The organism is Acetobacter ascendens, assembly GCF_001766235.1.
GTDB lineage: Bacteria > Pseudomonadota > Alphaproteobacteria > Acetobacterales > Acetobacteraceae > Acetobacter > Acetobacter ascendens.
Map to the genome: position 1 here is coordinate 1,140,172 of NZ_CP015164.1, position 115,343 is coordinate 1,255,514.

Genomic DNA, 115,343 nt, shown 5'->3' on the forward strand with positions numbered 1-115,343 from the left:
GCATGGCGGCGGCAGGTATCCATGCTGCTGCGGCTGCTGCAGGCTAACTTTTTACCTTACCCGGCAGCAGATGTAAGATGTGTGTATAGGATAGAGCAGCCAATAAGCATTAGCGCTATACCGCCACAGATTTCTGCATAACGGCCAATCCATACGCTGGCATGCCGCCCCAGCATGACCCCTGCCGTTGCCATAACTGTGGTAACGGCACCAATAACCAAGCAAGCAGATAAAATATTAACCTGCATAACGCCCAGGCTTACCCCAACTGCAGTTGCATCTATGCTGGTTGCCAAAGCTGTTCCAATTAGCCCCAGCACACCACGGCTGGCAGCTTTAGGCTGTTCAATCTCTGCCTCTTCTTCTGGTTCATCCTTCATGGCCAGGCGGATCATGTTGCCACCTATGCCGCAAAGCAGTGCAAAGGCTATCCAATGGTCTACTGCTGCAATCCATGTGCTTAGAGCCAAACCCAGCATCCAGCCCACAACCGGGGTAATGGCCTCAAAAAACCCAAACACAGCACCAATACGCAGGGCATCATTCCAACGGGCATGCTTAACATTGGCACCCTTGCCAACCGCAGCAGCAAAAGCATCCACAGAAAGGGAAAGCCCCAGAATACCGAGTGTGAAAATACCAATCATGAGCAAGTCCAAGGGCCGCAAAACACAAAACAGCACACATCGCCCCCCGGCCGTAGCGGAGGCAATGATGTCGTTGGTCTTGCTGGGCGTTTTTTCTAAAACGCTGTCTCCGCCATGGTCTACTGACCAAGTATGTTGACGAAGACCCCTCTGTAACAGAGGGTGGCTACTCCCCAATGAACGGAGCCTCTGTATCAATATCGCAGATGTTCCGCAAGAGCCTGAAAAACCGAAAGTTTTCATGCAACAGATGAGGCATTCATAATAATTCGAAATAAGAAGGTGAACGCTAGACAGAAACAGCCGTTAATATGCTGAAGCCGAATTACGCGTGACATAAACTCGATAAAAAGGACAAAAACACTATGATAAAATTATATTACACTCCGGGTGCCTGCTCTTTAGCATTTCATATTATTTTAAACGAAACACGCCTGCCCTTCGGCCTGGAAAAGGTGGACCTAAAAACCAAGACATTGGAAGACGGTCGAGATTATCTTAAGATCAATCCACGCGGTGCTGTTCCTGCCATCGAAATTTCACCCGGCGTAGTGCTGACTCAAAACGTGGCTATTCTGCCATATATTGGCAATCTTTCTGATATTGCTGCTTTTCGGCCAGCAGAAGGTTCCTTAGATCGCTCACGTATGCTGGAAGCATTGGGCTTTTGTGAAGATGTGCACAGTGCTTTTGGTATGCTCTTCACTCCAGATCTGGCCGATACCACACACGCACTTTGCCTGAAAACAGTCACCCGGCGGTTGGAACAACTTGAGCGACTGCTGGAAAGCAATGGTACAGACTATTTGCTTCCTGCTGGGTTTAGCCAGCCAGATGCCCTTATGGCCGTAATTTTAAGCTGGGCAACCCCTTTAGAGATAGATCTTGCAGCTTACCCCAAAGGTAACGGGCCGTTCTGGGCCGCCTTGATTATGCGGCCTGTCTGTGCGGTGTATTCAGGGGTTGCCAATTCCATGGCAATAGTTCGTGGAGCCGATTGATCTTGTGCTCGTTGATACGGGCCAGGACGTCGGCGAGGTAATCGTGCGGGTTGATGCCTGAGAGTTTTGCGCTTTCGATAAGCGTCATGGCATCAGCGATGTTGTCGCCCCCGGCGTCTGAACCGGCAAACAGATAGTTTTTCCGCCCGACGCATACCGGTCGTATGGCCCGTTCGGCAGGATTGTTGTCGATGGCAACACGACCATCTTCGAGGAAGAGGGTAAAGGCTGCCCACCGGTTGAGCGCATAACGGATTGCTTTTGCCAGTTCCCCCTTGCCTGGGATACGGGCGAACTGTGTTTCGCACCATGCGTGGAATGCTGTGACACGAGGGCGGCTTTTTTCCTGTCGGACAGCCAGACGATACGGAGCAGGAGACCCGGTGAGCTGCCGCTCGATATCGTAGAGTTCCCCGATCTGCTCGAGTGCTTCCCTTGCGATTGTCGAATCACTGCCCTTCCAGACATCATGGAAGGCCCTGCGGAGATGAGCCCAGCAGGCCGCTTCGCGCACATGCACGGTTCCCGTTGCATCGGGTTTATACAGATCCCTGAACCCCGCGTAGGCGTCAGCCTGCAGAATGCCCCGGAACTGTGCCAGATGGGTCTGGGGATTGATCCCCTTGCGATCGGGAGAGAACCAGTAGGCCACGGCGGGCGGATCACTCCCGCCCCAGGGGCGGGGATCGCGCAGATAGGTCCAGATCCGCCCTTCCTTCACACCACGTGGTTTCCCAGCCTGACGCAGGCGAGGATCAAGAACCTGGATGGGTGTATCATCGGCATGCAGCAGGTCTGCCTTTACGACATCCTGACGGATCAGATCTGTGAGAGGACGCAGAACGGCAACGGCCTGACCACACCAGTCGATCAGGGTTGAACGGGGAATGTCCACACCCTGACGGGAAAAGATCTCATTCTGACGATAAAGCGGAATGTGATCATCGAATTTTGAGACCAGGATATGGGCCAGCAGCCCGGGGCCAGCCATGCCCCGTGGGACAGGGCGCGACGGTGCTTCAGGCTGTACCATTGTTTCGCAATGACGGCAGGATTTCTTCAGCCGTGCCGTTTCGACAACTTTCAGTTTTGCCGCAATAAAGTCCAGTATTTCGGTGACATCTTCGCCAACGAGGCGTAGGGGACCGCCACAGGCGGGACAGGCCTCGCCCGGGTCGAGAACAATACGCTCCCGTGGTGTCGTGTCGGAAACCTTTGGTTTGCCGCGCCGTCTGGGGGAAGAGACCACACCATCGCTGTCATCGTGCTCCCTGATGTCAGGAGAAGGATCGGCTGCCGCGATGGCGATTTTCACATCTTCAAGAAGCAGTTCGAGCTGTTCAATCTCACGGTCTATCTTTTCTGAACTGGCCCCGAATTTCTGTTTCTGAAGACGCGCGATCCGGATTTTGAGAGACTGGACAAGAGCTTCATACGCACGGGCTGAAGCGGAAAGCCGAGCCACTTCAGTCTGCAGGGAAACAATCATTTCCCTCAGGATATCTGGATCATCAGGCAGGACCGCGGGCGCATGCGTCATTATGAAAAAATAGCAGAAAACCCAATAAAAGACAAAAGGTTCTGCACGATCACGCCATAAAAATCAGGCCACGCGAGACGGTGGCGCAGACCAGGAAGGTCGTCTCCACTCCATGCCTTCCCACAGCATGGCCATCTGTGCGGCTGTCAGGCGTGCAACGCCATCTGCCGGCGAGGGCCATGGAAAACGTCCCTTCTCAAGCACCTTGTAATAAAGACAGAACCCCTGACCGTCCCACATCAGAAGCTTGATCCTGTCCCCACGGCGACCACGAAAGGCAAAGAGCGCTCCCGATGTCGGGTTCTGACGCAGCACGTCCTGTGCCAGTGCAGCCAGACCCGATATCCCCTTGCGCATATCCGTAACCCCGCAGGCCAGATAGACGCGCACACCGTTGCCCACGCCAATCATGCTGTCTCGGCAATCCGGATGATCTTCGCCAGAAACTCTTCTGCAGGATGTCCCGTCACCTTGATACTGCGGCCATTACGCAGCATAATGGCCAGCCCTTCATTATCATCGCCAGAGACCAGAGCAGGTGTCTTCACTGCAGCGACAGGAACAAACGCCACAGACTGATCCGGGGAAGACAGTCTGTGGCGGAAAGACGTCCGCCATTGGTAAAGATGTTGACGGGTCAGGTCATGCCGACGGGCCACATCCGATACACTTGCCCCGTCCACACCAACTTCAGCCAGTATCGCAAGCTTGCGTTCATCCGACCAGCGGCGACGGCGTTCAACGCCAATCAGGATTTCTTGAGCCATAGCTACCTCCCAAACAACGTCAATAACGACGTCGTTAACGACGGTAACTTACCACTCACAATCCTCACTCATAAGGCGGTCTCAAGCGGCCGCTTACCCCCAAAGCACGTGCTCTACGAGATAAAGTGTTCAACCGCCCAGCCACACAGGCTGCGCTTAAGGCCGAAGGTTTAGTGTAAGCTAGTAACCTTTCCTGCCCTGTTAGATACTCTGTTGATCCTGTGGGGCAGGAGAAACCACATACATGCCGGTTGTACGCGCAGGAGAAATCAACACCAATCCTGCAGCACGTGCCGTGCGTACTGCAAGTGCTGTAGGTGCAGAAAGCGACACTACAGCAGACATACCAGCAGCAACGGCTTTTGCTGCCATCTCATAAGAACAGCGACTTGTTAAAAAACAAAATCCCTGTGTGAAATCTAATTGATGCCTTAGCCCATAACCTATCAGCTTATCCAAAGCATTATGGCGGCCAACATCTTCTCGCATATGTAAAATATGGCCATTAGGCAGGCACCATGCTGCTGCATGCAACATACCTACGCCTTTATTTAAAACCTGATGATTCCTTAAATTTTCTAATGCTTTATGGATTGCATCTGCATCAGGCTCCTGCCCTATTACACCAGATATTTTCCGGCTTGTTATACTCTCCATGTCCGCACCACAAATTCCGCACCCCGTCCGTCCGGCTATTGGGCGGCGCGTACGCGCGAGAACCTTGCGCAAGGCTTCTGCATTTACCCGCATATCAGCACGTAAGCCATCAGACTGTGTTGTTATGTCTATTTTCCGCAAATCTGTAACGGAAGAAATAATATCTTCTGTAAAAGAAAAACCCACAACAAAATCATGTACATCATGCGGTGTTATCATCATGACCGCATAATCAATACCATTATATACCAAAGCAAGAGGCACCTCCTCTGCCACCATAAGTGTAATGTGCTCTCGCGTAATATCCGTGCTTTCATGCCCTTGCGGCCAGCTTATCCGTTCCGCTTCACACGGCAGCGCTATAGAAAAGGATATATCTTCCGCCATCACCCCTTTCCTCCTTCGGCCTCAACATTACGCACAGAAGCGCAATATTTTTGGGCAAGCATAAGATCTTGAGGCGTGTTGATATTCATAAAAGGATCCATTCCCTCTACCAGAGGAAAATCTACAGCACGTGCCCCCAAGGTATTTGCCAGTGTGCGCACACGTGTTTGATGCTTTTTATTCTCCTGTGTCAGAAAAGATAGCTGCGCTGCTAGCGCTGCCCTAGCAGAAACAGGCCATGCCGCTACCAATGGATGAGACCGTTCCCCACAACACGCATATGAAGGTGCAGGCACAAGTGCAGCCACAAGCCCGGCAGGAATAAACGGCGTATCCACCGGTATTGTTATGAGCGTAGTGTACCCGCTACTTTCTGCCCATTCCAAACCGCTTAACACCCCGGCCAATGGCCCCACATCATGCATGAAATCTGGCAAAACCGGACAGTGCCACGCATCAAATCGTGCAGAATCACCATTAGCGCTAATAGCGACGGTACTACATTCTTGCTGCAAACGTGCAAAAACACGATCTAAAGAAAGACCCTTCCCTGTATCTAAAAAGGCCTTATCCTGCCCATGCATTCGGCTTGCCTGCCCACCAGCTAATATCAGCCCCGCTATTTTCATACCCATTCCACCATTCTTGAAAAATATCTTTTTCTTTGATTCTGATTTTTTACGTTTTACACATTCTAAAATCTAAAGATTTTTTCTATCCCTTACTGGTTTTGCAAGCATGATATCTCAGCGCACGCAGCTTATTTTTGGCATTATCGGCCGTAGTGGGTCTGGCAAAACGCATTTAATATCACGATTACTTCCTGCTTTTTGTAATCTTGGTTTACGTGTCTCAACCATTAAGCACACGCACCACGGTGTAGACATGGACAAACCCGGTAAAGATACCTTTGCACACAGGCAAAATGGCGCTGCTGAAGTGATGCTCGCCACCCCTGAACGATGGGTGCTTCAACATGAATGCAATAATACCCTCCCCACCATATCTGATTTGCTCCAGCGCATGGAGCCTGTCGATCTGGTGCTGGTAGAAGGCTTTCATGCAACTATACCGACCTGCCTAGAAGTGTGGAGACCCACTATAGGGAAAACCCCATTATTCCCGCAAACACCGGGGATTGTTGCTGTGGCTTCAGACAATTCTATTATATCAAATGTTCCAGATAACCTCACTATTCTGGATATGAATGATACAATGGCCATTGCAGCATATATTCGCACGCATGCTTATGCGTTCAAATTATCAAACTAAGCTGTAAAAGGTATCATCTGGCACATATCTCCAACCTGTAAGGATGTACCAGCAGAAACCCTTACAAGACCGGTGGCCTGCGTGAGGCAAAGAATATCAGAAGCCCCAACTGACCGCACAAGAGTAATAAGGTTCTTCCCCTTATTTTCTGTAGAATATACTGGCAAAAAACTGGTTGTATCTGCTGCCGCAACATAGGCAAAACTGCTTTGCCCTTCTATTGGCATACTTGTTTTTTTCTCCTGCTTTTCACCAGCAAAACCACGCAAAAATGGTATAATAAACAGTTGTGCACATATAGCTGCTGCTCCTGGATTTCCTGGCAAACAGAATACCATTTTCTGGCCCAGTTGCATGACTGTCATGGGCTTGCCGGGACGCATTTTTACGCGTCGAAATAGGCATTTAGCACCCATCTGGCAGAGAACATGCAGAACATGATCGGTCTGCCCAACAGAAATACCGCCTGTGGTGATGAGAATATCAGCTTCCTGCGCACATTGATGAAGGAGCTTGTGTAAAGCCTCCATACTGTCAGACCCACACACATAACGTGTGACGCGTACGCCCTCGCTTTGCAGCATTGCCGCTAATAGCTGCGTATTCAGTTCCGTTCGACAATCTGTTGCTGTTGCACCAAACTCTGCTCCGTTGGCCACAACACACACCTTCGGGTGTTTATAAACAGATACCTGCTCTTTACCTTGGTGCGCCAATATAGATAGGTGCCGCCAATCCAGCTTCAGGCCATGCTCAAGCAACATGTCGCCTTTACAGAACTCCTCCCCACTTCGCCGAATATTCAAGCCATTTCTGACGTTCTGTTCCAGCAAATGTACATGTCCATCCGTTATAGATGTGCGCTCCTGAGCCACAACACAATCTGCCCCTGCAGGAATACGCGCACCAGTAAGAATGCTGCACGCAACGCCCTTCTCCAAGGAGGGCGAGGCATCACCTGCGGCTATCTGTCCGGCAAGAGGCAAGCCAACGCTACCTGCTTTTTCCATATCTGCACAACGGAATGCATATCCATCCATTGCTGAAATATCAGCTTCTGGACGCGGCATCACAGCCCTTATATCCTCAGCAAGAACACGCCCAGATGCCTGCGAGATAGATACAAATTCCGTTGTCAGTAACGGTATATTTTGCATATAGGCAGCAAGAATCGCCTGTGCTTCATCATACGCCACCATATCTGGTACCGCGCATTTTGGGTCTGAAACAGCTGAGGCTAATAAAGAACCAACCATACAGCCATTACCCGGGAAATGAGAACGGATTCAAACCTGCGCGTGCAAACCCCTGCTGTTCCACGGCTGTATCCAAAACAAAGCTACCCAGATCATCTGCAACCGCATCTCGTTCTGGATCATAGTCCAACCGAAAAACCTTCAGATATGTTTTACAATCTCCGCAGCTTTCTATTTGAACAGGAGCTTTCAAATCTTCAAACGTCCAGTGTTCAAGATGAGCAGAGGCACCGCATTCTACACAGATACCGCGCACTCTGTGCCAACGTGTCTCACACAAACTGCACTGAAGGTAACGCAGCCCTTCACGGTCACCTCCCAATACAAGGCTTGCTACCGGCTGGGCACCACAACATGGGCATAATTTAGCCTCTCCAACAGGTTGTGTCTGCTGAATATGTTGCTGATCCTGTTCTACTGCCTGCGCCCAACAAACAGACAAAGCAGCCCAGAGTATAACGGCTAACCCGGCATCAACCTGTGTATAATTTCCACACAACAAGTTGGCAGCCTGCTTTGTTAAAGCCGGAACATCTTGCCCGCACTCTTCCAACATTGTGCGCGTTGTTTCTGGTACAACACAACCTACCTGCTGCACCAAAAATAAAAATGCCTGTTGCCAGGATGGTATTTCCAGCAACAGTTTTTCAAGGTGATCTTGATCACACCCCTGCTTTGGCACTGCACGAATAGCAGAAACATCTGCTGCACCAAGTGGCATATGTTTCAAAATCTGCTGCGCTTCAACAAGATAAGCAAGGAACTTAAAATATTCTCCCTTCGCTTCACCCTGTTGTTCTGCCAGCAAGCGAAGCCGTTTTTCCCTGCGTGTATAGACAGCTTCCAGCACCGGGAAAATCAATGGCTCAATAGCCTGCACGCCCGGTGTGCGTTTATCCAGCGGAACAATATCGGTTTCAGAACGCATTAGTGTGGCCGTTTTGCAGAAGATGTTTCAGCAGGTAACACTTCCTCTTCATACCACCGATCATGATGCTGCCGCGCCCATGCACGGGAGACGTAACCTGTAACCATGCCGCCAATAGAACCCCGCACCCATATGCCCATATAGATATGGCCCACCACCAACAGGATAAGCCCAAGTCCGGCAACAGAATGAGCCAACAAAGCCAGCCTTAGCACAGGGATGGGAAAATACATGGCAAAATAGGCGCGCCAGATCATGAACCCGCTCACCAGCAACAGGCTGATAAGTGACATAATACCCCAGAACAGTATCTTCTGCCCTGCATTGTATTTACCAATCTGCAATTTCGCGCCATGCTTGTTCATCAGCACATCAACAATATGGCGAAACCATGTGATATCCGTGCGTACAAACAAGTTATGGTGCACAAAACGCACACACATACACATCAGCAATACAAAAACTGTTATACCAAGAAACGGGTGCAGCAACCGCGCCATCTGCGGTGGCCCGAGCACATAGCCAAGCCAGTTCAGGCTAGGAAAAAACCACGAGATTCCAGAAAGCGCGACCAGAAAAAAACAGGCAACCATTGTCCAATGGCAAAGCCGATCCATAAACTTTGTGCGCAGAACAAGATTTTTGGTATCCATTACGCATCCCTCCCGTTTTGGTCCGGCTTTTCATCTGCTTCTACCAGTTCCTTTTCAGGAACTTCTGGCAATGTTTCATCCGTGCTATTGGGGCCAACTGCCATGTAATGCGCAAAAGCCCCTGCCAATGTGGCAATAAAGCCAAGTGCACCAACTGGTTTCAGCCATTCCTTCCAACCACGCACAACCGGGCTGATATGAGGTTCGGCTGGTAGCCTATGGTAAAGAGTTGGATTATCGGCATGCGTCAGCACATACATAACATGTGTACCGCCTACACCCGGTGGATCATACAATCCTGCGCCTTCATGGCCTCGGCTTTTTAGATCTTCCACGCGGTTTTCTGCCAAATCCTTCATTTCCGCTTTGGAACCAAAGGATATAGCACCGGTCGGGCAAGTTTTTACACATGCGGGTTCCTGCCCTACGGCAACCCTATCTGCACACAAGGTGCATTTATAAGCTTTGTTATCTTTTGTATTGATGCGCGGAATATCAAACGGGCACCCCGCAATGCAGTACCCACAGCCAATGCACTGTTCAGACTGAAAATCCACAATACCGTTGGCAAACTGCAAAATAGCCCCAGGACTTGGACAAGCCTTTAAGCAGCCCGGATCCTCGCAGTGCATACAACCTTCCTTGCGCAGTAACCATTCCAGCTTGCCACCTTCGTCCTCCACCTCATCAAAGCGAATGACGGTCCATGTTTCTGCCGCCAGGTCTGCGGGGTTGTCATACACCCCTACGTTGTGACCAACCTCATCTCGCAGATCATTCCATTCCGAACAGGCAACCTGACATCCCTTGCACCCCGTACAGAGGGAAACGTCTATCAGTTTGGCGACTTCCTGCTCATGTCGCCGCGCCTGAGGTGATGGTGTCAGCCCATTGGTGGCGGAACGGCGAATGATGTCCTGTGACTGCATGCTCATCAACGCACCTCAGACTTTTTCAACGTTAACAAGGAAGGCCTTGAATTCTGGTGTTTGAGAATTTGCATCGCCCATGGCTGGTGTCAGTGTATTGGCCAAAAAGCCCTTACGTGTGGCACCTTTAAAACCCCAATGGCAGGGCACCCCAACCTGATCCACTTCCTGCCCCATCACATTCAGGCGTTTAAGCCGCTTGGTGACTACGGCCTTGGCCTCGATATATCCTCGGCGGGAAGATACCCGCACCGTATCACCGGCTGAAACACCAAGCTTGCCAGCCAGACGTTCACCAATTTCTACAAACTGCTCTGGCTGCATAATGGCGTTGAGGTGTGAATGTTTTGTCCAGTGCCGGAACAGCTCTGTAATAGAGTAAGTTGTGGCCACATATGGAAACTCTGAAGGGTTGCCCATACGTGGTATTTCATCTGCGAACTGCCGGGCCACTGGGTTGTGCCGCACTTTGCTCCCCAACGCTGGCGCCAATACCGGGCTTTCTGTTGGTTCATAATGTTCGGGGAATGGCCCATCCACCAACGATGCCCCAGCAAACAGGCGGCTAACACCTTCACTTTGCATAATGAATGGCCCAACACCGCTGCCTGGCGGAGATGTAAGCGGGTAATCAGGCACGTCCGCTCCACCCCAACGCTGACCATTCCATTCAATAATCTTGCGGCGCGGATCCCACGGACGGCCTTGCGGATCCAACGAGGCACGATTGTAAAGCAAGCGCCTATTTGCAGGCCAAGCCCATGCCCAACCTGGTGTATTGCCAAGGCCGGTATCCGTATTATCCCGCCGTGCCATCTGGTTACCGGCTTCTGTCCAGGAACCCGCAAACACCCAGCAATAGCTGGCCGTTGTGCCATCATCTTTCAGTACGGAGAAATCAGGCAGCAACTCCCCTTTTCTGGCAACCACTTTGCCTGTGGCATCCTGAATATCTGCCAAGGCATAACCATTGGCTTCCTTTGCCACTTCCTCTGGCATCGGGTCTTCCGGATCTTGATAGTTCCACTGCATGTTCAGAACAGGTTCTGGGCATACACCGCCTTCCTTCGCATACAGGTCACGCAACTTGGTAAAGATGGTACCCAGAATGCGCCCGTCATTCCAAGCCTCTCCCGGTGGCTGCGTGCCAGCATAATGCCACTGAAGCCAACGTGCCGAATTGACGACCGAGCCATTTTCTTCTGCAAAACAGGAAGAAGGCAGACGGAAAACTTCTGTCTGGATATCTTCAGGCCTTACATCATTGTAAACGCCTTCGTTCTGCCAGAAATTGGATGTTTCTGTATCCAGCGGATCTATGGTGACGAGAAAACGCAACTTGGCCAAGCCATCACGCATACGGTTTTTATCCGGCATGGCTGCAAGCGGGTTAAAGCCCTGCGCAATGTAACCGTTTACCTTGCCTTGCTGCATACGCTCAAAATAGGCGAGCATATCGTAACTGCGGTCCCACTTTGGCAGCCAATCATACCCCCAGTTATTGGAATCTGTGGCGTGATTTCCCCATAAGGTTTTCATCAAGCTCACAAAAAACTTGGGCGCATTATGCCAGTAATTCACTTCCTTGGGCTCATCCGCCTTTGGAGTGACTGCCTGCAGGTAAGCATCCAATGTTTGCTGGCTGTCTTTAGGCAGATTCATATACCCAGGCAGACGCGTTGAGAGCAGCCCGAGGTCCGTATAACCTTGAATATTGGAATGTCCGCGCAGAGCATTCAGGCCGCCACCGGGCATCCCCACATTACCCAGCAACATTTGCACCATAGATGCTGCACGAATGATCTGAGATCCATTGGTATGGTGTGTCCAGCCCAACGCAAATAAGAATGTGGATGTACGATCTGGCACACTAGTGGATGCCAGAGTTTCACACACATGCAGAAAATCTTTTTCCGGCGTGCCTGTAATCTGAGAAACAAGTTCTGGTGTGTAGCGGCTGGTATAGTTGCGTAAAAGATTTAGCACGCAACGTGGATGCTGGAATGTAGGGTCCTGCTTGGCAAAGCCCTGTTCATCACGCTCGTAATCCCATGAGGTCGTATTATAGCTACGCGTAGCAGTATCATACCCCGAGAACAGACCTTCATGAAACTGAAAGTCTTCGCGCACTATCAACGCAGCGTTTGTGTAGGCTTTTACATATTCATGCTGAATTTTATCGTGCGTCAGCAGATAGTTGATAACACCCAGCATAAAAGCGGCATCAGAACCCGCACGGATTGGCGCATAAAAATCTGCAACGGCTGCGCTTCGGTTAAACCGAGGATCAACCACCATAACCTGGGCGGCATTACGGGTTTTGGCTTCCATAACCCATTTAAAACCAACAGGATGTGCTTCTGCCGGGTTACCACCCATAATCAGAACAACGTTGGCGTTTTTGATATCCACCCAATTGTTGGTCATTGCGCCACGGCCAAAGCTGGCACCTAGCGCAGAAACCGTAGGGGCATGACAAAGCCGCGCCTGACAATCCAGCCCCAGAATACCCAACGCCCGCGCAAACTTAAAATCCAGCAGCCCGGTTTCATTACTGGCCGCAGAAGATGCCAGCATACCTGTGCTCAGCCAGCGATTAACCAGTTCACCTTTCTCATTCCGCTGAATAAAGTTTTTATCCCGATCATCCTTCAAAAGGCGGGCAATACGGTCAGTCGCTTCCTTCCAGCTTATGCGCTTCCATTCCCGGCTACCGGGCGCACGATAAGAAGGATATTGCAGGCGCGTTTCGCTGTGAATGAAATCCACCAACCCCGCGCCTTTCGGGCACAAAGAACCGCGGCTAACAGGGTGGTCTGGGTCACCTTCAATATGAAAAATGCTGGGCTTGGCATTTTTAGCGCCATCCCCCAGAGAATACATAAGCAAACCGCACCCAACAGAACAATAAGTACAGTTGTTGCGGGTTTCCTTGGCACGCAGCAGCTTATATTGGCGTGTTTCCTGTGCCAAAGCTTTAATCGGCGGTACAAAACCAAGCGCAACAGCACTAGCACCCGCCACACATGCGCCAGTATTCCGTAAAAATTCTCTGCGCCCCAAGGCCATGTAAACCACCCTGATGTTTTATTAAAAACAGAATGAAGGTTATCTACATTTTCATTTATGGAGCGTCTTTGATCCGGATCACATTATTTTAGATTTTAACTATATTTGTAAATATATAGAAAATTCACACCTTACATTACCCACTAAATTACTAATGAATACTTATATAAAATCTATAAGAATAGCATAATGAAAAATACTTTGAATATAAATATTATTATATTTATAAAATGAAGAATCGTTTTCTTTTCCTGAGAAACACTGTTTATTCTCACACATTACCGTGAAAAACAAACAACGCCGCAACACCAATAGAAATTAGCATCGAAAGGCGATCTTTTACATTATCTATAATTTTTCAGGAAAGATTGGCTGGGGGACCTGGATTCGAACCAGGGCTGACCGGGTCAGAGCCGGTAGTTCTACCGCTAAACTATCCCCCAGCAAACTGGGCCTTACAGAAGCTTTTAAGGAGCGTTTCCGTTCGGTGAGGCTCATCTAGCATTCCGCTTTAGGGTGCGCAACCCCTTTTTCCAAAAGAATTTTCATTTTGTCACATATTTGTCTTGCTCCCTGCGCGTGAGGGCCCAAAATAAGAGATAATATGGTTTAACCTCTTGTTTAAGGACCGGACAGATGGATCGTCCCCCCTCCTGGACCGGTCGGTCTGGCAGATTTGTGTCGGCCTCTCCGCCTATAAGTGGAGAGGAAGATCTTTTTGCCGCGCTCGATCTGGGAACAAATAACTGCCGTTTAGTGGTTGCAACCCAAACAGCAGGTGGGTTTAGGGTTGTAGATAGTTATAGCCGTATGGTGCGGCTTGGAGAAGGTCTGCATCACACCGGAAAGCTGCATAACGCTGCCATGGAACGCACCATGGAAGCGCTGCAAACATGCGCAGAACGTTTAAGCAGATGGCCTGTCCGAGAAATCCGTGCTGTGGCGACGGAAGCTTGCCGACGTGCAGAAAACGGTAAAACCTTTCTTCAACAGGTCAATCAGCGTACGGGATTTGATATTCAGATCATTTCCGGGCGGGAAGAAGCCAGTCTTGCTGTAGAAAGCTGCGCCAACCTGCTGCACAACCCGCGCTTTGGGCCGCCACGTAATCGGGCTTTACTGTTTGATATTGGCGGCGGCTCAACTGAGATTGCATGGGTACGCACAGATTCCGCGCGCCAAACAGAAGAGCTCATTGGGTATCTCAGCCTGCCGGTTGGTGTCATCACACTTTCCGAACAGTTTGGTCATGCATACAGCACAGATGATCGCACCTATCGTAAAATGGTGGAGCATACACGGCACCATCTGCGTGAGTTCGAGAACGTCTACCGGATCAGGCCGGAAATTAGGCGCAAGCAAACACGCCTGATAGGCACTAGTGGCACAGTTACAACGCTTGCCAGCCTTATCTTAAATCTGCCGCGCTATGCTCGGGCAGCTGTAGATGGTTCCTTGCTCCCGGCCTCTAGCGCCAGATTGGCTGTGCGCACTTTGCAAAAAATGGGTGCTGATGGCATTGCCCGGCATCCCTGTATTGGCCCGGATCGCGCACCTTTTGTTTTGCCCGGCTGTGCCATTTTTGAAGCCATTCATGATGTCTGGCCGGTAGAAGATATTATTGTTGCAGACAGAGGGCTGCGCGATGGCATGGTTTTGCGTATGATCCGCGGCAAATCGGGTATGGCTTCTCGCCGCAATCGTGCGTCTTTATCCATTCCCCCTCATCTTCGCCACTCCATGCAGGCAACAGGCTTATGACTGAAAAGAAAAACCGCCCCACTGGCAGTTCAACGTTGCGCGTACCTGGCCGTGCCCGCAAGAGCAGCGCAACACCCGGCAGCCGATTGATGCAAAATGATTCTGATGCCCCGCAAAAAATGCGTGCGCAGTCGGTGTCATTACGCACAGCGCGCGGACGCACAACAGCTCAACAACGTTGGCTCTCTCGGCAATTGAATGACCCTTACGTGCAAGCTGCACACAAACAGGGCTGGCGTTCACGCGCGGCATTCAAGCTGATTGAACTTGATGATCGCTTCCACCTTATTCGTCCTGGCATGCGCATTGTAGACCTTGGAGCTGCCCCTGGTGGGTGGACGCAGGTTCTGGTCAAACGCGGCGCAGAACAGGTTGTAGGGGTGGATCTTCTGCCCGTAGAACCCGTAGCTGGCGCAGAAATTATTGAGGGCGATTTTACAGACCCAGAAATGGATGCGCGCCTTATTTCCATGCTGGGCGGCAAAGCTGATCTGGTTGTATCTGACATGGCCCCCAATACAACGGGCCACGCGCCAACAGACCATGTGCGGATTATTGGCTTAGCAGAAGAAGCCTTGTACTTTGCCTTTGATATTTTGGCAGAAGGTGGTGGGTTTGTTGCCAAGGTGTTTCAGGGCGGTTCAGAAAAAGCCATGCTGAATATCATGAAGCAGGCCTTTACGCAGGTTCGGCACGCCAAACCGCCTGCAAGTCGTAAAGATTCCAGCGAGCTTTACGTGGTTGCCACCGGATTTCGCCCAGACCGTATCAATACACAGACCGCATAATTTCTACACGGTCTGCGGCCTCGCTTAGCCCCAAAGCCAAGCTGCGCCTCTTACGCCTGAACTGTCACCATGCTTGTTTTTCAACAGTTCGGTATTGCATTCAGGCGTAATCACGTATTGCTTCATAACATCCGGCACCCGTTCATACAGGCAGTTCAGGTTTGAAACCTCGCCCCCAGAACAATTGCATCCGGATCAATAATATTCACAATCAGTGCGCAGGCGCGGCCTAGCCTATCTACGTACAAATCCAAGGCACGCTGGGCTGCTGCATCACCAGATGCAGCAGCATCTTCAATACCCTGCACACTACGGTTCCCAGCCCCTTTCCACGATTCAGCCAAAGCCGGACCACATAAGAACCGCTCCAAACAGCCAGAATTACCACAAAAACATTTAGGCATGGGGAATTCATCTTCCCGAACCCACGGCAAAGGGGTGTGGCCCCATTCTCCGGCAATGTCATGCAAGCCTTTCAAGGGTTTGCCATCAACAATAATGCCGCCGCCCATGCCGGAACCAAGAATCACACCAAACACCACATGGCGCCCTGCCGCTGCCCCATCTGTTGCTTCCGACAGTGCAAAGCAGTTGGCATCATTTTCAACACGAACAGGAAAACCCAAAATATCCTGCAAATCATCTGCAAAGGGCTGGCCATTCAGCCATGTCGCATTCGCATTTTTTACAAGGCGGGTATGCGCATCCACCGCACCGGGAATGCCTACCCCAACAGTGGCATACGGATTTGTACGGGTATGCGCATCATCAACCAATTTTTTCACATCACTTAACAGGCCCTGATACGTGCCAGGGTTGCTAACACGATGCCGCAAAACCACCTGCCCCTTCGGCATCAAGAGCGACGATTTCGATCTTGGTGCCCCCAATATCGATTCCCAGACGGTAGTCCGACATACTTTTAACCTGCTGTTTTTATTAAACTTTTAACAGAACGTTTCCTGCTACAAAAGAAAGTGGCACACTTTGTAAACAACACGCCACCAACCTCCTACGGCAGGAACCAGCCAAGATGAATGAAACTGTTCTTGACGCACGCGGGCTTAATTGTCCACTTCCCGTGCTCAAGGCCAACCGTGTTCTCCGAACAATGCAACCGGGAGAACGGCTTCGAATATTAGCAACGGATCGCGCTTCCATAACCGATTTTCAGGTGTTCTGCCGCGAAACCGGCCATGCCCTTATCGCCTTTACGGATGAGAACAGCGTATTCTGTTTTACCGTAAAATGTCGCGCCAGCGCGCCTGCAAACAAGCCAAACTAAAAAAATCCTGCCTGCCACACACCACCCAAGACTTGGCAGACCCCTGCATATCGGGCTATTGCCTGCCCCTCATGACGGATAGGAACCCCCGCGCCATGTCGGACAACATCAAATCACTGTCTTTCGAAGATGCGCTTTCCGAGCTGGAAAAAATTGTGCGCGACTTGGAAGGCGGGCAGCTAAAGCTGGAAGATGCAATAACGGCCTATGAACGCGGGGCTGCCCTACGGCAACATTGTGAGGCCAAGCTTAGCGAGGCTGAGGCCCGCGTGCAGGCGATCGTGCAGCGTTCTGATGGAACGCTGAACATGAAACCTATGGACTGAGATGTCGATGACAAACCCGACACACCCCTCTATCAATCGTGCATCAGATAATGGCGCTCTGCTTAAGCAGGATATGGCTGCACGTGCCCGCGTTATTGAACACACGATTGATACCTTACTCCCCCCTACAACAGGAGGCGATGCGCGGCTGATCGAAGCCATGCGCTACGCAACACTTGGGGGCGGTAAGCGGTTACGTGGCTATCTTGCCATTGTAACGGCCAGCCTTTTTGGTGTTCCAGAAAGTCAGTCCGCACGCGTCGCTGCGTCTGTTGAAATGCTGCACGCTTACTCTCTGGTGCATGATGATCTTCCCGCCATGGACGATGATGATATGCGCCGGGGCCAGCCTTCTACGCATCGCAAATTTGATGAGGCCACAGCCATTCTGGCTGGAGACGCCCTTCAAACCAAAGCATTCGAAATTCTGGCAGCCAGCCAGACCCATACGGATGCAAGCGTGCGTATTGATCTGATTTCCGCCTTTGCCGAGGCTTCTGGTGCTGCTGGCATGGTTGGTGGCCAGATGATTGATATGGAAGGCGAAGGCCGCGCGCTTCCGCTTGAAGAAGTGCGCCATCTCCACGCTCTCAAAACCGGCTGCCTGATCCGTTATTCCGCAGAATCTGGCGCCATTCTGGGTCAGGCATCTCCTGATCTGCGGCGGCGTCTGCGTTCCTATGGCGCAAATATTGGCGCAGCTTTCCAGATTGCAGATGACGTGCTTGATGCAACAGCCACAGCAGAAGAACTGGGCAAAACGGCTGGTAAGGATGAAGCTTCAGGCAAATCCACCTTTGTTGCCCTGCTGGGTATTGAGGGCGCCAAAGCAGAAGCTCTGCGCGTAACAGAAGAAGCCATTGCCGATCTGGAACCCTTTGGTGCACAGGCAGATCGTCTGCGTGATCTGGCCTATTATGTGATCGAACGGAAAAACTGAACTCATGACCAATCAGCCCCACACTTCACCGATTCCGACGTTAGGGCGTTTTCCTGCGCTGGACCGGGTTGAGTATCCGGCGGATCTGCGCAATCTCTCGGTTGAGCAGCTTAAGCAGGTTGCGGATGAACTGCGGGCCGAAACGGTGGACGCGGTTTCCACCACGGGGGGGCACCTTGGGGCCTCCTTGGGTGTTGTGGAGCTGACGGTTGCCCTGCATGCGGTGTTTGACACCCCGGATGACAAGGTGATCTGGGATGTGGGCCATCAGGCCTACCCTCACAAGATTTTGACCGGGCGGCGTGACCGTATCCGCACCCTGCGCCAGCCAGGTGGCCTTTCAGGCTTTACCCGCCGTGCAGAAAGCAAATACGATCCGTTTGGGGCGGCCCATTCCTCCACCTCCATTTCCGCCGGACTCGGCATGGCCGTGGCCCACCACTTGCGGGCGGAGGAAGACCCCAGCTACCGCGAACGCAATGTGATTGCCGTAATTGGCGATGGCTCCATTTCCGCCGGTATGGCGTATGAGGCCATGAACAACGCCGCCGTGGCTGGCCCGGGTGCTGAACGGCTGATTGTCATCCTGAACGACAACGAGATGTCCATTGCCCCACCTGTGGGCGCAATGTCGAACTACCTGTCGCGCCTGATGTCTTCACGCAAGTTCATGGGCCTGCGTGAACTGGCTGGCAAGTTTGTCAAAAAGCTGCCTGCCCCTGTGGAACGCACAGCCCGCAAAGCCGATGAATATGCCCGCGGCATGATTACCGGCGGCACGCTGTTTGAAGAACTGGGCTTTTACTACGTTGGCCCCGTAGATGGGCATGATCTGCCGCAGTTGGTCTCTATCCTGCGCAACCTGCGCGATACGGATAACGGCCCCATCATGCTGCATGTCATCACGGAAAAAGGCCATGGCTATCAGCCAGCCGAAAAAGCCGGGGACAAGTATCACGCTGTTGCCAAGTTCAACGTTGTCACCGGTGAGCAGAAAAAAGGCCCCGCAGGGCCGCCGAGCTACACTTCCGTGTTCTCCCGCGAGCTCACGCGCCGTGCCGCCACCGACAACAAGATTGCCGCCATCACCGCCGCCATGCCGTCTGGCACGGGGCTGGATGCCTTCGCCAAAGCATATCCGGACCGGTTTTTTGATGTGGGCATTGCCGAGCAGCATGCCGTCACCTTTGCCGCAGGTATGGCTACGGAAGGGCTGCGCCCGTTCTGCGCCATTTATTCCACCTTCCTCCAGCGCGCCTATGATCAGGTGATGCACGATGTAGTGCTGCAAAAGCTGCCCGTGCGCTTTGCCATTGACCGCGCCGGTCTGGTGGGGGCCGATGGCGCCACCCATGCTGGCTCGTTTGACATTGCCTATCTGGGCTGCCTGCCGGGCATGACCATTATGGCCCCATCCGATGAGGTGGAACTGCTGCACATGACAGCAACCGCCGCTCTGTTTGATGAAGGCCCGCTTGCCCTGCGCTACCCGCGTGGCAGTGGCCTTGGGCTGGACCTGCCTGCCGAGGGCACACCGCTGGAAATTGGCAAGGGCCGTATCATCCGTGAAATGGGTGGGCAGTCCAGGCCGGAAAAAGGTGGCGTGGCCATTCTCTCGCTTGGCCCGCGTCTGGCTGAGTGCCTGAAAGCCGCAGACATGCTGGCCGCCCGTGGCCTGCCGCCCACCGTGGCGGATGCCCGCTTTGCCAAGCCCTTTGATACGGAACTGGTGGAAAACCTGGCCCGCAACCATGCGGTACTGATTACGATTGAGGAAGGTTCGGAAGGTGGCTTTGGCTCCCTTGTCGGGCACCATCTGGCCCGCACAGGCCTTTTGGACAACGTGCGTTTCCGCCCCCTTACCCTGCCAGACCGCTTCATTGACCATAATACTCAAGCCGCCCAATATGCCGAAGCCGGGCTCTCCGCTCCGCACATCGTCGGAACCGCTCTAAGCGCATTGGGCGTTGATATTACGGAACAGATGGCCTGATCTGATATGGCAAGACGTCGTGTTGACCAGCTTCTTGTAGACAGGGGGCTGGTTGAAAGCCGCACAAAAGCACAAGCCCTTATTATGGCTGGGCTTGTGTTTTCTGGTGAAAAACGCGTAGCCAAAGCTGGGGATCAGGTTCCTGAAGATGCACTACTGCAAGCGCGCGGGCAGGAACATCCTTGGGTGTCTCGCGGCGGATGCAAGCTGGCTCATGCCATTGAACATTTTAGCCTTTCTCCAGAAGGGCGCGTCTGCTTAGATGTTGGCGCTTCAACCGGTGGGTTTACAGATGTGCTTCTTACCCACGGCGCTAAACACGTTTACGCTGTTGATGTTGGGCACGGACAACTGGCATGGAAATTGCGGTCTGACCCACGCGTAACTGTGCTGGAAAAGTGCAACGCCCGATATCTGGATAATACAACCATACCGGAAGCCCCTTCCGTGGTTGTGTGTGATGCCAGCTTTATCGGCCTACGCACAGTGCTCCCTGCTGCGTTGGCACTTACCACAGAAAACGCTTGGGCTGTCGCGTTGATCAAACCTCAGTTTGAAGCCGGGCGCGATCAAATAGGAGCTAAGGGCGTCGTGCGTGATCCTGCAGTGCATGATGCTGTTTGCGAAACCATTTTTTCTTGGTGGAGTAGCCTTCCCGGCTGGAAAGTGCTCGGAATTGAACCCAGCCCTATTACCGGACCAGAAGGAAACCGAGAGTTTCTTATCGCGGCTGAACGCATCTAGCTGATACTATTAATTGTAACACTAAATTAAATTTTCAGGTTTCCCTGCCTTTTTTGCATGGCAGCATATCAATTTTTTTGCCACATTTCTTTGTGATCCTTCTACACGTTATCACTAGGAATAAGGGCAAGCATCTCATGCGCAAAATTGCAGGTCTGTTTGGCGTCGCCTGCCTTGCATTTACAAGCAGCCACGCACTGGCTGCCCCAGTTTTTCATTCTACATCGCACTCTTCTGCCCCTACCCAAAGCATGCAGGCAACGGAAGTTGGTAATACGCTTTTACGTGGGTATGAGCAGGACGGTTTGATCCTGCATGATGATGTCCGCGCAGGCACGCTTTCAATTCAGGCGGACCCAGCAACACTACAGGCGCATAATTCTAATACGAACAATCGCTATCGGCTGGCCATGAAGGATGTTCTTTCTGCCGCAGCAACATATGCGTATCTGTATTTTGGGCAGAACCCCGATGCGCGGGAAGTTACTGTATCTGCCAATATCCAGGCAGATGGCTTTACACCTGCCAGTGCAAGCTCAGCAGATACAGCAGAACCTGCCATGACCTTGGAAATTGCACGGCCAGCCTTCCCGATTTCTGCTGATACCAAGCCAGATTCATATTCCGCGCAAACCATTGGTATGATTTTGGATGGCATGGACGCTTCCAAAATTACCATTGCGCCATGGCTGCGCTCTGCCCTGAAAGAAAGCAATTAACGCGTAAGGGCCACCGCCCAGAAAGCATACTGATGCGCATATATAAAAGAGGCTGGTATCTATCAGCCTCTTTTTTTGTTATACCCGCCTTCCTTTCCCTTTATGTAGCAGCATATCCGCAATGTCTTCCCGCACTTATACTTCCACATCAGCTGATGCTAACAGCTCAGCCCTTACCGATCTGAACGCGGAAGAACGTTCACGCATTTTGGCCAAGGCTGCGCTTTTTAGCCCCCCATCTGCCACTCTATCCGATGGACGGAGAGATCTGGTTGGGCTTTCACGCGATGAACTCACGGATATTCTGACAGAAATTGGTGAAAAACCCTTCCGCACCAAACAGCTCTGGCACTGGATTTATCATCAGGGTGTGACAGATTTTTCTCGGATGAGCACCATAGCCAAACCTCTTCAGCAAAAATTGGCTGAACGGTTTATTATTGGTCGCCCAGAAGCCGCAACGGTTCAGACATCATCAGATGAAACACGTAAATTTCTGTTCCGTTTTCGTGATGGGCAGGAAGCTGAAACCGTTTACATCCCTGATCGGCGCGAAGATCGTGGCGCTGTATGCATCTCATCACAAGTTGGGTGCACACTTTCCTGCACTTTTTGCCATACAGGCACGCAAAAGCTGGTACGTAACCTCGGGGCGGCCGAAATTGTCAGCCAATTCATGGCTGCGCGGGATTCCTACGGAGAATGGCCCAGCCCCAAAGGCGAAACCCCACGCCTTCTCTCCACCATTGTGCTGATGGGTATGGGCGAGCCGCTCTATAATTATGAGAATGTTGCCAAAGCCATGAAAATTATCATGGATGGCGAAGGTATTGGGCTTTCTCGTCGACGCATCACACTTTCTACGTCTGGTGTTGTGCCTCTCATGGACCGTTGCGGCGATGAACTCGGGATCAATCTAGCGGTTTCCCTGCACGCAGTAAGAAATGATCTGCGTGATGAAATTGTGCCGCTAAACAGAAAATATCCGATAGAGGAAGTATTGGCAGCCTGCAGGCGCTACCCTGCGGCCAGCAATGCCCGTCGTATTACGTTTGAATACATTATGCTGCGCGGCATAAACGATAGCGAAGCCGATGCGCGGGAGCTTGTGCGCCTGATTTCTGGCATTCCGGCAAAAGTTAATCTTATTCCGTTCAATCCGTGGCCGGGTAGCGATTACAAGCCTTCTACGCGGGAACAGCAAAACCGGTTTGCAGAAATTGTTATGAATGCAGGATTTGCCTCCCCTATCCGCACACCTCGTGGGCGAGATATTCTGGCAGCCTGTGGGCAATTAAAAACCGCAAGTGAACGCGCGCGCGCAAGTGCTGTACCTGTTTCGGAATAATTTTTCCGCATAAACAGCCCTTGGTGGGCGAATGCACTCTGGTTACACGCCTCCTGCAGTGATAGGAGGAAAGCCATAGTTACAGATTTATATATCAGGAGATCTGCCTCATGGGCCCGACTTCCGCCCGGAAAGACGTCAAAAAGGTTGTTCTGGCTTACTCTGGTGGCTTGGATACATCTGTTATCCTTCGCTGGCTCCAGAACACCTATGGTTGCGAGGTTGTTACCTTTACGGCTGACCTGGGCCAGGGGGAAGAACTGGAACCTGCCCGCAAAAAAGCGGAAATGTTTGGCGTAAAGGAAATCTTTGTTGAAGATCTACGCGAAACATTTGTGAAGGACTTTGTCTTTCCCATGTTCCGGGCCAATACCCTGTATGAAGGCCAGTATCTTCTGGGTACATCCATTGCGCGCCCGTTGATTGCACAGCGCCAGATTGAAATTGCAGAAGCAGTTGGTGCAGATGCGGTGGCACATGGTGCAACCGGCAAAGGCAATGATCAGGTTCGTTTTGAGTTGGCATATTACGCCCTCAAGCCAGACATCACGGTTATTGCTCCTTGGCGGGAATGGGATCTGACATCCCGCACACGTCTGTTGGCATTTGCTGAAGAAAACCAGATTCCGATTGCCAAAGACAAGCGCGGTGAAGCCCCCTTCTCTGTAGATGCTAACCTGCTGCATTCTTCTTCCGAAGGGAAAGTGCTGGAAGATCCCGCGGTTGCTCCAGAAGAAATTGTGTTTCAGCGCACAATCTCTCCAGAAGCAGCACCGGATAAGCCCACAGAAATCACCATGGATTTTGTGAGCGGCGATCCCGTTGCCATCAATGGCGTAGCTATGTCTCCTGCTACATTGCTGACACGCCTGAATGAATTGGGGAAAGCCAACGGCATTGGTCGTTTGGACATGGTGGAAAACCGCTTTGTTGGCATGAAATCCCGCGGGATTTATGAAACACCCGGTGGTACCATCCTGCTGGCTGCACATCGCAGTATGGAATCCATCACGCTGGATCGCGAAGCCATGCATCTTAAAGATAGCCTGATGCCGCGCTACGCTTCCATTCTGTATAACGGCCTCTGGTTCTCTCCAGAACGGCGGATGCTGCAGGCTCTTATCGATGCCTCCCAGCATTCTGTTACAGGGCGCGTTCGTCTCAAACTGTACAAGGGCAACGTTATCTGCGTTGGGCGTGAAAGCCCGAACAGCCTGTATGATGCCCGAGTTGTCACGTTTGAAGATGATGAAGGCGCATATAACCAGCAGGATGCTCAAGGCTTTATTAAGCTAAATGCACTGCGCCTGCGCTTGGGCGCGCAGATCGGGCGTAAGGGTGGTGCCCTGTAAGGCCCCCCTTTTCCACCATCCATCAGAAGGTGTTGAAGAAGATCATGATCCGTCGCTTTTCTCTTATTCCCTGCATGCTTGCGGCCAGCTTGGCCGTATCTCTTACGGCCTGTGGTTCTCACAAGGAAGAACAGGAATTTACGCCTGCTCAGCAGATGGAAAAGCTGCGCTCTGCACCTGGCGTAACCGTTCTAAAAGATGGTTTGGCCTATAAAGTGCTGGAATCCGGCCCCAAAGATGGTGAACAACCACGGCCGGGTGATGGCATGATGCTTATTTATGAAGGGCGTCTGCCTGATGGTTCTATCTTTGATAGCTCAGACCAACATGGCAGCGGTGCCTATATGCAAATGCCTCTGGCTGGCCTGATCCAAGGCTGGATGGAAGCTCTACCCCTGATGCATGTAGGTGATACTTGGATGCTGTATGTTCCGCCAGAACTGGGGTATGGGCATAAATCCATGGGCATTATTCCTTCAGATAGCCCGCTGATTTTCCGCATCCAGCTTTTGGGTGTGGAACATGCACACAATTCGCCCTGATATAAACTCTCATGATAATGCGGGTTCTTGACTTTAAGAACCCGCTTGGGTTTTTGCCCATGCTTTCTTCACGCTTTGCGTATCGTCTTTTATGTGGCGGCATGTTGCTTTTGGTGGCGGCGTGTTCCCCTAAAAGCGGCTCCAGCCTTTACGGCACCAACTGTGGCATTTGCCATCATGGTGGCGATGGTATGCCCGGCTCTGTTCCCCCTCTTGTAAACCGTATTGACCAGATTGCCAGCACCCCAGAAGGGCGCAAATATCTGGCTGATGTGCTTATGAACGGCGTAAGCGGGCCTATAAAAGCCAATGGTGCGGCTTATAGTGCAGAGATGCCCCCCTTCCGCTATCTTAAAGATGAAGAAGTTGCCGCCATCCTGACTTGGCTTTCACAACGTGGAAACCTAAAACCTGCCCCAACAATAAGCGCGGCAGACATTGCAACCGCACGGGCTGATCGGAAATCAGCTGGTAAAGTTGCAGGCGAGCGGGAAGAACTGGATCGCACACATCCAATCCCATAATCTGTCCCCATAACATGTGGTGATACTTTTCTTATGCAGCGTATTTTTTCTGGTATTCAGCCTTCCGGCGTTCCCCAACTTGGAAATTATCTTGGGGCAATTCGAAACTGGGTTAATTTGCAGGCAAACTATGAGTGCATTTTCTGCCTTGTAGACATGCACGCTATTACCGTGTGGCAAGACCCGGAAAAACTACGCGAACATACCTTAACACAGGCCGCCATCCTGCTTGCTGCGGGCATTGATGCCGATAAGCACATTCTCTTCAACCAATCTGCCGTTTCTGCCCATGCGCGGCTGGCATGGATTTTTAATTGTGTTGCGCGGATCGGATGGCTCAACCGTATGACGCAATTTAAGGATAAAGCGGGGAAAGACCGCGAAAATCATTCGGCCGGCCTATACGTGTACCCCAACCTTATGGCTGCCGATATTTTAGCTTATAAAGCTACGCATGTTCCGGTGGGTGAAGACCAGAAGCAACATCTGGAACTTACCAATGATATCGCCCAAAAATTCAACCATGATTACAAGGTAGAGTTTTTTCCACAGGTAGAGCCCCTTATTCCACCTACAGCAGCACGTATCATGAGCTTACGTGATGGCACCAAAAAGATGTCCAAATCCGACCCTTCTGCACAAAGTCGGATTGAATTAACAGACGATGCCGATGCGATTGCTTTAAAAATCCGCCGCGCAAAAACAGACTCTGCCCCCCTACCAGAAGATATCGTAGGCCTTGCTGATCGCCCTGAGGCAAAAAATCTTGTTTCCATTTATGCAGCCTTGGCAGATATTTCGGCTGAGCAGGTATTAAAACAGCATGCAGGCCAAGGTTTTGGGCCATTTAAAGCAGCGCTGACAGAAATTGTGGTTAACGCTATTGCTCCCATCGGGCTAGAAACCACACGCCTTTTGCAAGATAAAAGCTATTTGCTCAAAACTTTGCATTCTGGCGCACAACGTGCACAAAGCATTGCAGAACCTATTGTTTCCGAAGCTGAAAAACTTGTTGGTTTTCTAAAATAGACACAATCTAACACTATTTTTTATGTGCAGATGTGCGGGCATTTTCAATAATGCCCGGCGCTGCCAAAGTAACCAGAACAATTGCCACTATAAATAAAATATATTTTTGGCAATGCATATAACCTACAGCCCCCAAAACACCCCCAACAATAAAACAAAATACAATTTGTGCGTGTAGCCATAAGCGTTTTTTGATAATATCCAAATACTCATCATTAATTTGATGGTAAAAAGATTCAAGCCAATCGGATATTTCTATTCCAAGGTCTGTCAACATTCCGGTAACGTGGGTTGTACGCACAACAGACCCAGAAATGCGTGTTACTGTAGCGTTTTGTAACCCCATGACAAAACTCAAAACCAATGCAGCACCGCCGTCTGGCACGCCCACCTGCGTAAACCAAGTAGATTTCACACCTAAAGCTACAAGGATAACTGCTTCTAAAACCAAGCTAAAAGCATATACAGCGCCCCAACCTTTCCGGCGCCCCATATTAACTAAAACAGTGCAAACTATGGCCCCCAGAACAAAGCTTATAATTAAAACAAAACATAAAAAGGCGGCCCTAACATCTAAAGCATTTATTTTGAGAGCCAGACTGGATGCGTTGCCTGTCATATTGGCGCAGTAATATCCAAATTGCAGAAAACCAAGCACATTTACAGTGCCTGCTACAACAGCAAGAGAACTGCCGAGTTGCCGGTTCATCTGAAAACTGCGCTGACTTTTTTCTCTCAAAAGCATGATTAAGAATTTCTCCGCTTTAATGATGCAAAGCAATGCCATTGCCCTGTTTTTTTTACACTTTTTATGTGAGATACCCCTTGCCAAATACCTTGAAGACAGATATTAAGCTCCCACAAACCGGGTGCGTAGCTCAGCGGTAGAGCATCGCCTTCACACGGCGGGGGTCACAGGTTCAATCCCTGTCGCACCCACCACGGTTTTTCCTAGTTTTTATAGAGTTTTAGAGTATTTGTGCTCATCTCTCATATTCTAGGTTAACGCGATTTACTCCCTTTAAAAATCAATAATCCATTATCAAAAAAGAACATGATGGAATGGCCTATTATGTCCATACCACCAAACTGTTCCAATGATGATATTCTCGATACGTATCCGCGCTTAACCGTTCTTGGTTGTTGCTCATTTGGCGAAGGCCTGAAACTCTTTGATCTACCTTGGCAGAGCACACTATAAGTGCCTTAAAAGACTTTGCTTATTATCACCAATGATTAAACTTATCCCCTCCTCCCCGGAGCACTTTCCAACTCTGCAGACATTCTGGTTTGCCATCCTGTACGTTTTTGAAAATGACCCTAAGTGGCACGGAGGAAGAAAAATGGATCCGAATGCGTAGAAGCAAAGCGTTCGCCAATATGTAGGTTGAGAAATATCCTGTTTTCTATGCTGCTCTTCTACTATCTAAGCCAAAAAAGACCTCTAACCGAATACATCTTACGCTCCACACTTACCCAGCCTGCGCCGTAGTATTGCCATCTTGAACTACAAAAAAGCCCTCCAATATGGAGGGCTTTTTATATGACTTAAGTCACAAAACCATTAGAAGTTAAAACTACTTCAATTTGCCAAAAATCAAACGGCTGTTGTCGCAACTTCTGGTTCAGGGTTAAGTCGATACCCCCCACCTTCCGTAACCAGCAAAGAGGCATGAGCTGGATCTGGCTCAATCTTTTGGCGTAGGCGGTAAATGTGTGTTTCCAGCGTGTGTGTTGTTACCGCTGCATTATATCCCCACACCTCGTTCAGCAAAACCTGCCGGGGTACTGGGCGCGTTCCTGCACGATAAAGAAACTTCAGAATAGCCGTCTCTTTTTCCGTCAAACGAATGCGACGATTTTTGGCTGGTTCCTGCAACAGCTTGGCAGAAGGGCGGAACGTATATGGACCAATGGAAAACACAGCATCTTCACTGTTTTCAAACAGTCTCAACTGCGCCCGCAATCTGGCCAGAAGCTCTGCTATACGGAAAGGCTTTGCAACGTAATCATTGGCGCCAGCATCAAGCCCCTTCACAATATCAGATTCATCATCTGATCCTGTAAGCATGATAACGGGCATACGCAGGCCATCCTTGCGCAGTTCTGCACAAAAATCGCGCCCATCTCCATCTGGCAGGGTTACGTCCAGCAGAATAGCATCACATCGTGCATCTGGCTCCTTCAGCTTCTGGCGAGCTTCGGCCAATGTTGCCGCCTCCAGAACCTGAAATTCCCCGTCCAACTGCAACTGCTCTGCCAGTGTTCTGCGAATGACCTGATCGTCATCTACAACCAAAATTGGGCGCGCACCCGTCATGGAACATCGTCTCCTTATGTCAGCCCTCTGGCTCGGCTGCCTTGGCCTACTTCTTTACCGATCACACAACGAATCGTATCGAAACCAATTTCCGGCATGATACGTCAACCTCACGCGAAAGCCATAAAGCAGGGGTAAGATTGTTTATGATGATACACGTCTGGCCAACAGTAAACAGCAATATGGATGCACAACTGCATTGCAGACACAAAAGCATGAGCGCCGTTATCGGCAAGAATGGCGTAACGCACCATAAACGCGAAGGCGATCTGGCAACGCCGCTTGGCATCTTCCCCCTACGGCAGGTATTTTATCGGGCTGACCGGATTACAAAACCTCAAGCTGCCCTGCCCGTTATCCCTTTAACCCCAAAGGATGGGTGGTGTGATGATCCTTCATCATCCTGTTATAACCAACATATTCAGCTTCCATCTTCCTTCCGGCACGAAGCTCTGTGGCGTGAAGATGCTGTGTATGATCTGATTGTCGTGGTTGGTTACAATGATAGTCCAGCAGACCCCGGCAAAGGTTCTGCCATTTTCATGCACCTGCAGCGCCCCAATAAAACACCAACTGAAGGCTGCGTTGCGCTAACAGAAGCGGATCTACGCTTTGTTCTGGCCACTGGAGCTACAGAAATAACCATTCATCCGGCACGTTAAGCGGTGTTGCCAGAAGCAGGTTTGGCCATTTGCTCCGGCGCAATCAACCCTATTGCCACATATCCGGGTGTTAGGGTCGGTTGTGGCTCATCTTCTGCCGAAACAATCGTAATGGCGGCACCTTTCTGAAGCACCAAAAACAATAGGAAGTGGCTGCTTTCACTCAGAAGATAATCTTGATTATCTTCTGAGACTTCTATCGCAACAAAATGCCAACCTTGGCTTACCAGCGCTTCCAGCACGGTAAAATTCCATGCAGGCTGCCCCAAAACCTTTCCGCGCGCTTCCCGGCTAAAACCGCGATACTGATCCAACCGCGCAATACCGGGGCTGACCTGATAAACCCTCTGCCCTCCAAAGTGCGGTGCCAAATGCGCGCAGACTAACCCATTATAAATGGCATCCGGCGTGGCTGAAATGAGATAGTCAGCCGGGCGTTCTTCCAAATTTTCTGTACCTTCTTCCGATAAAACCTCAGCACACAAAACTGGCACGCCAGCACGCTCGGCTGGGCGTAAATCACTCACAGAACTATCCACCAGCAAAACAGGCGTACCCACAGCATGCACTGCCATAGCCAACTGGGTGGACCAGTCATTTGCCCCCACAATGGCCAGAGCAGGTTGGTTGGAAAGTGTAAGATGCAACCGGCGCCCAAGCGGAATAAGGGAAAAACCATGTAAAATCATGGTGGAGGCAATAACGGCAAAAACGGCTGGCATAACTTGAGAGGCTCCGGGGTACCCCGCATCCTGCAAGCGCACACCGGCGGCACCTGCAACTGCGGCTGCCACAATACCACGCGGTGCAATCCATCCCATAAATAGCCGTTCAGCCCTGCTAAGGCTGGAACCTATGGTAGCCAACCAAATACCCAACGGCCGCACCACAAACAGCACTGCTAGCGTTAAAGCCCCAATAGACCATGACAAACCAGCCAGCTCACCACGTGTAAGATCTGCTGTAAGCATGATAAACAGGATGGAGACAATGAGCACCACCAGCGCTTCTTTCATTCGCTGGATTTCCGCCATACCGGGAATACGCAGGTTTACCAGCGCCATACCAAATACAGTGGAGGCAATTAGCCCAGCACCATCCATGGTTAAGGTACCAATAACGTACAGAATCAACGCAAGGCTGAGCAGTATCGGCATTTTCAGGATTTCGGGCATTAAATCCCGTATGCACAGCCATCGCACACCCCACGCCGTACCAATGCCAAGCGCAATCATCAAAGTAGCGCTCATCAGCATATGCGGGATGATGGATACAAAAAATGTGCCAGACCCCTCCCCTGGCTGCATGAGCAGCACTTCCAGCACCAATGTAGCCAGAATGGCACCGACGGGGTCATTCAGAATGGCTTCCCACCGCAGAAAGGCTGAAATACGAGGTTTGAGCTTAGCGTGGCGCAACAAGGGCAGAACAACCGTTGGCCCTGTTACAACAATAATGGCACCAAACAGAAAGGCCGGGCCCCAGCCCATGCGCCCAACATAATGGGCTGCAATGCTGCCTAAAATCAAGTTGATCGGCAATGCCACCAGCGTAAGGCGCAAAACGCCTTCACCGGCTTCTTTTAACTGACGAAAATCAAGCGCGAGGCCGCCTTCAAACACGATAAGCGCCACAGCCAAAGAGACCATTTGGTGAAAGGCGCTACCAGCTACCTCTGAGGGATGCATGATCTGCAACCCGGGCCCAAAAAGCAGCCCCAGAGAAAAAAGCAGAACGATGGCAGGTAACCTGAAGCGCCAAGCCACCCATTGTGCCAGCATACCGCCGCCCAACACGAGAAAAACAAAAAGAATTACGCTTTCAGTCATGCTGGGCCATTTATCTTATTGGTCTATAGGACCTGATGAATCAGACATCAGTATTATGCGTAAGACCAATAAGATGAACAGTTAAAAATGTTTTCCTATTCTATACCTGCCTCAAGTTCTGGCGCGGCTCGCTCCATTACGGCGGCAAAAAAGCCATCAGTTCCGTCCCGCAAAGGTGTTAGACTAATGGAACTTTCCTTGCGCAATGCCTCTGGCATATTGGGGCTATCTGAAGGAACAAGCCTGAAATCAGGATGGCGCGCTAAAAATGCCGTAACCTGATCCATATTTTCTGCACGTAGCAAAGAACAAGTTGCATACACCATCCGCCCTCCGGCACGCACAAGCGCTGCGGCCCGATCCATAATGGTAGCCTGTTTTTCCAGCAGTTCTGTCAGATCCTGTTCCGTGGTACGAAAACGCGCATCCGGGTTTCGGCGCCACGTACCCGTGCCGCTACATGGTGCATCCACCAACACCCGATCAAATGATCCGGCTCGGCGCTTAGCCCACTTGTCTCCGGGCACTAGCAAGTGCCGTTCCACATTATGCACACCCGCACGCCGCAAGCGTTTAACAGCACCTTCTAACCGAGGCGCAGAAACATCGCATGCAACAATATGGCCTTTGTTTTCCATCATCATGGCCATGGCAAGTGTTTTACCGCCAGCACCTGCGCAATAATCCAGCACACGCATCTGAGGCTCAACGCCACTTATGGCCGCAACAAGCTGGCTGCCTTCATCCTGAATTTCTACCAGCCCATCACGGAACGCCACACTGGTTGTAACTGGCAAACGCGCAGGCAAACGCAACCCCCATGGAGAAAGCGGCGTGGGTTCAGCATGCAGGCCTTCACATGCCAAACTACGCTGCGCCTCCTTACGGGGGCCGCGCAGAATATTTACCCGCAAATCCAACGGCGCTGGAGTGGACATGGCTGCAAGCTCGTCTTCCAGCTTATCGCCAAAAGTTGCTTCCAGATGCGGCAACAACCAATCTGGTAGCTCCAACCAAACCGCCCGAGGCATTTCCGGGTTATCCAGCGTTTTACCTGCTAGCGGCGTAAGTGTTGAAAGTTCACCACGCGTTAAAGCCCCTGCGGCAAAGCGCCCCTGCTCGAACATTTCCTCTACTTCAGCAAGAGAGAAACCATCGAACAACAAACGCGCCCCAGCCCGGAGCCGAGCAGATGCCACCTGCCCTTTTTGCTCCAACCACCAGCCAAGCCGACGCCACGCCCGCATTACATCCCATACAAGGCCGGATATGGCTCTGCGGTCTCCGCCGCCCATGTAGCGCCGCTCTCTGAAAAAGCTGTTGGCTACAGCATCAGCGGGTTTGCGCGGGGCGGCTTCCATTGCTGCAAGCAAATCAATGGCGGCCGCAAGCCTGGCTGAAGGTGTCATATGTGGTTATCAATCCCGACGGTAATTAGGGGCTTCACGCGTGATGGAAACATCATGCACATGGCTTTCACGCAGGCCTGCGCCTGTAATACGGCGGAACTTAGCACCTTCCTGCAGTTCCTTCAGCACGTGGGTGCCTGTGTAGCCCATACCGGCTTTAAGGCCGCCCACCAGCTGATGAATAACCGCAGCCATGCTGCCTTTGTAAGGCACGCGGCCTTCAATACCTTCTGGCACCAGCTTGAGTGCATCCTTGACTTCCTGCTGGAAATACCGATCAGCCGAACCACGCGCCATAGCACCAAGGCTGCCCATGCCACGGTAGGATTTGTAAGAACGTCCCTGATACAGAAACACCTCACCTGGTGCTTCTTCCGTGCCAGCAAGCAAGGACCCCACCATAACCACATCGGCACCGGCACCAATGGCCTTTACGATATCACCCGATGTACGAATACCGCCATCTGCAATGCAGGGAATACCTTTTTCCTTACATGCCAGAGAGGTTTCAAGAACGGCGGAGAACTGAGGCACACCCACACCAGCCACAATACGTGTGGTGCAAATAGAACCTGGGCCAATACCAATTTTTACGCAGTCTGCGCCGACTTCAATCAGAGCATGAGCCGCTTCTGGCGTTGCTACGTTACCAGCCACAATCTGCACATTAGCATCATAGGCTTTCAAGCGTTCAACTGCACCCAGAACACCTGCGGAATGGCCGTGCGCTGTATCTACCACTAGCACGTCTACACCAGCTTCAATCAACATTTTGGCGCGGTTAAAGCCATCTTCACCCACGCCTGTTGCTGCTGCACAGCGCAAGCGGCCCAAACTATCCTTGATAGCCAGCGGATGGGCAACGGCCTTATCCATATCCTTAACGGTAATGATACCTACGCAGCGGTCTGCATCATCAACCACCAGCAGTTTTTCAATGCGATGCTTGTGCAGCAATTGGCGGGCCGTATCTGCATCCACACCATTTTTAACCGTGATCAGCCGATCTTTGGTCATCAATTCAGAAACAGGCTGATTGGGATCTACGGCAAAACGGGCATCACGGTTGGTAAGAATACCAACCAGCTTTTGCGTGCCGGGTTCAACCACAGGCAAGCCGCTAATACCGTGGCGGTGCATGATATCACGCACTTCAGCCAGTGTCTGATCTGGGCCAACGGTTACCGGGTTTACCACCATGCCAGATTCAAAACGCTTAACGCGACGAACCTGCTCGGCCTGTTCTTCCGGCTGCAGATTTTTATGGATCACCCCAAGGCCGCCTTGCTGGGCCATGGCAATTGCCATCTGGTCTTCCGTAACCGTATCCATCGCGGCGGAAACCAGCGGGATATTCAGTTCGATAGAGCGCGTGAGATGCGTGCGAACGGTTGTCTGGCTAGGCACAACGTCAGATGCAGCCGGCACAACCAGCACATCGTCAAACGCCAGAGCTTCCGTAACACGGCTATAGGGGGAAGAGGTCATGCTGCGGGCACCCTTGCTGAAATACAAAAAGGCAGGTTACCCTGAAGCATATGCTACGCCGCAGGTCACCCGACCATTGGCGCTCCCTCTTATGATGATGCACGCATAAACGCAAGCGCTACACGCATCTTCTCTCCGTTTTTTTAATGTGAATGTAAAAAAGCAGAGCTTGAAAGTTTGAAAGACACCCGCATACAGGCCATAACACGGTAGATGAAACGTGTTCTTCCTCTTCTGTGGGGTTTTATGCTGGCCCCTGCTGCTGCACATGCAGTGGAAGCTCCGCAAACAGGAGGCACGCTGCGCATTCTGGTTTCTAGCGCAGCGGGCACGCTTGATCCGCAGATATCCTATATCGGCCTAACAAAATTTTTTGAAACACCTGTTTATGATACGCTTTTAACCTACCCAAAATTTGCGGGAGCTGATGCTCAACCTGTTATTCCCAATCTGGCAGAAAATGTTCCTGATCCAGAAGATAACGGGCTGACCTATAGGCTGACCTTGCGCAAAGGTATTCATTTCTCTAACGGGCAGCTTTTAACCGTGGCGGATGTTGCTGCTTCTTTCCGACGCATTTTTGCTGCAGGCAGCCCTACTGCGGGACCGTATTATAGTGCAATTAAAGGGGCAGATACCTGCCTGAAAGACCCTGCCCACTGCACTTTGGCCGAAGGTATTGAAACAGACGCAGCAACAAATGCCATCACATTTCACCTCAGCCGCCCGGATCCTGAATTTCTGGAACATCTGGCATGGGTTCACGCAAGCATTCTGCCCGCAAGCACGCCTAACCATGATATGGGCAACACAGCCCCTCCGGGCACGGGGCCTTACCAAATTACAGATTACAACCCCACAACGCATATGCGTTTTGAACGCAACCCATACTTTCATGAATGGTCACACAATGCGCAGCCAGCGGGCTTTCCTGATCACATAGAAGTAACATTCGGACTGGAGCCAGAAGCCGCCGTAACGGCAGTAGAAAACGGTCAGGCTGATCTGATGTATGAAAACGTTCCGCTAGACCGCTTGGGTGAGGTTGGCAGCAAATATGCAGACCAAGTGCATATTTTCACCCCTTTGCTGTATTATTACGCAACGCTGAATGTAAATGAACCGCCGTTTACATCCCTCAAAGTGCGGCAGGCACTGAATTACGCGGTAAATCGGCATGCGATGGTGATTTATGATGGGGGCAGCGCTGTTGCAGCTCCGCAGTGTCAGCTTCTGCCAGAAGGCACTCCGGGGTACGAACGTTTTTGTGCCTATACCGCTGGCGCGTCTCCGCAAAACCCTGCGTCAGAATGGGCCAAACCAGATATGGAAAAAGCTCGTCAGCTTGTGCGGGAAAGTGGCACCCAAGGTATGCGGGTGACGATTGTGACCCCTTCAGGTGGCAAATCGGACAACACTGCTCTAGATTTGCGCAGCATATTAGAAAATCTTGGTTACAAGACTTCAGTCCACAGCATTAGCCCTGCCATCCATTTCACGTTTGTGCAGAACTCAGACAACCATGTGCAGATTTCCATTGGTGGATGGAATGCAGATTACCCCTCTGCAGCCAGCTTTCTGGACACACTGTTTGCGTGTTCCAATTTTCACCCCCATTCCGATAATTCACCCAATATGTCCGGCTTTTGTGACCCGCATATTGATGACATGATGCGCCATGCCGCCCAACTTGCCTTAACAGATCACGCAGCCAGCAATGCGGCATGGGCTCAAGTTGATCAAGCGCTGATGGCGCAAGCCCCCGCCGTGCCTTTGGTGCAAACCAAAAGGGTTGTGCTGGTTTCTAAACGCACACGAAACGTCATAATTACGCTTAATGATGAAATCCTGCTTTCTCAGCTACAGGTTCCATGACTGATCCCGCCCCCATCACTGCGCAAAATACCAAGCCACCCGGCCCTTGGCGGATGGCATTGCGGTCCCTACGCCACAATCGCTCTGCGTTGTTTTCTTTTGCCGTTTTGGTGTTTCTCGCTGTGGCCAGCCTGCTTGCGCCCTATTACGCTCGCTATGTTGCGCATACAGATCCTTTTGTTTCCAATGTGGCTGGTTCCATCACGGTGAATGGGCAGGAAGTGGATATCATGCAGCCCAATGATAACCCGCTACATCTTGGCCTCAGCCCCATTGGCCCTACATGGCATGGAAGCTACATGCTTGGGGCAGATAGCCAAGGGCGTGATATTGCTGCACGGCTGTTATATGGCGGCCGGAACTCTTTGCTTATTTCATTCTGTTCTGCCGTTCTGTGCCTTATAATGGCTGCCGCTGTGGGAATAACTGCCGGTTTTTGCGGTGGCATTGTAGATATCATTCTTTCCCGCATGATGGATATCATGTGGTCTGTTCCTGTGTATCTGTTCGCTATTTCTCTTTCCATTGTCACTGTCAGTGATGGGCTGCATCTGGGGCCGTTTGTTATTGAATCTGATAACCTACTACTGCCTATCTGCATTATCGCCTTGGTTTATATCCCTTATGCTGCACGCCCCATTCGTGGCCGGGTGATGGCATTGCGGGAGGCCGAGTTTGTTATGGCTGCACGCTGCCTTGGCGTGCCCCGTTGGCGCATTGTGTTGCGAGATATTCTCCCCAACGTAACCTCCACTCTTGTTGTTCTTGGGCCGCTTATCATGGCTATGTCTTTGCTGGCAGAAAGCGCGCTCTCGTTTCTATCCATTGGCGTGCAGGCACCTGCGGCATCTTGGGGAACGCTTATTCAGGATGGTGAAGGGCTTATTTACACGCGCCCCATGGTGGCCATTGCACCGGGCTTGGCCATTATTGCCGTAGTGCTGGCCCTAAACATTTTGGGCGATAGCCTGCGAGATGCGCTGGATGTGCGTGATGCCAGCCATCGTGAACAATAGGAGGCCCACCACATGTTGATGGCCGCCCTCCGCCGATTGGGACAAACAGTTTTCGTGCTGTTTGGTATTTCCGCGTTAGTGTTTGCCGTATTTTTTGCCACACCTGGCGCAGACCCCACAGCCCGTATTGCTGGCAAAAATGCATCTCCACAAACCATGCAAAAAGTCCGGCAGGAATACGGGTTTGATCGCCCTTTGCCTGTTCAATATGCCATTATGATGAAAAAGCTGTTCATCACGCAGGATCTCGCCTCTTATGCAGATAGAGGCGAACTGGTGGTGCCCGAAATTACACGCGCGGCCCCAGTTACAGTTTCCTTGGTGTGTGGTGCAGCCGTGATCTGGGTTGTACTTTCCATTACCATGGGCACGCTGGCTGCTGCGCTGAAAGGCTCATGGATTGACCGTACGCTGATGATGCTAGGGTTAATTGGTATTTCCATACCCGTTTTCTGGCTGGGGCAAGTGGCAAACCTGATAACGCAGAACCGCTACCATGATACATGGCTTTTTTCATGGGTTCCGGCTCTGGGCTATGTGCCTCTTACACAAACCCCTTGGGGTTGGTTCAAGGCTTTGATTATCCCGTGGGTTGTGTTGGCGGTTTTGTTTATTGGCGTTTACAGCCGGGTGCTGCGGGCTGATCTCGTTGCGCTCTCTGGGGAAGATTTTATACGCACGGCACGGGCCAAAGGGCTTTCTCCTGCCCGCATCCTTATCCGGCACGGGCTACGCACCGCTATGGTCACCTTTGTATCCCTATTCGGTATGGATTTTGCACAGTTGGTCGGAGGGGGCGCATTGCTAACAGAAGTGGTTTTTGGCCTACCGGGCGTTGGGCGCCTAACCTATCAGGCCCTTACCAATCTGGATTTACCCCTCATTATGGCGACCGTCATGTATTCTGCTGTGTTTGTTGTGTTGGCGAACGCGGCGGTTGATATGATCTACCTTCTACTTGACCCCCGAGTGCGCGATGCCCGCTAACATGCCCTCCCAAGCCCTGCTGGATGTGCGCGACCTACGGGTGTGTTTTCCGGCCCGCGGGCAGATGATCCCAATTGTGGATGGTGTTTCCTTCACCCTGAATCATCAAGAAATTCTGGGGCTGGTGGGTGAATCCGGATCGGGTAAATCTGTCACGGCTTTGGCGCTTATGGGCCTGATTGATGCCCCCGGCGTGCAGGTAACAGGTTCTGTCTGTTTTCGGGGGCAGGAACTGGTAGGAATGCCGCAAAAAAAGCTGAGGCGCCTGCGTGGCAAAGAAATTGCCATGATTTTTCAGGACCCCATGACAGCCTTTACACCCGTTTACACAATAGGCTGGCAGATTGATGAGCAGATACGTGCCCACGAACGCGTTTCCCGCAAGCAAGCCCGCACCCGCACTGTAAAACTACTGGGTGATATGGGGGTGCCAGACCCTGAACGCACAGCCGACCGCTACCCACACCAGCTTTCTGGCGGCTTACGCCAACGCGCCATGATTGCCATGGCCCTTTCGTGCAACCCTTCCCTTCTGATTGCAGACGAACCCACCACTGCACTGGATGTCACGGTACAGGCACAGATACTGGAACTCATACGCAGTCTGCGAGATACGCACCACTCATCCGTTTTACTGATTACACATGACATGGGCGTAGTGGCAGAAATCTGCGATAACACCATGGTGCTGTATTCTGGCCGTGTTGCAGAATATGGGCCGACATCTGCCCTATTTGCATTGCCTTCTCACCCGTATACCGCTGGGCTTCTGGCTTCCATTCCACCATTGGATGGGCCACGACCACTGCGTTTGCCAGCTATTGCAGGCTCTCCGCCACTTCCACAAAACCGCCCGGCAGGATGTGCTTTTTCACCACGTTGCCAATACGCACATACAGCTTGCACAATAGCATTGCCACCTTATGTTCAAACAGGGCCGGGTCATTTTGCAGCCTGTGTTCTGCCGCAGGAAGGCAAACCTTTGCCACCACGCGTGAGTGATACGCTTGCACAGGACCACCTCCGGCCATGAAAACGTCCGAAACACCTTCGCTCATTCTGGATGTGCGCGATCTGTACAAAACATATCGTCTTCCTCGCAGGCAAGAACTCAAGGCTGTAGATGGTGTTTCCTTTTCCGTTATGCCGGGAGAAGTGCTGGGCGTTGTGGGTGAATCTGGGTGCGGAAAATCATCTCTAGGGCGTTGTCTGCTCAGACTTGCACCTACCACGAGCGGCCAGATTATATTTGAAGGGCACGATATTACGCATCTGCCTGAACGCACCCTGTGCCCCTTACGCCAGCGCATGCAGATGGTTTTTCAGGATTCCTACGCCAGCCTGAACCCACGCAGAAGAATAGGAGATTTGCTGGCCGAACCCCTTAAGGTTCATCCAGATGTCCAAGGCTGCAAGCGTTCCCCTGCTGAAATTACGGCACGCTTGTATGAACTTATGGAGTTGGTCAGCCTACCCACCACAGCACTGGCACGGTATCCGCATGAATTTTCTGGCGGGCAACGCCAACGCATTAACATTGCACGTGCATTAGCTCTTTCCCCCCAACTAATTGTTGCGGATGAGCCCGTTTCTGCTCTGGATGTTTCAGTTCAAGCCCAGATCATCAATCTGTTTGCTGATTTACAAAAACAACTTGGCCTGACCTACATTTTTGTAGCGCATGATCTGGCTGTTGTACGCCAGATATCAAACCGGGTGGCGGTCATGTATCTGGGGCGTATTGTGGAAATTGGTGATACCGATAGCGTGCTGCATACACCTGCCCACCCCTATACAGCCGCCCTTACGGCAGCCATCCCTCGGCCTGTTACAGGGCTGGCACGCCCAGTCCCTTTGCAGGGGGATGTTCCCAGCCCCATTAACCGCCCTAGTGGCTGCCGTTTTCATACGCGTTGCCCCTATGCGCAAACTCGCTGCAAACAGGAAGACCCGGCTTTACACCCCATTCGTCACGATGGACATGAAGTAGCCTGCCATTTTCCGTTATGACCCGCTGCGCCCACATTGCATTGGAACAGATAAAGCTGCGTTTACTTGTTCCACTGTGGCACATATTTCATTCTGCAAAATATGCGCCATTCCTTTAAAAGAATTATCTCGTATCAGTCTGAGTCCCTGTCCTGCCCACAAAGACATGTTCTCAGCGTTTCCATCACGCGCTGCCTTCTTGCGTAATGCTTGGGTTAAGGCGTTTTGGACAGGGTAAGGAAATGGTTGAGAACTTCCATATTCTTTAATAAATTGATTGCATATGCCACGTGCTAACCTGCCTGAAAAAACATTGGTCAATACAGTGCTTTCTGCCGGCAAATGCTGCGCAAGAACTTTTCTATACGCTGGGGCCAACACTGCATCTGAACAACCAAGAAATGCTGTCCCCATCTGCACAGCTTCTGCGCCCAAGCTTATGGCCGCCACTATGCCTTCTCCATCCATAATGCCCCCGGCGGCAATAACTGGAATTGAGAGATCTTTTACAATCTCCCGCACAAGAGGAAGCAATCCTATGCCATTTTCACCATCAGAAAGAAAGCTTCCGCGGTGCCCACCTGCTTCTATGCCCTGAGCACAAACAGCATCTGCTCCAATATCTACCCATGCGCGTGCCTCTGCACTGGTTGTTGCCGTGCCGCATACAAGAATGCCTTGGGCATGCAGCTTGGAAACCTGCTCTTGTGTAAGAATACCAAATGTAAAGCTTGCAACTGGAGGCTTGACGTGAAGCAGAACCTCAAATTGCTCCTGAAATGATGGAGCATATTGATGAGGCAATATAAAATCTAATTCCAGTTTTTCATAAACATCACGCAAAAACAAAATATCTTGTGGATCAAGCTGATAATGGGGCAGATGATCAATAATAAAGAGATTAACGTTAAAGGCGGATGTTGTTTCAGATTTTATCTGACGAATAGAGATCTCAATTTCTTCTGGGGACATCATGCCAGCGCCAAGAGACCCTAAAAAAACCTGCATTACTAGCAGCAACAACCATATCCGCAGTGCTTATTCCTGCCATAGGGGTCTGAACAACTGGCAAGGCAAGCTCTAGCTGCTCAACAAAAGCACGATGTAGCATTATGGTTGCCTTTCTATTTTTTTGCAGTTTGGCATTTCATTTGCAAAACCTATTCTCCACGATCTTCATGCAATCGTCACAGTACTAAATGTGAAATGCAGGTAAATTATGCACCAGTATGACGATTGATGTGGGAATAGGTCACTATGCGTTTTCGTAACGCCATTTTTTATGCTGTAAGTTTTTCCTTAGCGCACTCTCTTTTTGGATATACCGCACAGGCTCAACAGCTTAATCTGCCTGATGGGCGCGCATTTTTGCCCCCCCCACCACAGGCAGAAGAACCAGCACAACAGGCAGACTTGCGGGCTTTTGAAAAAACACGAGGGTTGAAAGATAAGGCGCGCTGGAAATTGGCCCAGAATGACGCCAACCTTAACCCATCTCATGTCATCAAGGATTTTTCATGTGCGGTCGGGTTTAATCTGGATCCAGCCAAACTTCCGGCAATGGTTAATCTTCTTACATCGCTCGCGCAGCCTGTAGAGCAAGATGTTTCAAACGAAAAAGACTTCTGGAAGCGGCGCCGGCCTTTTGTCGGAACAAATAAAGACATCTGCACAGCCCATTCGGATGGGCTTGATAAAAGCTATGCTTATCCATCAGGCCATACAACCTGGGGGTGGCTCACAGCATCCATTCTTGCCAGCGCTTTGCCAGATCGTGCAACGCAGATTATGCAGCGTGGCCGTATATTTGGTGAAAGTCGTATTGTCTGCGGCGTACATTGGAAAAGCGACGTACAAGCTGGCTACATGAATGGAAGCGCCATGTTTGCGGCACTTCAGGAACAACCCGCATTTACAGAGCAAATGACAAAAGTTCGCCAGGAACTGTTTGCCTTGCGTGATGCAAAAACAGCACCAGACGCAAAAACTTGTGTGGTAGAACAGCAGGCTGCGCAAGGCGCTTTTTAATAACTTACATTTTTTACTTCTGGGGCCTGGATATTCATGAGTTGCCGGTTACCTGCGCTGCCTTTCCTGCTGCTATTGGCACTAGCAGGTTGCACACAACATTCTTTACCAAGCATTTCTAAAGCACCAACGCCTCTAGTTATTCAGGCCCCTTATCATGGAGATTTCAAGCACTATACTCTGGCACTGACATGGCAACCGGGATTTTGCCTCTTGCATGGCCAAAATACATGCAAACCAGACCAACCCCAAACACCACTTATTGGTTTGCATGGTTTATGGGCTTCTCGCCCATCTGATCTTATAAAAGCACATCAAGATGTGACGCTCTGGTGGAAAAAGGGATGCAGCATTTATGCTGATGTTCCTCCCCCCTCCTCAGGGCCGGCCTTAAGTTCTGGCCTATCTACACGACTTTCCAGCGTTGTCGCGCATCTTCCATCTGATCTGGTGGCGCATGAATACACCAAACATGCGAGCTGTTTTGGCATGAACGCCGAACAGTTTTTTACCGTAGCCGCCACATTACACGATAGATTTGCAACTTTACCAGCATCTGCCCAGCTAACAGCCAAAGTTGGACAGGTTATTTCCAAATCCGAACTGCAAACACTTATACAAACCGATACAGGGCCGCTGCCAGAAAAAGGCTTGCAGTTTCAATGCAATAAGGACTCAACTGGGCGCATAGTTTTAGCACAACTATGGTTTACGCTTAAGCCTGAAAAACTTGGTGAGTTCCCTCATGCTTCATCCTTTATAAGCAGCCCATGGGAACAAGATAACTGCCCTACGCATTTTCTACTGCCAAATTGGGATACTATAAAAGGAACAGCAAGTTCCATCCCAACAAAGGCTGCGCTTTAAAATGCAAAATTCTTTTTCTAACAAAAATGGTATCCGTTCCGTAATATCTGCTGGAATTACGTTTTCTCTACTCGCATTTTTTCTGGGAACGACTTTGCCAGCACAGGCAGAAGAACAGAAAATTCCGGTTAGAGTGGTTGTTGTGACCACTTTTGAACTTGGTCAGGATACAGGTGATACACCCGGCGAATTTCAGAACTGGGTAGAAAAGCTCCCTCTTGATCAGGAAATTTCTGCCCCTGCGACAAATCATGGCGTTATGCGCTATAATCCAAACCTTCAGGTTCTGGGAATTGTAGCAGGAGAAGGCCCGGAACATATGGCCTCTGCCATGACAAGCCTTGTGCTTGATCCAAGATTTGACCTTCGCAAAGCCTATTTTATCCTGGCTGGTATTGGCGGCATAAACCCTAATTTTGGCTCCGCCGGATCTGCCGTATGGGCGCGATACGCCATAAATGGCGGCTTGGCCCATATGATTGATGCCCGTGAAATGCCCAAAGACTGGCAAGATGAACTGGTGCCCATTCAAGGTGCGGGCCCAAATATTCATCCCCCTACCCGCCCTACATTCTCAGTGGGGTGATATGGTTTATACACTTAACCCCAATTTGGTTGCATGGGCATATCAACTTACGCGCTCACTGCCCTTAATGGATACGCCTGCTCTGCAAGCCAACCGTCGCCGCTACAAGGGATACTCACACGCACAAATGCCTCCACAGGTAATGGTGGGAGATACCTTGGCATCCGAAACCTTCTGGGTTGGCAAGCGCATGAATGCCTGGGCAGAACGCTGGGTGAAATATTGGACAGAGAACCAAGGCGCTTTTGCAACAACAGCAGAAGAAGAAATTGGCATGCTTCAGGCTCTTTCCCTGCAAGCACGCGCGGGCCGCGTTGATATGAACCGTATTCTTGTTTTGCGCGCTGGCAGCAATTTTGACATGCCCCCGCCGGGACAGACTGCGGCAGATTTACTCAAGGCTGAAACTGAAGAATCTGGTTTTTCCGGTTTTCTACCTACCTTGGATGCTGCCTACCAGGCAGGCAGTGTTGTTGTAAAAGAAATAGCAACACACTGGGACCATTACGAAAATACTATTCCCTCTCATTAAACGTTTTTACGTATCTGACAGGATCGAGACATGACAACACGTCGTAATTTTCTGAAATATGCGTTCCTTTCTGGAGCGGCTGGTTCGGCGGGGATGCTGCCTTCCGCCATTAGCCGAGCATTTGCTATTTCCCCGGATCTAGGAACGACATATCAGGATGCGGAACACATAGTTATTCTGATGCAGGAAAACCGTTCGTTCGATCATTTATATGGCACATTGCAAGGTGTTCGTGGGTTTAATGACCCACGCGCCATACGGCAGCCCAACGGCAACCCGGTATTTGTGCAATCCAGCACAGAAGGGCAAACCTATGTGCCTTGGCGCCTGAACATCCACGATACACGCATTACATGGATGGGTTCTATCCCCCACTCGCGCGAAAGTCAGGTTGATGCGTGGAACAACGGACACCATGATCGGTGGGTGGACGTTAAAAAGTCTCATTACAAGAAATACGAACATTACCCCATGACTATGGGATATTATACACGAGAAGACCTACCTTTTTATTACGCATTAGCAGATGCGTTTACTGTTTGTGACCAGAATTACTGTGGTGTAATGACGAGCACTTGCCCAAACCGGCTTGTGTTCTGGACGGGTACTGTGCGTGATAAACAAAGCCCTGATTCCATGGTTTATATGCGCAACCCGGAAATTCTCAAATCTGGCCTGACATGGACAACCTTTCCTGAAAGGTTGGAGCAAATTGGTGTTTCATGGAAAGTCTACCAAAACGAAACAGATCAGGTTGGCGGTCTGGACGAAAAAGAACGAGCATGGCTTTCCAACTTTGCACTCAATATTCTAGAATGCTTTGAAAATTACAACACCTCTGCAAACCCCAGATTTCATGAATGGGTAGAAGAGCGCATAAACGCCTGCTCCAAGCATATTGAAAAGCTTCAGACAGAAGAAAGGCTTGTTTCAGAAAAACGTGAGGAACAATTGGCTGAAGCCAATGCCTTGTTAGCTACTTTAAAACGTCGCCGCGATACTGCTACAAAAACGGTGGAACAACTTACCCCGGCAGAACGGGGCCTGTTTGAACGGGCTTTTGTAACCAATAAAGCAGACAAAAATTACAGAACACTTGAAACTCTGACATTTTCAGATGGCTCCAACACACGCCATATGGATGCACCTAAGGGAGATATTCTTTACCAATTCCGTAAGGATGTTCAGAACGGCAAACTCCCTACTGTTTCATGGCTAGCTGCGCCGGAACATTTTTCTGATCACCCAGCCTCACCTTGGTATGGTGCATGGTTTGTATCAGAAGTTATGGATATTCTTACTGAAAACCCGGAAATCTGGAAAAAAACCATTTTCATCATGACTTATGATGAAAATGACGGCTACTTTGACCATTGCTGCTCCTTCACTGCACCAGACCCTAAACGCCCGGAAACAGGCCAATCTTCCTCCAGCATTGGGCGTGATGGTCTGGAATATACTTACGCTAAAGATGAAGAAATTATTGGCGTGCCACCATCATTGGCCCGTAGTGGCCCTATTGGCCTGGGCTTTCGGGTTCCTATGATTATTGCATCTCCCTGGAGCCGTGGGGGGTGGGTAAATTCTCAACTGTTTGAGCATAGTTCTACTCTTCAGTTTCTGGAAAAGTTTATTGAAGGCAAGTTTGGAAAAAAAATCACTGAAACAAATATTTCTCCGTGGCGCCGCGCCATTAGTGGGGATCTAACATCCTGCTTCCGCCCTTATGATGGCACATCCCCGCAACTTCCGTTTATTGAGAGGGACAAACACTTAGAAATTATTGAAGATGCACGCTACCGGCCTATGCCCAGTGGCTTTAAATCTCTTGAAGAAACAGAAATTATGCAACTGAAAAATAATCCTGCCCAGATACAGCATTATGTAAAACAGGAACCGGGCACACGCCCAGCCTGCGCCCTACCCTATGAACTTTATTGCAATGGCGGCTTAAGCGCAGATGGGCAAACCATATCCTTGCATCTGCAAGCAGGCACCAAAGTGCATAAACATCTTTCATCTGGTGCACCTTTTAACGTTTACATTCACAACATGCCACAAGAAGGCGGTATGCGGTCCAGCACCTACGCGGTAGCTGCTGGGGATAATATGACTGTAAATGTTGATAGTAGTTTATCTGAAAACAATATTTACGATGTATCTGTTCATGCTCCCAATGGTTTCTACCGAAAATTCACTGGCCGCCAGCATGGCGTAAAAGTTTTGGCAGAATGTAAATATATGCTCTCAGGTAAGGAAAGTATTCTTCTCTGCTTAAAAAACATAGGCCATGACACGTTAGAAATTCACTGTAATGTGCCAGAGCATCCCTCTTTGCACGTTATACGCATTCCTGCTCAAGGCAGTGTAAAACAGGAAATATCTCTTGCTCACTCTAGTATGTGGTATGATTTAACGCTGACAACACCTAAGGAACCTGAGTTTTCTTATGTTTTTGCTGGCCATGCCGATAATGGGCACCATAGTATTACAGACCCAGCAATGGCCTGATAAAATAAGTATCGTTCATTATCTTATATAAAATAATATCTCTGGGCGTTTGCATATTCACTTATGCAAACGCCCTTAATTTTAGTGAAGATGCAAAAATAAGAATAACTTTATATGCATACAAAGCTACAAAATAATTACATATAATTGTTTATATTATATTACATATTAAAAATATAAATAACAAAACATTCACAACAAAACAAAACAATACCATTTAGAAACGGTCCTGTTCTCAATAACTGGTCTCTAATCCAATAAAAGGTCTTTCTATGCCTTCCCACTTCCGAAAGTCTCTCGTATGCACGACGCTTGTCGGAATTGCCATTCCCTATACATGGGAAACAAATATTCCTACAGCCAAGGCAGAAACTTCTACAGTAAAGGCATCTCAACACACAAAAGTAGCTTCACAAAAAAACACCGTTACACTTCCCTCCATGATGGGGGCTACTGCTCCAACAGACCAAGCCGCAGAAAAACTGGAAGTGCGTGGTGGGCGCCATCGTGCTGTAGGGGGCGGCCTTATGATTAAGGAAGACGCTCCTAAATCTCGCTCTACTGTTACAGCTGAATATATTGCAAAACAGGCTGCAGGCCTAAACCCCATGCAGCTTATTGAATCTTTGCCAGGTGTGAACACTACATCTACAGACCCGATGGGGCTTTCGGGTGGGCATATGAGCATGCGCGGCCTGACAGAAAACCAGATTGGTTTTGAGCTAGAAGGATTTCCTATTAACGATATCGGCAACTATGCTGTTTATCCGCAGGAAATTGTTGATCCGGAAAACCTAAGAACCATCAATGTAGAACAGGGTTCTGCAGATCTGGATAGCCCTCACCTTAGAGCCCTTTTGGAAATTCACGGATGAGCGTTTCGGCGTAGCATGAGGCTTCCCATGGCGATGTGGATCATGGCCTCTGCGACGTCGATCCGCTGTTCGTAGTCCTTCACAAGGCGACGCCAGCGGATCATCCAACCGAAGGTCCGTTCCACAACCCACCGACGCGGCAGGATTTCAAACCCTTTTGCTGTCTCTGACCGCCGGATGATCTCGACTGTGAAGTCGAGAAAAGTGGCCTTATCCATCAACTGGAGGCGGTCATAGGCTCCATCGGCAAACAGGTGCTTCACCCAAGGCCAGCGTTTACGAATGGCATCAAGGATCATCTGTCCTCCTGCACTGTCCGAAATATCGGCTGTTGTCAGCTGGACCAGGAGAAGGCGGCCATCCGTATCAACTGCGATGTGACGTTTCCGACCGACGATCTTCTTGCCTGCGTCATAACCACGTGTCTTTGCGTGGGGTGCCTTGATACTCTGGCTATCAATGACACCACCCGATGGACTGGTTTCGCGTCCTGTCGCTTCACGATCGAGCATCAGACAGACATCATGAATGGTCTGGAACAGGAAACGGCGCATCAGCCTGCGGAACCACCAGTAAACCGTTTGCCATGGGCCAAAATGAACCGGAAGCATCTCCCAACCGCAGCCTGAGCGCACGAGATAGCGCAGAGCATTGATGATCTCACGGAAATCGGTTGTCCGTTTCCGACCACGCCGGTTCGCAGGGGGCATCAGAGGCGCTATGCGCTCCCATTCCTCATCTGTCAGATCAGACGGATAGCGTTTCGTCTTGCGTGTAATTCCGGCCATGCGGCCTCGTTGTGCTGGCGTCCACATCCTGCCTTTGAATCACGCTCAAAACTTCTTGAAAACCTATCATAGCGAATTTCCAAAAGGGCTCTTATATGCTTCCGTTACCTGCGCATGCATGGCCGGAGAAAGGGATTGAATAGCCACCATCCCTTTTTCCAGAAATGCAGAAATATCAACCTTGTCCGCCAAGGCTTGTAGCCGATGTTGCAGCGTAAGCGCCATCACCCCTCCAGATAACGCCACTCCCAAAGATCCACCCAATGAACGGATAAAGGACATCATAGCCGTGGCAATGCCCAACGCATTACTCGGTACCGAGTTCTGAATAATAACAGTGGCATTAGGCATACCAATACCCATGCCTACCCCCAGACAGCCAAGGCTGATGAGAAAGAACAAGGGTGGTGCACCATGATGCGCACAATATGCAATGAGACTGAGTGCTGAAAACTCAATACCCACACCTATCGCAAGCAAAAGCTCGTAACGCTGCGTTTTGGAGGAAACAAACCCACCTAATATAGAACTGACAAGCATAGTGCCGACTTGCGGCAGCATCATCAGGCCAGAGGTTGCCGGCGACTGCCCCAAAACAAGCTGATAGTATAACGGCAGAAAAACCAATGATCCCATCATGGCGAAGGACATAATACCCGTTGCCGCAACACAAACGGAAAAATTGGCAATGCGCAACAACCCAAGATTTACAAGCGGTTCTGGGGCCTGCCTCTCCTGCCGGATAAACAGACAAAAAACAGCAAGGCTCAAACCAAATAGCAAGACGGTTAACGGAGCTGTCCAGGCCAGAGATGTGCCCACTGAATTAAACAGAAGCAGAAAGCCTGCTGTTGCAATACTCAGCAATCCAGCGCCCAGATAATCAATCTGAGGTTTTGCTTCAGACTGCCCCGCAGGCAGGCTGAACATAATTAACGCAAAAGCCAGCAACCCAATGGGCAAGTTAACAAGAAATACCCACCGCCACGAAAGCGCGCTTGTTAGCACGCCGCCTAAAAATGGCCCCGTAACACTGCTTACAGCAAATGCACCGGTAAAAAGCCCTTGGTAACGGCCGCGTTGCTGTGGCGTTACCATATCACCAATAACTGTTTGCGACAGGGTCATCAGTCCACCTGCCCCAACACCCTGCAAGCCTCTGAACAAAATAAGCTGCCACATATTCTGCGCGATACCGCACAGAAGCGATGCAAACAGAAAAGCCCCAATGCTAAATGCCAGCAATGGACGCCTACCAAACATATCAGACAGCTTGCCATACATTGGCGTTGCAATAGTGGAGGTTAACATAAACGCCGTAACCACCCACGACATATGCGCCAAGCCGCCAAGATCACTAACAATGGTAGGCAGAGCCGTTGAAACAATGCTCTGATCAAGCGCCCCCATAATCATGGTCATGATAAGACCGATGAACACAAGAATACGCGTGGTTGGAGGATAGGCAGATGAGGTTGCCGCCGCAGAGGATGACTGCACGTAAAGTTCCTGTACTATCAAAACAGATCATAAGTGGGGTAACAGGTATTATGAGCAGCCAGCGATGTAAAACCTGTTCAAGCCTTATGCCTTGACCTTACCTTACATACCCACATCTTTAACGGATACATCTGCTTGCCCTTCAACCCAATAACCAGATGCCTTAACCCATTGTGCGGCAATCCCGCGTTTTTCAAGTAGATATTGGCGCACTGTTTTTGCAACGCGAGCTTCTGCTCCAATCCAGATGAATGTGCGCTCTGGGATATCCAGATCGGACAGAACAGACACAATACTTTGTGCATCATTCGCTTTGTCCAGAGGACGATGCACCCAATAGGCTGTATGCCGCGCAGATGTTTTAAACATCTGCTCGTCTTCTTGCCCCGACACAGCAACAAGTGTTGTCACATGGCTTGGGGCGGAAAGCTCTTCAACCCTGCGACCAATGGCTGGCAAGGCTGTTTCATCCCCAATCAGTAACCAATGTGCAATATTGCCCGAAATAACCTGAGAACCTTTTGGACCACCAATGTCTAAGTGATCACCAACCTTTGCCGCTCGCGCCCATGCCGCAGCAGGGCCGCCTTTATGATCCACAAAATCCAGTACTACGGCGTGTCGTCAGTTAAGCAGGATGATGATTGAGGCGAACTGCACGGCTGCGAGGAAGGTCGATTTCAGTTTATCGTAGCGGGTTGCGATAGCGCGAAACTGCTTGAGTTTATTGAAGAACCTCTCAACAAGGTTCCGTTCGCGGTAGAGAGAAAAATCGGTTTTCCGTCGTGTCGTTCTGTTGCGTTTTGGCGGGATGACCGGGGTAATCCCGCGCTGTATCAGCCGATCGATCAACCTGTCCGCGTCATACGCCTTGTCCGCAAGGAAAGCATCCGGTTCGATGTTTTCCAGAAGTGGTTCTGCCTGGGTGATATCGGCATCCTGTCCCGGTGTGATGCCGAGTTCCACTGGATTGCCCAGAGCGTCGCAGATGGCATGGATCTTTGTAGTTAGCCCGCCTCGTGATCGTCCGATGGCCTGATCCGTGCCCCTTTTTTGAGAGCTCCGGCACTATGCTGATGCGCTCGGACAATTGTGCTGTCGATCATCATGTATTCGTTGTCGTAATCAGCGGCCAGATAACGAAATATCCGTTCGATGACGCCGCTTTCACACCAGCGGCGCAGACGCCGGTGCACGTTTTTCCAGTCACCGAAACGGGCAGGAAGGTCGCGCCATGGAATACCCGCGCGATAGCGATACAGCACCGCCTCCACGAACAGACGGTTGTTCACCGCAGTGCCGCCGACATAGCCTTCTCGACCAGGAAGAAGATCCTTTATCCGCTCCCACTGGTCATCGCGTAAACTATAGCGCCGCATCTGTCTGTCTCCCCAAAAAAACGGGAAAACAGTCAGCACACGCAGACACAAAGTACAACCCTCACGTGCCACTCTCAGGGCTTAACTGACGACACGCCGTAGTGTGCCTGCTTCTGAATCATATTTGCGCGGTGTATAATCCCGACGGACAGGTGCACCATCCAAACCAGGAATGAATATTTTGATATGATCATCTGGAGAAGCGCTGACAAAACCGGCTAAATTCGGCCCCGCAAGGGTTACCCTGATCATATGCGGTGTAAGCCGCTCCACTTCCACAACCTCTAAAGAGCGGCGGTGCAACTCATGCCGCACGCGCTGGATTTCTGGCGCATTGGAAGCATCAGAAAAGGCATTCTGAGGTATCATTCTATTTTATCCTGTTGCTTGCCTGGGGTTTATTCTGTTTCTAAACGGCTGACTTCTATGCCCGTCCCAACAGGCAGCAAAACACTCGCAATATCGGGCAATGCGCGTATGGCCTGCCCATAGCGTTTTACATCTTCTGTGCCGGGGCGGATCATATTATCCGCCACAATAATTGCACCGGGTTTAAGGCGTGGATAAAACGCCTTTAGGCAAGGTACATAAAGATCTTTCCAGAGATCAACAAAAACAAAATCTACTTTTTCGTTTAACTCATCAATCATCTGCACAGCATCACCTACGCGGAAATCTATCCAATCCGCCACGCCTGCCTGCTGTGCCATGTGTTGAGCATAAGCAGATTTATAATCATGCAGTTCCATCGTAATGAGCTTGCCGCCGGCTGCACGCGCGGCTTCAGCAAGCCAGATACCAGAATACCCAAAGGATGTGCCAAGTTCCAGAATAGTTGGGCTTTTGAGGCTCTTGGCCAGAATATTCAGCAATTGCCCTGTTTCCGGGCCGATGGAGCGCATGCGCTGGTCATGCCCTCCATCACGCCCGCCGGGTGCTTCCACACGCGGCTGGCTACGTTCTTGCTGCATACGTTCATGATAGAGGTTAAGAACTGTCTGAATTTTATCATCCATGATTATCTTTCCTCTTATTCTTTACAACTTACAGCTTTAAACCTGTCCAACACCGCGTGCTGCTTCATCCAGCAGTGCTGCAATTTTTTCTTCTGCTGCCGGATCAAACCCACCGTGACGTAGCCGAAGGCGTAAGGCCATTTTCAGGTTTTCCATGGCGCGCATGACAGGCATGGGAATATTTTTACGCCCTCCCCTTCCTTCTGGTTCCGCTGCTGCTGCACGAGAGAGAATTTCCTCCAACCCTGCCTGATTGGCAGACAAGAATGCCTCACCTTCTGGTGTTACCTGGTAGTTTTTACGGCTTTCGCCTTCAGTCGGACGGATATATCCTGCTTCTTCCAGCCAAGTGAGTGTTGGATAAATAACACCGGGGCTTGGGGTATAACTTCCCCCAAATTTTTCTTCGATATCCTTGATAAGTTCATAACCGTAAGTCGGTTTTTCCGAAATCAGTTTCAGAACCAACAGGCGGATTTCACCATAATCAAAAAGCCTGCTGCGACCACCACGTCGGCCACCACCCCGACCATGTTGGTGACGATGTTTCCCTCCAGAACCTGTTGTTCCTTCAGGGGAGAAAACCTGGCGGTTACGACCGCCTGCATGTTTATGTCTGTGTTTCATAATTCCGATATAGATCCCGATATATCGTACGTCAAGATATATCTAGATATATTTCTTAGAACCTCTCCTTGCTCCCGCCCCATTTACAGAAGCAACCCGCACGCGTGCACCAGCACACAAATACGGCAAAACATAAGCAGGCAATATTTTGCCATATACGTAGAATCCCCATTTTCCATACATTTTGTGAATATTTTATGAATACTCTGTGTAATATAAATGAATTTTTACAATAGATATCAAACATACAAGAAAAGTCAGATAGGTTGCGGCGCCTTATGGGGAGATGAGACACCGCAATGAAAAAGTTCCTTATCCTGAGCACAGTTTGTTTATTTTCTCAAAACACCGCAACCGTAGCCAAAGCGAGCAGCAACCCGGATAAACATAAAAGCCATCCTCCCCTTGCTGCAAAAAAATCGGCCAAATTGCCGAAGGCCAAGGATGAGAACGTTGACGTCGTCTCGCGCAAAACAGCAGGCGGCGGAATGATGGTGAAACAGACATCTGCCAAAACGATAAGCTCGCTTTCCCATAGCTATATCGAAATGCAGTCTCCCACCTCTACAATCGAATCACTGATCCAGACAGTGCCCGGTGTGGTTTCTGCCAGTGAAGGCCCTCTCACAACCTCATTTTCCACCATTCATATTCGCGGCATGGCGCAGGCAGAAATTGGTGTCACGCTTGAGGGCATGCCAGCAGCCAACCCATTTACATACAGCACCTACACCCCTTCTCTCGTTGATAGTGAGAATATGGGCCAGGTGAATGTGATGCAGGGTTCCGTGGATATTAATTCACCAACCTATAACGCAACGGGGGCGGAAGTTTCCGCTACATTACGCCACCCTATGGACCACCAGAATGTGCATGTTGCGGCCTCTGGCGGCTCCTATGGCACCAACAAAGATTTTCTCCGGTATGATACCGGAGAAATCGGGCATTCGGGCGTGCGGAGCTTTGTTTCAGGCTCCTACGCGCGTAGTGATATGTGGCGTGGTGCTGGTGACATCCGCAAATGGCATGTAGATGCAGCCCTTACAAAAAGCTGGGCTCCTGGCAGCCACTCAGAAGCTATTTTTGGTTTTACAGATGCCGCTCAGGGGGAATGGCTTTATCCATCCTTAGCGAACTGGAAAACCTACGGCACAAAATATGGTCTGAACAACCAGTATTATAATGGCGATACACACTATGTTGGGCTGAACGGTAAAAATACCGGAGCCATTTACGGCACATTAAAAAACCATTTCAGCTTTGGGCATGGGCTTAGTCTAGATGCACAAGCCTATTCTGTTGAATTTCATGGCCCTTATTATTACGGGGAAACTGTACCCATCGCCAACGGTTATGCAGGGGCAGAAAAATACGCGCATCTTGATGACTATAAAAATCTGCCTGGGTATGACCCTTCAGTAAGCAAATTAACATCTGTAGAAGTTTCAGACTGGTATACAATCTCCTCCGGCTTAACGCTTACCGGACATTGGAAGCATAAATTCAATACGCTTAACTTTACCTATTGGTATTCTTACGCGCAGGAAGCTGCCTCCCAGAAGTTTTACCCTGTGAATGGCAGTGGGCATTGGAACTCTAATGGTGCCCCCCTTACAGCCAATGGTGGCCTACTTATTAACGAAGATAATGAAAACGCCTTACAGCAGTTGAACAGCTTTGCTGTGGACGACAAAATGTCGTTCCTGCATGACCGTCTCACCATTGATGGCGGCATTAGAATGGTGATGGCAAACCGCCAATACACCCAAGACCTACCGGGCGTAACGGCAAGCAAATCCATTAAGAATGTGTTTGTCCCCTCTCCTCAAGTGCTTATCAATTACCGCTTCAACCCCAATCATCAGATCTATGTTAACGGCACAACGGGTTACCATCTCCCGGCAGGCTTAAGTTCACAGCTTGCCTCCTACAGCTATAACACTGGCAAGGCGATATCGCTCCCGATGTCTGATTACAAGCCAGAATATATGATTACGGAAGAAATAGGGTATCGCTACAGCGGCCTGTTTATGGCTAATCTAGCTGGCTTTCATTATAATGTGACAAACCACCAGGTTTCAGCCGTAAGCTATGAACCCGGGTCAACATCAACCATTTCACAGTTGATCAATGCCGGTGGCATGGAAGCCTATGGTATTCAGGCCGAACTTGCCACGCGTCCTTGGCACCACGTAAGCGCTTACGCATCTGGCCAGTATATGCACACTAAAAACGGGAATAATATTGCCTATGCGGGAGATTATCTTGCAACAAAAGGGAAGCAGGAAGTGGGTGCGCCACAATTCTCCGGCTCATTGGGCCTGACTTATAATGATGGCAAATGGTTCGGCAACTTTACGCTGCAATATACTGGCACCCAATACTCCACGCTTATGAACGATCAGAGCATTCCTGGTTACGTTACGGCCAACCTTGGTTTTGGCAGACGTTTGCCGCAAATTGGGCACGTCTCCCCTAAAATTAAGCTCAACCTCGTTAACCTTGGTGACAATCATTATCTGTCTTCAATGTATGGGTATACAACAAACGCCAAAACACAGCATGGGGTGCTCACGGGCAAAAGTCTCTCTGGGTCACAGCCTACTTACGTTATCGGTTCTCCATTTGTGGTAACTGCCACCCTTTCTGCTGATTTTTAAATTCTCACACTGTCAGAATATTAAAAGGTGGAGGGTTCTAAAAACCCCCTGGTTTTGAGGTCTTCTGTATGATTCTATTTCTTCTGCGTTGATTGAGGGAATGGCGATATGAAGCAGTCTGGTTTCTTTGATGTTGAAGAGCGTCTTGCCCGGCTGAGTGGGCTTGGCGATCAGCTCGAAGCATTTTCCCGGACTGTGGATTTTGAAGTCTTCCGCCCTGACCTGGAGAAGGCTCTGGCGTATTCTGACGGAAGCAAAGGCGGACGACCGCCATTTGATCCGGTGCTGATGTTCAAAATCCTGGTGATCCAGACGCTCAACAATTTGTCTGATGAGCGGACGGAATATCTGATCAACGATCGCCTCTCCTTTATGCGTTTCCTTGGGCTGGGACTTTCAGATCGGGTGCCGGATGCCAAAACGGTCTGGCTGTGTCAAAAGCGTCTGACCCAGGCGGGTGCGATCGATGGGCTGTTCAACCGCTTTGATGCGACCCTGCGTAACGCCGGGTATTTGCCGATGTCAGGCCAGATCCTGGATGCCACGCTGGTAGCGGCTCCGAAGCAGCGGAACACCAATGCAGAGAAAGCGGATCTGCGAGCAGGCCGTATTCCTGAAGACTGGCAGGACAAACCCGCAAAGCTGTCGCACAAGGATCGTCATGCGCGCTGGACACTGAAGTTCACGAAGGCGAAGCGGCAGGATGATGGAACCATGCCATCCAGCGATCTCGCCATCCCGTTCTTTGGCTATAAATCGCATGTTTCCATCGATCGGAAATACCGGTTCATCCGCAAATGGAAAACAACGCATGCCGCTGCCAGTGATGGCGCGCGATTGAGAGAGGGGCTTCTGGATAAAACCAATATGGCCTCAAGTGTCTGGGCCGACACGGCCTATCGCTCAAAAGACAACGAAGACTTCATGGAAAAGCAGGGCTTTGTCTCCAAGGTTCATCGCAAAAAGCCGCATCTCAAGCCTATGCCCCGGTAATCCCCCCATTTTTAGTGGGGCATTGAATGAGAATTCAGGCAGCTGTTTTTAGTTTCTGGGCGGGGGTTAGCCCGCTGTTCCCCATGTTGGGTCTGTCATGGTTATATGTCCAGAGCCATTGTGTTGCGACCTCCTGCACGTCCTGAATGCTTTCAAACAAATACTGCTCCAGCCATTCCTGCCGGACAGTTCTGTTGTAGCGTTCAATATAGGCGTTCTGCTGCGGATTACCCGGTTGCGTATAGATCAGGGTAATCCCCTGTTTTTCGGCCCATGAAACCAGCGTATGACTGACATATTCAGGGCCATTATCCATTCGGATGGCTTCTGGCCTGCCACGCCACTCCATAACCTGTTCCAGACAGCGGACAACCCGACAGGCTGGCAGGGAAAAATCAACCTCGATCGCCAGTCCTTCACGATTGAAGTCATCCAGAATGTTCAGGAGCCGAAAAGCACGTCCATCCATCAGCCTGTCCGCCATAAAATCCATGGACCAGACCCTGTTGGGAAGGGCCGGAACCGACAGCTTTTCAGGCTTTTCGCGAACCAGACGCCTGCGGGGTTTAATCCGCAGGTTGAGTTCCTGTTCCCGATAGATCCGATAAACCCGCTTATGATTCCAGAGCTGCCCCTGCACAGTGCGCAGATACAGGAAACACAGACCAAATCCCCATCTCCTGTGAGCCTGGGTCAGTCCCACCAGAAGAGCGGCAATCCTGTCGTTCTCCGCTGCCAGTCGCGGACGATAGCGAAAGCAGGTCTCGGATATCCCAAAAATCCGACAGGCCAGCGCAATGCTGACCCCATGATGCGCCACAGCCTGTGCGGCCAGTTCCCGGCGCTGGGCTGGCCGCTTCATTTTTTTCCAAGGGCTTCCTTCAGGATATCCGTCTGCATGCTCAAATCCGCATACATGCGCTTCAGCCGACGGTTCTCCTCTTCCAAAGCCTTCATCTGACTGATCATCGAAGCATCCATGCCGCCATATTTCGCGCGCCACCGGTAAAACGTGGCGTTGCTAATCCCATGCTCCCGGCACAGGTCAGGAACCGGGACACCGCCCTCAGCCTGGCGGATCACACCCATGATCTGGGCGTCAGTAAAGCGATCACTCTTCATCAGAATCTCCTCATCCTTACGCTGAGAAAATTCTCATTCAAAAGCCACTCTTTTTATGGGGGGATTACCCCCCGGCATATCCAGAAATCAAATGCTGGAAAGTCGGTCATCCGCTCGCGTGTCGAGCATGTCTTTGCCGATCAGAAGTCACAGACGGGGCTGTTTGTCCGGACTGTCGGTATCAGTCGAGCCACCATGAGGATCGGGCTCGCCAATATCGTCTACAATATGCGCCGCCTCCTCTTCCTCGAAAGATTGAACGCGAGCGCATAGCCATCCAGCGAGAGACAACTCCCAATCTGCTCAAAACGCAGACTGGACGCCATCGCAAAAACCGTCAATCAAATCGCCAAAACCCAGAAATTACCGGCCAAGCACATCAATCAAGGGTTCTTCGATCCCTCCACCTTATTGGAGGAATGCGCAACTCGCGCTCTGGTGCGGGGGAAATTCAAACACTGGGGCTAGAATGGCTGCTATTTGATTTTGGTAAGAGAGAAGCAATACTTGCCGCCGTTCAACAGGCCCAAATTGGTGCAAATATTCTATTCACCGCAGAGCACCAGAAAATTATCTACAGTGTTACCATCGCTTTTTATACACATGAAGCGGCTGTATCCCGCGTGCATTTTCTGGAAAAAGCACTAGAAAACGCCAAACATGTGCAGGAAGCCGCGCAAGCTCGCCTTAAGCATGGGCAAGGCACTATTGTAGATGTTACACAAGCCCAACAGGCTACAGCCCAAACAGAACTCCGTCTTGTGCAAGCACAAGGCGATGTTGAAAACACTTATTTGGAACTTGTTAATGCTATCGGCATTTCGCCCCGCACACATTTTGAAACAGAAAATGTATCTGGCAGACCTTTAGCATTGGATGATACGCGACTGAGTGATGCCTTTATTCAGCAAGCAGTTTCTCGGCGAGCAGATGTTCTTGCGGCATACGCCCATGCAAAAGCTGCCAGAAGCCAAGTGGTGGCTGCTAAAAGCGAATTTCTGCCAAAGATTTTTGTAACCGGAAACGTGGCCTATACAACCGGCCATCTGGCACTTTCTTCTGTGCCGGGAGTGGGCAGTGATTCATCCCCCACTCTCAATCTGTCTTCCAACTCTTTAAGCAGTGTTATTCTTGGAGGCGTATCCGTGCCTATTTTTGATGGAGGCATGCGGGCGGCACAACTTAAGCAGGCGCAAGATCAAGCAGATAGTGCCAACGCTACTTTGCAAAAAACGGTTGATTCATCCGTCAAACAAATTGTGGTGGCAGAAAATGCGCTACATACAAGTTTGGCGGCGTACACATCCTCCGCCAAGCTTGAAACTGCCGCACAAACAGCTTTTGATGCCGCATATGCTGCATACCGCAATGGTGTAGGGTCTATTGTACAAACATCTATGGCAGAAAATGGCTTGGTAGATGCAACACTCAGCCATTCCGATGCCTATTACGCCACACTTATCGCGGCGGCTGGGCTGGCTTTTGGCACCGGTGCGTTGGACCACAACACACCAGAATACCAGCCTTATTAAACCCTACCCTCTATCACCAAGTTACGCAGGCACAAGTTCTGCTGATGCCACCGGAACCTGTGCTGGTGGGGCGTGCCAGCGCCCTTCATCTACATCCTTAATTTCCTTATCAATTTCACGCACTACCTGCCGTGAAAATGGGCCAAGATGTAAATAAAGCGCACTGGTCATAACCACGTAAGGTATTGCCTTTGGGTTATGCAGGCCACAATCAATCATCATACGCCAGAACTGTTTGGCTGTTCCGGGGCCTGCGCGATGAATACGGAAAAGCAACCTTACAAAGCTACGCAAATCGCCACGTATCATCTTATGGGCGCGCTCACGCTTAAGCATCCGCCCCATCCGGCGCACACGGCCAAAATAAGCAACCGGATTGTAAATTTCTGCCAACACAGTTCTGTAATCATTCAATACATCACGACGTGGACGATTTGTTTCAAAATTCAGCCCCGCCGTACACTGATCTCCAGATTGCGTTTGCTCGCCTCCAGAAAACAAACGCCCCTCTGCCAGTAGGCGCCGCGTAAGTTGAGTTGTTGGCAAAGCATACAATAGCCCAACCATGCAAACCGGAATGGCTGTATCTTCAATACAGTCTACCATCCCTGCTGCAACACTGCCTTTTTCGCTATCAAAACCAACAATAAAACCAGCATTTACAAAAATACCGGCTTCATGAATTTTGGTAATACTTTCTTGCAGGCTGCGCCGAGTATTCTGCTTTTTCTGCGTCATCACCAGCGTATCTGTATCTGGGCTTTCAATCCCGATAAATACAGCAAAGAAGTTTGTCTCAGCCAGACTGCGCAGCAAATCTGTATCGTCTGCTAGGTTGATGGATGCTTCGGTTGAAAACTCAAACGGAAATTTCTTTTTGTTCTGCCAAAGCTTCAAATCAGGCAAAAATTTCTTAAGCGCCTTTTTGTTGCCAATCAGATTATCATCAACAAAATCTACATGCCCCCGATACCCAAGAGCATATAATGCATCTAGTTCAGCAAGAACCTGCGCGTTTGTTTTGGTCCGCGGCACTCGGCCATAGAGTTCGATAATATCGCAGAACTCGCAGCTAAACGGACACCCGCGTGAAAACTGAATACCTACATGCAGATACTGATCCAGCTTTAACAGATCAAAGCGCGGCAGCGGGCTTTTGGTAACGTCTGTTTTGCCCATAGGGGCCTTAAAGACGCCATGCGTATCTCCCCTACGCCAAGCTGTTATGAAATCAATCATGATTTCTTCAGCTTCACCCAGAACCTGAAAATTTGCCGCGCTATACAGATCTGGGCTGGATGTCACATCCGGACCGCCAACCACCACAGGCTTATTACTAGCGCGGCACATTTCTATAATGCGCAGGGCATCATTTCTCTGGGGAAGCATTCCGCCGGTCATCACCATATCGGCCCAAGCGAAATCATCATCCGTCAAAAGCTCGGTATTGTGGTTCACCAGCTTGACCTCCCAGTTTTTGGGAAGCAACGCTGCAACCGTAATCAAACCAAGAGGAGCCGCCGGATAACGTGCCCCAGCCAGATCACAGGCCTCTTTGTAATTCCAGAACGAACTGGCATTAAAAAGCGGAAAGATCATCAAGACCTTGCAGCTATCGGTCGTCACGGAGGTATCCTTTGATTGAACAGCTGATCACAATCAAAGTGGACGATATCTCGCTCTCTTCGACGGCGCGCAGCCCCCTGCAGGGCTTGGGTTTCCTATGGAGGGTGAATGCTCTGGACACCTTCCATATGGGCGTCGTATCTGAGAGCAAGGGGTAGCAAGAGCCAGCAAAAGGTCATTTCATGACCTTTCATCTGAATGAATGCTGCTTATACGCTCAAGAACGCATGTATTGCAAATCAATCACTGTTCCAGAAGAAAATGACATACCAAGGCGCTTATCTCCTCGGTATGAAATTTCCTGCCAGGAACGCTCATGCTTGACAGCTCACATAAAAGACAAATTTACTGAGGTAAGTTTTTTGCCAATCTCAGATGCTCTTCAAGTGTTGGCACCGTGCTGGCTGCCCATTTTTTCAAGCCAGGATTATCCCCATTTTTTGCGTAACGCTGGAAAAGCGAGAGAGCATTTTCATGCGCTGTTATCTGATCTTCCCGATACTGCCGCACAAAACTTTCACCATGAAGCCCGTGGAGCGTATCAAGCTTTTTTTGGCTTGATTCATCAACATCAACCGGCAACGTATTGTTCAGGTTATTATCACTCACAATCTGCTTGAGCTCTGCAGATGTTTTGTGGTGATCTTCTATCATTTTAGACGCAAAATCTTTAAGCGAAGGCTCTGAAAGAGCCTGTTGGCTGGATTGAATCTCAAAAAGATCGCTCCATACAACTCCTTGAATAAAATCATCTGTTTTAGGGGCTATCCCCATTACAGAATTAATGCCTGTCCGTTCTGGCAAAGATTCGGCAAGCGCTGGCGTAGCAACACACAAAGCCGCAACAAGAAAGTACATCTTTTTCATTAATATTGTCCTTTTAGAAGCGGTGATTTTCTTACAAAAAAGATAAATCCGCATAGGGCCTGTTAGCACTTGATCCAGTCTGCGGCGGCAGCGATGTGGATGACCGCGAGGAACGAGGTTGCTGTTTTTTCGTATCTGGTTGCGACAGCGCGCCATTCCTTGAGACGAGCCCAGAGGTTCTCCACAAGATGTCGGCATCGATAGGCCCATTTGGGACAGGCGACCGGCGCATCGCGTCGTTTCGCGGGAATGGCCGGTCGGGCTCCCATGTCCCATATCCGTTCACGAAAGGCGTCTGACGCGTAGCCTTTGTCCGCCACGACCCACAGGGGAACAGAGGGGGGATCGTCGAGCATGGCTGGCGCCAGTGGCAGTTCATGGGCCTGTCCGGGTGCCAGAGCGAAACCAATGGCTTTTCCGTGTCCGTCCGCGATCACGCACACTTTTGTGCCATAGCCGCCGCGAGAGCGGCCAAGTGCTTCACGATGGTCTCGCTCTTCGAAAGAGGCCCCTTTTTTTGGGCTCCCGCCGCCTTGTGGTGAGCCCTGATGTTCGTGCCATCCAGAAAAGTCATGCCCAGCGCCACTCCGTGGTGGTCCTGAACCAGTTCGAGCAGGCGTTCCCACACCCCCAGTTTCGCCCAGCGGATGAAAAGCTGCGCCGCCCGCCACCACGGACCCAGCTCAGCGGGGATACTTCGCCATTTCGCACCATTCTCATGACGCCAGAAGATCGCTGCTATCGTACGCCGCAGATCATGGGGCGGTGTCTTGCCCCTTGGCCGAACCGCCTCAATCAGCGGTTCCCAGATCGCCCATGTCTCATCAGTGAAAGTGCCTGTTCCGTCTCCTTCTTCAATCCATACAATATAGGAAGTATTTTAAGATCTAACAGGCCCTAGTGCGCAATGTGTTGAACGGCACCCTTTACTAAAGGTTTCACACAACCAAAGAACAATTTGTCTGTTAAATAATTTTTATTTACAAAAAATTTTACGGCGTGTCGTCAGTTAAGCCCTGAGAGTGGCACGTGAGGGTTGTACTTTGTGTCTGCGTGTGCTGACTGTTTTCCCGTTTTTTTGGGGAGACAGACAGATGCGGCGCTATAGTTTACGCGATGACCAGTGGGAGCGGATAAAGGATCTTCTTCCTGGTCGAGAAGGCTATGTCGGCGGCACTGCGGTGAACAACCGTCTGTTCGTGGAGGCGGTGCTGTATCGCTATCGCGCGGGTATTCCATGGCGCGACCTTCCTGCCCGTTTCGGTGACTGGAAAAACGTGCACCGGCGTCTGCGCCGCTGGTGTGAAAGCGGCGTCATCGAACGGATATTTCGTTATCTGGCCGCTGATTACGACAACGAATACATGATGATCGACAGCACAATTGTCCGAGCGCATCAGCATAGTGCCGGAGCTCTCAAAAAAGGGGCACGGATCAGGCCATCGGACGATCACGAGGCGGGCTAACTACAAAGATCCATGCCATCTGCGACGCTCTGGGCAATCCAGTGGAACTCGGCATCACACCGGGACAGGATGCCGATATCACCCAGGCAGAACCACTTCTGGAAAACATCGAACCGGATGCTTTCCTTGCGGACAAGGCGTATGACGCGGACAGGTTGATCGATCGGCTGATACAGCGCGGGATTACCCCGGTCATCCCGCCAAAACGCAACAGAACGACACGACGGAAAACCGATTTTTCTCTCTACCGCGAACGGAACCTTGTTGAGAGGTTCTTCAATAAACTCAAGCAGTTTCGCGCTATCGCAACCCGCTACGATAAACTGAAATCGACCTTCCTCGCAGCCGTGCAGTTCGCCTCAATCATCATCCTGCTTAACTGACGACACGCCGTAAAAATATGGGAACTTTTTTTTATCAGAGTCTGCTTATAAACCTTTGTTACAATAAATCACAGTTATCTTAAAAAAACCGGATGCAGCAAAGCAACATCCGGCCTCAAACAGTATTCTTTTTTATTCGGCGTTATCAGAGATCAGCACTTACTGAAAATTTAAATGTTTCTGGGTCACCCATAACCAAATCGCTTTGATAGACAGAGGCCCAATACCGTTGGTTACCAACGTTATCGACTTCAAACCGTGCTGTAAGAGGCTTGTTATGAACCAAGAAAGTATAACGTGCTCCCAGATCAAACCGAGACCATGCAGGCAGATGTGCCGAATTCACGTTATTGAACTGCTGCTTGCCGGTACTTACAACACGGCCAACAAGTGTTAGCCCTTTTACGAACGGCACATCGTATTCCAGATTTCCGTTAATTGTATAATTTGGAACACCAATAACGGTCTTGCCATTATATTCGCCCCCGGCAGTGTGCACCTGCTTGGCATCAATCAGCGTAAGGCCTCCGTTAAACCGCAACCCACGCAAGATTTCTCCATTAAATGTCAGTTCCATACCCCGGTTTCTCTGCTTACCGCTTTGGGTATAAATAGATTCACCTGTGTCTCCGTAAGCTTCTGTCATGCCATACGGCATGGATGTCTGGAAAAATGCGACACCAGCAGAAAAACGACCCACATCATATTTGGCCCCTACCTCGTACTGCGTGCTCTGATACGGCGCAAAGGTTTGCCCTGCATTCACATAGGTAGAACCAACAGTCGTGCCCGCAGAAAGCCCCTGAATACGGTTGAAATACAACGCAAAATTCTTAACCGGATGCACTACAAGGCCAATAACAGGCGAAAAAGCTGCAGAATTATAATGCGAAAGCAGACTTCCACTTCCGTAATTATAGGAATCTGACAGGATATCCTGATAACGGAAGCCGCCAGTCAAAGCGATGCGGTCATGCCAGAATGTCATCGTATCAGACAGAAACAGACTATAGAGCTTATTCCATGAAACGCGCCCCGGATTACGCAAGCTCCCTCCGGCGAATGTTTCATTGGGCGTAAACTGGGTGGGATGATAAATATTTCCAGATTCCCCTACCAAACTCATGGCATAAGCTGCGTCTGATTCTTCCCAAATTGCGGAACCGCCCGCATTGATTTCATGCTTGATAAAGCCTGTATTGACATGAGCACGCACACCAGCCTGCGTTGCCTCGTTCATAACATTATAAGCATCTGCCATAGCCCCCACAGAACCATCCCCTGTGCGAGAATTGGTGAGTGTGGTTGTGGCGTAATTACCCATTTCGTTCCCGCTTTGGGCACCAAACTTTGCGTAGGTGGTAATATGCTCGCCAAAGTCATGCTCAATATTCAACGTGCCAAACAGGTAGGAAAGATCTGTATAAGCCCAGCGCTGTCCCCAGTTTTTTGATGGAGATGTGGCTTTGGGCGTAGGCATATCTGTTGCAAGACTGGAAACAATAATGGCACTGCGTCCACCAAAAACCTGCTGTTTCTGGTAGTTCATGTTCATATTGATGCGTGTATCATCATTATGCCAATCAAAGGAGCCACCAAGGGCAATATCATCATGCCGTTCCCCTTTAATAGGCGTTTCCCCATCCATACCAGCCGCATTGAAACGAAAACCATAGGCGCGGTCTTTGCCAAACCGGCGGCTTAGGTCAAATGCACCACCACCCTGCCCGCTGCTTGTATAATCGCCTGTAACGCGTGTGATATCGGTAGAAGCAGCACGTTTAGGAATAAGGTTTACATTGCCGCCAATGGCAGAACCGCCCGGCGCTGCACCGTTCAAAAACGCGCTCGCACCATTGAGAACCTGCACTGAATCATAAAGCTGGGGGGAAACAAGCTGTCGCGGTGTCACGCCATACAAGCCATCAATCGCAATATCATCGCCATACAGGGTAAAGCCACGTATCTGAAAGAGCTGAGCGTAGTTACCATACCCCATTGTTGTGCGAACAGTTGGGTCATTCAACAAAACATCCCCAAGCGTTTGCGACTGCTGATTCAAAATAAGGCTGGAATTATAGCTCCGAATATTAAACGGAACATCTAACCCTTTTTTATGCCCTAAAGCCCCCAGATCTCCCCCGTTCGTTACATACATGCGGTTACTGCGTGATGCTTTAACAACCAGATCTTCCTGCTTGGCAGCAACAGGGGCTGTTGTTTGCTTGTTTTGCTCTTGCACAGCCTTTTTTGTCTGATCTGCATTTGGCTGTTTTTTACCTGAAAGCAGCGCATGAACTGGCTTCTGTGATGATGCCACACCTTCTGCCTGCACATAATTAGGAAAAAAAGCGCTTTCTCCAATGCCAGCAAGCAGGCTGGAAACACAAAGCGTATTCAAACAAAACACACGAAAACTCATAGCAAGGCTCACTGCATGGAAACGGCCCGCGCCTTATCCAGCAATTAAGAATAAATTGCAAGCACGTACTTCTATGAGTTTTCATTGGGTCTCTCCGCAGAACACGCAAACATCGACAGAATCAGAAAGGGGTAGGACAATGCCTACCCCCTGCACCAAAATTGGCGGCTCTTATTAAGCCCCCAACAAAAATACCTTAAATTACGCGGCTGGTCGCGCAGTTACTCCCAAACGGTAACCTTCGCGCTGAAGCACCTTGATTGAGTCCTCAGAATATTTCGCCACGAGAGATGACACATCACCCGGAGCACACCAGAACCCCAAAGTAACCTGAATATTTGCAGGCTTGGGCAAAAAGGAAACAGAAGCTGCCGGATCTTTCAAAACCAATGGATCTTGCTCTGTTAGCCCCAACAAGAGTGCCCGTGCCTTATCAAGATCATCATTATAATCAATCAGCAAACTGACTGAACCCAAAAGCCGATCAGATTCCGAACTGTTAATAACAATGTTGTTTGAGAGCGTTCCGTTAGGAACATAAATGATCTCGTGGTTCGTATCCAGTAACACAGTGCGGAACATTTCAATGGATGTCACGGTGCCCGAACTGCCGCCCGCAGTAATAGAATCCCCCACCTTAAAAGGACGGAACAGCAGAATCAGAACACCGCCAGCAAAGTTTGCAAGGCTACCCTGCAACGCCATACCAACAGCCAAGCCCGCTGCACCCAACACCGCAACAAACGACGTTGTTGCAATACCAACCATAGAGGCAACGCTGATCAGCAAAAGAGCTTTGAGAAACAGGCCGACAACACTTAGTAAAAAACCACGTAGTGTTGGTTCTATATGGCTGGCGGTCATCATCCGGCTCATTGCCCGCATTACAGCGTTAACAACTTTCCAGCCTACAAAAAGAACAATCAATGCCAGAACAAACTGGCTTACATACCCTAACAATACAGGCAACAGACCGCTTAATTGCGCCCAAATTGAATGAACCTGATTTTCCATAATCATCCCTAAATCATATTTCGCGTGCGTTACATGGTAGCATGCAACGTCCGCAGATTCCTGACATGGTAGGATATTTCACTGCTATCCGTCATCATTATGGCCGGACTAAAATTTACACATGTCGTTGTAAATTACTTAACTGCGCATCACTGCCGCAATCAGAATACCCGCCCCGCACTGGTTTATGATGAAGTGAATTTCCACGTTTAATTTGCGTAAACTCATCAACATGCATACGCTGTAATAAGACTGAGCAAGCGATACAAGCTGATTGGCAAGCCGATTTAATAGCCACATGCGTATGCCACCATAATGTTGTGGGCATACGCATCTGTTTGGCGCCTAAAGTCACATAACTGTTATTAATATTTTACCATCATGAATGTAGGTGACATATTTCAAAAGCAATTATCGCTATGGGTTCCGGCCTGTTACACGCCACACAACATTGCCAACATCATCAGCAACTAGCAACGCGCCGGAACGATCAAGTGCCAAGCCAACTGGCCGCCCATGCACATGAGATTCATCAGGTGCCAAAAAGCCCGTAAGCACATCTATCGGCATTCCTGCTGGCTGCCCATCGGCAAAGGGAACATAGATAACCTTGTAACCACTTTTGGGCCTACGGTTCCATGATCCGTGTTGCGCCACGAACAATCCATGCCGCCATGCATCAGGAAGTTGAGTGGCATCATGAGAAAACGCAATCCCGATGGAAGCTGTATGTGCCCCAACCGCGTAATCAGGCACAACAGCTTGCGCCACAAGATCGGGACGCTGGGGTGAAACACGGCTATCAACATGCTGGCCATAATAGCTATAAGGCCAACCGTAAAACGCGCCTTCCTTCACGGCGGTAATGTAATCTGGCACAAGGTCACTGCCTATTTCATCCCGCTCATTCACCGCCACCCAGAGGGCACCGCTATCTGGCTCAAAAGCCAAGCCATTTGGGTTACGCAGCCCGGTTGCATATGGGGTAAGCTTGCCTGTGGAAAGGTCAAGTTTGTCTATCCGTGCCCGCCCCTCTTCAACCTCTATACCGTTATCAGCAACGTTGCTGTTAGATCCGATAGTTACGTACAGAAAGCTGCCATCTGGGCTTGCAAGTAAGTTTTTGGTCCAGTGATGGTTATATCCTGCAGGTAGATCCACCACTTTGGTGCCGGGCGTATTAATCTGCGTATCGCCATCATGATAGGAAAAGCGCAAAATCTCATTGGCATTGGCGACATAGAGATCGTTTCCTATAAGCGCCATCCCAAACGGAGAATAAAGATGATCCAGAAAAACCGTGCGTATATCTGCGGTTCCGTTCCCTGAGGTATCACGCAGCAGAATAATCCGGTTCGGGCTGGCATCGCCCGCACCAGCCTTACTCATTACAAGCCCGGCAATACGATTTTTAACGCTTTTAACGTCCGTTTTTGGAGAGTTACTCTCGGCCACCAGAATGTCACCGTTGGGCAACTTATAGAGCCATCGCGGATGGTTCAGGTTTTTTGCATAAACCGTGACTGCCAACCCCTGCGCGGGTGATGGTGCCTGCGTGCCTGACCACCCGATAGGCGTTGCAATATTAACCGTTGGGAACAAGGTATGGTTGGGTTTGGGAAGATCAGGACTAGGGCCAAACCCAGACGCAATAGGCAACTCTGCTGCTTCTGGATGCAACAAAAGTTTCCACCCAGCGGCACCAATAACCGCAAGGCTCAGCACTCCGACACCAGCCCAGTACACCCATGTTTTCATAACATTCTCTCGGTTCTATGTTACGACCAAGATCATGCACCCAACAAAGAAACCTTTGCTCTATTTTCGGAATAAAAACCAAGAACAAGGCAAGTTTAAGCACAACAGCATGATCGTCTGGTCAATGCGTAGTGCCTGTGTAACATCCGAACATCTCGGTGAGTTCCACTGCCCGCCATTTATATTGTCTGCTTAACCTCATAAGCGCGCCACCCGCATATATTGGGGTGGCGCATATTTATTTTATGGAAACCAGCGCCGCCCTTACCGGTAAGCAATAAGGTAAAGGCCCATATACACAACGGGAATAAAGAAAATAATCCGTTCAAGATCACCCATCATAGTCAGATTTCCTCATCAGATGAAAGGTTGGATTGAGCATCCAGCATAATAGCCCCTGCCCCAGAAATTAGGATGATCATGACCGTGCCGATCACCCATGCAAAATACCACGGCCCTTGGTCCCCCACAAACACGGCAAACAGCAGAGAAACAACAAGAACAACAGCCAGACCGGCCAGACGCAAAAGCTTTGTCATCACGACCTCACAATCAGTAGCTATGGCTATCGTTTACGACATCAACGGTATGAACCTTGCCGCGCATGACGTAATAACACCAAGAAGTGTAGGCTAGAATGATCGGCACAAAAATGGCTGCAACGGCTAGCATACAGCCCAAGCCATATGCGCTTGCTGTGCTGTTCCATACCGTCAGACTTTGATCTGGCACGGTGGATGATGGCATAAGAAATGGGAACATGGCACAACCCACTGTCATGATAGTACCAGCCCATGCGCCAAGCCCCAACCACCAGGCAACCGCAGTGCGACCAGCCGCCAGCATGGCAGAACCTGCCAACATGCAGCTTACCCCCATAAGAGGTAACACCCATAAGGCAGGATGATTACGGAAATTATGCATCCATCCCCCGGCAACCATTGCCACAGATTGACCATGTAGCGGGTTTGCTGGCATGGCCGGGTTAACCGGAGCTGTCATGACAAACCCGGTCAAAAACTGCATCCATATACCACCGGCCACAAACAGGATGGCCGCAAATATACCTCCGGCAATAGCGTAATATCGTGCACGTGCCCAAATAGGGTTATCGGCCCGCAACATCAGCATGGCCCCGCCCTGATAAATACTTAGGCTAACGGACATAAGGCCACACAAAATAGCAAAGGGATTAAGCAGATAGGATAGGAAGGATTCATCCTGATAATACTGCCCTGTCCAGCCAAAGTGGTATCCTACCCCTTCCAGAATATTCCCAAAGGCTGCGCCATAGATAAACATTGGCACAAAGCCCGAAACAAGAAACACCCAATCCCAGCTTGCACGCCATATTTTGCTATCTGCCTTGGAGCGATATTCAAATGCGACTGGCCGCAAGATCATGCTAAACAGCAGCGTGATCATGACCACATAAAAAACCGAGAATGATGTGCCGTAGAGTGTAGGAAAAGCGGCAAAAATCGCCCCTCCCCCCAAAATGAACCAGACTTGGTTACCATCCCAATGCGGGCCAATAATGTTAAGTGCCGTACGGCGTTCGGCATCATTACGCCCCACAAAGCGCAGCAATGTGCCAACCCCCATATCCATGCCAACCATGGTGCCAAGGCCTATAAACAGCACACCCAGCATAACGGCCCAGACTATCTTCAGTATCGCATAAAGTTCCATATCACCGTTTCCTGTCAGGAGGCTGTGGGGTGCATGTCAAAGGCAGATGGTTTGGGAGCATCATGCTGCGCATGGGGTTCCATACTGTCGTGCTCTGGCCCCAGACGCGCGAACTTGAACATGAGGTAAAGTTCTGCGGCAATAAACACGCTGTAAAGCAACACAAAACCGATCAACGAGAACACCATGTAAGACACACCGTGGCTTGAAGCTGACAGAAAGGTAGGCAGCCAGCCAAATACTGTCCACGGTTGACGGCCTGCTTCAGCCGTAATCCACCCAAATTCTGTTGCCAAAATTGGCAAAGGGATAGACCACATACACAGTTTTAGAAGAAGTTTATTATGCTCCAACCGACGTTTCAGGCTGACATAAGCTGAGACTGCAAACAGCGCGAAGAACCATAGAGATAGAAACACCATAAACCGAAAAGACCAGAACGTAACAAACACGTTGGGGAGAATATCGGGCTGGGTTGCTTTCACCACAGTGTCAATCTGGTCTTCGGGAATGTTCGTTACATCTTGATTGGGCGCATGGCGGGCCGCTAATAGGCCGTATCCCATATCCTGCTCATGCTGTGTAAACAGCGTAAGATCTGCATCGCTATGTGTTACGCCATAGCGGCGCAGAGCGCTCACGGCTTCAATACCCGAACGAATACGCGGTCCGGCAGCGTCTTCCAGTTCGTGCATACCGGTAATGGGTTGATCAAACGTATGAGTAATCAGCGGAGTAAGTACAAACGGCACACCAACTTCAAAATGGTTTTCCTGCTTGGCATCATCCGGCAGAGCAGCCAAAATCCACGGCTCAAACGGCGGTTTACTGGTGTGCCAAAGTCCTTCAATCGCTGCAATTTTGGTCGGCTGTTTTTCATAATCCAACCGACCCAGCACGTCTCCCAGCGTGATGACTGCCACAGTGGAGATAATACCAAACAGCGCCGCCATACGGAACGAACGTGCTGCAAACTGCCGGTGCTGACCGCGCAAAAGATAAAAAGCACTAATCCCCATAACAAACATTGCCGCAGAAACGTAACCCGCAACAGATGTATGTACAAACTTGGCCTGTGCATCTGGGTTGAAAACCAGATTTACAAAGCTTTCAAACTGCATCCGCATAGTTTCAGGATCAAAATGCGCACCTTCGGGCATATTCATCCCGGCATTGGCAATTAAAATCCACAGGGCTGACAAATTAGAGCCCAGAGCCACCAAATAGGTGATGGCCAAATGCGCCTGCTTGCTCAGCCGGTCCCAGCCAAAAAACATGAGACCTACAAACGTAGATTCCATAAAAAAGGCCATAAGACCTTCAATAGCCAAGGGCGTACCGAACATATCCCCAAAGAAATGGGAATACATGGACCAGTTGGTGCCAAACTCAAATTCCATTGTAATGCCGGTTGCAACACCAATGGCAAAGTTAATACCAAACAGTTTACCCCAAAACTGCGCCATATCTTTATAAATCTGTCGGCCGGTAACAACGTAAACCGTTTCCATAGCTGCCAGCATGAATGTAAGGCCGAGGGTAAGCGGCACAAACATGAAATGGTACAATGCCGTCAACGCAAATTGAAAGCGTGACAGATCGACGACATTGGGATCAATAAATTCCACCGTCAGATCTCCTGATTACGGTAAAAGCAAATAAGGATTTTGGGGAAGATCAGGTTATCGTCGGATCATGGCGCTCTCCCGGCCTCATGAAACCGACCTTCTTCAACGCACACGATACGGTCCATCAATCCCGCTACTGTAGGATTATGGGTAATGCACATTATGGTTACCTGCGGCGGCAGTGCAGAGAGCAAGGCAGCCATAAGCTCCTGCTCTGTCTGTGTATCCAGCCCTTCGGTCGGCTCATCTAAAATGATCCATGCAGACGCACGCAACACAATCTGCGCTATGGCCAACCTTCGCGCCTGACCGCCAGAAAGACGCACCCCCTCTTCACCAATCAAGGTATCCAACCCAGCCGGCTCAGCGCGAACAAACTCTGCCAGTTGCGCAATTTGTAATGCCCGCCACATTTCTTCCTCTGTGGCATTGGGGCAGGCAATAATCAGGTTACGACGGATACTGCCCTGAAACAGGTGATAGTCCTGCGCCACCACACCAATGTGTTGCGCCATGACATCCGCATCGACGTTTTTCAGATCGACGTGGCCAAAACTGGCTGTTCCTTCCTGATAATCGTAAAAACGGAACAACAGATTGATCAGCGTGCTTTTACCTGCTCCTGATGGCCCAACAAGAGCGACATGTTCTCCTTGCTGGATCAATAAATTTGCATGCCGCAACGCCCAGTGTTTTGCCCCAGGATAACGCATTCCCAAGTTACAAAAACACAGATTCAATGGTTGAACTGGCGAGACCGTTACGGCAGGCACAGGCACGCATGGAGGCTGATCACATACAGCAAATACGCGCTGCGCTGCCACACGCACATGCCCTAATAGTTGCCACGCTGCCGGCAAAGGCCCCACAACATCAAACGCAGCAAGCCCCCCCCAACGCCAACATAGGCAAACATGCAGCGGAAAGAGTGCCCGCATGATAAGCATGTGCAGCAAGAACCAGCATTGCCACAGCGCTTAGCGTGCCAATAATAGCGTTGAGGAAACGCGCGCCTCCTTCAAGCAGCAAAACCTTTTGGCGGTATAAGCGAATATTGGTTTGTTGGTCTGCAATATGTTTTTGCACACCGTCAGCAGCGCCAAGAAACATAAATTCGCCCATGCCTTGCAGGATCTCTGTCAGATCTGCATGCATAATGTCTTGCTGAAGGCTTATTTGCGCGATTGCTGGTGCTGAAAGCTTAGCTGTTATCAGCGGGATTATGATTCCACACAGCAATAAGCTTGCAGCCAAAACCAAAGCTGCTGAAAGAGAAAATAAACCTGTTATCCCCACATATACTACGCAGCAGATGGCTGCCGCAGCAAAAGGCAGCATGACTTCCAGATAAAATTGCCCCATCCGGTCTGTATCAGACACAAAGCGGAACAACATATCCCCACTACGCTGCTGAGCCTGAACGGCGGGAGCCTGCGGCGCAAGCCTATCAAAACTCCACGCCCGCACACGCCCAATAAACCGTAGCGTGGTATCATGCGTCACCACACGTTCCAGATACCGGGTAAGAATACGCACAGTGGCAAAAAATCTGACACCTACCGCAGGCAGGAAGATGTTAAAGGCATTTTGCGCCACAATTCCACCAAGGCCGGCTACTGCCGCATCTGCCAAAAGCCAACCGGACAAAAACAACAGTCCAAAATTAGCCAGAGATGCCACAACTGCCAAAGCAAGCCCTATCAGCATTTCGCGCCGAATAGGCCGCATCAGCACAGCAAGGCGTAAAAACGGCATCATGCTGCGTGCTCCAACATATGTAAGCCGTTAAAAATCAGCCCTTTATGCACCCGCAATACTTGCCCTGCGTGATTGATAATTGCCCCGCGGTGAGCAATCACAATGACAATACGGTTAAGTGCAATACGCGCGATAGCGGCAGCCACATGTTGCTCGCTTTTGGGGTCAAGATGGGCTGTAGGTTCATCCAGAATGAGAATTTGCGGGTTCCGCAACAACACACGCGCCAATGCTAAGCGCTGCACCTCCCCGCCAGACAGACAGGCCCCACGCTCTCCTATGAGGGTATCAACCCCCTGAGGTAGAGCCTCGATAAACGAAAGCGCATCAGCTTGCCGCGCTACATTGCGAAGGCTTGCCATATCTGCTTGCGGGTTTGCCATACGCAAGTTGTCCACCACTGAGCCATGTACAAGACAAGGCCGTTGGGGCACCCAACCAATGCAAGACTGCCAATGCGCATGTGCTATGCCATGAGCATCTTCCGCAACAATACGTCCCGCAATGGGTGATAACAGGCCAAGCAGAACGCGTACTAGCGTTGTTTTACCTGCACCGCTCTCCCCCGTTATCAAGCTGAGTGTGCCACGTGTAAATGTGCAATTTATATTGGATAAAACAGTCCTACCTGCTTCATATTCCGCTGATAAATTCTCACACTTTACAGATACAAGAGGTTCTATAATTGGCTGATTGGCATGACGTGTTGCTACAGAAGAGAGCGCGAACAGTTTGCTAATAGCCACCATAGCTGCAGTTGCATTTTGCCGCGCATGATAACTGGCAGAAAAAGCCCGCAACGACATGAAGTATTCTGGCGCCAGAAGCAGCACAAGAAAAGCAGACTGGAAATCTACCTTTCCCTCCAGCAAACGGGCACCAAACACAACAGCTACAAGAGCAATGGAAAGGCTAGCAAAAAACTCCAATACCGCGGAGGTAAGAAATGCCACCTTCATGACCGACATGGTTGTGCAGCGGTATTCATCTGCCATGTTGGCCACTGCGGCAACGGCATCCCGCGCACGACCAAACAGCCGCAAGGTTGTCATACCTTGCAGTGCATCCAAAAAGGATGAACCCAGCAGCAGCAACTGAGTCCACTGCCGATCCATAATAGCCTGCGCCCGATACCCAACCAGCGCCATAAAAACAGGAATAAGCGGCCCGGTGCAGGCCAGAATTAGAAAACTCCAGCCATCCAGATGCAAAACGGTTGCCAATATCATAAATGGCAACACCACCATCATGGCCGCACGTGGAATATACTGGGCAAAATAGGGTTCTAACCCTTCCACCCCAGCATCCAGCGCTGTAACTGTTTCCCCTGTTGCGTAGCTGGCCATGCCCACGGGGCCAACATTAAACAAATGCTGTAACAGCTCACTTCGTAAACTGGAGGTAAGACGCAGGCTTCCTTGCGCGGCAACCATATCGGCCACCCATTGCAGCAACGCACGAGCAACAAGAAAAATACCCAACCACTTTAAAGCCGGAATCTCGGCCATTAAAGCGTGATCCTGAAAAGCAAGATCTGCAACAATTTGTGCAAAAACAATAAGTTGCAGCACCAGCATTACGGCAGCAGCACCACCAAGCAGCACTGCCGCACCAAGCCAAAGACTGATACGCCGTGTAAAGCCCGCAAGGGATTTGTTGCCCGAAGATTGCATCATCACTTTCACACTCATTGCCCCCATTCCCCACCATCACAAAGGAACTGGATGAGGATTTAAGAAGCATTACGACTTTATTCATAATTAATGTAATTATGTATTTATTTATGTCAAGGAGTGCGGCGAAAGGATATTTTTAAAATATGTTTTGTATGAGGTGTATTCTTAGCTACCTCCAAGGCACATCAACCCAACACTTACATTTTTTTATTAACTATATCACGATGAATAAGTATGAAGAAAGGCTGCTGATAATGCGGCCATAGGTACATATAAGCTGTATAGTTAAGGGCCTGCCGACCAACCATGAAGGAAGATAGCACCTGCCTTCAGCACTTCCCTTAAAAGACTGCGCGGTCGTCAATCAGAGGATGGGAATTGCCATAATAAATTTTCGGTAGATGTTAATAACTCTTCGGCCTCTATTGCCGACAAAACGCATGGCGCCAATTTGTTGCAAGGATTACGAGAGTAAGCGGCAGATTGCCGAATATACCCTTAAAAAGTCATTTCCAGCATTTATTTGTAAAATGAAGCCCTTTAAGAGCCCTTTTGGAAATTCGCTATGATAGGTTTTCAAGAGGTTTTGAGCGTGATTCAAAGGCAGGATGTGGACGCCAGCACAACGAGGCCGCATGGCCGGAATTACACGCAAGACGAAACGCTATCCGTCTGATCTGACAGATGAGGAATGGGAGCGCATAGCGCCTCTGATGCCCCCTGCGAACCGGCGTGGTCGGAAACGGACAACCGATTTCCGTGAGATCATCAATGCTCTGCGCTATCTCGTGCGCTCAGGCTGCGGTTGGGAGATGCTTCCGGTTCATTTTGGCCCATGGCAAACGGTTTACTGGTGGTTCCGCAGGCTGATGCGCCGTTTCCTGTTCCAGACCATTCATGATGTCTGTCTGATGCTCGATCGTGAAGCGACAGGACGCGAAACCAGTCCATCGGGTGGTGTCATTGATAGCCAGAGTATCAAGGCACCCCACGCAAAGACACGTGGTTATGACGCAGGCAAGAAGATCGTCGGTCGGAAACGTCACATCGCAGTTGATACGGATGGCCGCCTTCTCCTGGTCCAGCTGACAACAGCCGATATTTCGGACAGTGCAGGAGGACAGATGATCCTTGATGCCATTCGTAAACGCTGGCCTTGGGTGAAGCACCTGTTTGCCGATGGAGCCTATGACCGCCTCCAGTTGATGGATAAGGCCACTTTTCTCGACTTCACAGTCGAGATCATCCGGCGGTCAGAGACAGCAAAAGGGTTTGAAATCCTGCCGCGTCGGTGGGTTGTGGAACGGACCTTCGGTTGGATGATCCGCTGGCGTCGCCTTGTGAAGGACTACGAACAGCGGATCGACGTCGCAGAGGCCATGATCCACATCGCCATGGGAAGCCTCATGCTACGCCGAAACGCTCATCCGTGAATTTCCAAAAGGGCTCTTACACCAACTTTCCATGCGTAATTCATTTTCTATTTTACAATAAAAAACAAAGCCACACATAAGCACCGATAGGCTGTAAACGTTCCTAAACACTATGATCATTTAAAATAGAGGCTACTTAAGCTACCATGCAGCCACTCATACCATTGGCATGAAATATTAAATTGAACTTTTAAGGTTCTGATACGTTTTAAGCAGTCATCTTATCTTCTTTGACGAGGCGTATCATTATGTCTTCAGGAGATCCTGATAATCGAGCTTTGTGCATTCCCTATATTGCGTACCGGCAAAACCTATTTTGGAAAAAATACAGAATTGTTGTCATCCCAGCATGCAATGAGGAAAATCATATCATCCCTTGCCTGCTTGCATTGGCAGCACAATCTCTTGTTCTTCCAGACAAAGTTATTCTGTGGATCAACAACACCACAGATCAAACCTATACACGAGCGCTATCTCTACAGAATAAACTTCCATTCGCGCTGGAAATTATACAGATCACCTATGATCCTGCCACTGCAAATGCAGGAACAGCGCGGAGAGAAGCTATGGCGCACGCTGCCAAAAATGCGCCTCATGACGCTTTACTATTTACGACCGATGCTGACGGTGAAGTTGCTAAAGATTGGATATATCGCACTCTTGAAGCTTTTGCACAGTACCCAGTTGAAGCTGTTTTTGGGCAAGCCCTACTTTTACCGTCTGAATATGCAAAAATTCCTCTAAGACTTCATGAAGATGAAAGAGCAGAACAGGCTTACGGTGCTCTTTTAGAACAGATTACCTTGCTCCTTTGTCCGCAACCTCATGATCCATGGCCTCGGCACATAGTACATTCAGGTGCGAGTATTGCGGTCACACATCAGGCATGGGCGCAAGCAGGAGAAATTCCGAATATTCCATCTGGAGAAGACAGACAGTTTTACGAAGCATTAAGGCAAAATGGCATTCGTGTACGTCATGCGCCAGAAGTCATTGTTTATGTTTCTGCACGCCTTTTAGGCCGTGCGCGAGGCGGTATGGCGGAAACTCTGGCACGAAGAATTATCGCGCAGGACAAATATATTGATGATGCCTTTGAGATGGTATCCAGGCGATTATTACGCATTCGTAGAGAGCTGGCTTACCAACGTACAAACCCATCTAGCCCCTTAAGCAAGATACATACTGAACTTTTGCCCGCCCGTATTCTTCGGGAGGATCTACCCAAACACTCTAAACGTGCCGAGCGTGTTCTTAACTTTCTCCGTCATACGGAATATTGCCCTTCTGAAAGTTGGCAAAGTGGGATAGCCGGTCAATGCGGTATCCCTCTGCACGTTCACTATGATTCGGCAGCCAAGATTGCTCCCGACAGACTTGAATAAAACATTCGGCGGCCTCATCCCCTGTGCATGGGGTATCTGTTGGGCCAATCCAGTTTACAATCAGAATACTGCCTTCTGGTTTCAAACTGTTTATTACATTAACCGCAAGATTCCGGATATCTTCAAGACTGAGAAAGTAAAGAATTTCTGAAATAAGAACCAAATCGCACCCAGATACTTCTAAAGTAGGATAAGCCTGCGGCAGAAAAGCTTTGATGAAACTAATATGTTTTTGCTGCACACATCGCCTTTTAGCTCTAGAAAGTGCGATTTCCGAAGCATCTATGCCCACAATACGCTTGCAATGTTTTGCAAGTGCCAAGGTGCTCACACCAATTGCGCACCCTAGCTCTACAGCAAACGAAACCGAACCCGTAGGAAGGCACTGCAGAATCCTTGTTAGTTTCTGCTGTTCATAAAGGCTGTTTTCAAAATTCCATGGATCGGGACTTTTCTGAAAGAGACTTTCAAAAACATCTGGTTTCCACGTCTCATTATTCATGATGTAATGAATATTTCGTAAGGTTGAAGCATTTTTTCTAATAAATGTTCTGGCAGGACAAAACCATTTGGATCATCTTCAACCACCAATCCCCTCTGGCTTCTATATTCCTGAATGGCATTGCGTTTGTAACTCAAAAATCCCTCAATATTCAGACGCCATCCAGTAGGTAATGCCTCTTCAATATCCATCTCAGAAGGAAGCGTAAGCCCCCAAACTGGATAAGACAATATTCTCAATTCTGGCTGTAAAGCCTTTAGCCGTTGCCCCATGCTCCATACGGCCACATGGTCACAGTGCGGATCATGCCGCCATGGCACAAAAACATTTCGGCAATTATGTTGATTGATAAGGAAGTATAAATATTGCACTGAATTTTCAAAAACTGTGCCTGCGGTTGGAACTGCTGCATCACGCAAACCTAGAAACAGCAATCGATCAGCAGGAAGGCCAAGAGCTGTAGCTGCATTTCGGCTTTCTTCCTGCCGACACAAAGCAAGACGTTCAGGTGACCATGCATGGGACCCTGGATGGGAAGCAGAACCATCCGAAACAATCAGCACTACCGGTGACCGACCATGCTGGACGGCAGTTGCTATCAAACCTGCACATCCTAAGCTCTCATCATCGGAATGAGGGGCCAATATAAGTGATGTTCCCGGTGCAATCTTATTAAAAGAGGCTATTGGAAGGGCATAAAAATGCTCAATGATATGTTGAACTTTCATGCATTTTCTCCTGGCCAATCATGGTTAACAAACCATGCTGCGGCCTCAGTCAAAGCTTCGTCTGGCGCGGGCTGCCGTAGATAGGTCATCAAATCCCTCATGACCTGCTCTACCGCTTTGCCTTTCACAAAGGCCGATACCCCTAAGCTTCTTTGAACAAGCGTTATCAATTCCAAAGCTGCGTGCTCAACTGCTAGGCGTGCGAGGTTAACCGTTGCAACTACATCCTCTGACGTCATGCTAAGAGCATAGGCTGCTTTGGCGGCCTCCTGAACCCGCATGCTTGCCGTTTTCTGTAAAATAAGAGCTTCGCCAAGCCGATATAGCTGATGCGGATTATGAGCGCGCTGCCGATCCAGAAGTTCCCATCTCAAAAGATCAATCAGTCGGTCCATTCCCCCTAGGGCGATGGCCGATCCGCGCCAAGCCCCAGCGGAAAATTCAGGCTGCCGTAAATAGTCTCCGGCTGAGCCAAGAATACAATCTGGAGAGATCACAATATCTGTAAAATCATAAGCGCCTGTGCCGCTTGCTTGCATACCCATTAATTTTCCGGGGCCAACCCGCCTACGATTGGCCTCAGTAGTGGGGGCAAGAACCATTACGGAATGCCCTTGTTCTGTTGTGGCTGTTATGAGAGCCAGCCCAACTTGCGTAACGCCACTGGCAAAGCCCTTGACGCGGATTTCTCACACTTGAGGCAATTTCGGGTCATTTTGTAGAATTCAGTCATCCCACAGGAGCCCGATCTGGAATATTGACGATATTCTGCTTCTGGCAGCGGGTTCTGAACGCAGTGAGGGTGTCACGGCCTGAGAAGGCAGTGTTGGTGGAAGCTATGTGGTCTGTGCACTGTCTGTTTCTTCAGATGGCCTGCCGGAGCCTTCGCAATCGTGCATGAGCGAGGGCGAATTCATGCTGACAGGGGAACATGTCCGGCATGGACAGGACAATCCGACGGACGCTGAGCGTTACACGTGTCGCGATTTTGAGCAGTCGTGCGCGTATGGTGCCACAGGTCGCCGTCTCCAGGCTGGTCTGGCCAAGGGCCAGTCTTTGCAGAGCGGTCAGCAGGACATAGGCAGCGGCCGAGAACCACAGCCGGAGCTGGTTGGCCCGGATGGTGTGGGACGAGGTCCTGTCTGAGAACAGATCCATCTGGCATTCCTTGATGCGGTTTTCCATATCCCCGCGTGCGCAGTAAATCTGTTCGTAGAGATGGCGGGGGTCGGACATTCCCTGCGGTAGCGTGGTGACAATAAAGCGATGATAGCGGTTGCCGTGGCGCCATTCGGCCTTGGCCACGACCCGCCTGCGGCGCGTCCAGCTGTCCTTTGTGATCCAGTCAAAGGAGGCAAAGCCGCGCGCCGCTTTGCCTGTCGTGGCGGCTTCGTCACGAACCTCAGCGGACAAAGAGGCAATCCGGTCATACAGGCGGGTGTTGCCTGCAAGCCCAAACAGGAAGTCAACGTGGTTGTCTTCGCACCATGTCATCAGACTGTCCCGGGCGAAACCGCTGTCCCCACGCACCAGGATACGCACCCGGGGCCAGCGGCTCCTGATCTGCTCCACGATCCGGCGGATGTCTGCCAGTGCTTCCTTCCCCGGGTCCCTGTCTGCCGTGCGCAGGGTAGCGCTAAGGAGATGGTCCCCGCAGAAGACATACAGGGGAAGATAGCAGTTATGGCCGTAATATCCATGAAAGGCCCGGCCTTCCTGATGGCCATGGATACGGTCATCGGTGGCATCCACATCCAGAACGATCCGGGCGGGTGCGCGCTCATGCTGGTCCATGAAAAGCGTCACGAACAGGGTAGCCAGGGCCTCATGATCAGCAATGATGCGGCAGTAACGATCTGCCTGCTGCCCACTGCGCTCCAACCGGTTCAGCGTGGATTTTCCTGCCAGTGCCGCACAGTTGGCCCGGCTTCCTGACAGACGTCCCGATACCAGACCCATGACAGGATCATGACGTAAAGCGTCATGGTCATTAAGGTCTTCATAGCCCAGTGCCAGGCCCATGATCCGCTGACGGACAAGGTCTTCAACCCGGTATTCCACAAAGCCGGGATGCCGCTTATCGCGAAAACAGGCAGCAAAGCGGCGGCTGAGCCCCAGAATGTCATCAGCCTGCTTCACCAGAATGACACCGCCATCCGAACTCATGCGACCCCCGTCAAAACGGGCCACAACACGCCGTCCACAGGAGGCTGGAAACTCATACGCGCCTGCGCTACACTCTGTCTGCATCGGGTTTTCTTATAGCTTATGAAAATATCTTTTCTACAAAACAGACTTTTTCATAATCTAACCCGATGTACAACCCTTCTGTGAGATTTCCGCGTCGACGCGAATTTCTCACACTTGAGGAAATTTTGGGTTATTTTGTAGAATTCAGTCATCCCACAGGAGCCCGATCTGGAATATTGACGATATTGTGCTTCTGGCGGCGGGTTCTGAACGCAGTGAGGGTGTCACGGCCTGAGAAGGCAGTGTTGGTGGAAGCTATGTGGTCTGTGCACTGTCTGTTTCTTCAGATGGCCTGCCGGAGCCTTCGCAATCGTGCATGAGCGAGGGCGAATTCATGCTGACAGGGGAACATGTCCGGCATGGACAGGACAATCCGACGGACGCTGAGCGTTACACGTGTCGCGATTTTGAGCAGTCGTGCGCGTATGGTGCCACAGGTCGCCGTCTCCAGGCTGGTCTGGCCAAGGGCCAGTCTTTGCAGAGCGGTCAGCAGGACATAGGCTGCGGCCGAGAACCACAGCCGGAGCTGGTTGGCCCGGATGGTGTGGGACGAGGTCCTGTCTGAGAACAGATCCATCTGGCATTCCTTGATGCGGTTTTCCATATCCCCGCGTGCGCAGTAAATCTGTTCGTAGAGATGGCGGGGGTCGGACATTCCCTGCGGTAGCGTGGTGACAATAAAGCGATGATAGCGGTTGCCGTGGCGCCATTCGGCCTTGGCCACGACCCGCCTGCGGCGCGTCCAGCTGTCCTTTGTGATCCAGTCAAAGGAGGCGAAACCGCGCGCAGCTCTGCCTGTCGTGGCGGCTTCGTCACGAACCTCAGCGGACAAAGAGGCAATCCGGTCATACAGGCGGGTGTTGCCTGCAAGCCCAAACAGGAAGTCAACGTGGTTGTCTTCGCACCATGTCATCAGACTGTCCCGGGCGAAACCGCTGTCCCCACGCACCAGGATACGCACCCGGGGCCAGCGGCTCCTGATCTGCTCCACGATCCGGCGGATGTCTGCCAGTGCTTCCTTCCCCGGGTCCCTGTCTGCCGTGCGCAGGGTAGCGCTGAGGAGATGGTCCCCGCAGAAGACATACAGGGGAAGATAGCAGTTATGGCCGTAATATCCATGAAAGGCCCGGCCTTCCTGATGGCCATGGATACGGTCATCGGTGGCATCCACATCCAGAACGATCCGGGCGGGTGCGTGCTCATGCTGGTCAAGGAAGAGCGTGACGAACAGGGTAGCCAGGGCCTCATGATCAGCAATGATCCGACAGTAACGATCTGCCTTATGCCCACTGCGCTCCAACCGGTTCAGTGTAGATTTGCCAGCCAATGCTGCGCAGTTTGCCCGGCCTCCTGACAGACGGCCCGAAGCCAGACCAAAGATCAGATCATGCCGCAGGGCATCGTGATCATTAAGGTCTTCATAGCCCAGTGCCAGGCCCATGATCCGCTGACGGACAAGGTCTTCAACCCGGTACTCCACAAAGCCGGGATGCCGCTTATCGCGAAAACAGGCAGCAAAGCGGCGGCTGAGACCCAGAATGTCATCAGCCTGCTTCACCAGAATGACGCCCCCATCCGAACTCATGCGACCCCCGTCAAAACGGGCCACAACACGCCGTCCACAGGAGGCTGGAAATTCATACGCGCCTGCGCTACACTCTGTCTGCATCGGGTTTTCTTATAGCTTATGAAAATATCTTTTCTACAAAACAGACTTTTTCATAATCTAACCCGATGTACAACCCTTCCGTGAGATTTCCGCGTTGATACCAGCAAGTCTATAACCCTTATTCTCCTGTTTTATCGTAACAGGGGGAAGACCATCTGTAACCCATATACCAGCCAGCATTCCGCCTCGTAACTGCTGGGCAAGCACATGCTGCTGTTCTGGCGTGCCATAAAGTTCTACAAGCCGGACAACATTGATATGCCCTTCTAAACATCGCCCCAATGAAAGATTCAGATACCCTATTCGCCGTAAAAGTATTGAAAGCACAAGCCCTCCTTCTGGTGAACGACAAAGGTTAAGGCCTCCCTCCTCGTGCGATAAAAGAGCATCTAATGCGCCAATTTCACCTAAAGAATTGAGAATATCTATTGGGAAAAGATTTTCTGCGGGCATGGGAGAAGCACATTTCCACTTATCGAACAGATTTTGGAGATCTATTTGAAAAGCAGAAAGATGGCTTTTAACGGTTTTTCCAACTGAAACCAGCATTCTAAGGCATCCCCATTCCGCAACAACTTCATACGCGTAACGTATGGCCTGCGACTACAGATCCAAGCCTGATGAATGCGCACTGGTCACTTTATATTGAGAAATATTATAATCTGTTGGTTTAAAAGCAGAAATATATGATTTTTTATATGCAATAAGTGATTTTTTCAAAAATACTTCTTTAAATAAAACAATATTTTTCTTCAACCTGAAGCCAAACATTCCGTGCCTGAAGGCACCAGCAATCCTGCTGATGCCTCCAGTATCTAGCACGAAGTCAGGTGTTTTTATGACTCTGCTGGCCAGCTTTAACATGTTGCTCATGTGTGCCGCCCCGAGTGCCAGAGCTATGTTCGCCCTCGCTCCTCTCATCGTGCGATGTTCCTGTATTTTTGTGGCTCTGCTCACCAGCTTTTACATGCTGTTCATGCGTACCACCACGCGTGCCAGAGCCATGTTCGCCCTGGCTTTTTTCATCGTGCGATGTGTCCGCATTTTTGTGACTTTGCTCGCCAGCTTTTACGTGCTGTTCATGCGTGCCACCCCGAGTGCCAGAGCTATGTTCACCCGCAGTGTTTGCAGTATGCGAGCTACCGGTATTTTTATGGCTTTGCTCACCAGCTTTTACGTGCTGTTCATGGCTGCCGCCTTGATTGACCATTGTGCTCTTCCTTTTTTTGAGATGAGACGGTCTTTTAATCTAGCCGCCAGACAGAAAACCTTTTGGCGGATATGAAGTTTCAAAAAACAAAGCTGATTACAAATATTTTATAAGAAAACCGATACGATAGTAAAATAAAGAAAATACTTTTTTATCCTTCGATACATTTACTACAATGAATATTCATCATTTTTTGAAAGACATGGAGAGCGTATAAAAAAAATCAACCTGCTCTTCCATGCTCCCTATTTATCCAAAAACATTTATTTCCATAAAACCGAGAAATTTACGCGCTCAGCTTGTACCAAGAAGCAGTATCATCGCCCGCACTTCCTTGCAGAAATAAGGTATGGGCTGGATTATACCGCAATAAACCTCAAATTCAGTTTGAATGATGTATCATTCATGAAGTCCCGGAGCTTCACGTCCGGTTCGGGCAACGTATTCTGTATATCCACCATCGTAGCGATGAAGCCCTTCTGGAGTAAGTTCCAGAACTCGGTTGGAAAGAGCTGCTAGAAAGTGACGATCATGGGAAACAAAAAGCATTGTACCTTCATAGTCGGCCAAAGCTGTGATCAACATTTCCTTGGTAGCGATATCAAGATGGTTCGTTGGTTCATCAAGCACCAGAAAGTTCGGTGGATCGAACAACATCAGAGCCAAAACCAAACGTGCTTTTTCACCCCCGGAAAGAACGCGGCATAGTTTATCAATATCGTCACCAGAAAAGCCAAAACTGCCCGCCAATGAACGTAGTGATCCTTGAGATGCAAGCGGGAAAGCATCGTTCAGGGTTTCAAAAATAGTACGGCCACCATCCAACAAATCCATGGCATGCTGCGCAAAATATCCCATTTTGACGCTACCACCGAGGGTAACCGTACCAGCATCCGGTTCTGTGCTTCCGGTAACAAGCTTCAACAGAGTTGATTTCCCTGCCCCGTTGATACCCAGCACGCAGCAGCGCTCTTGCCGGCGGATCAACAGATCAAGGTTTTTATAAATCACCCGGCTACCATATGCTTTATCCACGCCACGCAAATTAACAACAGCATCACCTGAGCGTGGAGCCGGAGGAAAAGTGAAGGAAAGCGTTTGGCGGCGTTTTGGAGGCTCAATACGATCAATTTTATCTAATTTCTTAACGCGGCTCTGCACTTGTGCTGCATGAGAAGCGCGCGCCTTGAAACGCTCAATAAACGCCACTTCCTTAGTCAGCATGGCCTGTTGACGCTCAAACTGAGCCTGCTGCTGCTTTTCGTTTAAGGCGCATTGCTGTTCATAAAACTCGTAATCACCTGAAAAACTGGTCAGCACACCGCCATCAATTTCAATTACTTTATTGATAACGCGGTTCATGAAGGCTCGGTCATGTGATGTCATCAGCAAGGCACCATCATAACCAGCCAGAAATTGCTCCAGCCAGATCAAGCTTTCCAAATCAAGATGGTTGCTCGGCTCATCCAGCAGCATGACGTCTGGCTTCATCAACAAGATACGCCCAAGTGCTACACGCATTTTCCACCCGCCAGACAGACGGCCCACATCTCCATCCATCATTTCCTGGCTAAAGCCCAGCCCGTGCAAAACTTCACGCGCGCGGCCATCTAGCGCATAGCCGCCCAATTCCTCAAAACGCCCTTGCACTTCGCCAAATCGTTCCAGAATGGTGTCGAGTTCATCCAAACGTTCTGGATCTGCCAACGCAGCTTCTAGCTCGGCCAGTTCAGCCCCAACCTCAGCAACGGGGCCAGCACCGTTCATAACCTCTGCCACGGCGCTGCGGCCTGCCATCTCCCCTACATCCTGATTGAAGAAACCGATGGTAATGCCACGATCAATCAGAACATTCCCATCGTCGGGTTCTTCCTCTCCTGTAATAAGGCGAAACAGCGTTGTCTTACCTGCACCATTTGGCCCAACAAGCCCGATTTTCTCACCTTTTTGGAGCGAAGCTGAGGCATCGACAAAAATGACGCGATGGCCATTATACTTGCTGATAGTGTCAAGACGGATCATGGGGCCTCAGATAACTAAAGGGAATAAGCAAAACCGGAGGCCCCTTATTGCGTAACCCTTGCTGACCGTAAATAGGAAAGCCTAAATTTACATGTGAAGCTGGCGTAATCTTGCGTAACCTGATTTTATTATCAAAAATATTAATATAAAAATGCAAGATATTCCAAGAAGAATATCTTGCACAAACAATGAATGTATATTTTGTTAAATTGTTTTTGTTATTTTGTTAACTATAAAATCACTCGCATATTGCGCTGCTGCGCTCAGTTGCGTGTCCTGTAAATAGACCATTCCTACCTCTAACTGCATCTCAGGCAAAAATCGTAACTTTGTTTCGGGATCAATAATATCTCGACCAAGCTCCTTGAGCATTGTCAAAGGTAGCAGGGTAAATGCATCTGCAAGAGCTACTATCCTTTCCCCCCCCACAACAGAATTTATTTCGATACGTCGCGAAGGAAGAGAAAGCCCTCTTGCAGCCAAAACACTATCAAACCGATCTCTCATGGCCATGCCGGATATAGGAATAACCCATATTCCAGCAGAAAATTCCTCCCATTTTTCAAGAACATCAAGGATTGAAAAAGTTTCTTTTGTTGTTGCAACAACATATTGTTCCGTACCCAATTTCTGGATACCAAAACGCTGATTTGGCGGAATATCTGCAAGATTTACAAAAACAAAATCATAGTGGTTCGCGGCCAATCCAGACAAAAGCTGCTGGCGCGATGCATATTCAAGTGTCAAATTCAGGCTGGGATGTGTCTTTTTTATTTTGGCAACGCTTCTTACAATTGGGTCCTGCAACAACGCGGAAATCTCACGGAAGGGTTGTACATCGGGTTAGATTATGAAAAAGTCTATTTTGTGTAAAAGAATTTTTCATAAGCTATAAGAAAACCCGATGCAGACAGAGTGTAGCGCAGGCGTGTATGAGTTTCCAGCCTCCTGTGGACGGCGTGTTGTGGCCCGTTTTGACGGGGGTCGCATGAGTTCGGATGGGGGCGTCATTCTGGTGAAGCAGGCTGATGACATTCTGGGTCTCAGCCGCCGCTTTGCTGCCTGTTTTCGCGATAAGCGGCATCCTGCCTTTGTGGAATACCGGGTTGAAGACCTTGTCCGTCAGCGGATCATGGGCCTGGCACTGGGCTATGAAGATCTCAATGATCACGATGCCCTGCGGCATGATCTGATCTTTGGTCTGGCCTCGGGCCGTCTGTCAGGAGGCCGGGCAAACTGCGCAGCATTGGCTGGCAAATCCACGCTGAACCGGCTAGAGCGCAGTGGGCAGCAGGCAGATCGTTACTGCCGCATCATTGCTGATCATGAGGCCCTGGCTACCCTGTTCGTGACGCTTTTCATGGACCAGCATGAGCGCGCACCCGCCCGGATCGTTCTGGATGTGGATGCCACCGATGACCGTATCCATGGCCATCAGGAAGGCCGGGCCTTTCATGGATATTACGGCCATAACTGCTATCTTCCCCTGTATGTCTTCTGCGGGGACCATCTCCTCAGCGCTACCCTGCGCACGGCAGACAGGGACCCGAGGAAGGAAGCACTGGCAGACATCCGCCGGATCGTGGAGCAGATCAGGAGCCGCTGGCCCCGGGTGCGTATCCTGGTGCGTGGGGACAGCGGTTTCGCCCGGGACAGTCTGATGACATGGTGCGAAGACAACCACGTTGACTTCCTGTTCGGGCTTGCAGGCAACACCCGCCTGTATGACCGGATTGCCTCTTTGTCCGCTGAGGTTCGTGACGAAGCCGCCACGACAGGCAAAGCGGCGCGCGGCTTTGCCTCCTTTGACTGGATCACAAAGGACAGCTGGACGCGCCGCAGGCGGGTCGTGGCCAAGGCCGAATGGCGCCACGGCAACCGCTATCATCGCTTTATTGTCACCACGCTACCGCAGGGAATGTCCGACCCCCGCCATCTCTACGAACAGATTTACTGCGCACGCGGGGATATGGAAAACCGCATCAAGGAATGCCAGATGGATCTGTTCTCAGACAGGACCTCGTCCCACACCATCCGGGCCAACCAGCTCCGGCTGTGGTTCTCGGCCGCAGCCTATGTCCTGCTGACCGCTCTGCAAAGACTGGCCCTTGGCCAGACCAGCCTGGAGACGGCGACCTGTGGCACCATACGCGCACGACTGCTCAAAATCGCGACACGTGTAACGCTCAGCGTCCGTCGGATTGTCCTGTCCATGCCGGACATGTTCCCCTGTCAGCATGAATTCGCCCTCGCTCATGCACGATTGCGAAGGCTCCGGCAGGCCATCTGAAGAAACAGACAGTGCACAGACCACATAGCTTCCACCAACACTGCCTTCTCAGGCCGTGACACCCTCACTGCGTTCAGAACCCGCCGCCAGAAGCAGAATATCGTCAATATTCCAGATCGGGCTCCTGTGGGATGACTGAACTCTACAAAATGACCTGAAATTGCCTCAAGTGTGAGATGGGGTGGTTGCCGTCCTCCCCGCACGGCATCGCAATGTGCCAGAATGGTCGTTGGAAGAAACGACTGCGCGAAAGGACGGCAGATGAAGGATACAGTGATAGGCGTTGATCTGGCAAAGAACATTTTCCAGGTTCATGTAGCTTCGCGTGCGGGCGAGGTGATGTTTCGCAAAAAGCTGCGTCGTCAGCAGTTTATGCAGTTCATGGCCACGCAGCCGCCTGCTCTGGTCGTTCTTGAAGCGTGCGGGAGCGCGCATTACTGGGCTCGCGAACTGGCAGGAGCTGGTCACGAGGTCAGACTGATCGCTCCGCAGTATGTGAAGCCTTTCGTGAAGCGCCAGAAGAACGATGCTGCTGATGCGGAAGCGATCGTCATTGCGGCCCGTCAGCCGGAAATGCGCTTTGTCGAACCACGCACTGAAGCGCAGCAGGCGCGTGGCGTTCTTTTCCGGGCCCGGCAGCGTCTGGTGCACCAGCGCACGGAACTGGTGAATGCCCTGCGTGCCGTTCTGTATGAATTCGGTCTCGTCGTGCCACAGGGGATTGCGCATATCAGACACATTGAAGCATTGCTGGATGAGGCGGTTCTGCCAGAGGCTGTGAAGCAGGAATGCCTTGATCTGCTGCGACAGATTTCGGAGCAGAGTGTGCGGATTGATGTCAGAACAAAGAAGATCAGGATGCTTGCCCAGGAAAGTGAAAACACCTGCAGATTGCAGAGCATGCCTGGAGTGGGTCCTCTGACCGCTCTTGCGATTGAAGCTTTTGCGCCTGACCTGCAGAGCTTCCGGCGCGGGCGCGACTTTGCTGCGTGGCTGGGGCTGGTGCCCCGTCAGTTCTCATCTGGCGGAAAGGAAAGGCTGGGGAAGATATCAAAAGCCGGGCAGGCTGATATCCGCAGGCTTCTCATCATGGGCGCCATGACCCAGGTGAACTGGGCCAGCCGTAAGGCCCCTGCACCGGGAAGCTGGCTGGCACGGATGCTGGCCCGCAAGCCCCGTATGCTGGTAGCCATTGCGCTGGCCAACAGGATGGCACGAGCCATCTGGGCCATGGCAACAAAACAGGAGGATTATCGGGATCCGGCCCTGTCCGTGGCAGCCTGAGCGATGGCTCGGCTCCCGCGGATGGAACCGGTAGGGGTGTGAGAGGGCGATGACCTGAATGGGCGCATGATCGTCTGATCCGGATCGGAAAAACCAGTGGATTTCTCTGTGCTTTAAAGCACGCCTGTGAGATTTGGATCTGATCCGCTGATCACCATACTGGCCAGTGGCTTCTGAAAGGCCACATCAACAGGCCTTACAGAAGACCGCACACGATCACACGTCAATATGGGTCAGAAAACTCTTGCATAACGGACGGCAACCATATGTGGACGGCTCCCCCTTGCAAGGGGCTAGGCAAGAAAATGATCGGATCTTTGCTTCCATATGTCCGGCCTGTTGATGCGGCCATAGGGTCGCTGGCCAAGATGGCTTCCGCAGCGTGAGCCCCAAACACAGAAGCGGTCTTTGATGACCATATGTGGACGGCTCCCCCTTGCAAGGGGCTAGGCAAGAAAATGATCGGATCTTTGCTTCCATATGTCCGGCCTGTTGATGCGGCCATAGGGTCGCTGGCCAAGATGGCTTCCGCAGCGTGAGCCCCAAACACAGAAGCGGTCTTTGATGACCACTGGTTGCCACGGGTTTTCTCACGCCATGGATCGATCGATCACACCATCTGCTCTATTACTTGCAAGCCACGACCTCAGCTCGGCACGAGAGCGTCAAATGTCAGCGCATCGTGCCAGGCTAAGCTCAAACAGCAGCTGCGCCGGGTTGCTGCAGAAGGCGCTTATAGTGTTCGCCGCTGACCATCAGTTTCCAGGCAATCCGCGCAATCTTATTGGCAAGGGCCACCGCTGCGAGTTTCGGTTTTTTGCGCTCCAGCAATTCACGTAACCAAGATGAGGCATTCTTCCCATTGGTCCGCCGGGCATGCGACACGACTGCGGTCGCGCCAACCACCAGCGTGCTTCGCAAGACCTCATCGCCAGCGCGTGTGATTCTGCCAAGCCTTGTTTTTCCACCGGTTGAGTGATCCCTGGGCGTCAATCCGATCCAGGCCGCAAAGGCTCGACCCGATTTGAACAGATGCGGATCAGGCGTTTTCATCATCAGCAGCGCTGCGCCGATCGGGCCAACGCCCGGAATTTTCGCAAGACGCTGACTGCATTCGTTGGCGCGGTGCCATGCCATCACCTTGCCCTCAAGCTGTTCGATTTCACCTTGCAATTCAGCATATTCCTTTGCGTGAAGGGCAAACAACTCGCGCGTCAATGTGGGCAGGCTTTCGTCCGCAGCGATCCGATCAAGGAGTGCCTCAATCCGGCACATGCCTTTGGGCGCCGTGATCCCAAACTCGGCAGCATATCCCCGGATCGTATTGGCGAGCTGTGTGCGGTTCCGGATAAGTCGTGCCCGCATTCCAATCAGCATCAACGCTGCCTGCTCTTCCTCGCTCTTGAGCGGGACGAACCGCATTGTAGGCCGACTCATCGCTTCACAGAGGGCTTCCGCGTCGGCGGCATCGTTTTTCCCGCGCTTGACATAAGGCTTCACGAGCTGCGGCGCGATCAGCTTCACTGTGTGTCCCAGACACGAGAGCACCCGCCCCCAGTAATGGGAGGCGCCACAGGCCTCAATCGCGATTTCAATCGGGGGCAGTTTCTCAAAAAACTTTACCATCTCCCGGCGGGATAGCTTCCTGCGCAAAACAGGCTGCTCCTTCGCGTTTACACCGTGCAATTGGAAAACACTTTTTGACGTGTCCATGCCAATACGGATAATTTGTTCCATGGGTGGCCTCCTCTGTGAATTCTGCAACGACTTCACCTTGGCACATCGCGATGCCGTTGGGAGCCGTCCACCCCATCACAGAAGAAATCCGCGACAATGTTGCTTGAAAGCCAATTCTTACACTTCCATGAAAACTTTCTTCATACAGCATAATGTCGGCTGTAAGGTTTTTGAGTTCGGAATCAATTCTTCTGCCTGCAATAATAAAGCGTTCACAAATAGGATCTGGAATCAGACCTCCTTTGTTTCTAATAAAAAGTTTCATACCCAGAATATTTTCTAATTCCAGGCAAGATTTTGAAACAGCAGCTGGCGTGATATTAAGACGCTCTGCAGCCAGGCGAATGCTTTTGGTTGCAACCAGCATTTCTACCAGCCGAAAATGGCGTAATTTCATATGTATGCGTAGGTCAGGCAGTTTAGCCACCTTCATCATTCCAGCGGAATCCCTTATCAAGGTTAAAATTTAGCATACCAGACATATAAATTTATTTTAAGCTGTCGTTTTGAAAAAACCAAACCGTTGATGGATGACAACTTTTTTTCAATTTCTGTTTGTTAGCAAACCCTCTACATTTACCATTGTGAAGAGTTTAACCATCCGCTGTCCTTATTGATTCCGCAGATGGAAGCTTCACCCACAACAGACAATTTGTTTGAATAATCTTTAAGGAAATAACCCGAATGACAGGCGTTACAAGCGGCGTATTATGGATTGATGGGGCCGTAGGTGGGCAAGGCACCATCCCGTCAGGTCCAAATAATACATATTATGGGGATACTTTTTCGTCTGTCATTATTGAGGCTGGCGGTTCGTGGACAGGCACCCACATCATCGATAGTGGCGCCTCCGTTACTGTATATAATAATGGTATCATTAGTGGTGGTGCCGTTCTTAACGGCGGCTCCATCGTTTCGTATAATAATGTCTCGGGTGGTTTAACTTTTAACTGGGGTTCTGCCGGGGGCCGTCTGGAGTTAAAAAGCGGCGCCATTGATCGTAGTGAATCCCCTTTAGCCGGCAGTGCCTCTATTATCGTTGATGATGGCGCCAGCCTTTCCAACGTGGTTTTGCAGTCTGGAAACAGCTTACTCATTAGCGGTGGCGGCAGCCTCACCAGCGCGACAATCAATACCGGTGCGACAGCAACGTTTTCAGCCGGCGCCAGCGAAACCAAAGTTACGCTTAATGGTGGGACGATTAGCGCCTACAACTCCCCTCCACATTTTATGTGGGGTTCTACGGCGTGTCGTCAGTTAAGCCCTGAGAGTGGCACGTGAGGGTTGTACTTTGTGTCTGCGTGTGCTGACTGTTTTCCCGTTTTTTTGGGGAGACAGACAGATGCGGCGCTATAGTTTACGCGATGACCAGTGGGAGCGGATAAAGGATCTTCTTCCTGGTCGAGAAGGCTATGTCGGCGGCACTGCGGTGAACAACCGTCTGTTCGTGGAGGCGGTGCTGTATCGCTATCGCGCGGGTATTCCATGGCGCGACCTTCCTGCCCGTTTCGGTGACTGGAAAAACGTGCACCGGCGTCTGCGCCGCTGGTGTGAAAGCGGCGTCATCGAACGGATATTTCGTTATCTGGCCGCTGATTACGACAACGAATACATGATGATCGACAGCACAATTGTCCGAGCGCATCAGCATAGTGCCGGAGCTCTCAAAAAAGGGGCACGGATCAGGCCATCGGACGATCACGAGGCGGGCTAACTACAAAGATCCATGCCATCTGCGACGCTCTGGGCAATCCAGTGGAACTCGGCATCACACCGGGACAGGATGCCGATATCACCCAGGCAGAACCACTTCTGGAAAACATCGAACCGGATGCTTTCCTTGCGGACAAGGCGTATGACGCGGACAGGTTGATCGATCGGCTGATACAGCGCGGGATTACCCCGGTCATCCCGCCAAAACGCAACAGAACGACACGACGGAAAACCGATTTTTCTCTCTACCGCGAACGGAACCTTGTTGAGAGGTTCTTCAATAAACTCAAGCAGTTTCGCGCTATCGCAACCCGCTACGATAAACTGAAATCGACCTTCCTCGCAGCCGTGCAGTTCGCCTCAATCATCATCCTGCTTAACTGACGACACGCCGTAGTGGCGGCACACTTGTTTTAGGAAGTGGTGCGTCAGACACAAACGAAACCCCCTTAGCCGGAAGCGCGACCATTATCGTACAGTCTGGCGCACAGCTTTCAAATACCACTCTGCAATCTGGCAATAATCTTGCTATTCAAAGCGGCGGTGTTGCTACCAGCACTGTGGTTTCCAGCGGTGCTGGTGTAGGTGTAGGTGTTTACGGCTCGGCTTCTAACACAACTGTTAGTGGCGGCGGTGTTATAGAAATTACCTCCGGCGGCACAGCCACAGGCGGTACCATCAATGGTGGCTCTGCCTATGTTGATGCAAATGGTGTTCTGAACTCAGCGACAGTTGAAAACAGTGGCCTGGCAGTCGTGAGTGCTGGGGCTTCCGCCAACAATGTTACGGTGGAAACAAATGGTTCCCTCGCTGTAAACAGTGGTGCCGTTGCGTCCGGCACGATCGTGTCCAGCAATGGGGGGCTGGCTGTCGCTGGCACGGCTTCCAACACAACCGTTAATAACAGCGGTGTTATAGAAATTACCTCCGGCGGCACAGCCACAGGCACGACCGTTAATAGCGGTGGTAATGTTTATGCAGATGCCAACAGCATTCTGGGCACAACCACCGTTGCCAATGGCGGGCAGATCAGTGCTGCTAGAGCATAATCCGATCAGTCTGGTTCATATCCAGCGGCGGTGAAGCACGCGGCGGCCTGGCGATGAGAGATATCGTCAATTGCTCCACAGACGGTATTTTGAAGAGCGTCGAGGGTTCGCGGTGCCACCCGTCTGATCCACGCCTTCATTTTGGCGAAGATGTTTTCGATCGGGTTGAAATCAGGACTGTAGGGCGGCAGGAACAACAACCTGGCGCCGACTGCCTCCACAGCCTCGCGGGCAACGGCTCCTTTATGGGCGGGCAGATTGTCCAGAATGACGACGTCTCCCGGTGATAAGGTTGGAACGAGCACCTTGCGGGTATAGGCGGCAAACCATTCGCCGGTCATTGGGCCGTCCAGCATCATCGGTGCTGTCATGCCGGAGAGGCGCAGCCCGCCGATGAACGTCGTGGTTTTCCAGTGCCCGTGGGGCACGGACATCCGACAGCGCGTGCCCCGTTGTGACCGCCCCCGCAGGCGAGCCATCTTCGTTGAGACGGCTGTTTCGTCGATGAAGATCAGACGGGTCGGATCAAGGTCAGGCTGGCTGTCAAACCAGGCCTCGCGCTGCTGTGCGACGTCGGGCCGTGTCTGCTCGCTGGCGTGCGCCGTTTTTTTTGATGGTCATGTCGTGACGGTCGAGACAGCGCCAGATCGTGCTCGGCGCAAAGCGGACACCGTGTTCCGCTGCAAGTGTCTCCGCCAGTTCGACAAGGGAAATATCGGCCTTTGTTTCAATCGCGGCCAGCAGGAAGGTTGACCACGCTTCAATCCGGTGAGAACGGCGATCGCCGCCCTGTTTAAGCGCATGGTCACGACCGCTGGCCTGCCACTCAGCAACCCAGCGGATAACGCTCGACGAAGACACACCAAAACGAACCGCCGCCGCACGACGGGTCATGCCAGAGGCAACAGCCGCAATCGTGCGGCGGCGAAGGTCAGCAGACAGGGCTCGGGTCATACGGGCCGGCCTCCATACCGGCACATAGTATGAATCAGATTTCGACCAGTATGGGAATCTTAAAATGAACCTATTAGATCGGATTATGCTCTAGCGGCGCAACCATTTCCGGCACCGTCACTATTGAAGATGGTGGTTCTGCAACTATCTGGAACAACGCTGGCGGTTCTGTAGACCTGCAGGGTGACACCACCACTGGGCTGGTTATCTCTGGCCTAGCATCTGGCGGCACGCTCCACACTGTTATCAGCGGGTTCAATGGTGCTTCTGCAAGCAATTCGGACAGCATTGAGCTGGCAGGCGTAAAAGCGGCAGATGTCTCTGCTGTAACCTATCCCAGTGCAGATCAGGTGCAATTGACCCTGAGCAATGGCAACAACATCACGTTGAACATTGTTGGTGTCAGTAATTATGGCTTCACGCTGGCCGATGGCTCTGATGGTTGGCTGAATTATGAAGTCTGCTTCCTCTCTGGCAGCATGATCCGTACACCAGAAGGCGATGTGGCGGTTGAAAACCTCCAGATTGGTGATCAGGTTGTTGCGTTTGATTGGAAGAACAACAAGGAAGTCACCCACCCCGTGGTCTGGGTTGGTAAAACCCATGCAACAGTGCGCGCTGGCCTGCTGGATGATGAGGCAGGATACCCTGTTCGTATTCTGAAAGATGCCATTGCAGAAGGCGTACCCTACAAGGACATGCTGATTACGCCAGAACATTGCCTGTTCTTTGAAGGCAAGTTTGTGCCTGCTCGTATGCTGGTAAATGGTGTTTCTATCTTCTACGACAAATCCATCACGTCTTACAATTACTACCATGTGGAAACAGAACAGCATTCTGTTATCACATCTGATGGCATGCTGACCGAAAGCTATCTGGATACAGGGAACCGCCGTTCCTTCCGTCAGGAAGGCTCCGTTGTCACACTCGGTGGTAAAACCCGCTCTTGGGAAGATGATGCCGCAGCCCCGCTGTGTGTTGATCGCGCATTTGTGGAAGCACTTTTCCGCAAACTGGAATGCCGGGAAAATAGTGTTATCAGCCGTGAAGTTCCTGTTCTCACGCAGGAACAGACCAATGATCCTGACCTGCACCTGATTACACAAACAGGCGCAGTTATTCGCCCAATGCGCCACAACGGCCAACACTACAGCTTTATGCTGCCTTCCGGCATCCAGTCTGTCCGCATTATCTCACGCGCCAGCCGCCCGGCTGATGTTATCGGGCCGTTTGTGGATGATCGCCGTTACATGGGGGTTGCTGTTACAGATATACACCTGCTTTCTACCAAGCAGCAGTATGATATCACAACACATCTTCAGGCTGAAAAGCCCGAAGGTTGGCACGCTACCGATTGGACCGATTGCGCATGGACCAATGGTAACGCTGTGCTGCCTCTTGGTGAGCATCTGCGCCATGGCAAAATGGGTATTCTTTCCATGACTATCCGTGCTGCAGGCCCCTATCTGATCGATGATCAGAAAATGGTAGAAACAAAAGCACGCTCTGCTTAAAATAAAAGTATCTCTCTCTTACGGCGTGTCGTCAGTTAAGCAGGATGATGATTGAGGCGAACTGCACGGCTGCGAGGAAGGTCGATTTCAGTTTATCGTAGCGGGTTGCGATAGCGCGAAACTGCTTGAGTTTATTGAAGAACCTCTCAACAAGGTTCCGTTCGCGGTAGAGAGAAAAATCGGTTTTCCGTCGTGTCGTTCTGTTGCGTTTTGGCGGGATGACCGGGGTAATCCCGCGCTGTATCAGCCGATCGATCAACCTGTCCGCGTCATACGCCTTGTCAGCAAGGAAAGCATCCGGTTCGATGTTTTCCAGAAGTGGTTCTGCCTGGGTGATATCGGCATCCTGTCCCGGTGTGATGCCGAGTTCCACTGGATTGCCCAGAGCGTCGCAGATGGCATGGATCTTTGTAGTTAGCCCGCCTCGTGATCGTCCGATGGCCTGATCCGTGCCCCTTTTTTGAGAGCTCCGGCACTATGCTGATGCGCTCGGACAATTGTGCTGTCGATCATCATGTATTCGTTGTCGTAATCAGCGGCCAGATAACGAAATATCCGTTCGATGACGCCGCTTTCACACCAGCGGCGCAGACGCCGGTGCACGTGGAGGGATCGAAGAACTCTTGATTGATGTGCTTGGCCGGTAATTTCTGGGTTTTGGCGATTTGATTGACGGTTTTTGCGATGGCGTCCAGTCTGCGTTTTGAGCAGATTGGGAGTTGTCTCTCGCTGGATGGCTATGCGCTCGCGTTCAATCTTTCGAGGAAGAGGAGGCGGCGCATATTGTAGACGATATTGGCGAGCCCGATCCTCATGGTGGCTCGACTGATACCGACAGTCCGGACAAACAGCCCCGTCTGTGACTTCTGATCGGCAAAGACATGCTCGACACGCGAGCGGATGACCGACTTTCCAGCATTTGATTTCTGGATATGCCGGGGCATAGGGTTGAGATGCGGCTTTTTGCGATGAACCTTGGAGACAAAGCCCTGCTTTTCCATGAAGTCTTCGTTGGCTTTTGAGCGATAGGCCGTGTCGGCCCAGACACTTGAGGCCGTATTGGTTTTATCCAGAAGCCCCTCTCTCAATCGCGCGCCATCACTGGCAGCGGCATGCGTTGTTTTCCATTTGCGGATGAACCGGTATTTCCGATCGATGGAAACATGCGATTTATAGCCAAAGAACGGGATGGCGAGATCGCTGGATGGCATGGTTCCATCATCCTGCCGCTTCGCCTTCGTGAACTTCAGTGTCCAGCGCGCATGACGATCCTTATGCGACCTCTTTGCGGGCTTGTCCTGCCAGTCTTCTGGAATACGTCCTGCCCGGAGATCCGCTTTCTCAGCGTTCGTATTGCGCTGCTTTGGAGCAGCCACCAGTGTTGCATCCAGGATCTGGCCGGACATCGGGAGATAACCGGCGTTCCGCAGGGTCGCGTCAAATCGGTCAAACAGCCTTTCAATGGCACCCGCCTGTGTCAAACGCTTTTGACACAGCCAGACCGTTTTGGCATCCGGCACGCGGTCCGACAGCCCCAATCCCAGAAAGCGCATGAACGACAGGCGGTCGTTGATCAGATACTCTGTCCGCTCATCAGACAAATTGTTGAGCGTCTGGATCACCAGGATCTTGAACATCAGCACAGGATCAAATGGCGGTCGTCCGCCCTTGCTTCCATCGGAATACGCCAGGGCCTTGTCCAGATCAGGACGGAACGCTTCAAAATCCACAGTCCGGGAAAACGCTTCGAGCTGATCGCCAAGCCCACTCAGCCGGGCAAGACGCTCTTCAACATCAAAGAAACCAGACTGCTTCATATCGCCATTCCCTCAATCAACGCAGAAGAAATAGAATCATACAGAAGACCTCAAAACCAGGGGGTTTTTAGAACCCTCCACGTTTTTCCAGTCACCGAAACGGGCAGGAAGGTCGCGCCATGGAATACCGGCGCGATAGCGATACAGCACCGCCTCCACGAACAGACGGTTGTTCACCGCAGTGCCGCCGACATAGCCTTCTCGACCAGGAAGAAGATCCTTTATCCGCTCCCACTGGTCATCGCGTAAACTATAGCGCCGCATCTGTCTGTCTCCCCAAAAAAAACAGGAAAACAGTCAGCACACGCAGACACAAAGTACAACCCTCACGTGCCACTCTCAGGGCTTAACTGACGACACGCCGTAGGCCAGCCTGAACAAACGCGCGAAACTGTAGCTGTAAAAGCCGGATATCATATACTGGATAATCTGGAAGCTTATGCAGTGGCCACTTATGCGCACCGGCATGCAGAATCATTCCAAAATTATCGCACAGCCAGTTCTTTGGATAATTATCCAGCCTACGCTGCCATTTATCCAAATGGCTATTCCCCTGTCATGACAATGGATGAAAATGACTGGGAAGTAACCGCAGGCCTACGTGGCGAAATTGATAACTGGCACTGGGATTTCTTCTGTGATGGGGTGGACGGCTCCCAACGGCATCGCGATGTGCCAAGGTGAAGTCGTTGCAGAATTCACAGAGGAGGCCACCCATGGAACAAATTATCCGTATTGGCATGGACACGTCAAAAAGTGTTTTCCAATTGCACGGTGTAAACGCGAAGGAGCAGCCTGTTTTGCGCAGGAAGCTATCCCGCCGGGAGATGGTAAAGTTTTTTGAGAAACTGCCCCCGATTGAAATCGCGATTGAGGCCTGTGGCGCCTCCCATTACTGGGGGCGGGTGCTCTCGTGTCTGGGACACACAGTGAAGCTGATCGCGCCGCAGCTCGTGAAGCCTTATGTCAAGCGCGGGAAAAACGATGCCGCCGACGCGGAAGCCCTCTGTGAAGCGATGAGTCGGCCTACAATGCGGTTCGTCCCGCTCAAGAGCGAGGAAGAGCAGGCAGCGTTGATGCTGATTGGAATGCGGGCACGACTTATCCGGAACCGCACACAGCTCGCCAATACGATCCGGGGATATGCTGCCGAGTTTGGGATCACGGCGCCCAAAGGCATGTGCCGGATTGAGGCACTCCTTGATCGGATCGCTGCGGACGAAAGCCTGCCCACATTGACGCGCGAGTTGTTTGCCCTTCACGCAAAGGAATATGCTGAATTGCAAGGTGAAATCGAACAGCTTGAGGGCAAGGTGATGGCATGGCACCGCGCCAACGAATGCAGTCAGCGTCTTGCGAAAATTCCGGGCGTTGGCCCGATCGGCGCAGCGCTGCTGATGATGAAAACGCCTGATCCGCATCTGTTCAAATCGGGTCGAGCCTTTGCGGCCTGGATCGGATTGACGCCCAGGGATCACTCAACCGGTGGAAAAACAAGGCTTGGCAGAATCACACGCGCTGGCGATGAGGTCTTGCGAAGCACGCTGGTGGTTGGCGCGACCGCAGTCGTGTCGCATGCCCGGCGGACCAATGGGAAGAATGCCTCATCTTGGTTACGTGAATTGCTGGAGCGCAAAAAACCGAAACTCGCAGCGGTGGCCCTTGCCAATAAGATTGCGCGGATTGCCTGGAAACTGATGGTCAGCGGCGAACACTATAAGCGCCTTCTGCAGCAACCCGGCGCAGCTGCTGTTTGAGCTTAGCCTGGCACGATGCGCTGACATTTGACGCTCTCGTGCCGAGCTGAGGTCGTGGCTTGCAAGTAATAGAGCAGATGGTGTGATCGATCGATCCATGGCGTGAGAAAACCCGTGGCAACCAGTGGTCATCAAAGACCGCTTCTGTGTTTGGGGCTCACGCTGCGGAAGCCATCTTGGCCAGCGACCCTATGGCCGCATCAACAGGCCGGACATATGGAAGCAAAGATCCGATCATTTTCTTGCCTAGCCCCTTGCAAGGGGGAGCCGTCCACATATGGTTGCCGTCCGTTATGCAAGAGTTTTCTGACCCATATTGACGTGTGATCGTGTGCGGTCTTCTGTAAGGCCTGTTGATGTGGCCTTTCAGAAGCCACTGGCCAGTATGGTGATCAGCGGATCAGATCCAAATCTCACAGGCGTGCTTTAAAGCACAGAGAAATCCACTGGTTTTTCCGATCCGGATCAGACGATCATGCGCCCATTCAGGTCATCGCCCTCTCACACCCCTACCGGTTCCATCCGCGGGAGCCGAGCCATCGCTCAGGCTGCCACGGACAGGGCCGGATCCCGATAATCCTCCTGTTTTGTTGCCATGGCCCAGATGGCTCGTGCCATCCTGTTGGCCAGCGCAATGGCTACCAGCATACGGGGCTTGCGGGCCAGCATCCGTGCCAGCCAGCTTCCCGGTGCAGGGGCCTTAGGCTCAGGACTCATAGCCAGAACAAGACGGTTGCGGCGAGGCAGACTGCGGAGAAGAAGACGGTCGGGCATCTGTCATAGCGTGTTGCGACCCGTCTCCAGTCCTTGAGCCTGCCGAACATGATCTCGATACGGTTGCGTCTTTTGTATTTCCGTTTGTCGTATTTGACCGGTTTTGCGCGAGATTTTCGACCAGGAATACAGGGTTTGATCCCTTTCTCCTCCAGGGCCTCTCTGAACCAGTCAGCGTCGTAGCCCCGGTCTGCCAGCATCCATTCGGCTGATGGGAGACTGTCCAGAAGGGCAGCGGCACCAGTATAATCACTGATCTGACCTGCTGTCATGAAGAAGTTGAGCGGACGTCCGTTCCGGTCAGTGACAGCATGCAGCTTCGTATTCATCCCGCCTTTGGTCCGCCCGATCAAACGGCCTGGGCCCCCTTTTTTAACCGCAGGCTCGAAGCCGTGCGATGGGCCTTGAGATAGGTCGCATCAATCATGATTGTCTGAGGCTCTGCCTTGCCAGTAGCCAATCCCTCCATCATGCGGATGAAGATCCCCATAGCACTCCAGCGCTTCCAGCGGTTGTAGAGCGTCTTGTGTGGACCGTATTCCCGGGGGGCATCACGCCAGCGCAGACCATTTCTGTTCACGAAAATGATCCCACTCAACACACGACGGTCATCAACGCGAGGTTTGCCATGGCTCTTCGGGAAAAAGGGCCGCAGACGATCCATCTGTTCCTCGGTCAGCCAATACAGGTCACTCATCTTCAGTCTCCTCACAGAGGCTGAATCAGATTTCCGCAATCAAATCAATGGGTCCTGAGCCTAAAGACCGCGCAGAAGCAGCAGATAACGGGTGCCCATCGGGCAGCAAACCTTTTGCCATGGACATGGGCAGGAACGGAATGCCAGTCTTTTCAACGAGATCACGAATAGCTATGTCTGCCTGCGCATAAGCGGCGCCTTTCCCCAACAGGATTAAAGGGCGCTTTGCCGTAGCCAACAGACTGGCTGCACGTTCAATCGCTTCATCCGTTGGACGCTGCGGAGCCGTTGCATCAACAACCTTAACCAAGGATGCCTGCCCGACTTGAGCATCCACTGTTGCACTCAGCACGGCTGCGGGCAGATCAAGATACACAACACCAGGGCGCCCAGAGACTGCTGTACGGATGGCACGCGCCACCCCGGTGCCTATATCTTCTGACCGATCAATCCGATACGCAGCTTTTACAAAAGGTTTGGCCGCATTCATTTGATCAAGTTCTTCGTAATCCCCTTGCTGAAGATCAACAATGGCACGGTTACTTGATCCGCTGATCAGAATCATTGGAAAGCCGTTTGTGTTGGCATTTGCTGCTGCCACAAGACCATTTAAAAAACCGGGGGCAGATGTTGTTAAACACACACCCGGCGTTTTTGTAAGATACCCACTAATTGCTGCGGCATAGCCTGCAGGCTGTTCATGACGAAAACTAATGAACCGCATACCTTCAGCTTGGCTAAGGCGAGCTAGATCCGTAATCGGAATACCGACAACACCAAACATTGTGGAAATATTGTTGAGCTTGAGGGCTTCAATAACAAGATGGAAACCATCTGTCAGAGTGCTTGGCGTTGTCTGGTCTGTCATAATTTTTTCCTCGTTCCTGCATGGAGGATGCTCTAAGGCAGAACCATGCAGGAATTTATATCTGGTAGATTTAACACTCTAAGATGCAGTCACTTTTCACAATGGCTGCGTTATGCGCTGGTAATTTTCTTATCACGCAGGTTTTTGATTTCTTCAGCCGTGTAACCTAGTTCAGCCAGCACCTCATCCGTATGCTGCCCTAGCAAGGGGGCTGCCTTGATTTCGGGCGTGAAACCGCTGAATTTAATTGGATTAATCGTCAGGAAAGAACCGCGCTTCGGCTGCTGCACTTCAACAATTGTTCCAGATTCACGCAGATCTGGAGCCTCGGCAATTTCTTTCATGGACAACACTGGTGAACAAGGCACACGATACTTGGCCAGATGCGCCACTGCTTCATATTTTGTTTTATCCGCAATAGCTTTTTCAATCGCGGCAAAAATTTCAAACATGTGCGTTTCACGGGCTTTTGCCGTATTGTATTTGGGATCCGTCGCCCATTCAGGTTTGCCTATAGCATCACAGGTTGGGCCCCAATCCTGTTCTTGCACAGTGCAATAAATATAGGCGTTATCGTCAGTTTCCCAGCCCTTGCACTTCAAGATCCAGCCAGGCTGACCACCGCCGCCAGCATTCCCGCCACGAGGCACTGTGTCTCCAAATTTGCCATTTGGATATTGCGGATACTCTTCCAGATATCCTACACGTTCCAACCTCTGCTGATCACGCAGCTTAACACGGCATAGGTTCAGCACAGCATCCTGCATAGAAACGCTGATTTTCTGGCCCTTCCCTGTCCGTTCACGGCCAAACAGAGCTGCCAGCACGCCAATCAGCAAATGGTTACCGGTATTACTATCACCCAAAGCTGCTGCACTTACCAAAGGTCCATTATTATTACCCGGTGCCTGACCATCAACAAGTGGCGTACCATTCCAATAACCAGTTGTGGATGTTGCACCGCCTGCACATTGTGCAACATTTTCATATGCGCTCACCCCCGCCCACGGGGAATTATCACCAAACCCTTTAACTGTGCCGTAGATCAGACGAGGATTAGGGCCTGTTAGCACTTGATCCAGTCTGCGGCTGCAGCGATGTGTATGACGGCCAGGAACGACGCTGCGGTTTTCTCGTATCTGGTTGCGACAGCGCGCCACTCCTTGAGGCGAGCCCAGAGGTTCTCGACAAGATGTCGACACCGATAGGCCCATTTTGGGCAGGCGACCGGCCCATCGCGTCGTTTCGCAGGAATGGCGGGCCGGGCTCCCATGTCCCATATCCGTTCACGAAAGGCATTCGACGCATAGCCCTTGTCCGCCACTACCCACAGGGGAATGGCGGGAAGGTTGTCGAGCATGGCTGGTGCCAGGGGCAGTTCATGAGCCTGTCCGGGGGCCAGCGCAAAACCGAAGGCTTTTCCATGTCCATCAGCGATCACGCAGACTTTCGTGCCATAGCCGCCGCGAGAGCGGCCAAGTGCTTCACGATGGTCCCGCTCTTCGAAAGAGGCCCCTTTTTTGGGCTCCCGCCGCCTTGTGGTGAGCCCTGATGTTCGTACCATCCAGAAAAGTCATTCCGAACGCCACTCCCTGTTGTTCCTGAACCAGTTCGAGCAGGCGTTCCCATACGCCGAGTTTCGCCCAGCGGATGAAAAGCTGCGCCGCCCGCCACCATGGACCCAGTTCAGCGGGGATGCTCCGCCATTTCGCGCCATTCTCATGACGCCAGAAAATTGCTGCTATCGTACGCCGCAGATCATGGGGCGGCGTCTTGCCCCTTGGGCGAACCGCCTCAATCAGAGGTTCCCAGATCGCCCATGTCTCGTCCGTAAAGGTGCCTGTTCTGTCTCCTTCTTCCATCCCTACAATATGGGAAGAAATTCAAGATCTAACAGGCCCTAAGCTGCTGTAGGTATTCCCATGTAAACCCCATACGCTCCATGGCTCCGGGGCGGAAATTTTCAAGCAGAATATCAGCCCACTTGATGCACTTTTCAAATACCGCCTTACCTTCTGGCGTTTTTGTATTCAATTCAACAGAACGCTTGTTGCAATTCAGCATCGTAAAATAGAGTGCATCCGCATCCGGAATATCCCGCAACTGGTTGCGCGTAATATCGCCCACACCTACACGCTCAATTTTAATGACATCCGCGCCATACCAAGCCAGCAACTGCGCGGCAGATGGAACCGACTGCACTCCCCCAAAATCAATAACCTTAATACCATCGAGAGGTTTAGAATTTTCTGATGTCGTGCTCATAGTTTTACCTTCCATCAGCTATCTATTGAGCAACGGCTGGTAATTTTATAATTACCAAGCGCGCGCCATTTATTAGCGTACTGCAATAAGTATCATAGGATGGGACGGTAATCTTTTGATACATATCAAAAATTTGATAAATTATTTATTATATATGCGTTTTTTATAATTATATTATTAAACAATTATACGATCAAGGCATTGTCCAGTTTCGAACACTCACAAGGAGTATAAACCACACGAATATTGCCTGTTTGCTTATAAGTCATACCCGCCAGAATAAAAAATGGGTGTAAAATTGTAAGGAACTTTTTTACAAAAATAACGTTATCTTATGGCTGAATTACCTTATGAAGGATCATTCAAATTAACGCCATAACAATCATTTCCAGATTAGCATTTTTTGTGGCGAGTGTGTTTTTAATAATATTAGCCACTCTCCTCATTATATCTGGAACGATAGGTCTTGTTTCAGCCTTCATAGTCTCTCTTGATGATGGGAGAGAAGAAATCGTTCAGGCCATTAGTTACGTCGTTATTGCTATTGCTGTTTTTGATGTTGCAAAATATTTTATTGAAGAAGAAGTACTGCGGCCCAAAGAAAAGCAATCATTAGGTGAAGCTCGAATCAGTCTAACCAAATTCATGACAACGATCATTATTGCAGTATTTATTGAAGGATTGGTTGGCGTTTTTGAAAGAAGTGGCAAAGCTCCAGAAGATATTCTTTATCCTGCTGCGTTATTAATAGTCGCCACATTTATGGTGATTGCTTTAGGCGTTTACCAAAAATTCAGCGTGAGTGCTGAAGGCGAAAAAAAGAAAATGACATTCCATAACGTTCGATGCAGAATTAGCTTGCATCTTAGTACCCTCCTATTCTGTAATGATCGATACATAATGGGGAGAAATACGACATGGCAGAATTTTCAGGCAAAAAGGCTCTCGTCATTGGTGGCAGCCGAGGGATCGGAGCCGCAATCGTCAAACGTTTAGCTAAAGAAGGTGCATCAGTACGCTTTACATGGGCAGGCTCACGCACAAAAGCCGAGGATCTTGCCCGCCAAACTGGAGCAGAAGCTATTCAGGCAGATGCAACCGACCGTTCAGAAATGCTTTCTGTCACGCGGAATGCTGGCCCTACCGACATTTTCGTCTTCAACGCCGGGATATGCATTGCTGGCGACCCATTGACACTCAATCCTGATGACGTCGATCGCATGATAGATATCAATATTCGCGCAGCCTATCATTGTACGGTTGAAGCAGCCCGCTCCATGCCGGATGGGGGGCGAATCATTCTGATAGGTTCTACAAATGCCAATCGCGTACCCTTCAAAGGTTTGGCTGCTTACAGCATGACAAAATCTGCCCTACAAAGCATGGTTCGCGGCTTAGCACGGGATTTTGGCGACCGCCATATCACCGTAAATGTTATCCAGCCCGGACCAACGGATACGGATATGAACCCAGCCAATGGCCCACAAGCAGATCTCATGCATAGCGTTATGGCTATCAAGGAGCATGGCTCCGCAGATGATGTTGCAGCTTATGTGTCGTTTCTAGCCAGCAACGCGGCACGTGGCATTACTGGAGCTATGCAGACCATTGATGGTGGTTTCAGCGCGTAATTCTGGCAATCTACTTCCGTATCAATTAGTATAGAAAGAGTTTCACACGAACGGAGACAAGATATGGCCCGGACAGGACGGCCGCGCGAGTTTGATCGGGACAAAGCGCTGGATGCTGCGCTAACGCTGTTCTGGACGCAGGGTTATGAGCCGACGTCACTAAATCAGCTCAAGGCCTGCATGGGTAATATTTCGCCTGCCAGTTTTTACGCTGCGTTTGGCTCCAAGGAAGCGCTGTTCCGTGAAGCTGTGCAGCGTTATCTGGAAACTTACGGGCAGGTTATGGCGCCCCTATCGGATGAAACACTTGCACCACGTGATGCCATCGAACAGACATTGCGACGATCCGCCCGCATGCAGACAACACGCTCTCATCCTACTGGGTGCCTGATTGTGCTGGGGGCCTGCAATTGTTCACCAGAAAACCAGTCTGTGCAGACGCTTTTAGCTGCTGAACGAGAACGTACCCGAAAGGGCATAAAAGCTTGTGTAGATCGGGCTGTGGCAGATGGAAAGCTGACAGCCTCACCCACAACCGAAACGCTCCCTACCCTGTTCACAACTTTTTTCCACGGCATGGCCTGCGAAGCCAGAGATGGTGACAAAGCCAAGAAACTGGATGCAGCCATTACAACGCTCATGCAGGTCTGGGACAGCCTCGCAGTAAAAAACGCCAAACGCAGTTCTAGCCATCAATAAGCTACTCCAATCTTTTCATCGGCTGCTCTTTCACTAATTTTATATGTATCAACCGTTCCATAAAATGTTGACGAACTACTCTATTTCTGTACCGACTGTTCCTTAAGTTTGGGAAGACACCCTACGCATCTGCTTTTTACAAACCTTGTCAAAGGAAAACGATCATGAACCAGAATTACGCAGCCCTTGTTACGGGGGCCAATCGCGGGATCGGATATAGTATCGCAAAACATCTGATTGCAGCGGGCACTAATGTGATTGGTACCTATCACGCTAATGAAGCCGAAGCTCAAGCGGCAGAAAGAGCACTCAGCACCGACAAAGCCAAATTGCGCATGCTGAAATTAGATATTTCAGACCATACCACTTTTGCCGCGTTTACTGCACAAGTCAGAAAACTTCTTGACGAAGAATTTGCTGGATCTACGTTAAAATATATTGTGCAGAATGCTGGCAACATCATCCACACTCGTTTTGATGCAGCAACGCCCGAACAACTTGATAATCAATACAACATTCACTTCAAGGGACCATATCTGCTGACAGTGGCCCTTCTGCCGCTGATTTGTGATGGCGGGCGTATTCTCAACATTACCTCGGCGGCCACACGCTTCTATTTGCCAGACCATGGGCCCTACTCGGCCATGAAAGGTGCGACCGAAGTAATCTCGCTTTACATGGCAAAGGAACTGGGGGAACGCCGCATTACCGTCAATGCTGTGGCACCCGGCGCCATAGCCTCGGATTTTGGCGGTGGGCTGGTACGCGACAACTCCGCGGTCAATAAAAGTCTGGCAGAGATCACACCTCTTGGGCGCGTCGGGCAGCCGGATGACATTGGTGCAGCCGTTGCAGCCCTTTTGTCTGACAACATGCACTGGGTGAATGGTCAGCGAATTGAAGTCACTGGTGGCCAGTCACTTTAATACAACCCAACAGCGATCAGGAAAATATGATGATAGACGTTATGGCTAGCAGCATTCTCAACGCACCCGTTACATCCGTCTGGCCCCTCCTCCGAGATTTCGGATCCATTGGGCAATGGTTACCGGGGGTGAAAAGCTGCCAGATTGAAGGGGATGATCCGGGCGATCGCGTAGGTGCTATTCGGCGGCTTGAGATGGACGATGTCGGCCTTATTCGCGAACAACTGCTTGCTCTGTCCGATACGGATTATGCCGTAACATTTTCGATCATTGAATCTGCACTCCCCATCTGGAACTATCGTTCAACGATCCGATTACTGCCTGTTACAGATGGTGACCGCACTTTTATCCGCTGGAAAGGGCAATTTGAGACTAATCCAGACCATGCTGCCGCAATGCAGGCACGAATGCCCACGCTGATTTACCAACCCGCATTTGATAAGCTGGAGGGTTCGAAAAACCCCCTGGTATTGAGGTCTGCTCTGTGATTCCATTTCCCCTTAGTTGATTGGGGATGATGAAAGATGAAGCAGCCGGGTTTCTTTGATGTTGAAGAACGGCTTGCCCGCTTGAGCGGGCTTGGTGATCAGCTCGACGCGGATTTCTCACACTTGAGGCAATTTCGGGTCATTTTGTAGAATTCAGTCATCCCACAGGAGCCCGATCTGGAATATTGACGATATTCTGCTTCTGGCGGCGGGTTCTGAACGCAGTGAGGGTGTCACGGCCTGAGAAGGCAGTGTTGGTGGAAGCTATGTGGTCTGTGCACTGTCTGTTTCTTCAGATGGCCTGCCGGAGCCTTCGCAATCGTGCATGAGCGAGGGCGAATTCATGCTGACAGGGGAACATGTCCGGCATGGACAGGACAATCCGACGGACGCTGAGCGTTACACGTGTCGCGATTTTGAGCAGTCGTGCGCGTATGGTGCCACAGGTCGCCGTCTCCAGGCTGGTCTGGCCAAGGGCCAGTCTTTGCAGAGCGGTCAGCAGGACATAGGCTGCGGCCGAGAACCACAGCCGGAGCTGGTTGGCCCGGATGGTGTGGGACGAGGTCCTGTCTGAGAACAGATCCATCTGGCATTCCTTGATGCGGTTTTCCATATCCCCGCGTGCGCAGTAAATCTGTTCGTAGAGATGGCGGGGGTCGGACATTCCCTGCGGTAGCGTGGTGACAATAAAGCGATGATAGCGGTTGCCGTGGCGCCATTCGGCCTTGGCCACGACCCGCCTGCGGCGCGTCCAGCTGTCCTTTGTGATCCAGTCAAAGGAGGCGAAACCGCGCGCAGCTCTGCCTGTCGTGGCGGCTTCGTCACGAACCTCAGCGGACAAAGAGGCAATCCGGTCATACAGGCGGGTGTTGCCTGCAAGCCCGAACAGGAAGTCAACGTGGTTGTCTTCGCACCATGTCATCAGACTGTCCCGGGCGAAACCGCTGTCCCCACGCACCAGGATACGCACCCGGGGCCAGCGGCTCCTGATCTGCTCCACGATCCGGCGGATGTCTGCCAGTGCTTCCTTCCCCGGGTCCCTGTCTGCCGTGCGCAGGGTAGCGCTGAGGAGATGGTCCCCGCAGAAGACATACAGGGGAAGATAGCAGTTATGGCCGTAATATCCATGAAAGGCGCGGCCTTCCTGATGGCCATGGATACGGTCATCGGTGGCATCCACATCCAGAACGATCCGGGCGGGTGCGTGCTCATGCTGGTCAAGGAAGAGCGTGACGAACAGGGTAGCCAGGGCCTCATGATCAGCAATGATGCGGCAGTAACGATCTGCCTTGTGCCCACTGCGCTCCAACCGGTTCAGCGTGGATTTTCCTGCCAGTGCCGCACAGTTGGCCCGGCTTCCTGACAGACGTCCCGATACCAGACCCATGACAGGATCATGACGTAAAGCGTCATGGTCATTAAGGTCTTCATAGCCCAGTGCCAGGCCCATGATCCGCTGACGGACAAGGTCTTCAACCCGGTATTCCACAAAGCCGGGATGCCGCTTATCGCGAAAACAGGCAGCAAAGCGGCGGCTGAGCCCCAGAATGTCATCAGCCTGCTTCACCAGAATGACGCCCCCATCCGAACTCATGCGACCCCCGTCAAAACGGGCTACAACACGCCGTCCACAGGAGGCTGGAAATTCATACGCGCCTGCGCTACACTCTGTCTGCATCGGGTTTTCTTATAGCTTACGAAAATTTCTTTTACACAAAATAGACTTTTTCATAATCTAACTCGATGTACAACCCTTCTGTGAGATTTCCGCGTCGAAGCATTTTCCCGGACTGTGGATTTTGAAGTCTTCCGCCCTGACCTGGAGAAGGCTCTGGCGTATTCTGACGGAAGCAAAGGCGGACGACCGCCATTTGATCCGGTGCTGATGTTCAAAATTCTGGTGATCCAGACGCTCAACAATTTGTCTGATGAGCGGACGGAATATCTGATCAACGATCGCCTCTCCTTTATGCGTTTCCTTGGTCTGGGACTTTCGGATCGGGTGCCGGATGCCAAAACGGTCTGGCTGTTCCGCGAGCGTCTGACCCAGGCGGGTGCGATCGAAGGGCTGTTCAACCGCTTTGATGCGACCCTGCGCAACGCCGGGTATTTACCGATGTCAGGCCAGATCCTGGATGCCACACTGGTAGCTGCTCCAAAGCAGCGGAACACCAACGCAGAGAAAGCCGATCTTCGGGAAGGACGTATTCCTGAAGACTGGCAGGACAAACCCGCAAAGCTGTCGCACAAGGATCGTCATGCGCGCTGGACACTGAAGTTCACGAAGGCGAAGCGGCAGGATGATGGAACCATGCCCTCCAGCGATCTCGCCATCCCGTTCTTTGGCTATAAATCGCATGTTTCCATCGGTCGGAAATACCGGTTCATCCGCAAATGGAAAACAACGCATGCCGCTGCCAGTGATGGCGCGCGATTGAGAGAGGGGCTTCTGGATAAAACCAATACGGCCTCAAGTGTCTGGGCCGACACGGCCTATCGCTCAAAAGCCAACGAAGACTTCATGGAAAAGCAGGGCTTTGTTTCCAAGGTTCATCGCAAAAAGCCGCATCTCAAGCCTATGCCCAGGCATATCCAGAAATCCAACGCCGGAAAGTCCGTTATCCGGTCGCGTGTCGAGCATGTCTTTGCTGATCAGAAATCACAGACCGGGCTGTTCGTCCGAACCGTCGGCATAACGCGGGCCACCATGAGGATCGGGTTGGCCAATATCGTCTATAATATGCGCCGCTTCCTCTTCCTGGAGCGGATCAGCGCGAATGCATAGCAATCCAGCGGGGGGCAGCACTCAATCTGCTCAAAACGCAGATCGAAAACGAACCCAAAAGTAGTCAATCAAATCGCCAAAAACCTGAAATCACCAGCCAAGCGTATCAATCAAGGGTTCTTCGATCCCTCCAGCTGGCAAACAAGCTTTTGGGCAAATAATCGCTGTCATTTCGACTGTAAATTAAGTCGATATCCAGTTAGTGAAAAAATCACATTTAGTAAGTTAGCCGTAACGTCCAGATAGATCATCTGTATTGATGCAATACAATGGAGTATACAGAAAATACATAGATAAAAGGACAGATTACAGAATGAAGATCATGAGAGCTGCCGTGGCCCTGGCTATTATTGCCAGTGCGAGTGCCTGCACATCTACGGGTGATGTTTCCATAAAACACACAACACTTACAGAAGTTAACCAGAATATTCATGATGGCCTGACAACTGTATCCCAAGTGTATCAGATTTACGGTGAACCCGGGCAGAAGGGTTATGAAAACGGCTATGAGTTCTGGGTTTATAGTTTTACGGCTGGCAGAGAAGATGGTCTCTCAATAGCTCAGGATGTTGTTGGGCTGGGTATGCTTGGAGAAAAATCAAACAACAAAAGCAAAACACTTACTATCGTATTTAACAACGGTATTGTGCTGAGCCATAGTTTTTCCACCTCAAATTTTAGCTCCAGCAGTGGCATAAGACAGTAACTTCATGCATTTTTTTCGCAGATGCACACCTGTTGGGACAGCTTCCTTTGAGAATATAGTCCACGGAAATGTGTTGATATATGCAACCTTGTAAATACGAATTGTCGAAGGCGGTAAAATGTTCGTATTTTCTTGCAAGACACAAAGCTGCATGTTCATTATCAGGAAGCCGGTAACCTTTATGATCTCTCCAATATTTAACCACCCCATCAGCAAACATCCGCAAAACACATTGTTTTCAGGTTTTTCTTCCCCATGAATAATCAACCGGTTTCCGATACCCAACGCCGCTTGGTTATGCTTTGCGCCGTGCTTGGAATTGTATTGGGAGGGCTGGATGGCGCCATTGCCAATATCGCCCTTCCGACCATTGCACGAGATCTTTCATGTAGCGAAACACTTACGGTCTGGATTGTTAACGGCTATCAACTCGCTGTTGCTGTTAGTTTGCTACCTGCCGCTGCATTGGCTGAATCTCTTGGCCTTAAAAGAATATATGGTTTTGGTCTGGCGCTGTTTACCGCGGCTTCTCTGGCCTGTGCGCTTTCTGGGTCTATTGGTCTTCTTGTTGGTTCACGCGTTTTACAAGGCATTGGCGGTGCCTGTATGGCTGCGCTAAGCGGTGCACTCGTAAGAAGCGTTTACCCGCGAGATCTTTTACATAAGGCCTTCGCAACAATTGCACTTGCTGTTGCCATTTCCGCTGCTACTGGCCCTACATTGGCTGCTGCAGTTTTATCCGTTGCTACGTGGCCTTGGTTGTTTCTGATCAATCTGCCAATCGGCCTTATAGCGGTGCCTCTTTTCCTACGGGTTGCGCCACATAGTCCTCGCCGTTCGTTTGCATTCGATTGGATGGGCGCTTTATTGAATGTTGGCGCTCTGGGGCTAGGCGTTCTTGGTGTTGATGCGTTAGGGCAAAAAGAACCCAGATGGGCTGGTATTGAAATCGGAGCAGGCTTTCTGTGCGCCATTCTGCTGTATATGCAACAGCGCCGCCAGAAGGCCCCTATGCTCCCCCTTGATCTTCTGGCCATTCCACTGTTTTCGCTCTCCATCCTTACATCTGTTTGTGCCTACGCAGCACAAATTCTGGCCTATGTTGCACTGCCATTTCTATTTCAAACCGTTATGCATCAGTCTGCCGTCACAACTGGCTTGCTTGTTACACCTTGGCCGTTGCTTGTTGCCGTGGCAGCCCCTTTTGCTGGACGGTTGGCCGCCCGCCACCCAGCATCTGTTTTAAGCAGTATTGGGCTGACTATTCTGGCCGCTGGATTAACCATGTTGAGTATTATGCCTGCACACCCAGCATTTTGGGATGTTGCTTGGCGTATGGGGTTATGCGGCATTGGGTTTGGCTTCTACCAAACACCCAACAACCTCACGGTCATGACTTCTGGCCCAACAACTCGCAGTGGCGCTGCCAGCGGTATGCTGGCTGTAGCCCGCACAATGGGCTGGGCGCTGGGCTCAGCCTTGGTAGCATTGGTTTTTGGTTTGTCGGAAGGAAGTTCTGGGGCCGTTCATTGTCTTGAACTGGCAACAGTATTTGCCCTTACTGGTGCTATCCTGAGCGTTTCACGCCGTGCCATTCGAGATGAGCATCATCACCAAAAATCATGAGATGTTGTGCCATTCAGTTGATAAACCTCTCCCTGTCCGCAAAAACCTACGCACATCATGCCTTCTACAAGACAATATAAGGCCGACCACGCCAGAAGGCATGATGGCATTAGCATCTGATTTTTTCAGAGACAGTTATGAAAAAATCAGATGCATTTTCAGCAGAATTTACAAATCATCCAACTCAAGAATACTGCGTGCCAAAGTGTCTGGGCACCAAGCTGACAATGCTCTGCCCCTTCGGAAAGTGTATCGAAGAAAATAGTTTCAACTGATCTTGCAGCGGTACAGGTCTTGGTAAAATCGTCTGCTTGAGCAGGCAGGAACGAAATGATCACGTTCCCCGACAAAAATCAGGACATCGTGAGCCACAACACCGGTAATCCGAGGGTCAAAAGCGGCAGCACGGGGCGCAAGATAGCCCCCCCCATGCTCATACCAATCAAAATCGTATTTTCAGGTTGGAACCATATGTTTGGAAAATGCGTCAAACCATGTATCCGTATCGCCATCGGGAATGGTGCTGATTGCCATCAAGACTTCGTTCAGATCGCCCCCTCTTGCGGCAATATCATTCAAAACGCGGAGATTCTGAAAATGAAAGGTTTGGTTCTGGAAAAAACGAGAAATTCCATAATCTTTTAAAGAAGGGATACCAGGATTCTGCGCCATGTTGTTCGTCCTGTGCAATTATTGATGCCAATAAAGCGTATGTTTTTTGCTCTTCAGTCCATGCTAACACTGTGGGCATACCCATCTGGCCGGATCAACACACCAGAAACGCCGGAAAAAGATGGACTATCACCAACAATCTGCCCCGTAATCTGCTTTACACTATCCGACCGCAGCCATTCTGGATAATCCGGCTGATCGTGTTTTACCGATGACAGCGTTAGATGTACCCAATCCCCTTTTTCCATGAGGCGATAGAGCGTCATGGACTGATTTTCGACAATCAGATTGACATCCAGAACCCGCTTTCCAGAAACCAAATGCGTGGGAAGATTTTCTGGCACAACCTTGTTATAGCCATAGGCCACATCAAATCCTGAAATTTCCCCTGCAATGCGCCGGTTCACATCAGGAAAAGACAGGATGTCATTCCTTGTTCCACACTTAAATGTCTTCCACTATTCGTTCGGAAAAAGCTTTCCCCCGCACGCACTTCGGAGTCATTTTCAAAAACGTGTAGGATGGCAGACCAGAACGCCCGCAAAGTTGGAAAG

At 50.7% G+C, this 115,343-nt stretch carries 92 protein-coding genes, 2 tRNA genes, 22 pseudogenes and 1 riboswitch (2 of these 117 only partly in view); of the genes and pseudogenes, 53 read left to right on the plus strand and 63 right to left on the minus strand.

Annotated features, from left to right (window positions below; all coding sequences use genetic code 11):
- Nucleotides 1–47, plus strand: partial view of a TetR/AcrR family transcriptional regulator gene (locus A4S02_RS05480; protein WP_228142470.1) — the 3' portion only. It extends 538 nt beyond the left edge of the window; the window shows 47 of its 585 coding nt (coding positions 539–585); its start codon lies beyond the left edge, outside the window; the stop codon is at nucleotides 45–47.
- 9 nt (nucleotides 48–56) lie between these two features.
- On the opposite strand, the gene A4S02_RS05485 is transcribed toward A4S02_RS05480, so the two are convergent.
- A complete protein-coding gene (locus A4S02_RS05485) occupies nucleotides 57–647 on the minus strand; it encodes a manganese efflux pump MntP (protein WP_070324188.1) in 591 nt (196 codons plus the stop codon).
- Nucleotides 648–653: 6 nt separating this feature from the next.
- A riboswitch (yybP-ykoY riboswitch) is annotated at nucleotides 654–834 on the minus strand.
- Between the two features lie 178 nt (nucleotides 835–1,012).
- On the opposite strand from A4S02_RS05485, the gene A4S02_RS05490 reads away from it, so the two are divergent.
- A complete protein-coding gene (locus A4S02_RS05490; RefSeq protein WP_228142471.1) occupies nucleotides 1,013–1,648 on the plus strand; it encodes a glutathione S-transferase family protein in 636 nt (211 codons plus the stop codon).
- Here A4S02_RS05490 and tnpC read toward each other — a convergent pair.
- The 5 genes from tnpC to mobA all read right to left on the minus strand — a co-directional run bounded on the left by tnpC (nucleotide 1,578) and on the right by mobA (nucleotide 5,628).
- Complete coding sequence (gene tnpC, locus A4S02_RS05495; protein ID WP_070323186.1) at nucleotides 1,578–3,188, minus strand: IS66 family transposase; 1,611 nt, start codon at nucleotides 3,186–3,188, stop codon at nucleotides 1,578–1,580. The genes A4S02_RS05490 and tnpC overlap by 71 nt on opposite strands.
- Nucleotides 3,189–3,251: 63 nt before the next feature.
- On the minus strand, nucleotides 3,252–3,599 hold the full coding sequence (gene tnpB, locus A4S02_RS05500) for an IS66 family insertion sequence element accessory protein TnpB (protein WP_020944072.1): 348 nt from the start codon (nucleotides 3,597–3,599) through the stop codon (nucleotides 3,252–3,254).
- The gene (gene tnpA / locus A4S02_RS05505; protein WP_070323187.1) at nucleotides 3,596–3,955 is read right to left on the minus strand and encodes an IS66-like element accessory protein TnpA; all 360 of its coding nucleotides are present in this window, start codon (nucleotides 3,953–3,955) and stop codon (nucleotides 3,596–3,598) included. The genes tnpB and tnpA overlap by 4 nt, the downstream gene beginning before the upstream one ends.
- Before the next feature lie 201 nt (nucleotides 3,956–4,156).
- The gene (gene fdhD / locus A4S02_RS05510; RefSeq protein ID WP_070323188.1) at nucleotides 4,157–4,999 is read right to left on the minus strand and encodes a formate dehydrogenase accessory sulfurtransferase FdhD; all 843 of its coding nucleotides are present in this window, start codon (nucleotides 4,997–4,999) and stop codon (nucleotides 4,157–4,159) included.
- On the minus strand, nucleotides 4,999–5,628 hold the full coding sequence (gene mobA / locus A4S02_RS05515; RefSeq protein WP_070324189.1) for a molybdenum cofactor guanylyltransferase: 630 nt from the start codon (nucleotides 5,626–5,628) through the stop codon (nucleotides 4,999–5,001). Before mobA ends, fdhD begins: the two co-directional genes overlap by 1 nt.
- A gap of 109 nt (nucleotides 5,629–5,737) precedes the next feature.
- Here mobA and mobB point away from each other — a divergent pair, with 109 nt between their 5' ends.
- Nucleotides 5,738–6,271 carry a molybdopterin-guanine dinucleotide biosynthesis protein B gene (mobB, locus tag A4S02_RS05520; RefSeq protein WP_070323189.1) on the plus strand — a complete coding sequence of 178 codons (534 nt, stop codon included), beginning with the start codon at nucleotides 5,738–5,740 and terminating at the stop codon, nucleotides 6,269–6,271.
- Here mobB and A4S02_RS05525 read toward each other — a convergent pair.
- From A4S02_RS05525 to A4S02_RS05550, 6 genes are all read right to left on the minus strand, one after another.
- Nucleotides 6,268–7,527, minus strand: coding sequence for a molybdopterin molybdotransferase MoeA (locus A4S02_RS05525; protein ID WP_070323190.1), 1,260 nt, complete (start codon nucleotides 7,525–7,527; stop codon nucleotides 6,268–6,270). The genes mobB and A4S02_RS05525 overlap by 4 nt on opposite strands.
- A 7-nt stretch (nucleotides 7,528–7,534) precedes the next feature.
- Nucleotides 7,535–8,455, minus strand: coding sequence for a formate dehydrogenase accessory protein FdhE (gene fdhE, locus A4S02_RS05530; protein ID WP_070323191.1), 921 nt, complete (start codon nucleotides 8,453–8,455; stop codon nucleotides 7,535–7,537).
- Nucleotides 8,455–9,108 carry a formate dehydrogenase subunit gamma gene (locus A4S02_RS05535; protein WP_070323192.1) on the minus strand — a complete coding sequence of 218 codons (654 nt, stop codon included), beginning with the start codon at nucleotides 9,106–9,108 and terminating at the stop codon, nucleotides 8,455–8,457. Before A4S02_RS05535 ends, fdhE begins: the two co-directional genes overlap by 1 nt.
- Nucleotides 9,108–10,043 (minus strand): formate dehydrogenase subunit beta, encoded by a 936-nt coding sequence (gene fdxH / locus A4S02_RS05540; protein ID WP_070323193.1) that lies wholly within the window; start codon nucleotides 10,041–10,043, stop codon nucleotides 9,108–9,110. Before fdxH ends, A4S02_RS05535 begins: the two co-directional genes overlap by 1 nt.
- A 9-nt stretch (nucleotides 10,044–10,052) precedes the next feature.
- Nucleotides 10,053–13,106 carry a formate dehydrogenase-N subunit alpha gene (gene fdnG, locus A4S02_RS05545; RefSeq protein ID WP_082246766.1) on the minus strand — a complete coding sequence of 1,018 codons (3,054 nt, stop codon included), beginning with the start codon at nucleotides 13,104–13,106 and terminating at the stop codon, nucleotides 10,053–10,055.
- A gap of 369 nt (nucleotides 13,107–13,475) precedes the next feature.
- A tRNA-Gln gene (locus A4S02_RS05550) sits at nucleotides 13,476–13,549 on the minus strand.
- Nucleotides 13,550–13,742: 193 nt separating this feature from the next.
- Here A4S02_RS05550 and A4S02_RS05555 point away from each other — a divergent pair.
- Together A4S02_RS05555 and A4S02_RS05560 are read left to right on the plus strand one after the other, a co-directional pair.
- Nucleotides 13,743–14,867, plus strand: coding sequence for a Ppx/GppA phosphatase family protein (locus tag A4S02_RS05555; protein WP_228142473.1), 1,125 nt, complete (start codon nucleotides 13,743–13,745; stop codon nucleotides 14,865–14,867).
- Nucleotides 14,864–15,655, plus strand: a complete 792-nt coding sequence (locus A4S02_RS05560; protein ID WP_070323194.1) for an RlmE family RNA methyltransferase — start codon at nucleotides 14,864–14,866, stop codon at nucleotides 15,653–15,655. Before A4S02_RS05555 ends, A4S02_RS05560 begins: the two co-directional genes overlap by 4 nt.
- A gap of 24 nt (nucleotides 15,656–15,679) precedes the next feature.
- On the opposite strand, the pseudogene A4S02_RS05565 reads toward A4S02_RS05560, so the two are convergent.
- Nucleotides 15,680–16,573: pseudogene (locus A4S02_RS05565) on the minus strand (ROK family protein).
- A gap of 115 nt (nucleotides 16,574–16,688) precedes the next feature.
- Between A4S02_RS05565 and A4S02_RS05570 the strand changes: the two are divergent.
- The 11 genes from A4S02_RS05570 (at nucleotide 16,689) to trpS (ending at nucleotide 26,457) form a co-directional block, all read left to right on the plus strand.
- Complete coding sequence (locus A4S02_RS05570; protein ID WP_003625422.1) at nucleotides 16,689–16,940, plus strand: sulfurtransferase TusA family protein; 252 nt, start codon at nucleotides 16,689–16,691, stop codon at nucleotides 16,938–16,940.
- A 71-nt stretch (nucleotides 16,941–17,011) separates the two neighbouring features.
- Complete coding sequence (locus A4S02_RS05575) at nucleotides 17,012–17,266, plus strand: exodeoxyribonuclease VII small subunit (RefSeq protein WP_019088451.1); 255 nt, start codon at nucleotides 17,012–17,014, stop codon at nucleotides 17,264–17,266.
- A 1-nt stretch (nucleotide 17,267) separates the two neighbouring features.
- The gene (locus tag A4S02_RS05580; protein WP_019088452.1) at nucleotides 17,268–18,206 is read left to right on the plus strand and encodes a polyprenyl synthetase family protein; all 939 of its coding nucleotides are present in this window, start codon (nucleotides 17,268–17,270) and stop codon (nucleotides 18,204–18,206) included.
- Between the two features lie 4 nt (nucleotides 18,207–18,210).
- Complete coding sequence (gene dxs / locus A4S02_RS05585; RefSeq protein WP_070323195.1) at nucleotides 18,211–20,199, plus strand: 1-deoxy-D-xylulose-5-phosphate synthase; 1,989 nt, start codon at nucleotides 18,211–18,213, stop codon at nucleotides 20,197–20,199.
- A gap of 6 nt (nucleotides 20,200–20,205) precedes the next feature.
- Entirely contained in the window at nucleotides 20,206–20,943 is a 738-nt protein-coding gene (locus tag A4S02_RS05590; protein WP_070323196.1) for a TlyA family RNA methyltransferase, read from the plus strand.
- 137 nt (nucleotides 20,944–21,080) lie between these two features.
- Nucleotides 21,081–21,662, plus strand: coding sequence for a hypothetical protein (locus A4S02_RS05595; protein WP_019087716.1), 582 nt, complete (start codon nucleotides 21,081–21,083; stop codon nucleotides 21,660–21,662).
- A 121-nt stretch (nucleotides 21,663–21,783) separates the two neighbouring features.
- Nucleotides 21,784–23,010, plus strand: a complete 1,227-nt coding sequence (rlmN, locus tag A4S02_RS05600; protein ID WP_019087717.1) for a 23S rRNA (adenine(2503)-C(2))-methyltransferase RlmN — start codon at nucleotides 21,784–21,786, stop codon at nucleotides 23,008–23,010.
- A 110-nt stretch (nucleotides 23,011–23,120) separates the two neighbouring features.
- On the plus strand, nucleotides 23,121–24,362 hold the full coding sequence (locus A4S02_RS05605) for an argininosuccinate synthase (protein WP_019087718.1): 1,242 nt from the start codon (nucleotides 23,121–23,123) through the stop codon (nucleotides 24,360–24,362).
- 44 nt (nucleotides 24,363–24,406) lie between these two features.
- Nucleotides 24,407–24,904 carry an FKBP-type peptidyl-prolyl cis-trans isomerase gene (locus A4S02_RS05610; RefSeq protein WP_070323197.1) on the plus strand — a complete coding sequence of 166 codons (498 nt, stop codon included), beginning with the start codon at nucleotides 24,407–24,409 and terminating at the stop codon, nucleotides 24,902–24,904.
- Nucleotides 24,905–24,963: 59 nt separating this feature from the next.
- Nucleotides 24,964–25,428 carry a c-type cytochrome gene (locus A4S02_RS05615; protein WP_026019167.1) on the plus strand — a complete coding sequence of 155 codons (465 nt, stop codon included), beginning with the start codon at nucleotides 24,964–24,966 and terminating at the stop codon, nucleotides 25,426–25,428.
- 33 nt (nucleotides 25,429–25,461) lie between these two features.
- Nucleotides 25,462–26,457 (plus strand): tryptophan--tRNA ligase, encoded by a 996-nt coding sequence (gene trpS, locus A4S02_RS05620; protein ID WP_070323198.1) that lies wholly within the window; start codon nucleotides 25,462–25,464, stop codon nucleotides 26,455–26,457.
- A 13-nt stretch (nucleotides 26,458–26,470) separates the two neighbouring features.
- On the opposite strand, the gene A4S02_RS05625 is transcribed toward trpS, so the two are convergent.
- The gene (locus tag A4S02_RS05625) at nucleotides 26,471–27,202 is read right to left on the minus strand and encodes a YoaK family protein (protein WP_070324192.1); all 732 of its coding nucleotides are present in this window, start codon (nucleotides 27,200–27,202) and stop codon (nucleotides 26,471–26,473) included.
- A 122-nt stretch (nucleotides 27,203–27,324) separates the two neighbouring features.
- On the opposite strand from A4S02_RS05625, the gene A4S02_RS05630 reads away from it, so the two are divergent.
- Nucleotides 27,325–27,399 (plus strand) — tRNA-Val (locus A4S02_RS05630).
- 655 nt (nucleotides 27,400–28,054) lie between these two features.
- Here A4S02_RS05630 and A4S02_RS05635 read toward each other — a convergent pair.
- Nucleotides 28,055–28,777: a response regulator transcription factor gene (locus tag A4S02_RS05635; RefSeq protein WP_003623877.1), complete on the minus strand. Its 723-nt coding sequence runs from the start codon at nucleotides 28,775–28,777 to the stop codon at nucleotides 28,055–28,057.
- A gap of 146 nt (nucleotides 28,778–28,923) precedes the next feature.
- Here A4S02_RS05635 and A4S02_RS05640 point away from each other — a divergent pair, with 146 nt between their 5' ends.
- On the plus strand, nucleotides 28,924–29,439 hold the full coding sequence (locus A4S02_RS05640) for a L,D-transpeptidase family protein (protein ID WP_208858921.1): 516 nt from the start codon (nucleotides 28,924–28,926) through the stop codon (nucleotides 29,437–29,439).
- Here the strand turns inward: A4S02_RS05640 and A4S02_RS05645 are convergent.
- The 3 genes from A4S02_RS05645 to guaB all read right to left on the minus strand — a co-directional run bounded on the left by A4S02_RS05645 (nucleotide 29,436) and on the right by guaB (nucleotide 34,165).
- Entirely contained in the window at nucleotides 29,436–31,268 is a 1,833-nt protein-coding gene (locus A4S02_RS05645; RefSeq protein ID WP_070323199.1) for a cation:proton antiporter, read from the minus strand. The two genes, A4S02_RS05640 and A4S02_RS05645, sit on opposite strands and share 4 nt — an antisense overlap.
- Nucleotides 31,269–31,363: 95 nt before the next feature.
- Nucleotides 31,364–32,677, minus strand: coding sequence for an RsmB/NOP family class I SAM-dependent RNA methyltransferase (locus tag A4S02_RS05650; RefSeq protein ID WP_070323200.1), 1,314 nt, complete (start codon nucleotides 32,675–32,677; stop codon nucleotides 31,364–31,366).
- 9 nt (nucleotides 32,678–32,686) lie between these two features.
- On the minus strand, nucleotides 32,687–34,165 hold the full coding sequence (guaB, locus tag A4S02_RS05655) for an IMP dehydrogenase (protein WP_070323201.1): 1,479 nt from the start codon (nucleotides 34,163–34,165) through the stop codon (nucleotides 32,687–32,689).
- 213 nt (nucleotides 34,166–34,378) lie between these two features.
- Between guaB and A4S02_RS05660 the strand changes: the two genes are divergently transcribed.
- Genes A4S02_RS05660 through A4S02_RS05680 form a run of 5 tightly spaced genes read left to right on the plus strand, consistent with a single transcriptional unit; the run spans nucleotide 34,379 to nucleotide 40,053 of the window.
- Nucleotides 34,379–36,040 (plus strand): ABC transporter substrate-binding protein, encoded by a 1,662-nt coding sequence (locus tag A4S02_RS05660; RefSeq protein WP_070323202.1) that lies wholly within the window; start codon nucleotides 34,379–34,381, stop codon nucleotides 36,038–36,040.
- Complete coding sequence (locus A4S02_RS05665) at nucleotides 36,037–37,056, plus strand: ABC transporter permease (protein ID WP_070323203.1); 1,020 nt, start codon at nucleotides 36,037–36,039, stop codon at nucleotides 37,054–37,056. The genes A4S02_RS05660 and A4S02_RS05665 overlap by 4 nt, the downstream gene beginning before the upstream one ends.
- 12 nt (nucleotides 37,057–37,068) lie before the next feature.
- Nucleotides 37,069–38,043 (plus strand): ABC transporter permease, encoded by a 975-nt coding sequence (locus A4S02_RS05670; protein ID WP_070323204.1) that lies wholly within the window; start codon nucleotides 37,069–37,071, stop codon nucleotides 38,041–38,043.
- A 1-nt stretch (nucleotide 38,044) separates the two neighbouring features.
- The gene (locus A4S02_RS05675; RefSeq protein ID WP_099046882.1) at nucleotides 38,045–39,076 is read left to right on the plus strand and encodes an ABC transporter ATP-binding protein; all 1,032 of its coding nucleotides are present in this window, start codon (nucleotides 38,045–38,047) and stop codon (nucleotides 39,074–39,076) included.
- On the plus strand, nucleotides 39,073–40,053 hold the full coding sequence (locus tag A4S02_RS05680) for an ABC transporter ATP-binding protein (protein ID WP_070323206.1): 981 nt from the start codon (nucleotides 39,073–39,075) through the stop codon (nucleotides 40,051–40,053). The genes A4S02_RS05675 and A4S02_RS05680 overlap by 4 nt, the downstream gene beginning before the upstream one ends.
- Here the strand turns inward: A4S02_RS05680 and A4S02_RS05685 are convergent.
- The gene (locus tag A4S02_RS05685; protein ID WP_249023567.1) at nucleotides 40,048–41,007 is read right to left on the minus strand and encodes an NAD(P)H-dependent flavin oxidoreductase; all 960 of its coding nucleotides are present in this window, start codon (nucleotides 41,005–41,007) and stop codon (nucleotides 40,048–40,050) included. The genes A4S02_RS05680 and A4S02_RS05685 overlap by 6 nt on opposite strands.
- A gap of 282 nt (nucleotides 41,008–41,289) precedes the next feature.
- On the opposite strand from A4S02_RS05685, the gene A4S02_RS05690 reads away from it, so the two are divergent.
- The 5 genes and pseudogenes from A4S02_RS05690 to A4S02_RS05710 all read left to right on the plus strand — a co-directional run.
- A complete protein-coding gene (locus A4S02_RS05690) occupies nucleotides 41,290–42,060 on the plus strand; it encodes an acid phosphatase (RefSeq protein ID WP_070323207.1) in 771 nt (256 codons plus the stop codon).
- Between the two features lie 36 nt (nucleotides 42,061–42,096).
- Nucleotides 42,097–42,927 (plus strand): ribonuclease T2 family protein, encoded by an 831-nt coding sequence (locus A4S02_RS05695; RefSeq protein ID WP_070323208.1) that lies wholly within the window; start codon nucleotides 42,097–42,099, stop codon nucleotides 42,925–42,927.
- A 1-nt stretch (nucleotide 42,928) separates the two neighbouring features.
- Nucleotides 42,929–44,045 (plus strand): annotated as a pseudogene (locus tag A4S02_RS05700) (purine nucleoside permease).
- Between the two features lie 30 nt (nucleotides 44,046–44,075).
- Entirely contained in the window at nucleotides 44,076–46,556 is a 2,481-nt protein-coding gene (locus A4S02_RS05705) for a phosphocholine-specific phospholipase C (RefSeq protein WP_070323209.1), read from the plus strand.
- A 272-nt stretch (nucleotides 46,557–46,828) separates the two neighbouring features.
- Nucleotides 46,829–47,410 (plus strand): annotated as a pseudogene (locus A4S02_RS05710) (Plug domain-containing protein); the annotation flags it as partial.
- Nucleotides 47,411–47,421: 11 nt separating this feature from the next.
- Here the strand turns inward: A4S02_RS05710 and A4S02_RS05715 are convergent.
- The 7 genes and pseudogenes from A4S02_RS05715 to A4S02_RS05750 all read right to left on the minus strand — a co-directional run bounded on the left by A4S02_RS05715 (nucleotide 47,422) and on the right by A4S02_RS05750 (nucleotide 52,741).
- A complete protein-coding gene (locus A4S02_RS05715; RefSeq protein ID WP_082246712.1) occupies nucleotides 47,422–48,246 on the minus strand; it encodes an IS5-like element IS12528 family transposase in 825 nt (274 codons plus the stop codon).
- 42 nt (nucleotides 48,247–48,288) lie between these two features.
- Nucleotides 48,289–49,719, minus strand: a pseudogene (locus A4S02_RS05720) (MDR family MFS transporter); the annotation flags it as partial.
- 102 nt (nucleotides 49,720–49,821) lie between these two features.
- A pseudogene (locus A4S02_RS05725) lies at nucleotides 49,822–50,334 on the minus strand (siderophore-interacting protein); the annotation flags it as partial.
- Between the two features lie 9 nt (nucleotides 50,335–50,343).
- A protein-coding gene (locus tag A4S02_RS14935; protein ID WP_087651418.1) for an IS5 family transposase occupies nucleotides 50,344–51,098 on the minus strand; the annotation gives its coding sequence in 2 pieces (ribosomal slippage) (nucleotides 50,344–50,759 and nucleotides 50,759–51,098; 756 coding nt in all).
- A 99-nt stretch (nucleotides 51,099–51,197) separates the two neighbouring features.
- Nucleotides 51,198–51,467, minus strand: a pseudogene (locus A4S02_RS05740) (siderophore-interacting protein); the annotation flags it as partial.
- A 29-nt stretch (nucleotides 51,468–51,496) separates the two neighbouring features.
- On the minus strand, nucleotides 51,497–52,120 hold the full coding sequence (locus A4S02_RS05745; protein WP_082246767.1) for an O-methyltransferase: 624 nt from the start codon (nucleotides 52,118–52,120) through the stop codon (nucleotides 51,497–51,499).
- A gap of 30 nt (nucleotides 52,121–52,150) precedes the next feature.
- On the minus strand, nucleotides 52,151–52,741 hold the full coding sequence (locus A4S02_RS05750; RefSeq protein WP_070323213.1) for a PadR family transcriptional regulator: 591 nt from the start codon (nucleotides 52,739–52,741) through the stop codon (nucleotides 52,151–52,153).
- A gap of 299 nt (nucleotides 52,742–53,040) precedes the next feature.
- Here A4S02_RS05750 and A4S02_RS05755 point away from each other — a divergent pair, with 299 nt between their 5' ends.
- Together A4S02_RS05755 and A4S02_RS05760 are read left to right on the plus strand one after the other, a co-directional pair.
- Nucleotides 53,041–55,401 (plus strand): TonB-dependent receptor, encoded by a 2,361-nt coding sequence (locus A4S02_RS05755; RefSeq protein WP_070323214.1) that lies wholly within the window; start codon nucleotides 53,041–53,043, stop codon nucleotides 55,399–55,401.
- A gap of 108 nt (nucleotides 55,402–55,509) precedes the next feature.
- Nucleotides 55,510–56,391, plus strand: a pseudogene (locus A4S02_RS05760) (IS5 family transposase); the annotation flags it as partial.
- A 37-nt stretch (nucleotides 56,392–56,428) separates the two neighbouring features.
- Here the strand turns inward: A4S02_RS05760 and A4S02_RS05765 are convergent.
- Nucleotides 56,429–57,516, minus strand: a protein-coding gene (locus A4S02_RS05765; RefSeq protein WP_099046883.1) for an IS3 family transposase whose coding sequence is annotated in 2 segments (ribosomal slippage) — nucleotides 56,429–57,255 and nucleotides 57,255–57,516 — 1,089 coding nt in all. Because the reading frame shifts where the segments join, the coding sequence is not laid out codon by codon here.
- 69 nt (nucleotides 57,517–57,585) lie between these two features.
- Here A4S02_RS05765 and A4S02_RS15615 point away from each other — a divergent pair.
- Together A4S02_RS15615 and A4S02_RS05775 are read left to right on the plus strand one after the other, a co-directional pair.
- Nucleotides 57,586–57,789: pseudogene (locus A4S02_RS15615) on the plus strand (IS5/IS1182 family transposase); the annotation flags it as partial.
- A 131-nt stretch (nucleotides 57,790–57,920) separates the two neighbouring features.
- Nucleotides 57,921–59,048 (plus strand): annotated as a pseudogene (locus A4S02_RS05775) (TolC family protein); the annotation flags it as partial.
- Between the two features lie 21 nt (nucleotides 59,049–59,069).
- Here the strand turns inward: A4S02_RS05775 and A4S02_RS05780 are convergent.
- The 3 genes from A4S02_RS05780 to A4S02_RS14940 all read right to left on the minus strand — a co-directional run bounded on the left by A4S02_RS05780 (nucleotide 59,070) and on the right by A4S02_RS14940 (nucleotide 62,352).
- The gene (locus A4S02_RS05780; RefSeq protein WP_208858922.1) at nucleotides 59,070–60,674 is read right to left on the minus strand and encodes a B12-binding domain-containing radical SAM protein; all 1,605 of its coding nucleotides are present in this window, start codon (nucleotides 60,672–60,674) and stop codon (nucleotides 59,070–59,072) included.
- A gap of 345 nt (nucleotides 60,675–61,019) precedes the next feature.
- Nucleotides 61,020–61,541: a DUF4142 domain-containing protein gene (locus A4S02_RS05785; protein ID WP_070323217.1), complete on the minus strand. Its 522-nt coding sequence runs from the start codon at nucleotides 61,539–61,541 to the stop codon at nucleotides 61,020–61,022.
- Nucleotides 61,542–61,603: 62 nt separating this feature from the next.
- Nucleotides 61,604–62,352 (minus strand): IS5 family transposase gene (locus A4S02_RS14940; protein WP_099046884.1). Its coding sequence is split into 2 segments (ribosomal slippage): nucleotides 61,604–62,061 and nucleotides 62,061–62,352, totalling 750 coding nucleotides; the frame shifts between segments, so codons are not numbered across the junction.
- Between the two features lie 283 nt (nucleotides 62,353–62,635).
- Here A4S02_RS14940 and A4S02_RS14945 point away from each other — a divergent pair.
- Nucleotides 62,636–63,390 (plus strand): IS5 family transposase gene (locus A4S02_RS14945; protein ID WP_087651418.1). Its coding sequence is split into 2 segments (ribosomal slippage): nucleotides 62,636–62,975 and nucleotides 62,975–63,390, totalling 756 coding nucleotides; the frame shifts between segments, so codons are not numbered across the junction.
- Nucleotides 63,391–63,535: 145 nt separating this feature from the next.
- Here A4S02_RS14945 and A4S02_RS05810 read toward each other — a convergent pair.
- From A4S02_RS05810 to cydD, 8 genes and pseudogenes are all read right to left on the minus strand, one after another.
- Complete coding sequence (locus A4S02_RS05810; protein WP_070323219.1) at nucleotides 63,536–65,812, minus strand: TonB-dependent receptor; 2,277 nt, start codon at nucleotides 65,810–65,812, stop codon at nucleotides 63,536–63,538.
- Nucleotides 65,813–66,013: 201 nt separating this feature from the next.
- Entirely contained in the window at nucleotides 66,014–66,832 is an 819-nt protein-coding gene (locus tag A4S02_RS05815) for a mechanosensitive ion channel family protein (protein ID WP_082246768.1), read from the minus strand.
- A 411-nt stretch (nucleotides 66,833–67,243) separates the two neighbouring features.
- Nucleotides 67,244–68,584 carry a PQQ-dependent sugar dehydrogenase gene (locus A4S02_RS05820; RefSeq protein WP_070323220.1) on the minus strand — a complete coding sequence of 447 codons (1,341 nt, stop codon included), beginning with the start codon at nucleotides 68,582–68,584 and terminating at the stop codon, nucleotides 67,244–67,246.
- Nucleotides 68,585–68,928: 344 nt separating this feature from the next.
- A complete protein-coding gene (locus tag A4S02_RS05825) occupies nucleotides 68,929–69,123 on the minus strand; it encodes a hypothetical protein (protein WP_019087756.1) in 195 nt (64 codons plus the stop codon).
- A 13-nt stretch (nucleotides 69,124–69,136) separates the two neighbouring features.
- A complete protein-coding gene (gene cydB / locus A4S02_RS05830) occupies nucleotides 69,137–70,276 on the minus strand; it encodes a cytochrome d ubiquinol oxidase subunit II (protein WP_070323221.1) in 1,140 nt (379 codons plus the stop codon).
- Nucleotides 70,277–70,290: 14 nt separating this feature from the next.
- Entirely contained in the window at nucleotides 70,291–71,904 is a 1,614-nt protein-coding gene (locus tag A4S02_RS05835) for a cytochrome ubiquinol oxidase subunit I (protein ID WP_070323222.1), read from the minus strand.
- Nucleotides 71,905–71,969: 65 nt separating this feature from the next.
- Nucleotides 71,970–73,662, minus strand: a pseudogene (gene cydC / locus A4S02_RS05840) (thiol reductant ABC exporter subunit CydC).
- Entirely contained in the window at nucleotides 73,659–75,347 is a 1,689-nt protein-coding gene (gene cydD / locus A4S02_RS05845; protein ID WP_208858937.1) for a thiol reductant ABC exporter subunit CydD, read from the minus strand. Before cydD ends, cydC begins: the two are co-directional and overlap by 4 nt.
- Before the next feature lie 599 nt (nucleotides 75,348–75,946).
- Here cydD and A4S02_RS05850 point away from each other — a divergent pair.
- A complete protein-coding gene (locus A4S02_RS05850; RefSeq protein ID WP_082246712.1) occupies nucleotides 75,947–76,771 on the plus strand; it encodes an IS5-like element IS12528 family transposase in 825 nt (274 codons plus the stop codon).
- Between the two features lie 248 nt (nucleotides 76,772–77,019).
- Entirely contained in the window at nucleotides 77,020–78,156 is a 1,137-nt protein-coding gene (locus tag A4S02_RS14950; RefSeq protein WP_228142478.1) for a glycosyltransferase, read from the plus strand.
- Between the two features lie 112 nt (nucleotides 78,157–78,268).
- Here the strand turns inward: A4S02_RS14950 and A4S02_RS05860 are convergent.
- From A4S02_RS05860 to A4S02_RS15920, 7 genes and pseudogenes are all read right to left on the minus strand, one after another.
- A pseudogene (locus A4S02_RS05860) lies at nucleotides 78,269–78,658 on the minus strand (SAM-dependent methyltransferase); the annotation flags it as partial.
- Entirely contained in the window at nucleotides 78,655–79,386 is a 732-nt protein-coding gene (locus A4S02_RS05865; RefSeq protein ID WP_070323226.1) for a PIG-L deacetylase family protein, read from the minus strand. The pseudogene A4S02_RS05860 and the gene A4S02_RS05865, both read right to left, overlap by 4 nt.
- Nucleotides 79,383–80,066: pseudogene (locus A4S02_RS05870) on the minus strand (acyl-CoA dehydrogenase); the annotation flags it as partial. The gene A4S02_RS05865 and the pseudogene A4S02_RS05870, both read right to left, overlap by 4 nt.
- Before the next feature lie 184 nt (nucleotides 80,067–80,250).
- Entirely contained in the window at nucleotides 80,251–81,636 is a 1,386-nt protein-coding gene (locus A4S02_RS05875) for an IS1380 family transposase (protein WP_070323149.1), read from the minus strand.
- A gap of 283 nt (nucleotides 81,637–81,919) precedes the next feature.
- Nucleotides 81,920–83,305, minus strand: coding sequence for an IS1380-like element IS1380A family transposase (locus tag A4S02_RS05880; RefSeq protein ID WP_012812390.1), 1,386 nt, complete (start codon nucleotides 83,303–83,305; stop codon nucleotides 81,920–81,922).
- Between the two features lie 60 nt (nucleotides 83,306–83,365).
- Nucleotides 83,366–83,854: pseudogene (locus A4S02_RS05885) on the minus strand (acyl-CoA dehydrogenase); the annotation flags it as partial.
- Nucleotides 83,855–83,908: 54 nt separating this feature from the next.
- Nucleotides 83,909–84,262: a hypothetical protein gene (locus tag A4S02_RS15920; protein WP_208858923.1), complete on the minus strand. Its 354-nt coding sequence runs from the start codon at nucleotides 84,260–84,262 to the stop codon at nucleotides 83,909–83,911.
- 19 nt (nucleotides 84,263–84,281) lie between these two features.
- On the opposite strand from A4S02_RS15920, the gene A4S02_RS15925 reads away from it, so the two are divergent.
- Nucleotides 84,282–84,590 (plus strand): hypothetical protein, encoded by a 309-nt coding sequence (locus A4S02_RS15925; RefSeq protein WP_208858924.1) that lies wholly within the window; start codon nucleotides 84,282–84,284, stop codon nucleotides 84,588–84,590.
- 324 nt (nucleotides 84,591–84,914) lie between these two features.
- Here the strand turns inward: A4S02_RS15925 and A4S02_RS05895 are convergent, their stop codons facing one another.
- Complete coding sequence (locus A4S02_RS05895; protein ID WP_070323227.1) at nucleotides 84,915–86,537, minus strand: ABC-F family ATP-binding cassette domain-containing protein; 1,623 nt, start codon at nucleotides 86,535–86,537, stop codon at nucleotides 84,915–84,917.
- 204 nt (nucleotides 86,538–86,741) lie between these two features.
- Nucleotides 86,742–87,347, minus strand: a complete 606-nt coding sequence (locus tag A4S02_RS05900) for a substrate-binding domain-containing protein (protein ID WP_228142479.1) — start codon at nucleotides 87,345–87,347, stop codon at nucleotides 86,742–86,744.
- 94 nt (nucleotides 87,348–87,441) lie between these two features.
- On the opposite strand from A4S02_RS05900, the gene A4S02_RS05905 reads away from it, so the two are divergent.
- Together A4S02_RS05905 and A4S02_RS05910 are read left to right on the plus strand one after the other, a co-directional pair.
- Nucleotides 87,442–88,827: an IS1380-like element IS1380A family transposase gene (locus A4S02_RS05905; RefSeq protein ID WP_070323229.1), complete on the plus strand. Its 1,386-nt coding sequence runs from the start codon at nucleotides 87,442–87,444 to the stop codon at nucleotides 88,825–88,827.
- Nucleotides 88,828–89,088: 261 nt separating this feature from the next.
- Complete coding sequence (locus A4S02_RS05910) at nucleotides 89,089–90,111, plus strand: IS110 family RNA-guided transposase (protein WP_070323230.1); 1,023 nt, start codon at nucleotides 89,089–89,091, stop codon at nucleotides 90,109–90,111.
- Nucleotides 90,112–90,807: 696 nt separating this feature from the next.
- Here A4S02_RS05910 and A4S02_RS05920 read toward each other — a convergent pair.
- Together A4S02_RS05920 and A4S02_RS16055 are read right to left on the minus strand one after the other, a co-directional pair.
- On the minus strand, nucleotides 90,808–91,824 hold the full coding sequence (locus tag A4S02_RS05920) for an IS110 family RNA-guided transposase (protein ID WP_228142503.1): 1,017 nt from the start codon (nucleotides 91,822–91,824) through the stop codon (nucleotides 90,808–90,810).
- Nucleotides 91,721–92,284, minus strand: coding sequence for a LysR family transcriptional regulator (locus A4S02_RS16055; RefSeq protein ID WP_228142480.1), 564 nt, complete (start codon nucleotides 92,282–92,284; stop codon nucleotides 91,721–91,723). Before A4S02_RS16055 ends, A4S02_RS05920 begins: the two co-directional genes overlap by 104 nt.
- A gap of 248 nt (nucleotides 92,285–92,532) precedes the next feature.
- On the opposite strand from A4S02_RS16055, the gene A4S02_RS05930 reads away from it, so the two are divergent.
- The 3 genes from A4S02_RS05930 (at nucleotide 92,533) to A4S02_RS05945 (ending at nucleotide 94,610) form a co-directional block, all read left to right on the plus strand.
- The gene (locus A4S02_RS05930; protein ID WP_070323232.1) at nucleotides 92,533–93,129 is read left to right on the plus strand and encodes a hypothetical protein; all 597 of its coding nucleotides are present in this window, start codon (nucleotides 92,533–92,535) and stop codon (nucleotides 93,127–93,129) included.
- Between the two features lie 61 nt (nucleotides 93,130–93,190).
- A protein-coding gene (locus A4S02_RS14960; RefSeq protein WP_087651418.1) for an IS5 family transposase occupies nucleotides 93,191–93,945 on the plus strand; the annotation gives its coding sequence in 2 pieces (ribosomal slippage) (nucleotides 93,191–93,530 and nucleotides 93,530–93,945; 756 coding nt in all).
- A 176-nt stretch (nucleotides 93,946–94,121) separates the two neighbouring features.
- Nucleotides 94,122–94,610, plus strand: a complete 489-nt coding sequence (locus A4S02_RS05945) for an AIDA repeat-containing protein (protein WP_070323233.1) — start codon at nucleotides 94,122–94,124, stop codon at nucleotides 94,608–94,610.
- 5 nt (nucleotides 94,611–94,615) lie between these two features.
- Here A4S02_RS05945 and A4S02_RS14965 read toward each other — a convergent pair.
- A protein-coding gene (locus tag A4S02_RS14965; protein WP_249023703.1) for an IS630 family transposase occupies nucleotides 94,616–95,564 on the minus strand; the annotation gives its coding sequence in 2 pieces (ribosomal slippage) (nucleotides 94,616–95,225 and nucleotides 95,224–95,564; 951 coding nt in all).
- 89 nt (nucleotides 95,565–95,653) lie between these two features.
- Here A4S02_RS14965 and A4S02_RS05960 point away from each other — a divergent pair.
- Nucleotides 95,654–97,078, plus strand: a pseudogene (locus A4S02_RS05960) (Hint domain-containing protein); the annotation flags it as partial.
- Nucleotides 97,079–97,109: 31 nt separating this feature from the next.
- Here the strand turns inward: A4S02_RS05960 and A4S02_RS14970 are convergent.
- From A4S02_RS14970 to A4S02_RS05975, 3 genes and pseudogenes are all read right to left on the minus strand, one after another.
- Nucleotides 97,110–97,684: pseudogene (locus A4S02_RS14970) on the minus strand (IS5 family transposase); the annotation flags it as partial.
- A gap of 131 nt (nucleotides 97,685–97,815) precedes the next feature.
- Nucleotides 97,816–98,895 carry an IS5 family transposase gene (locus A4S02_RS05970; protein WP_070323235.1) on the minus strand — a complete coding sequence of 360 codons (1,080 nt, stop codon included), beginning with the start codon at nucleotides 98,893–98,895 and terminating at the stop codon, nucleotides 97,816–97,818.
- An 81-nt stretch (nucleotides 98,896–98,976) separates the two neighbouring features.
- A pseudogene (locus tag A4S02_RS05975) lies at nucleotides 98,977–99,159 on the minus strand (transposase); the annotation flags it as partial.
- 99 nt (nucleotides 99,160–99,258) lie between these two features.
- Here A4S02_RS05975 and A4S02_RS05980 point away from each other — a divergent pair.
- Together A4S02_RS05980 and A4S02_RS05985 are read left to right on the plus strand one after the other, a co-directional pair.
- Nucleotides 99,259–99,525, plus strand: a pseudogene (locus A4S02_RS05980) (TonB-dependent receptor); the annotation flags it as partial.
- Nucleotides 99,526–99,611: 86 nt separating this feature from the next.
- A complete protein-coding gene (locus A4S02_RS05985) occupies nucleotides 99,612–100,652 on the plus strand; it encodes an IS110 family RNA-guided transposase (RefSeq protein ID WP_012813095.1) in 1,041 nt (346 codons plus the stop codon).
- 543 nt (nucleotides 100,653–101,195) lie between these two features.
- Here the strand turns inward: A4S02_RS05985 and A4S02_RS05990 are convergent.
- The 6 genes and pseudogenes from A4S02_RS05990 to A4S02_RS06025 form a co-directional block, all read right to left on the minus strand.
- Nucleotides 101,196–101,381, minus strand: a pseudogene (locus A4S02_RS05990) (IS110 family transposase); the annotation flags it as partial.
- Nucleotides 101,366–102,123, minus strand: a protein-coding gene (locus A4S02_RS14975; RefSeq protein WP_099046885.1) for an IS5 family transposase whose coding sequence is annotated in 2 segments (ribosomal slippage) — nucleotides 101,366–101,802 and nucleotides 101,802–102,123 — 759 coding nt in all. Because the reading frame shifts where the segments join, the coding sequence is not laid out codon by codon here. The gene A4S02_RS14975 and the pseudogene A4S02_RS05990, both read right to left, overlap by 16 nt.
- 25 nt (nucleotides 102,124–102,148) lie before the next feature.
- Nucleotides 102,149–102,991, minus strand: coding sequence for a thiamine pyrophosphate-binding protein (locus A4S02_RS06005; protein WP_228142481.1), 843 nt, complete (start codon nucleotides 102,989–102,991; stop codon nucleotides 102,149–102,151).
- Nucleotides 102,992–103,101: 110 nt separating this feature from the next.
- Nucleotides 103,102–104,064 carry a formyl-CoA transferase gene (locus A4S02_RS06010; RefSeq protein WP_228142482.1) on the minus strand — a complete coding sequence of 321 codons (963 nt, stop codon included), beginning with the start codon at nucleotides 104,062–104,064 and terminating at the stop codon, nucleotides 103,102–103,104.
- Nucleotides 104,058–104,853, minus strand: a protein-coding gene (locus A4S02_RS14980) for an IS5 family transposase (RefSeq protein WP_208858925.1) whose coding sequence is annotated in 2 segments (ribosomal slippage) — nucleotides 104,058–104,514 and nucleotides 104,513–104,853 — 798 coding nt in all. Because the reading frame shifts where the segments join, the coding sequence is not laid out codon by codon here. Before A4S02_RS14980 ends, A4S02_RS06010 begins: the two co-directional genes overlap by 7 nt.
- 28 nt (nucleotides 104,854–104,881) lie before the next feature.
- Nucleotides 104,882–105,256 (minus strand): CoA transferase, encoded by a 375-nt coding sequence (locus A4S02_RS06025; protein WP_070323238.1) that lies wholly within the window; start codon nucleotides 105,254–105,256, stop codon nucleotides 104,882–104,884.
- 375 nt (nucleotides 105,257–105,631) lie between these two features.
- Between A4S02_RS06025 and A4S02_RS14985 the strand changes: the two are divergent.
- From A4S02_RS14985 to A4S02_RS16385, 6 genes and pseudogenes are all read left to right on the plus strand, one after another.
- Nucleotides 105,632–106,081: pseudogene (locus tag A4S02_RS14985) on the plus strand (hypothetical protein); the annotation flags it as partial.
- 92 nt (nucleotides 106,082–106,173) lie between these two features.
- Nucleotides 106,174–106,887 carry an SDR family oxidoreductase gene (bdcA, locus tag A4S02_RS06030; RefSeq protein WP_070323239.1) on the plus strand — a complete coding sequence of 238 codons (714 nt, stop codon included), beginning with the start codon at nucleotides 106,174–106,176 and terminating at the stop codon, nucleotides 106,885–106,887.
- A gap of 63 nt (nucleotides 106,888–106,950) precedes the next feature.
- A complete protein-coding gene (locus A4S02_RS06035) occupies nucleotides 106,951–107,586 on the plus strand; it encodes a TetR/AcrR family transcriptional regulator (protein ID WP_070323240.1) in 636 nt (211 codons plus the stop codon).
- Nucleotides 107,587–107,750: 164 nt separating this feature from the next.
- Nucleotides 107,751–108,512 carry an SDR family NAD(P)-dependent oxidoreductase gene (locus A4S02_RS06040; protein WP_070323241.1) on the plus strand — a complete coding sequence of 254 codons (762 nt, stop codon included), beginning with the start codon at nucleotides 107,751–107,753 and terminating at the stop codon, nucleotides 108,510–108,512.
- Nucleotides 108,513–108,541: 29 nt separating this feature from the next.
- Entirely contained in the window at nucleotides 108,542–109,000 is a 459-nt protein-coding gene (locus A4S02_RS06045; protein WP_070323242.1) for an SRPBCC family protein, read from the plus strand.
- 36 nt (nucleotides 109,001–109,036) lie between these two features.
- A pseudogene (locus A4S02_RS16385) lies at nucleotides 109,037–109,141 on the plus strand (IS5/IS1182 family transposase); the annotation flags it as partial.
- 151 nt (nucleotides 109,142–109,292) lie between these two features.
- On the opposite strand, the gene A4S02_RS06050 reads toward A4S02_RS16385, so the two are convergent.
- Entirely contained in the window at nucleotides 109,293–110,678 is a 1,386-nt protein-coding gene (locus tag A4S02_RS06050) for an IS1380-like element IS1380A family transposase (RefSeq protein WP_070323243.1), read from the minus strand.
- A gap of 93 nt (nucleotides 110,679–110,771) precedes the next feature.
- On the opposite strand from A4S02_RS06050, the pseudogene A4S02_RS06055 reads away from it, so the two are divergent.
- The 3 genes and pseudogenes from A4S02_RS06055 to A4S02_RS06065 form a co-directional block, all read left to right on the plus strand.
- Nucleotides 110,772–111,785 (plus strand): annotated as a pseudogene (locus A4S02_RS06055) (IS5 family transposase); the annotation flags it as partial.
- Nucleotides 111,786–112,044: 259 nt separating this feature from the next.
- Nucleotides 112,045–112,491: a hypothetical protein gene (locus A4S02_RS06060; protein ID WP_019087990.1), complete on the plus strand. Its 447-nt coding sequence runs from the start codon at nucleotides 112,045–112,047 to the stop codon at nucleotides 112,489–112,491.
- Between the two features lie 255 nt (nucleotides 112,492–112,746).
- Complete coding sequence (locus tag A4S02_RS06065) at nucleotides 112,747–114,117, plus strand: MFS transporter (RefSeq protein ID WP_070323244.1); 1,371 nt, start codon at nucleotides 112,747–112,749, stop codon at nucleotides 114,115–114,117.
- Nucleotides 114,118–114,573: 456 nt separating this feature from the next.
- On the opposite strand, the gene A4S02_RS16060 is transcribed toward A4S02_RS06065, so the two are convergent.
- The 3 genes and pseudogenes from A4S02_RS16060 to A4S02_RS16065 form a co-directional block, all read right to left on the minus strand.
- On the minus strand, nucleotides 114,574–114,789 hold the full coding sequence (locus tag A4S02_RS16060; protein ID WP_070323245.1) for a hypothetical protein: 216 nt from the start codon (nucleotides 114,787–114,789) through the stop codon (nucleotides 114,574–114,576).
- A 53-nt stretch (nucleotides 114,790–114,842) separates the two neighbouring features.
- Nucleotides 114,843–115,196 carry an aromatic-ring hydroxylase C-terminal domain-containing protein gene (locus A4S02_RS06075; RefSeq protein ID WP_019087987.1) on the minus strand — a complete coding sequence of 118 codons (354 nt, stop codon included), beginning with the start codon at nucleotides 115,194–115,196 and terminating at the stop codon, nucleotides 114,843–114,845.
- Nucleotides 115,193–115,343 (minus strand): annotated as a pseudogene (locus A4S02_RS16065) (hypothetical protein) (its annotated part continues 122 nt past the right edge of the window); the annotation flags it as partial. The gene A4S02_RS06075 and the pseudogene A4S02_RS16065, both read right to left, overlap by 4 nt.

Excerpts from the sequence above, each read along its gene's own strand:
- A4S02_RS05485 (WP_070324188.1), bottom strand. The coding sequence starts at position 647 with ATGATTGGTATTTTCACACTCGGTATTCTGGGGCTTTCCCTTTCTGTG.
- A4S02_RS05490 (WP_228142471.1), top strand. The coding sequence starts at position 1,013 with ATGATAAAATTATATTACACTCCGGGTGCCTGCTCTTTAGCATTTCAT.
- tnpC (WP_070323186.1), bottom strand. The coding sequence starts at position 3,188 with ATGACGCATGCGCCCGCGGTCCTGCCTGATGATCCAGATATCCTGAGG.
- tnpB (WP_020944072.1), bottom strand. The coding sequence starts at position 3,599 with ATGATTGGCGTGGGCAACGGTGTGCGCGTCTATCTGGCCTGCGGGGTT.
- tnpA (WP_070323187.1), bottom strand. The coding sequence starts at position 3,955 with ATGGCTCAAGAAATCCTGATTGGCGTTGAACGCCGTCGCCGCTGGTCG.
- fdhD (WP_070323188.1), bottom strand. The coding sequence starts at position 4,999 with ATGGCGGAAGATATATCCTTTTCTATAGCGCTGCCGTGTGAAGCGGAA.
- mobA (WP_070324189.1), bottom strand. The coding sequence starts at position 5,628 with ATGAAAATAGCGGGGCTGATATTAGCTGGTGGGCAGGCAAGCCGAATG.
- mobB (WP_070323189.1), top strand. The coding sequence starts at position 5,738 with ATGATATCTCAGCGCACGCAGCTTATTTTTGGCATTATCGGCCGTAGT.
- A4S02_RS05525 (WP_070323190.1), bottom strand. The coding sequence starts at position 7,527 with ATGGTTGGTTCTTTATTAGCCTCAGCTGTTTCAGACCCAAAATGCGCG.
- fdhE (WP_070323191.1), bottom strand. The coding sequence starts at position 8,455 with ATGCGTTCTGAAACCGATATTGTTCCGCTGGATAAACGCACACCGGGC.
- A4S02_RS05535 (WP_070323192.1), bottom strand. The coding sequence starts at position 9,108 with ATGGATACCAAAAATCTTGTTCTGCGCACAAAGTTTATGGATCGGCTT.
- fdxH (WP_070323193.1), bottom strand. The coding sequence starts at position 10,043 with ATGAGCATGCAGTCACAGGACATCATTCGCCGTTCCGCCACCAATGGG.
- fdnG (WP_082246766.1), bottom strand. The coding sequence starts at position 13,106 with ATGGCCTTGGGGCGCAGAGAATTTTTACGGAATACTGGCGCATGTGTG.
- A4S02_RS05555 (WP_228142473.1), top strand. The coding sequence starts at position 13,743 with ATGGATCGTCCCCCCTCCTGGACCGGTCGGTCTGGCAGATTTGTGTCG.
- A4S02_RS05560 (WP_070323194.1), top strand. The coding sequence starts at position 14,864 with ATGACTGAAAAGAAAAACCGCCCCACTGGCAGTTCAACGTTGCGCGTA.
- A4S02_RS05570 (WP_003625422.1), top strand. The coding sequence starts at position 16,689 with ATGAATGAAACTGTTCTTGACGCACGCGGGCTTAATTGTCCACTTCCC.
- A4S02_RS05575 (WP_019088451.1), top strand. The coding sequence starts at position 17,012 with ATGACGGATAGGAACCCCCGCGCCATGTCGGACAACATCAAATCACTG.
- A4S02_RS05580 (WP_019088452.1), top strand. The coding sequence starts at position 17,268 with ATGTCGATGACAAACCCGACACACCCCTCTATCAATCGTGCATCAGAT.
- dxs (WP_070323195.1), top strand. The coding sequence starts at position 18,211 with ATGACCAATCAGCCCCACACTTCACCGATTCCGACGTTAGGGCGTTTT.
- A4S02_RS05590 (WP_070323196.1), top strand. The coding sequence starts at position 20,206 with ATGGCAAGACGTCGTGTTGACCAGCTTCTTGTAGACAGGGGGCTGGTT.
- A4S02_RS05595 (WP_019087716.1), top strand. The coding sequence starts at position 21,081 with ATGCGCAAAATTGCAGGTCTGTTTGGCGTCGCCTGCCTTGCATTTACA.
- rlmN (WP_019087717.1), top strand. The coding sequence starts at position 21,784 with ATGTCTTCCCGCACTTATACTTCCACATCAGCTGATGCTAACAGCTCA.
- A4S02_RS05605 (WP_019087718.1), top strand. The coding sequence starts at position 23,121 with ATGGGCCCGACTTCCGCCCGGAAAGACGTCAAAAAGGTTGTTCTGGCT.
- A4S02_RS05610 (WP_070323197.1), top strand. The coding sequence starts at position 24,407 with ATGATCCGTCGCTTTTCTCTTATTCCCTGCATGCTTGCGGCCAGCTTG.
- A4S02_RS05615 (WP_026019167.1), top strand. The coding sequence starts at position 24,964 with ATGCTTTCTTCACGCTTTGCGTATCGTCTTTTATGTGGCGGCATGTTG.
- trpS (WP_070323198.1), top strand. The coding sequence starts at position 25,462 with ATGCAGCGTATTTTTTCTGGTATTCAGCCTTCCGGCGTTCCCCAACTT.
- A4S02_RS05625 (WP_070324192.1), bottom strand. The coding sequence starts at position 27,202 with ATGCTTTTGAGAGAAAAAAGTCAGCGCAGTTTTCAGATGAACCGGCAA.
- A4S02_RS05635 (WP_003623877.1), bottom strand. The coding sequence starts at position 28,777 with ATGACGGGTGCGCGCCCAATTTTGGTTGTAGATGACGATCAGGTCATT.
- A4S02_RS05640 (WP_208858921.1), top strand. The coding sequence starts at position 28,924 with ATGATGATACACGTCTGGCCAACAGTAAACAGCAATATGGATGCACAA.
- A4S02_RS05645 (WP_070323199.1), bottom strand. The coding sequence starts at position 31,268 with ATGACTGAAAGCGTAATTCTTTTTGTTTTTCTCGTGTTGGGCGGCGGT.
- A4S02_RS05650 (WP_070323200.1), bottom strand. The coding sequence starts at position 32,677 with ATGACACCTTCAGCCAGGCTTGCGGCCGCCATTGATTTGCTTGCAGCA.
- guaB (WP_070323201.1), bottom strand. The coding sequence starts at position 34,165 with ATGACCTCTTCCCCCTATAGCCGTGTTACGGAAGCTCTGGCGTTTGAC.
- A4S02_RS05660 (WP_070323202.1), top strand. The coding sequence starts at position 34,379 with ATGAAACGTGTTCTTCCTCTTCTGTGGGGTTTTATGCTGGCCCCTGCT.
- A4S02_RS05665 (WP_070323203.1), top strand. The coding sequence starts at position 36,037 with ATGACTGATCCCGCCCCCATCACTGCGCAAAATACCAAGCCACCCGGC.
- A4S02_RS05670 (WP_070323204.1), top strand. The coding sequence starts at position 37,069 with ATGTTGATGGCCGCCCTCCGCCGATTGGGACAAACAGTTTTCGTGCTG.
- A4S02_RS05675 (WP_099046882.1), top strand. The coding sequence starts at position 38,045 with ATGCCCTCCCAAGCCCTGCTGGATGTGCGCGACCTACGGGTGTGTTTT.
- A4S02_RS05680 (WP_070323206.1), top strand. The coding sequence starts at position 39,073 with ATGAAAACGTCCGAAACACCTTCGCTCATTCTGGATGTGCGCGATCTG.
- A4S02_RS05685 (WP_249023567.1), bottom strand. The coding sequence starts at position 41,007 with ATGATGTCCCCAGAAGAAATTGAGATCTCTATTCGTCAGATAAAATCT.
- A4S02_RS05690 (WP_070323207.1), top strand. The coding sequence starts at position 41,290 with ATGCGTTTTCGTAACGCCATTTTTTATGCTGTAAGTTTTTCCTTAGCG.
- A4S02_RS05695 (WP_070323208.1), top strand. The coding sequence starts at position 42,097 with ATGAGTTGCCGGTTACCTGCGCTGCCTTTCCTGCTGCTATTGGCACTA.
- A4S02_RS05705 (WP_070323209.1), top strand. The coding sequence starts at position 44,076 with ATGACAACACGTCGTAATTTTCTGAAATATGCGTTCCTTTCTGGAGCG.
- A4S02_RS05715 (WP_082246712.1), bottom strand. The coding sequence starts at position 48,246 with ATGTGGACGCCAGCACAACGAGGCCGCATGGCCGGAATTACACGCAAG.
- A4S02_RS05750 (WP_070323213.1), bottom strand. The coding sequence starts at position 52,741 with ATGAAACACAGACATAAACATGCAGGCGGTCGTAACCGCCAGGTTTTC.
- A4S02_RS05755 (WP_070323214.1), top strand. The coding sequence starts at position 53,041 with ATGAAAAAGTTCCTTATCCTGAGCACAGTTTGTTTATTTTCTCAAAAC.
- A4S02_RS05785 (WP_070323217.1), bottom strand. The coding sequence starts at position 61,541 with ATGAAAAAGATGTACTTTCTTGTTGCGGCTTTGTGTGTTGCTACGCCA.
- A4S02_RS05810 (WP_070323219.1), bottom strand. The coding sequence starts at position 65,812 with ATGAGTTTTCGTGTGTTTTGTTTGAATACGCTTTGTGTTTCCAGCCTG.
- A4S02_RS05815 (WP_082246768.1), bottom strand. The coding sequence starts at position 66,832 with ATGATTATGGAAAATCAGGTTCATTCAATTTGGGCGCAATTAAGCGGT.
- A4S02_RS05820 (WP_070323220.1), bottom strand. The coding sequence starts at position 68,584 with ATGAAAACATGGGTGTACTGGGCTGGTGTCGGAGTGCTGAGCCTTGCG.
- A4S02_RS05825 (WP_019087756.1), bottom strand. The coding sequence starts at position 69,123 with ATGACAAAGCTTTTGCGTCTGGCCGGTCTGGCTGTTGTTCTTGTTGTT.
- cydB (WP_070323221.1), bottom strand. The coding sequence starts at position 70,276 with ATGGAACTTTATGCGATACTGAAGATAGTCTGGGCCGTTATGCTGGGT.
- A4S02_RS05850 (WP_082246712.1), top strand. The coding sequence starts at position 75,947 with ATGTGGACGCCAGCACAACGAGGCCGCATGGCCGGAATTACACGCAAG.
- A4S02_RS14950 (WP_228142478.1), top strand. The coding sequence starts at position 77,020 with ATGTCTTCAGGAGATCCTGATAATCGAGCTTTGTGCATTCCCTATATT.
- A4S02_RS05865 (WP_070323226.1), bottom strand. The coding sequence starts at position 79,386 with ATGAAAGTTCAACATATCATTGAGCATTTTTATGCCCTTCCAATAGCC.
- A4S02_RS05875 (WP_070323149.1), bottom strand. The coding sequence starts at position 81,636 with ATGCAGACAGAGTGTAGCGCAGGCGCGTATGAGTTTCCAGCCTCCTGT.
- A4S02_RS05880 (WP_012812390.1), bottom strand. The coding sequence starts at position 83,305 with ATGCAGACAGAGTGTAGCGCAGGCGCGTATGAATTTCCAGCCTCCTGT.
- A4S02_RS15925 (WP_208858924.1), top strand. The coding sequence starts at position 84,282 with ATGCGTACCACCACGCGTGCCAGAGCCATGTTCGCCCTGGCTTTTTTC.
- A4S02_RS05895 (WP_070323227.1), bottom strand. The coding sequence starts at position 86,537 with ATGATCCGTCTTGACACTATCAGCAAGTATAATGGCCATCGCGTCATT.
- A4S02_RS05905 (WP_070323229.1), top strand. The coding sequence starts at position 87,442 with ATGCAGACAGAGTGTAGCGCAGGCGTGTATGAGTTTCCAGCCTCCTGT.
- A4S02_RS05910 (WP_070323230.1), top strand. The coding sequence starts at position 89,089 with ATGAAGGATACAGTGATAGGCGTTGATCTGGCAAAGAACATTTTCCAG.
- A4S02_RS05920 (WP_228142503.1), bottom strand. The coding sequence starts at position 91,824 with ATGGACACGTCAAAAAGTGTTTTCCAATTGCACGGTGTAAACGCGAAG.
- A4S02_RS16055 (WP_228142480.1), bottom strand. The coding sequence starts at position 92,284 with ATGATGAAGGTGGCTAAACTGCCTGACCTACGCATACATATGAAATTA.
- A4S02_RS05930 (WP_070323232.1), top strand. The coding sequence starts at position 92,533 with ATGACAGGCGTTACAAGCGGCGTATTATGGATTGATGGGGCCGTAGGT.
- A4S02_RS05970 (WP_070323235.1), bottom strand. The coding sequence starts at position 98,895 with ATGAAGCAGTCTGGTTTCTTTGATGTTGAAGAGCGTCTTGCCCGGCTG.
- A4S02_RS05985 (WP_012813095.1), top strand. The coding sequence starts at position 99,612 with ATGGAACAAATTATCCGTATTGGCATGGACACGTCAAAAAGTGTTTTC.
- A4S02_RS06005 (WP_228142481.1), bottom strand. The coding sequence starts at position 102,991 with ATGACAGACCAGACAACGCCAAGCACTCTGACAGATGGTTTCCATCTT.
- A4S02_RS06025 (WP_070323238.1), bottom strand. The coding sequence starts at position 105,256 with ATGAGCACGACATCAGAAAATTCTAAACCTCTCGATGGTATTAAGGTT.
- bdcA (WP_070323239.1), top strand. The coding sequence starts at position 106,174 with ATGGCAGAATTTTCAGGCAAAAAGGCTCTCGTCATTGGTGGCAGCCGA.
- A4S02_RS06035 (WP_070323240.1), top strand. The coding sequence starts at position 106,951 with ATGGCCCGGACAGGACGGCCGCGCGAGTTTGATCGGGACAAAGCGCTG.
- A4S02_RS06040 (WP_070323241.1), top strand. The coding sequence starts at position 107,751 with ATGAACCAGAATTACGCAGCCCTTGTTACGGGGGCCAATCGCGGGATC.
- A4S02_RS06045 (WP_070323242.1), top strand. The coding sequence starts at position 108,542 with ATGATAGACGTTATGGCTAGCAGCATTCTCAACGCACCCGTTACATCC.
- A4S02_RS06050 (WP_070323243.1), bottom strand. The coding sequence starts at position 110,678 with ATGCAGACAGAGTGTAGCGCAGGCGCGTATGAATTTCCAGCCTCCTGT.
- A4S02_RS06060 (WP_019087990.1), top strand. The coding sequence starts at position 112,045 with ATGCAATACAATGGAGTATACAGAAAATACATAGATAAAAGGACAGAT.
- A4S02_RS06065 (WP_070323244.1), top strand. The coding sequence starts at position 112,747 with ATGAATAATCAACCGGTTTCCGATACCCAACGCCGCTTGGTTATGCTT.
- A4S02_RS16060 (WP_070323245.1), bottom strand. The coding sequence starts at position 114,789 with ATGGCGCAGAATCCTGGTATCCCTTCTTTAAAAGATTATGGAATTTCT.